At 70.1% G+C, this 112,313-nt stretch carries 113 protein-coding genes, 4 tRNA genes and 1 riboswitch (1 of these 118 only partly in view); of the genes, 48 read left to right on the plus strand and 69 right to left on the minus strand.

Annotation, left to right across the window (positions count from 1 at the left end; all coding sequences use genetic code 11):
* The 3 genes from nusG to BWO91_RS15895 all read right to left on the minus strand — a co-directional run.
* On the minus strand, window positions 1-599 hold the 5' portion of the coding sequence (gene nusG, locus BWO91_RS15885; RefSeq protein WP_064294553.1) for a transcription termination/antitermination protein NusG. The gene continues 358 nt to the left of window position 1, outside the view; 599 of the gene's 957 nt are visible here — the first part of the coding sequence; it begins with the start codon at window positions 597-599; its stop codon lies off the left edge, out of view.
* Window positions 600-738: 139 nt separating this feature from the next.
* Window positions 739-1,011: a preprotein translocase subunit SecE gene (gene secE / locus BWO91_RS15890; protein ID WP_056014068.1), complete on the minus strand. Its 273-nt coding sequence runs from the start codon at window positions 1,009-1,011 to the stop codon at window positions 739-741.
* Between the two features lie 41 nt (window positions 1,012-1,052).
* Window positions 1,053-1,125 (minus strand) — tRNA-Trp (locus BWO91_RS15895).
* Window positions 1,126-1,374: 249 nt separating this feature from the next.
* Between BWO91_RS15895 and BWO91_RS15900 the strand changes: the two genes are divergently transcribed.
* Window positions 1,375-1,935 carry a DUF805 domain-containing protein gene (locus BWO91_RS15900; protein WP_064294554.1) on the plus strand — a complete coding sequence of 187 codons (561 nt, stop codon included), beginning with the start codon at window positions 1,375-1,377 and terminating at the stop codon, window positions 1,933-1,935.
* Here the strand turns inward: BWO91_RS15900 and BWO91_RS15905 are convergent.
* Window positions 1,910-3,178 (minus strand): low temperature requirement protein A, encoded by a 1,269-nt coding sequence (locus BWO91_RS15905; RefSeq protein WP_064294555.1) that lies wholly within the window; start codon window positions 3,176-3,178, stop codon window positions 1,910-1,912. The two genes, BWO91_RS15900 and BWO91_RS15905, sit on opposite strands and share 26 nt — an antisense overlap.
* A gap of 237 nt (window positions 3,179-3,415) precedes the next feature.
* Between BWO91_RS15905 and BWO91_RS15910 the strand changes: the two genes are divergently transcribed.
* A complete protein-coding gene (locus BWO91_RS15910) occupies window positions 3,416-4,489 on the plus strand; it encodes an alkene reductase (protein ID WP_079003256.1) in 1,074 nt (357 codons plus the stop codon).
* Between the two features lie 60 nt (window positions 4,490-4,549).
* Here the strand turns inward: BWO91_RS15910 and BWO91_RS15915 are convergent, their stop codons facing one another.
* Complete coding sequence (locus BWO91_RS15915; RefSeq protein ID WP_079004020.1) at window positions 4,550-6,043, minus strand: helix-turn-helix transcriptional regulator; 1,494 nt, start codon at window positions 6,041-6,043, stop codon at window positions 4,550-4,552.
* Between the two features lie 151 nt (window positions 6,044-6,194).
* On the opposite strand from BWO91_RS15915, the gene aceA reads away from it, so the two are divergent.
* The 4 genes from aceA to BWO91_RS15930 all read left to right on the plus strand — a co-directional run bounded on the left by aceA (window position 6,195) and on the right by BWO91_RS15930 (window position 11,354).
* Window positions 6,195-7,541, plus strand: a complete 1,347-nt coding sequence (aceA, locus tag BWO91_RS15920) for an isocitrate lyase (RefSeq protein ID WP_079004021.1) — start codon at window positions 6,195-6,197, stop codon at window positions 7,539-7,541.
* Window positions 7,542-7,635: 94 nt separating this feature from the next.
* On the plus strand, window positions 7,636-9,291 hold the full coding sequence (gene aceB / locus BWO91_RS15925) for a malate synthase A (protein WP_153303601.1): 1,656 nt from the start codon (window positions 7,636-7,638) through the stop codon (window positions 9,289-9,291).
* A 153-nt stretch (window positions 9,292-9,444) separates the two neighbouring features.
* Complete coding sequence (locus BWO91_RS20270; RefSeq protein ID WP_240555547.1) at window positions 9,445-10,065, plus strand: hypothetical protein; 621 nt, start codon at window positions 9,445-9,447, stop codon at window positions 10,063-10,065.
* A gap of 59 nt (window positions 10,066-10,124) precedes the next feature.
* A complete protein-coding gene (locus BWO91_RS15930; RefSeq protein WP_240555549.1) occupies window positions 10,125-11,354 on the plus strand; it encodes a pyridoxal phosphate-dependent aminotransferase in 1,230 nt (409 codons plus the stop codon).
* Window positions 11,355-11,400: 46 nt separating this feature from the next.
* Here BWO91_RS15930 and BWO91_RS15935 read toward each other — a convergent pair whose 3' ends face one another.
* From BWO91_RS15935 to BWO91_RS15960, 6 genes are read right to left on the minus strand one after another with little or no spacing between them, the layout of a single operon-like run.
* Entirely contained in the window at window positions 11,401-12,537 is a 1,137-nt protein-coding gene (locus BWO91_RS15935) for a UDP-N-acetylmuramate dehydrogenase (RefSeq protein ID WP_079003259.1), read from the minus strand.
* A gap of 11 nt (window positions 12,538-12,548) precedes the next feature.
* The gene (locus BWO91_RS15940; RefSeq protein ID WP_231884290.1) at window positions 12,549-12,980 is read right to left on the minus strand and encodes a MaoC family dehydratase; all 432 of its coding nucleotides are present in this window, start codon (window positions 12,978-12,980) and stop codon (window positions 12,549-12,551) included.
* Window positions 12,977-13,426 (minus strand): MaoC family dehydratase N-terminal domain-containing protein, encoded by a 450-nt coding sequence (locus tag BWO91_RS15945; protein ID WP_079003260.1) that lies wholly within the window; start codon window positions 13,424-13,426, stop codon window positions 12,977-12,979. Before BWO91_RS15945 ends, BWO91_RS15940 begins: the two co-directional genes overlap by 4 nt.
* A 54-nt stretch (window positions 13,427-13,480) precedes the next feature.
* The gene (locus BWO91_RS15950; protein ID WP_079003261.1) at window positions 13,481-14,278 is read right to left on the minus strand and encodes a sulfite exporter TauE/SafE family protein; all 798 of its coding nucleotides are present in this window, start codon (window positions 14,276-14,278) and stop codon (window positions 13,481-13,483) included.
* The gene (locus BWO91_RS15955) at window positions 14,275-14,865 is read right to left on the minus strand and encodes a histidine phosphatase family protein (protein ID WP_079003262.1); all 591 of its coding nucleotides are present in this window, start codon (window positions 14,863-14,865) and stop codon (window positions 14,275-14,277) included. Before BWO91_RS15955 ends, BWO91_RS15950 begins: the two co-directional genes overlap by 4 nt.
* Before the next feature lie 9 nt (window positions 14,866-14,874).
* Window positions 14,875-15,228, minus strand: a complete 354-nt coding sequence (locus tag BWO91_RS15960; RefSeq protein WP_205847540.1) for a DUF3253 domain-containing protein — start codon at window positions 15,226-15,228, stop codon at window positions 14,875-14,877.
* 125 nt (window positions 15,229-15,353) lie between these two features.
* Here BWO91_RS15960 and BWO91_RS15965 point away from each other — a divergent pair, with 125 nt between their 5' ends.
* Complete coding sequence (locus BWO91_RS15965) at window positions 15,354-15,737, plus strand: hypothetical protein (protein ID WP_079003263.1); 384 nt, start codon at window positions 15,354-15,356, stop codon at window positions 15,735-15,737.
* A 102-nt stretch (window positions 15,738-15,839) separates the two neighbouring features.
* Here the strand turns inward: BWO91_RS15965 and BWO91_RS15970 are convergent, their stop codons facing one another.
* Window positions 15,840-16,541, minus strand: a complete 702-nt coding sequence (locus BWO91_RS15970; RefSeq protein WP_079003264.1) for an SDR family oxidoreductase — start codon at window positions 16,539-16,541, stop codon at window positions 15,840-15,842.
* Between the two features lie 92 nt (window positions 16,542-16,633).
* Between BWO91_RS15970 and BWO91_RS15975 the strand changes: the two genes are divergently transcribed.
* Window positions 16,634-17,032 (plus strand): MerR family transcriptional regulator, encoded by a 399-nt coding sequence (locus BWO91_RS15975; protein WP_079003265.1) that lies wholly within the window; start codon window positions 16,634-16,636, stop codon window positions 17,030-17,032.
* A 225-nt stretch (window positions 17,033-17,257) separates the two neighbouring features.
* Here BWO91_RS15975 and BWO91_RS15980 read toward each other — a convergent pair.
* From BWO91_RS15980 to BWO91_RS15995, 4 genes are all read right to left on the minus strand, one after another.
* Window positions 17,258-17,331, minus strand: a tRNA-Met gene (locus tag BWO91_RS15980).
* A gap of 42 nt (window positions 17,332-17,373) precedes the next feature.
* Window positions 17,374-17,445: transfer RNA gene (locus BWO91_RS15985), tRNA-Thr, on the minus strand.
* 80 nt (window positions 17,446-17,525) lie between these two features.
* Window positions 17,526-18,278 (minus strand): lytic transglycosylase domain-containing protein, encoded by a 753-nt coding sequence (locus BWO91_RS15990; protein ID WP_079003266.1) that lies wholly within the window; start codon window positions 18,276-18,278, stop codon window positions 17,526-17,528.
* Window positions 18,279-18,537: 259 nt separating this feature from the next.
* A complete protein-coding gene (locus BWO91_RS15995) occupies window positions 18,538-18,915 on the minus strand; it encodes a PGPGW domain-containing protein (RefSeq protein WP_079003267.1) in 378 nt (125 codons plus the stop codon).
* A 138-nt stretch (window positions 18,916-19,053) separates the two neighbouring features.
* Here BWO91_RS15995 and BWO91_RS16000 point away from each other — a divergent pair, with 138 nt between their 5' ends.
* Window positions 19,054-20,838: a glycoside hydrolase family 13 protein gene (locus tag BWO91_RS16000; protein ID WP_079003268.1), complete on the plus strand. Its 1,785-nt coding sequence runs from the start codon at window positions 19,054-19,056 to the stop codon at window positions 20,836-20,838.
* 207 nt (window positions 20,839-21,045) lie between these two features.
* On the opposite strand, the gene treZ is transcribed toward BWO91_RS16000, so the two are convergent.
* From treZ to BWO91_RS16020, 4 genes are all read right to left on the minus strand, one after another.
* Window positions 21,046-22,821: a malto-oligosyltrehalose trehalohydrolase gene (gene treZ, locus BWO91_RS16005; protein WP_079003269.1), complete on the minus strand. Its 1,776-nt coding sequence runs from the start codon at window positions 22,819-22,821 to the stop codon at window positions 21,046-21,048.
* 5 nt (window positions 22,822-22,826) lie between these two features.
* The gene (gene treY, locus BWO91_RS16010) at window positions 22,827-25,181 is read right to left on the minus strand and encodes a malto-oligosyltrehalose synthase (protein ID WP_079003270.1); all 2,355 of its coding nucleotides are present in this window, start codon (window positions 25,179-25,181) and stop codon (window positions 22,827-22,829) included.
* Window positions 25,178-27,226, minus strand: a complete 2,049-nt coding sequence (gene glgX / locus BWO91_RS16015; protein WP_079003271.1) for a glycogen debranching protein GlgX — start codon at window positions 27,224-27,226, stop codon at window positions 25,178-25,180. Before glgX ends, treY begins: the two co-directional genes overlap by 4 nt.
* Window positions 27,227-27,320: 94 nt before the next feature.
* Window positions 27,321-28,382: a serine/threonine-protein kinase gene (locus BWO91_RS16020; protein WP_158596504.1), complete on the minus strand. Its 1,062-nt coding sequence runs from the start codon at window positions 28,380-28,382 to the stop codon at window positions 27,321-27,323.
* Window positions 28,383-28,625: 243 nt separating this feature from the next.
* Here BWO91_RS16020 and poxB point away from each other — a divergent pair, with 243 nt between their 5' ends.
* Entirely contained in the window at window positions 28,626-30,362 is a 1,737-nt protein-coding gene (poxB, locus tag BWO91_RS16025) for a ubiquinone-dependent pyruvate dehydrogenase (RefSeq protein ID WP_079003273.1), read from the plus strand.
* Window positions 30,363-30,417: 55 nt separating this feature from the next.
* Window positions 30,418-31,416: a dTDP-glucose 4,6-dehydratase gene (gene rfbB, locus BWO91_RS16030; protein ID WP_071258697.1), complete on the plus strand. Its 999-nt coding sequence runs from the start codon at window positions 30,418-30,420 to the stop codon at window positions 31,414-31,416.
* 304 nt (window positions 31,417-31,720) lie between these two features.
* Here the strand turns inward: rfbB and BWO91_RS16035 are convergent, their stop codons facing one another.
* The 5 genes from BWO91_RS16035 to BWO91_RS16055 all read right to left on the minus strand — a co-directional run bounded on the left by BWO91_RS16035 (window position 31,721) and on the right by BWO91_RS16055 (window position 36,538).
* Window positions 31,721-32,923 carry a M23 family metallopeptidase gene (locus BWO91_RS16035; RefSeq protein ID WP_079003274.1) on the minus strand — a complete coding sequence of 401 codons (1,203 nt, stop codon included), beginning with the start codon at window positions 32,921-32,923 and terminating at the stop codon, window positions 31,721-31,723.
* A 259-nt stretch (window positions 32,924-33,182) separates the two neighbouring features.
* Entirely contained in the window at window positions 33,183-34,010 is an 828-nt protein-coding gene (locus BWO91_RS16040; protein WP_064294581.1) for an inositol monophosphatase family protein, read from the minus strand.
* A gap of 141 nt (window positions 34,011-34,151) precedes the next feature.
* Entirely contained in the window at window positions 34,152-35,423 is a 1,272-nt protein-coding gene (locus tag BWO91_RS16045) for an HNH endonuclease signature motif containing protein (protein ID WP_079003275.1), read from the minus strand.
* Window positions 35,424-35,586: 163 nt separating this feature from the next.
* A tRNA-Tyr gene (locus BWO91_RS16050) sits at window positions 35,587-35,668 on the minus strand.
* 105 nt (window positions 35,669-35,773) lie between these two features.
* Window positions 35,774-36,538 carry a lytic transglycosylase domain-containing protein gene (locus BWO91_RS16055; protein ID WP_079004023.1) on the minus strand — a complete coding sequence of 255 codons (765 nt, stop codon included), beginning with the start codon at window positions 36,536-36,538 and terminating at the stop codon, window positions 35,774-35,776.
* A 53-nt stretch (window positions 36,539-36,591) separates the two neighbouring features.
* On the opposite strand from BWO91_RS16055, the gene BWO91_RS16060 reads away from it, so the two are divergent.
* On the plus strand, window positions 36,592-37,080 hold the full coding sequence (locus BWO91_RS16060; protein WP_056014685.1) for a YajQ family cyclic di-GMP-binding protein: 489 nt from the start codon (window positions 36,592-36,594) through the stop codon (window positions 37,078-37,080).
* A gap of 342 nt (window positions 37,081-37,422) precedes the next feature.
* Here the strand turns inward: BWO91_RS16060 and BWO91_RS16070 are convergent, their stop codons facing one another.
* From BWO91_RS16070 to BWO91_RS16105, 8 genes are all read right to left on the minus strand, one after another.
* Window positions 37,423-38,460, minus strand: a complete 1,038-nt coding sequence (locus tag BWO91_RS16070) for an alpha/beta hydrolase (protein WP_079003277.1) — start codon at window positions 38,458-38,460, stop codon at window positions 37,423-37,425.
* Window positions 38,461-38,533: 73 nt separating this feature from the next.
* Window positions 38,534-39,631: a hypothetical protein gene (locus BWO91_RS20020; RefSeq protein WP_079003278.1), complete on the minus strand. Its 1,098-nt coding sequence runs from the start codon at window positions 39,629-39,631 to the stop codon at window positions 38,534-38,536.
* Between the two features lie 87 nt (window positions 39,632-39,718).
* Window positions 39,719-41,104, minus strand: a complete 1,386-nt coding sequence (locus BWO91_RS16080) for an FAD-dependent oxidoreductase (RefSeq protein WP_079003279.1) — start codon at window positions 41,102-41,104, stop codon at window positions 39,719-39,721.
* A gap of 113 nt (window positions 41,105-41,217) precedes the next feature.
* On the minus strand, window positions 41,218-42,279 hold the full coding sequence (locus BWO91_RS16085) for a polyprenyl synthetase family protein (RefSeq protein ID WP_064294587.1): 1,062 nt from the start codon (window positions 42,277-42,279) through the stop codon (window positions 41,218-41,220).
* Window positions 42,280-42,381: 102 nt separating this feature from the next.
* On the minus strand, window positions 42,382-42,819 hold the full coding sequence (locus BWO91_RS16090; RefSeq protein WP_079003280.1) for a hypothetical protein: 438 nt from the start codon (window positions 42,817-42,819) through the stop codon (window positions 42,382-42,384).
* A gap of 88 nt (window positions 42,820-42,907) precedes the next feature.
* Window positions 42,908-44,467, minus strand: a complete 1,560-nt coding sequence (locus tag BWO91_RS16095; protein WP_064294589.1) for an APC family permease — start codon at window positions 44,465-44,467, stop codon at window positions 42,908-42,910.
* 150 nt (window positions 44,468-44,617) lie between these two features.
* Window positions 44,618-45,322, minus strand: a complete 705-nt coding sequence (locus tag BWO91_RS16100) for a demethylmenaquinone methyltransferase (protein ID WP_079003281.1) — start codon at window positions 45,320-45,322, stop codon at window positions 44,618-44,620.
* 63 nt (window positions 45,323-45,385) lie between these two features.
* Window positions 45,386-46,066 (minus strand): SDR family NAD(P)-dependent oxidoreductase, encoded by a 681-nt coding sequence (locus tag BWO91_RS16105; protein WP_064294591.1) that lies wholly within the window; start codon window positions 46,064-46,066, stop codon window positions 45,386-45,388.
* 101 nt (window positions 46,067-46,167) lie between these two features.
* On the opposite strand from BWO91_RS16105, the gene BWO91_RS16110 reads away from it, so the two are divergent.
* Window positions 46,168-47,010, plus strand: coding sequence for a helix-turn-helix transcriptional regulator (locus BWO91_RS16110; RefSeq protein ID WP_079003282.1), 843 nt, complete (start codon window positions 46,168-46,170; stop codon window positions 47,008-47,010).
* Window positions 47,011-47,098: 88 nt separating this feature from the next.
* Entirely contained in the window at window positions 47,099-48,337 is a 1,239-nt protein-coding gene (locus BWO91_RS16115) for an isochorismate synthase (protein ID WP_430929510.1), read from the plus strand.
* Between the two features lie 17 nt (window positions 48,338-48,354).
* Here BWO91_RS16115 and BWO91_RS16120 read toward each other — a convergent pair whose 3' ends face one another.
* From BWO91_RS16120 to BWO91_RS16130, 3 genes are read right to left on the minus strand one after another with little or no spacing between them, the layout of a single operon-like run.
* Window positions 48,355-49,218 (minus strand): PPK2 family polyphosphate kinase, encoded by an 864-nt coding sequence (locus tag BWO91_RS16120; protein ID WP_079003283.1) that lies wholly within the window; start codon window positions 49,216-49,218, stop codon window positions 48,355-48,357.
* Window positions 49,219-49,273: 55 nt separating this feature from the next.
* Complete coding sequence (gene menD / locus BWO91_RS16125) at window positions 49,274-51,010, minus strand: 2-succinyl-5-enolpyruvyl-6-hydroxy-3-cyclohexene-1-carboxylic-acid synthase (protein WP_079003284.1); 1,737 nt, start codon at window positions 51,008-51,010, stop codon at window positions 49,274-49,276.
* Entirely contained in the window at window positions 51,007-51,429 is a 423-nt protein-coding gene (locus BWO91_RS16130) for a PLD nuclease N-terminal domain-containing protein (protein WP_064294595.1), read from the minus strand. The genes menD and BWO91_RS16130 overlap by 4 nt, the downstream gene beginning before the upstream one ends.
* 71 nt (window positions 51,430-51,500) lie before the next feature.
* Between BWO91_RS16130 and BWO91_RS16135 the strand changes: the two genes are divergently transcribed.
* Window positions 51,501-51,845, plus strand: a complete 345-nt coding sequence (locus BWO91_RS16135; RefSeq protein ID WP_064294643.1) for a DUF4229 domain-containing protein — start codon at window positions 51,501-51,503, stop codon at window positions 51,843-51,845.
* On the opposite strand, the gene BWO91_RS16140 is transcribed toward BWO91_RS16135, so the two are convergent.
* The 5 genes from BWO91_RS16140 to BWO91_RS16160 all read right to left on the minus strand — a co-directional run bounded on the left by BWO91_RS16140 (window position 51,786) and on the right by BWO91_RS16160 (window position 58,756).
* Window positions 51,786-52,820, minus strand: a complete 1,035-nt coding sequence (locus BWO91_RS16140) for a 1,4-dihydroxy-2-naphthoate polyprenyltransferase (RefSeq protein WP_071258663.1) — start codon at window positions 52,818-52,820, stop codon at window positions 51,786-51,788. The two genes, BWO91_RS16135 and BWO91_RS16140, sit on opposite strands and share 60 nt — an antisense overlap.
* 39 nt (window positions 52,821-52,859) lie before the next feature.
* Window positions 52,860-55,001, minus strand: a complete 2,142-nt coding sequence (locus BWO91_RS16145; protein ID WP_240555551.1) for an acyltransferase family protein — start codon at window positions 54,999-55,001, stop codon at window positions 52,860-52,862.
* Window positions 55,002-55,107: 106 nt separating this feature from the next.
* Window positions 55,108-56,268, minus strand: a complete 1,161-nt coding sequence (locus BWO91_RS16150) for an AMP-binding protein (protein WP_079003286.1) — start codon at window positions 56,266-56,268, stop codon at window positions 55,108-55,110.
* 57 nt (window positions 56,269-56,325) lie between these two features.
* Window positions 56,326-57,252, minus strand: a complete 927-nt coding sequence (locus BWO91_RS16155) for a 1,4-dihydroxy-2-naphthoyl-CoA synthase (protein WP_064294597.1) — start codon at window positions 57,250-57,252, stop codon at window positions 56,326-56,328.
* A 16-nt stretch (window positions 57,253-57,268) separates the two neighbouring features.
* Window positions 57,269-58,756 carry a hypothetical protein gene (locus BWO91_RS16160; RefSeq protein WP_079003287.1) on the minus strand — a complete coding sequence of 496 codons (1,488 nt, stop codon included), beginning with the start codon at window positions 58,754-58,756 and terminating at the stop codon, window positions 57,269-57,271.
* A 62-nt stretch (window positions 58,757-58,818) separates the two neighbouring features.
* Between BWO91_RS16160 and BWO91_RS16165 the strand changes: the two genes are divergently transcribed.
* Complete coding sequence (locus BWO91_RS16165) at window positions 58,819-59,796, plus strand: o-succinylbenzoate synthase (protein ID WP_079003288.1); 978 nt, start codon at window positions 58,819-58,821, stop codon at window positions 59,794-59,796.
* Between the two features lie 55 nt (window positions 59,797-59,851).
* Here the strand turns inward: BWO91_RS16165 and ccsB are convergent, their stop codons facing one another.
* From ccsB to BWO91_RS16190, 5 genes are read right to left on the minus strand one after another with little or no spacing between them, the layout of a single operon-like run.
* Window positions 59,852-60,907 (minus strand): c-type cytochrome biogenesis protein CcsB, encoded by a 1,056-nt coding sequence (gene ccsB / locus BWO91_RS16170; protein ID WP_079003289.1) that lies wholly within the window; start codon window positions 60,905-60,907, stop codon window positions 59,852-59,854.
* Window positions 60,904-62,568: a cytochrome c biogenesis protein ResB gene (gene resB / locus BWO91_RS16175; protein WP_079003290.1), complete on the minus strand. Its 1,665-nt coding sequence runs from the start codon at window positions 62,566-62,568 to the stop codon at window positions 60,904-60,906. Before resB ends, ccsB begins: the two co-directional genes overlap by 4 nt.
* Entirely contained in the window at window positions 62,552-63,298 is a 747-nt protein-coding gene (locus BWO91_RS16180; protein WP_064294602.1) for a cytochrome c biogenesis CcdA family protein, read from the minus strand. Before BWO91_RS16180 ends, resB begins: the two co-directional genes overlap by 17 nt.
* A complete protein-coding gene (locus tag BWO91_RS16185; protein WP_064294603.1) occupies window positions 63,295-63,903 on the minus strand; it encodes a TlpA family protein disulfide reductase in 609 nt (202 codons plus the stop codon). Before BWO91_RS16185 ends, BWO91_RS16180 begins: the two co-directional genes overlap by 4 nt.
* A complete protein-coding gene (locus tag BWO91_RS16190) occupies window positions 63,903-64,538 on the minus strand; it encodes a histidine phosphatase family protein (RefSeq protein WP_079003291.1) in 636 nt (211 codons plus the stop codon). The genes BWO91_RS16185 and BWO91_RS16190 overlap by 1 nt, the downstream gene beginning before the upstream one ends.
* 85 nt (window positions 64,539-64,623) lie before the next feature.
* Between BWO91_RS16190 and aspS the strand changes: the two genes are divergently transcribed.
* From aspS to BWO91_RS16205, 3 genes are all read left to right on the plus strand, one after another.
* The gene (gene aspS / locus BWO91_RS16195) at window positions 64,624-65,964 is read left to right on the plus strand and encodes an aspartate--tRNA(Asn) ligase (protein ID WP_064294605.1); all 1,341 of its coding nucleotides are present in this window, start codon (window positions 64,624-64,626) and stop codon (window positions 65,962-65,964) included.
* Between the two features lie 18 nt (window positions 65,965-65,982).
* Complete coding sequence (locus tag BWO91_RS16200) at window positions 65,983-66,435, plus strand: flavodoxin domain-containing protein (protein WP_079003292.1); 453 nt, start codon at window positions 65,983-65,985, stop codon at window positions 66,433-66,435.
* A 92-nt stretch (window positions 66,436-66,527) separates the two neighbouring features.
* Window positions 66,528-67,304, plus strand: a complete 777-nt coding sequence (locus tag BWO91_RS16205) for a putative protein N(5)-glutamine methyltransferase (protein ID WP_079003293.1) — start codon at window positions 66,528-66,530, stop codon at window positions 67,302-67,304.
* Between the two features lie 17 nt (window positions 67,305-67,321).
* Here the strand turns inward: BWO91_RS16205 and BWO91_RS16210 are convergent, their stop codons facing one another.
* Both BWO91_RS16210 and BWO91_RS16215 read right to left on the minus strand, forming a co-directional pair.
* Window positions 67,322-67,630, minus strand: a complete 309-nt coding sequence (locus tag BWO91_RS16210) for a Dabb family protein (RefSeq protein ID WP_064294608.1) — start codon at window positions 67,628-67,630, stop codon at window positions 67,322-67,324.
* 40 nt (window positions 67,631-67,670) lie between these two features.
* Entirely contained in the window at window positions 67,671-67,931 is a 261-nt protein-coding gene (locus BWO91_RS16215; protein ID WP_064294609.1) for a glutaredoxin family protein, read from the minus strand.
* Window positions 67,932-68,123: 192 nt separating this feature from the next.
* Between BWO91_RS16215 and BWO91_RS16220 the strand changes: the two genes are divergently transcribed.
* On the plus strand, window positions 68,124-68,423 hold the full coding sequence (locus BWO91_RS16220) for a helix-turn-helix domain-containing protein (RefSeq protein WP_064294610.1): 300 nt from the start codon (window positions 68,124-68,126) through the stop codon (window positions 68,421-68,423).
* A gap of 42 nt (window positions 68,424-68,465) precedes the next feature.
* Here the strand turns inward: BWO91_RS16220 and BWO91_RS16225 are convergent, their stop codons facing one another.
* The 4 genes from BWO91_RS16225 to BWO91_RS16240 all read right to left on the minus strand — a co-directional run bounded on the left by BWO91_RS16225 (window position 68,466) and on the right by BWO91_RS16240 (window position 69,984).
* Complete coding sequence (locus BWO91_RS16225) at window positions 68,466-68,774, minus strand: hypothetical protein (protein WP_064294611.1); 309 nt, start codon at window positions 68,772-68,774, stop codon at window positions 68,466-68,468.
* Window positions 68,775-69,019: 245 nt separating this feature from the next.
* Entirely contained in the window at window positions 69,020-69,118 is a 99-nt protein-coding gene (locus BWO91_RS16230) for a 30S ribosomal protein bS22 (RefSeq protein WP_003792170.1), read from the minus strand.
* 139 nt (window positions 69,119-69,257) lie between these two features.
* Entirely contained in the window at window positions 69,258-69,452 is a 195-nt protein-coding gene (locus BWO91_RS16235; RefSeq protein ID WP_064294612.1) for a helix-turn-helix domain-containing protein, read from the minus strand.
* A gap of 127 nt (window positions 69,453-69,579) precedes the next feature.
* Window positions 69,580-69,984 (minus strand): ArsR/SmtB family transcription factor, encoded by a 405-nt coding sequence (locus BWO91_RS16240; protein WP_064294613.1) that lies wholly within the window; start codon window positions 69,982-69,984, stop codon window positions 69,580-69,582.
* Window positions 69,985-70,056: 72 nt separating this feature from the next.
* Between BWO91_RS16240 and BWO91_RS16245 the strand changes: the two genes are divergently transcribed.
* A complete protein-coding gene (locus BWO91_RS16245) occupies window positions 70,057-71,499 on the plus strand; it encodes a TrkH family potassium uptake protein (protein WP_079003294.1) in 1,443 nt (480 codons plus the stop codon).
* A complete protein-coding gene (locus BWO91_RS16250; protein WP_056013885.1) occupies window positions 71,492-72,163 on the plus strand; it encodes a potassium channel family protein in 672 nt (223 codons plus the stop codon). Before BWO91_RS16245 ends, BWO91_RS16250 begins: the two co-directional genes overlap by 8 nt.
* Window positions 72,164-72,200: 37 nt before the next feature.
* On the opposite strand, the gene BWO91_RS16255 is transcribed toward BWO91_RS16250, so the two are convergent.
* The gene (locus tag BWO91_RS16255) at window positions 72,201-72,659 is read right to left on the minus strand and encodes a GNAT family N-acetyltransferase (protein ID WP_079003295.1); all 459 of its coding nucleotides are present in this window, start codon (window positions 72,657-72,659) and stop codon (window positions 72,201-72,203) included.
* A gap of 63 nt (window positions 72,660-72,722) precedes the next feature.
* Between BWO91_RS16255 and BWO91_RS16260 the strand changes: the two genes are divergently transcribed.
* On the plus strand, window positions 72,723-73,322 hold the full coding sequence (locus tag BWO91_RS16260) for a TetR/AcrR family transcriptional regulator (protein WP_079003296.1): 600 nt from the start codon (window positions 72,723-72,725) through the stop codon (window positions 73,320-73,322).
* Complete coding sequence (locus tag BWO91_RS16265; protein ID WP_079003297.1) at window positions 73,319-73,822, plus strand: GNAT family N-acetyltransferase; 504 nt, start codon at window positions 73,319-73,321, stop codon at window positions 73,820-73,822. Before BWO91_RS16260 ends, BWO91_RS16265 begins: the two co-directional genes overlap by 4 nt.
* Window positions 73,823-73,838: 16 nt before the next feature.
* Here the strand turns inward: BWO91_RS16265 and proC are convergent, their stop codons facing one another.
* The 3 genes from proC to tadA all read right to left on the minus strand — a co-directional run bounded on the left by proC (window position 73,839) and on the right by tadA (window position 76,505).
* Window positions 73,839-74,681: a pyrroline-5-carboxylate reductase gene (gene proC, locus BWO91_RS16270; RefSeq protein WP_079003298.1), complete on the minus strand. Its 843-nt coding sequence runs from the start codon at window positions 74,679-74,681 to the stop codon at window positions 73,839-73,841.
* A 48-nt stretch (window positions 74,682-74,729) separates the two neighbouring features.
* Window positions 74,730-75,917: a MarP family serine protease gene (locus BWO91_RS16275; protein WP_079003299.1), complete on the minus strand. Its 1,188-nt coding sequence runs from the start codon at window positions 75,915-75,917 to the stop codon at window positions 74,730-74,732.
* 111 nt (window positions 75,918-76,028) lie between these two features.
* Complete coding sequence (tadA, locus tag BWO91_RS16280) at window positions 76,029-76,505, minus strand: tRNA adenosine(34) deaminase TadA (protein WP_079003300.1); 477 nt, start codon at window positions 76,503-76,505, stop codon at window positions 76,029-76,031.
* A 51-nt stretch (window positions 76,506-76,556) separates the two neighbouring features.
* On the opposite strand from tadA, the gene upp reads away from it, so the two are divergent.
* Complete coding sequence (gene upp, locus BWO91_RS16285; protein WP_064294620.1) at window positions 76,557-77,189, plus strand: uracil phosphoribosyltransferase; 633 nt, start codon at window positions 76,557-76,559, stop codon at window positions 77,187-77,189.
* A 502-nt stretch (window positions 77,190-77,691) separates the two neighbouring features.
* A complete protein-coding gene (locus BWO91_RS16290; protein ID WP_079003301.1) occupies window positions 77,692-78,399 on the plus strand; it encodes a winged helix-turn-helix domain-containing protein in 708 nt (235 codons plus the stop codon).
* An 81-nt stretch (window positions 78,400-78,480) separates the two neighbouring features.
* Here BWO91_RS16290 and BWO91_RS16295 read toward each other — a convergent pair whose 3' ends face one another.
* Both BWO91_RS16295 and BWO91_RS16300 read right to left on the minus strand, forming a co-directional pair.
* Window positions 78,481-79,488: a DMT family transporter gene (locus BWO91_RS16295; protein WP_079003302.1), complete on the minus strand. Its 1,008-nt coding sequence runs from the start codon at window positions 79,486-79,488 to the stop codon at window positions 78,481-78,483.
* A complete protein-coding gene (locus tag BWO91_RS16300; RefSeq protein WP_079003303.1) occupies window positions 79,488-80,762 on the minus strand; it encodes an AI-2E family transporter in 1,275 nt (424 codons plus the stop codon). The genes BWO91_RS16295 and BWO91_RS16300 overlap by 1 nt, the downstream gene beginning before the upstream one ends.
* Before the next feature lie 182 nt (window positions 80,763-80,944).
* Between BWO91_RS16300 and BWO91_RS16305 the strand changes: the two genes are divergently transcribed.
* The 7 genes from BWO91_RS16305 (at window position 80,945) to BWO91_RS16335 (ending at window position 86,915) form a co-directional block, all read left to right on the plus strand.
* A complete protein-coding gene (locus BWO91_RS16305; RefSeq protein WP_079003304.1) occupies window positions 80,945-81,505 on the plus strand; it encodes an RNA polymerase sigma factor in 561 nt (186 codons plus the stop codon).
* Window positions 81,502-82,119, plus strand: a complete 618-nt coding sequence (locus BWO91_RS16310; RefSeq protein WP_064294648.1) for a hypothetical protein — start codon at window positions 81,502-81,504, stop codon at window positions 82,117-82,119. The genes BWO91_RS16305 and BWO91_RS16310 overlap by 4 nt, the downstream gene beginning before the upstream one ends.
* Window positions 82,112-82,480, plus strand: a complete 369-nt coding sequence (locus BWO91_RS16315) for a hypothetical protein (RefSeq protein ID WP_079003306.1) — start codon at window positions 82,112-82,114, stop codon at window positions 82,478-82,480. The genes BWO91_RS16310 and BWO91_RS16315 overlap by 8 nt, the downstream gene beginning before the upstream one ends.
* Window positions 82,481-82,858: 378 nt before the next feature.
* Window positions 82,859-83,290 (plus strand): MarR family winged helix-turn-helix transcriptional regulator, encoded by a 432-nt coding sequence (locus BWO91_RS16320; RefSeq protein WP_064294625.1) that lies wholly within the window; start codon window positions 82,859-82,861, stop codon window positions 83,288-83,290.
* A gap of 89 nt (window positions 83,291-83,379) precedes the next feature.
* The gene (locus BWO91_RS16325; RefSeq protein ID WP_240555553.1) at window positions 83,380-84,882 is read left to right on the plus strand and encodes a DNA-3-methyladenine glycosylase 2; all 1,503 of its coding nucleotides are present in this window, start codon (window positions 83,380-83,382) and stop codon (window positions 84,880-84,882) included.
* Window positions 84,879-85,439, plus strand: coding sequence for a methylated-DNA--[protein]-cysteine S-methyltransferase (locus BWO91_RS16330; RefSeq protein ID WP_079003307.1), 561 nt, complete (start codon window positions 84,879-84,881; stop codon window positions 85,437-85,439). The genes BWO91_RS16325 and BWO91_RS16330 overlap by 4 nt, the downstream gene beginning before the upstream one ends.
* Before the next feature lie 105 nt (window positions 85,440-85,544).
* The gene (locus BWO91_RS16335) at window positions 85,545-86,915 is read left to right on the plus strand and encodes a cryptochrome/photolyase family protein (protein ID WP_079003308.1); all 1,371 of its coding nucleotides are present in this window, start codon (window positions 85,545-85,547) and stop codon (window positions 86,913-86,915) included.
* A 91-nt stretch (window positions 86,916-87,006) separates the two neighbouring features.
* Here the strand turns inward: BWO91_RS16335 and BWO91_RS16340 are convergent, their stop codons facing one another.
* Window positions 87,007-87,663: a response regulator transcription factor gene (locus tag BWO91_RS16340; RefSeq protein ID WP_079003309.1), complete on the minus strand. Its 657-nt coding sequence runs from the start codon at window positions 87,661-87,663 to the stop codon at window positions 87,007-87,009.
* On the minus strand, window positions 87,656-88,921 hold the full coding sequence (locus BWO91_RS16345; protein ID WP_079003310.1) for a sensor histidine kinase: 1,266 nt from the start codon (window positions 88,919-88,921) through the stop codon (window positions 87,656-87,658). Before BWO91_RS16345 ends, BWO91_RS16340 begins: the two co-directional genes overlap by 8 nt.
* Before the next feature lie 176 nt (window positions 88,922-89,097).
* Here BWO91_RS16345 and BWO91_RS16350 point away from each other — a divergent pair, with 176 nt between their 5' ends.
* The 3 genes from BWO91_RS16350 (at window position 89,098) to BWO91_RS16360 (ending at window position 91,402) form a co-directional block, all read left to right on the plus strand.
* Window positions 89,098-90,183 (plus strand): ABC transporter permease, encoded by a 1,086-nt coding sequence (locus BWO91_RS16350; protein WP_079003311.1) that lies wholly within the window; start codon window positions 89,098-89,100, stop codon window positions 90,181-90,183.
* Between the two features lie 61 nt (window positions 90,184-90,244).
* Window positions 90,245-90,949: an ABC transporter ATP-binding protein gene (locus BWO91_RS16355; RefSeq protein WP_079003312.1), complete on the plus strand. Its 705-nt coding sequence runs from the start codon at window positions 90,245-90,247 to the stop codon at window positions 90,947-90,949.
* Window positions 90,950-91,000: 51 nt separating this feature from the next.
* Entirely contained in the window at window positions 91,001-91,402 is a 402-nt protein-coding gene (locus BWO91_RS16360) for a hypothetical protein (RefSeq protein WP_064296142.1), read from the plus strand.
* 108 nt (window positions 91,403-91,510) lie between these two features.
* Here BWO91_RS16360 and BWO91_RS16365 read toward each other — a convergent pair whose 3' ends face one another.
* The 4 genes from BWO91_RS16365 to thiM form a co-directional block, all read right to left on the minus strand.
* Window positions 91,511-91,807: a pyrimidine/purine nucleoside phosphorylase gene (locus BWO91_RS16365; protein ID WP_064296149.1), complete on the minus strand. Its 297-nt coding sequence runs from the start codon at window positions 91,805-91,807 to the stop codon at window positions 91,511-91,513.
* 47 nt (window positions 91,808-91,854) lie between these two features.
* Window positions 91,855-93,423 (minus strand): bifunctional hydroxymethylpyrimidine kinase/phosphomethylpyrimidine kinase, encoded by a 1,569-nt coding sequence (locus tag BWO91_RS16370; protein WP_153303517.1) that lies wholly within the window; start codon window positions 93,421-93,423, stop codon window positions 91,855-91,857.
* Window positions 93,420-94,130 carry a thiamine phosphate synthase gene (gene thiE / locus BWO91_RS19785; protein WP_240555554.1) on the minus strand — a complete coding sequence of 237 codons (711 nt, stop codon included), beginning with the start codon at window positions 94,128-94,130 and terminating at the stop codon, window positions 93,420-93,422. Before thiE ends, BWO91_RS16370 begins: the two co-directional genes overlap by 4 nt.
* Window positions 94,127-94,978 (minus strand): hydroxyethylthiazole kinase, encoded by an 852-nt coding sequence (gene thiM, locus BWO91_RS16375; protein ID WP_079003313.1) that lies wholly within the window; start codon window positions 94,976-94,978, stop codon window positions 94,127-94,129. The genes thiE and thiM overlap by 4 nt, the downstream gene beginning before the upstream one ends.
* A riboswitch (TPP riboswitch) is annotated at window positions 94,970-95,070 on the minus strand. (Overlaps the previous gene by 9 nt.)
* A 60-nt stretch (window positions 95,071-95,130) precedes the next feature.
* Between thiM and BWO91_RS16380 the strand changes: the two genes are divergently transcribed.
* Entirely contained in the window at window positions 95,131-95,652 is a 522-nt protein-coding gene (locus BWO91_RS16380) for a DUF1622 domain-containing protein (RefSeq protein ID WP_071258628.1), read from the plus strand.
* Between the two features lie 10 nt (window positions 95,653-95,662).
* Here BWO91_RS16380 and BWO91_RS16385 read toward each other — a convergent pair whose 3' ends face one another.
* The 3 genes from BWO91_RS16385 to BWO91_RS16395 all read right to left on the minus strand — a co-directional run bounded on the left by BWO91_RS16385 (window position 95,663) and on the right by BWO91_RS16395 (window position 100,058).
* Window positions 95,663-96,346 (minus strand): HAD family hydrolase, encoded by a 684-nt coding sequence (locus BWO91_RS16385; protein ID WP_071258626.1) that lies wholly within the window; start codon window positions 96,344-96,346, stop codon window positions 95,663-95,665.
* A gap of 80 nt (window positions 96,347-96,426) precedes the next feature.
* A complete protein-coding gene (locus BWO91_RS16390) occupies window positions 96,427-97,704 on the minus strand; it encodes a CDP-alcohol phosphatidyltransferase family protein (RefSeq protein WP_079003314.1) in 1,278 nt (425 codons plus the stop codon).
* 104 nt (window positions 97,705-97,808) lie between these two features.
* Complete coding sequence (locus tag BWO91_RS16395) at window positions 97,809-100,058, minus strand: carboxypeptidase regulatory-like domain-containing protein (RefSeq protein ID WP_079003315.1); 2,250 nt, start codon at window positions 100,056-100,058, stop codon at window positions 97,809-97,811.
* 261 nt (window positions 100,059-100,319) lie between these two features.
* Between BWO91_RS16395 and BWO91_RS16400 the strand changes: the two genes are divergently transcribed.
* The 3 genes from BWO91_RS16400 to BWO91_RS16410 all read left to right on the plus strand — a co-directional run bounded on the left by BWO91_RS16400 (window position 100,320) and on the right by BWO91_RS16410 (window position 102,479).
* Window positions 100,320-100,733, plus strand: a complete 414-nt coding sequence (locus BWO91_RS16400) for a hypothetical protein (RefSeq protein WP_079003316.1) — start codon at window positions 100,320-100,322, stop codon at window positions 100,731-100,733.
* 115 nt (window positions 100,734-100,848) lie between these two features.
* Complete coding sequence (locus BWO91_RS16405) at window positions 100,849-101,823, plus strand: DMT family transporter (protein WP_240555555.1); 975 nt, start codon at window positions 100,849-100,851, stop codon at window positions 101,821-101,823.
* Window positions 101,820-102,479, plus strand: coding sequence for a GntR family transcriptional regulator (locus BWO91_RS16410; protein WP_079003317.1), 660 nt, complete (start codon window positions 101,820-101,822; stop codon window positions 102,477-102,479). The genes BWO91_RS16405 and BWO91_RS16410 overlap by 4 nt, the downstream gene beginning before the upstream one ends.
* 135 nt (window positions 102,480-102,614) lie before the next feature.
* On the opposite strand, the gene BWO91_RS16415 is transcribed toward BWO91_RS16410, so the two are convergent.
* Together BWO91_RS16415 and BWO91_RS16420 are read right to left on the minus strand one after the other, a co-directional pair.
* Window positions 102,615-104,162, minus strand: coding sequence for a sensor histidine kinase (locus tag BWO91_RS16415; protein WP_205847541.1), 1,548 nt, complete (start codon window positions 104,160-104,162; stop codon window positions 102,615-102,617).
* Between the two features lie 80 nt (window positions 104,163-104,242).
* Entirely contained in the window at window positions 104,243-105,034 is a 792-nt protein-coding gene (locus BWO91_RS16420) for a response regulator transcription factor (protein WP_064295688.1), read from the minus strand.
* Between the two features lie 110 nt (window positions 105,035-105,144).
* Here BWO91_RS16420 and BWO91_RS16425 point away from each other — a divergent pair, with 110 nt between their 5' ends.
* The 8 genes from BWO91_RS16425 to BWO91_RS16460 all read left to right on the plus strand — a co-directional run bounded on the left by BWO91_RS16425 (window position 105,145) and on the right by BWO91_RS16460 (window position 112,255).
* Window positions 105,145-105,909, plus strand: a complete 765-nt coding sequence (locus BWO91_RS16425) for a GNAT family N-acetyltransferase (RefSeq protein ID WP_079003319.1) — start codon at window positions 105,145-105,147, stop codon at window positions 105,907-105,909.
* 287 nt (window positions 105,910-106,196) lie between these two features.
* Window positions 106,197-107,927: a dihydroxyacetone kinase family protein gene (locus tag BWO91_RS16430; RefSeq protein WP_079004027.1), complete on the plus strand. Its 1,731-nt coding sequence runs from the start codon at window positions 106,197-106,199 to the stop codon at window positions 107,925-107,927.
* A gap of 72 nt (window positions 107,928-107,999) precedes the next feature.
* Window positions 108,000-108,461 carry a ribose-5-phosphate isomerase gene (locus BWO91_RS16435; RefSeq protein ID WP_071258616.1) on the plus strand — a complete coding sequence of 154 codons (462 nt, stop codon included), beginning with the start codon at window positions 108,000-108,002 and terminating at the stop codon, window positions 108,459-108,461.
* A gap of 26 nt (window positions 108,462-108,487) precedes the next feature.
* Complete coding sequence (locus BWO91_RS16440) at window positions 108,488-109,264, plus strand: triose-phosphate isomerase family protein (RefSeq protein WP_346425805.1); 777 nt, start codon at window positions 108,488-108,490, stop codon at window positions 109,262-109,264.
* Window positions 109,265-109,366: 102 nt separating this feature from the next.
* Complete coding sequence (locus tag BWO91_RS16445; protein WP_240555556.1) at window positions 109,367-110,080, plus strand: GntR family transcriptional regulator; 714 nt, start codon at window positions 109,367-109,369, stop codon at window positions 110,078-110,080.
* Window positions 110,081-110,199: 119 nt separating this feature from the next.
* The gene (locus BWO91_RS16450; protein ID WP_079003321.1) at window positions 110,200-110,541 is read left to right on the plus strand and encodes a hypothetical protein; all 342 of its coding nucleotides are present in this window, start codon (window positions 110,200-110,202) and stop codon (window positions 110,539-110,541) included.
* Entirely contained in the window at window positions 110,538-111,224 is a 687-nt protein-coding gene (locus BWO91_RS16455) for a nucleotidyl transferase AbiEii/AbiGii toxin family protein (RefSeq protein WP_167620519.1), read from the plus strand. Before BWO91_RS16450 ends, BWO91_RS16455 begins: the two co-directional genes overlap by 4 nt.
* A gap of 71 nt (window positions 111,225-111,295) precedes the next feature.
* Window positions 111,296-112,255 (plus strand): hypothetical protein, encoded by a 960-nt coding sequence (locus BWO91_RS16460; RefSeq protein ID WP_153303519.1) that lies wholly within the window; start codon window positions 111,296-111,298, stop codon window positions 112,253-112,255.
* The last annotated feature ends 58 nt before the right edge of the window (window positions 112,256-112,313 follow it).

Consider the following 112,313-nt stretch of genomic DNA (forward strand, 5'->3'; position numbering starts at 1 on the left):
CTGTCCTCGTTGAGGTCCATGCGGACGAGCACGTAGCCGGGGATGCGGACGCGGGTGACCATCTTGCGCTGGCCGTTCTTGATCTCGACCACGTCTTCCATGGGGACCTCGACCTGGTAGATGTAGTCCGCGACCTCGAGCGTCGACTTGCGCTGCTCGATGTTGGCCTTCACCTTGCGCTCGAAACCGGCGTAGGAGTGGATGACGTACCACTTGCCGGGCAGGAAGCGGAGTTCCTTGCGGAACGCGTCGTAGGGGTCCTCCTCGGACTCCTCGGCGGGCTCGGCGTCGGTGGGGTCGGCCTCTTCTTCGGCGATGGCCTCTGCTGCGGCTTCGACCTCGGCGGCCTCATCGAGCTCGAGGGCGTCGTCGACGACGGCGTCGGCCTCGGGGTCGACGGCTTCTGCCATCGCGTCGAGCACGGCGTCGAGGTCGACCTCGGTGTCGCCGGTCTCCTCGACGTGGACGGCGTTGTGCTCAGCGGGGTCGACGGAGTGCTCGTCGGCCGAGAGCACGTTGCCCTCCTGGGCCTCGTCGTCCTCCGAGGACTGCTCGGCAGCGGTTGCCCAGTCGACGTCGTTCGAGTTTCGCTCAGACACTGATTTCCATTCCGTTTCTGTTGTGCGGATCGCGGGTGATCCCCGACCGCGGCGCCGGATCCTGGCGCGTGACGACTGCGTCGCCGTCTGTGATTGTGGAACCCGGGTACCGGGCCGGAGCACCGGAACCTGAGCGGAACTAGCTCGCGGTACCGAACACCAGCGTGACGACCCAGGCGAAGACGAAGTCGATGCCGTAGACGAGCGCCATCATGATGCAGACGAAGATGAGCACCACAGCCGTGTAGCTGAGGAGTTCCTTCCGCGTCGGCGTGACGACCTTCTTGAGTTCCGCGAAGACCTGCTTCAGGAACAGGACGATGCCCGAGAAGAAGCCGCGCCGTTCGGCACGGTCCGCCTTCGCCTTGACGACGACGTCCTCGCCGGGCGTGTCGGTACTCTTCGGGGCCACTCGTTACACCTTTCGTGTGCCGGTGCATACGCACCGACTCGCAGGGCGGACAGGACTTGAACCTGCAACCTGCGGTTTTGGAGACCGCTGCTCTACCAATTGAGCCACCGCCCTTCAGTGCTGACGCACCGGAGGGGTCGAAGCTACCCTGACCTCCTGTGCGTTGCCTCACCACACGGGTGAAAACAGGCGCAGAAAATCATGGCAGATTTCAACTACCTCCATCTAGTGTACGGCACGGTCGCCCGGCTGTAAAACCGGCGTCAGGTCTCGCCGGCGAGGGATCCCTCCTCCTGCACTCGGAGCGCTTGCTCGCGTAGGGTTGCTCCTTCGGACGCACGACGACTCGACCCGGGGGGACCGATGAGCAGCGCAGACGAACACGAGACGACCTCGAAGGCGGCGGAGACGAACCGCGAGGACGATCGCCGGATCCCGCCCCGCTTCGCGGATGACAGCCCGCTCCCGGGAGCCGGCCCGATCCAGGCGTTCCTCCGCTTCTGGAAGCGGTATCCGATCTTCACCGGGCGGGCCAGCCGGAGCGAGTTCTGGTGGTGGGTGGTCGTCCACGCCGTCATCGTCACCGCACTCCTGGTGATCGGACGCGGCGTCGACGTCGCGACCGGGGTGACGGCCGGTTTCTGGGAGGGTCAGGTCACCGAAGGCCCCGCATGGGGCGTCCAGAGCATCCTGTCCGGGATCTGGGGTCTCGCGACGATCATCCCGGGGCTGTCGCTGAACGCACGCCGAATGCACGACACGGACCACAGCGGCTGGTGGCAGCTCATCAACCTGGTCCCGATCTTCGGGTGGTTCTTCTTCATCTGGCTCGCGGCGCAGCCGAGCGACCGGGGCGGTGCCCGCTACGACACGGGGCCGAACCGCGAGGGCGCCGAGATCAAGCCTGGCGACGCTCCGCAGTGACCCGCCGGTCCGGGAGGACCGTGTCGGCGATCGCGGCGAGGACGAGCACGCCGGTGCAGAGACACCCGAGGACGAGTTCCCCGAGCTGCGGCAGGAGGAACGCGGCGACCGCGCAGCCCGCGAGCATCGCGAGGCCGATGACCGGTGCGAGGGGTACGGCGCGGTCGACGACGAACCGGAACAGCGACAGCCCGAGCAGGTAGAGGACCGGGCCGCCGAGGATGACGACGCCCCCGGCGAGTTCGACGGCGTCGGCGGGTCGGTCGAGGATCTCCTTGTCCCCCACCGAGACGAGCACGATCCCGGCGACGACCACGACGTGGGCGTAGCTGTATCCATCGCGCGCGATGCGTCCGAGGCGTCCCGGCCCGCGTCGTCCGGAACGACCCTCGTCACCGTCGGCGCGGTCGGCCTCCTCCTCGGCGGCCTCGACCGCTCGGCGTCCCGCCGCCTCCGTGCGGTGGAAGTACAGCCACCACAGCGCGACCGCGGAGACGAAGGCGCTCAGCATCCCGACGACGGCGTCGACCGACGTCTCGAGCTCGACGAACGCGAACCCGGTGACGAGCAGGGACTCACCGATCGCGATGATGATGAAGAGCGACGCCCGCTCGGAGAGGTGCGCACCGGAGAGCTCCCAGCTCTCGACCTCCGAGCGCCGCACCCCCGGCAGTCGGAATCCGAGGGCCCCGCCGCCGTACTCGACGGCGACGGCGCAGATCCAGAACGCCAGTTGCCAGTCGGCCGGCACCAGCGCGCCGGCGATCCAGAAGACGGCGGCGAACGCGGTCCAGACGAGGACGCGTGCGAAACTCAGGGCCACGTCCCGGTCGTGCCGCCAGGTCGCCACGACCATGAACAGCGTCCGGACGAGCTGGAGCACGACGTAGGCGACGGCGAACGCCAGCGCGCGATCGGTGAACGACGCCGACACCGACACCGCCGCGACGAACGCCAACAGGCCGAAGCCGATGAGCGCGAGTCGCACCGCGAGCCGTTCCGGGTCGAGCCAGTTCGTCACCCAGCTCGTGGACACCCACGACCACCAGAGCGCCAGGATGAGGACGATCGACTCGAGCGCGGCGGTGACGCTCTGGTCGTCGGCGATGAGCTTGCTCAGCTGGGTGAGCGCGAAGACGAAGACGAGGTCGAAGAACAACTCGACGAACGTGACGCGCTCGGCGCGTTCGCCGGACTCCGGGCGACGGAGATCGGAGACGAGGCCGAATCTGGGGGCGGACATCTTCGTATCCTGGCAGGGATCCCGGTGCCGACGCCTCCCCCTCGGATTCGTCGACACCGGGTCGTGCTCGTCGCGAGCTGCGGGGACAGAGCCCGACGACCACCCTGCGAGCCTAGCAAGAAGTATTCCAGATGCACAAGGTCCAGAAGCATCATCGGAATATCGACGGTCACCGGCGGGTTGCGTCCGGAGGCCGCGTCGTCCGCGTGCCGCACCCCCACGAAAGGCATCACCCGTATGGATCTCTTCGCCCCCGTCCGACTCGGCGACCTCGAACTCGCCAACCGCGTCGTCATGGCCCCGCTCACCCGCATGCGGTCCGGAGCCGACGGCGTCCCCGGCGACCTCGTCGCCGAGCACTACAGCCAGCGCGCAGGACTCGGGCTCATCATCACGGAGGGCACCTACCCGAGCGCCGAGTCGCGCTCCTACCCGGGCCAGCCCGGCATCGTCACCCCCGAGCAGGTCGAGGGCTGGCGGGGCGTCGCGGAGGCCGTGCACGGCGCAGGCGGGCTCATCGTCATGCAGCTCATGAACGGTGGCCGTGTCTCGCACACCGACATCACTGGCACCGACCGCATCGTCGCGCCGAGCGCGATCGCCATCGCCGGCGAGGTCCGGACGCCCGCGGGCGCCCAGCCGTACCCCGTCCCGCACGCGCTGACCGCCGAGGAGCTCGACACGGTCCGCGAGGAGTTCGTCCAGGCGGCCCGCAACGCGATCGAAGCAGGACTCGACGGCGTCGAGCTCCACGCTGCGAACGGCTACCTGCTGCACCAGTTCCTCTCCCCCGTCTCCAACGTGCGCGACGACCGCGCCGGAGGCAGCCCGGAGGCTCGCGCGTCGTACGTCGCCGAGGTCGTCAGCGCGGTCGCGGAGGCGGTCGGTGCAGCGCGAGTCGGCATCCGCATCTCCCCGATGAACGGTGCCGGTGACACGGCGGAGACCGACGAGGCCGACGTCCGCGCGACCTACGAGGCCCTGCTCGACGCCCTGGCACCGCTCGGCCTCGCCTACCTCAGCATCCTCCACGAGGACCCGGCCGGTGCGCTCGTCCAGGACCTGCGCGGTCACTTCGGCGGCAAGCTCGTCGTCAACAGCGGCTTCGGCACCGTCACGACGCGCGACGAGGCGATCGCCCTCGTCGAGCACGCGCACGCCGACGCCGTCGCCGTCGGGCGTCTCGCCATCGCGAACCCCGACCTCGTCGAGCGCTGGGCGGGCGAGCACGAGGAGAACACGCCGAACCCGGCCACCTTCTACGGCCCGGGCGCCGAGGGCTACACCGACTACCCGCGCCTCGCGAGCTGATCACGCTCAGGTGAGGCACCTCGTCGCTCGACACCACCTCGGGCGACGAGGTGCCTCACCTCAGTCCGCCCGTGGCGCGTGCGACTCGAGGAACTCGTACACCTCGACGGAGTCGACCCCCGGGAAGGATCCGGTCGGCAGCGCCGCCAGCAGACTCGTCGGCGTCCGCGCCGCCGGCCAGGCCTTCCCCTCCCACCGTTCGGCGAGCGCCGGCGACGCCCGACGACAGCATCGCTCGTCGGGGCAGTTCGAGGTCGACCGATGCGGCGTCTCGCGTCCGCGGAACCACTTCACGTGCGCGAACGGGACGCCGACGCTGACCGAGTACTCGCCCTCCTTGGCCTTCTCGATCCGCGAGGTGCACCAGAAGGTGCCGGTGTCCATGTCGGTGTACTGATACCAGGGACTGAAACGGTCCTCGACGTCGAAGACGGTCCTGGCCGTCCAATTGCGGCAGACGAGCGAGCCTTCCACCGCTCCGAGGACGTCGGACGGGAACGTGACCCCGTCGTTCTCGTACGCCTTGATGATCGTCCCCGACTCGTGCACCTTCATGAAGTGCACCGGGAGTCCGAGGTGCCTCGTCGCGAGGTTCGTGAAGCGGTGCGCGGCGGTCTCGTACGACACCGCGAACGCGTCGCGCAGGTCCTCCATCGAGATGCGCCGGAGCTGTTTCGCCTCACCGAGGACGCGCACGGCGTCGCGCTCGGGCAGGAGTATGGCCGCCGTCAGGTAATTGGTCTCGACGCGCTGCCGCAGAAAGTCCGCGTAGTTTCCCGGCTCCTCGTGTCCGCACAGGTGACTGGCGAACGCCTGGAGGATGGGTGATCGCGAGTCACGGGACATCGAGGGTTCGGTCGGCAGGTAGATCCGACCGTTGCGCCGGTCGGTGACCGAGCGCGTCGAGTGCGGCAGGTCGCCGACGTAGTGGAGCGAGAACCCGAGGTGCTGCGCCATCTCCGCGACCGTCTGATGCGAAACCGGCCCTCCGGTGTAGCCGACGGCGTCGAGCAGCCCTTTCGCGACGGCCTCGAGCTCGGGGAAATGGTTGTCGGCCGCCCGCATGTCCGCCCGGAGGACCGCGTTGGCCCGGCGTGCCTCCTCGGGTGTCGCCGCGCGCTCCCGATGCAGGCGGGCGACCTCGTCGTGCAGCGCCAGCACAGTGCGCAACGTCTCGTCCGCGGTGCCTTTCGAGACCCGGATGGGCGCGATCCCGAGGGCGGAGCAGACAGGGCCCCGCTGAGCACGCTCGACGGCGATTTCGAGCGCGGCCCGGTCGCTCGGCGGTTCGTCACGGAGCAGGTCGTCGACGGTGGTGCCGAGGGCGGCGGCGATGACGCGGAGCATCGACAGGCTCGGCTCCCGATGCCCGTTCTCGATCGCCGATGCCTGGGACGGTGCTCGGTCGATCGCCTGCGCGAGCTCGTCGAGCGTGAGGCCTGCGCGAGACCGGGCATCGCGGATCCGGCGACCGAGGACGAGGGCGTCCGCGTGCGGAGCAGGTCCGTCACCAGGGGTGGCGGAGGCGGGTGGAGCAGCGGCGGTGCTGGTCATGGTGATCATGCTCACACGCGCCGGTTGTTCCGGCAAACAGAAGGTCGGCCGTTCTTCTGTCCACGGATGACGTCCGTCGGGGTTGCGGCGAGCGCAGGATCGTTCCCACAGCACGACCCGCCCCACCGACCTCGACACCACAGGAGTCATCGTGAGCAACGAAGCCACCCGACCGACCGACCACCGCACGCCCCTCCGCGCCGGCGACCAGACGCAGACGGCCGAGGAACTGCAGCGCGAGTGGGACACCGACCCGCGCTGGGACGGGGTCCGGCGCGACTACACCGCCGAGGACGTCGTCCGCCTGCGCGGCGGTGTCCGGGAGGAACCGACACTCGCCCGCCGAGGGGCGGAGCGACTGTGGAACCTCCTCCACACCGAAGAGTGGGTGCCCGCCCTCGGCGCGCTGACCGGCAACCAGGCCGTGCAGCAGGTCCGGGCAGGCCTGCAGGCGATCTACCTCTCCGGATGGCAGGTCGCCGCCGACGCGAACCTCTCCGGGCAGACCTACCCCGATCAGAGCCTCTACCCGGCGAACTCGGTTCCGGCGGTCGTCCGGCGGATCAACAACGCGCTGCTCCGGGCCGAGCAGATCGACTTCGCCGAGCGGGCCGTCGGGGAGGACCCGGGACGCGAGGCGATCGACTGGCTCGCGCCGATCGTCGCCGACGCCGAGGCCGGCTTCGGTGGACCGCTCAACGCCTACGAACTCATGGCCGGCATGATCCAGGCGGGCGCCGCAGGCGTCCACTGGGAGGACCAGCTCGCCAGTGAGAAGAAGTGCGGCCACATGGGCGGCAAGGTGCTGGTGCCGACGGGCCAGCACATCCGGACGCTCAATGCGGCCCGGCTGGCGGCGGACGTCGCCGGTGTCCCGACCATCGTCATCGCCCGCACCGATGCACTGGCCGCCACGCTCCTCACGAGCGACATCGACGAGCGCGACCTCCCGTTCCTGAACGGGAACCGGACCCCGGAGGGCTTCTACGAGGTGGAGAACGGCATCGGTCCGGTGCTCGCGCGAGGACTCGCCTACGCGGAGTACGCCGACCTGCTCTGGGTCGAGTCGGCGGAACCCGACCTCGACCTCGCCCGACGGTTCGCCGAGGCCGTCCACGAGCGGTTCCCGGGCAAGCTGCTCGCCTACAACTGTTCACCGTCGTTCAACTGGAAGTCGCACCTCGACGATGCGCAGATCGCGTCCTTCCAGCGTGAGCTCGCCGCCATGGGGTACGCGTTCCAGTTCATCACCCTCGCCGGCTTCCACGCGTTGAACCACTCGATGTTCACTCTGGCGAGCGACTACCGGGAGCGGGCGATGAGCGCGTACGTCGACCTCCAGGAGGCCGAGTTCGCCGCAGAGTCCAGCGGCTACACCGCCACCAGGCACCAGCGGGAAGTCGGTACCGGCTACTTCGACCTGGTCGCGACCGCCCTCAACCCCGGCAGCGCCACCCTCGCCCTCGCCGGCTCGACTGAGGAACAGCAGTTCCACTGATCCATCCCAGCCCCGCCCTTCGACAAGCCCAGGGACCGCTCGAAGGGCCCATCCGACGCACGACCATCCGAAACGGAGTCACCCCATGAACACCATGCTCGCTTCCCCGTCCACACCCACCACCGCGCCGGTGCCCACGCAACGCACCGGCCCCGCCATCGAGGTCGTCGGTCGTCTCGGTGACCGGTACGAGGAGATCCTCACCCCCGACGCCCTCGTCTTCCTCGCGGACCTGCACCAGCGGTTCGCGGGTGCGCGGCACGACCGCCTCGCCGAGCGCATGCGCCGACGCTTCGAGATCGGGAACGGCCGCGACCCGCGGTTCCGCGATGACACCGCGGCGATCCGGGAGGACCGCTCCTGGCGAGTCGCCGGCGCCGGGCCCGGTCTCGAGGACCGCCGGGTCGAGATCACCGGCCCCACCGATCCGAAGATGACGATCAACGCCCTCAACTCCGGCGCGAACGTCTGGCTCGCCGACCAGGAGGACGCGACGAGCCCGACATGGGCCAACGTCATCGGTGGTCAGCTCTCGCTGCGCGACGCCGTCCGCGGCGAGCTGACGTTCACGAACGAGGCGGGGAAGGTGTACCGCGTCACCGCGACGGAGACGCCGACGATCGTCATGCGCCCGCGCGGCTGGCACCTCGTGGAGAAGCACCTGCGGTTCATCGACCGCTCCGGGGCGGCCATGGCGGCCTCCGGGAGCCTCGTCGACTACGGCCTCTACGTCTTCCACAACGCCCGAGCGCTCATCGGCGCCGGCCGCGGGCCGTACTTCTACCTCCCGAAGTTGGAGTGGAGCGAGGAGGCGCAGCTCTGGGACGACGTCTTCACGTTCACCGAGGAGCGTCTGCGTCTCGACCATGGGACGATCCGCGCCACCGTGCTCATCGAGACGCTGCCGGCGGCGTTCGAGATGGACGAGATCCTGTACGCGCTCCGCGACCACTGCGCCGGTCTCAACGCCGGTCGGTGGGACTACATCTTCTCGATCATCAAGAACTACCGGGGGCGCGGTGCCCGGTTCGTCCTGCCCGACCGCAGCGAGGTGACGATGACGGTGCCGTTCATGCGGGCCTACACGGAACTCCTCGTGCAGACGTGCCACCGCCGCGGTGCGCACGCGATCGGCGGGATGTCCGCGTTCATCCCGAACCGGCGCGATCCGGAGGCGACGGCGCGCGCGATCGAGAAGGTCTCGGCCGACAAACGTCGTGAGGCCGGCGACGGCTTCGACGGGACCTGGGTGGCGCACCCGGACCTCATCGAGACCGCCAGGGCCGAGTTCGACGCGGTCCTCGGCGATCGCCCGAATCAGCTCGACCGTCTGCGTGAGGAGGTGTCGGTGACACCGTCGCAGCTCCTCGACGTCCGCATCGGTCGCGCGGTCACGGACGTCGGTCTCCGCGACAACGTGTCGATCGCCGTCCGCTACCTCGACTCCTGGCTCCGCGGGATCGGCGCCGCGGCCATCGACGGACTGATGGAGGACGCGGCGACGGCGGAGATCAGTCGATCGCAGGTCTGGCAGTGGATCCACCAGGACGTCGCGACCGACGACGGCCGTCCGATCACCCGTGAGCGGGTCGAAGGCCTCCTCGACGAGCTCCTCGCCTCGCTCCCCCGCGCCGCGGACGACCGCTTCGACGACGCCGCCGAGCTGTTCCGCGAGGTGGCACTGCGCGACGAGTTCCCGACCTTCCTCACCGTCCCGGCGTACACGCGGTACCTCGTCGACCCCGCGTAGGTGCACCACGTCCACAACTCCTGCTCACCATGGACCGTCAGCTCCGGCCCGCGCGCCGTCCGGAGGGCGGCGGGCCGGACAACCGGTCCTGGAGCAGGAGTTGTGGACCGGCGCCCTTGTCCGGTCCGCACGGGCCACCGTAGAGTCGGGCGTATGACCCAGAATGTGCACGAAGCGACGCCCATCCGTGCATCATCGGCCGGAGTGCCGTCGCACAAGTCGTCGTCGATGCACCGATGGAACGCGTCGAGCCGCTACGGCGCCTCACTCGTGGCCGTCGTCCTGGGCGGATACCTCGCCATGCGCGCCGGACTGAACGTCATGTGGCTCCAGTCGGACGCCGATGTCATCGGCACCCTGCTCCTCCAATTCTTCGTGGGCGGCGCGGTCCTCGTCGCCGGTGCTCTCATCGCCCCGGCCACCCTGGCGCGACGCGTGTTCGCCTCCGCCGTCGTCGTGGCCGGGCTCGCGGTCCATGCGGTCGGGTCGGCATCGGCGACCAGCGCGACGCCGCCGTTCCTGCTCTACGGATCCATGTCGATCACGATCGGCGCCTTCACCGCTGCCGCGGTCTGGTTGATCGTCCGTGGTCGATCCCTGCCGACCTTCGTCCTGCTCATCGGGTTCGCCGCCGTGCCGGTACTGACCGAGCGCCTGACCCACACCGGGTGGTCGGGCATCATCCGCGAGGACCTCCTGACGGGCGTCTCCGCCGCGATCGGCATCGGCGTCGCCTGGGCCGCTGCCGCCGTCGACCGCATCCGGTCCGTGTGACCCCGCGCGACCGCGACACACACTGTCCTCTCGACACCGGGTTCGGTACGCTCGGACTCGTGCCTGAATCGACTCCCACGCCCCGCCTGTCCACGAAGATCTCAGCGATCGCCGAGTCCGCCACGCTGAAGGTGGACGCCAAGGCGAAGGCGCTGCAGGCGCAAGGCCGGCCCGTGATCTCCTACGCGGCGGGCGAGCCGGACTTCCCGACACCCGAGCACATCGTCGAGGCGGCGCTCGTCGCAGCCCGTGACCCGAAGGCGCACCGGTACACCCCGGCGGCCGGCTTGCCGGACCTCCGCGCCGCCATCGCGGAGAAGACGCTCCGCGACTCCGGTCTCGAGGTCGACCCGAGCCGCGTCATCGTCACCAACGGCGGCAAGCAGTCGGTGTACGAGGCGTTCCAGGTCCTGCTGAACCCGGGCGACGAGGTCATCGTGCCGACGCCGTTCTGGACCACCTACCCCGAGGCCATCGCGCTCGCCGACGGTGTCGCGGTCGACGTCTTCGCCGACGCCTCGCAGAACTACCAGGTCACGGTCGAGCAGCTCGAGGCGGCTCGCACCCCGCGCACCAAAGTCCTCCTCTTCGTCTCGCCCTCGAACCCGACCGGCTCCGTCTACTCCCCCGAGCAGACGAAGGCGATCGGTGAGTGGGCGCTCAAGCACGGCATCTGGGTGATCTCCGACGAGATCTACCAGAACCTCACCTACTCGGCCGGCGACAGCGGCGAGGCGGTGAAGGCGATCTCCATCGTCGAGGCGGTCCCCGAGCTCGCCGAGCAGACGCTCCTCGTCAACGGCGTCGCCAAGACCTACGCGATGACGGGCTGGCGCGTCGGGTGGACCGTCGGACCGTCGGAAGCGATCAAGGCGCTCGGCAACCTCCAGTCGCACCTCTCCGGCAACGTGAACAACATCGCGCAGCGTGCGGCGATCGCGGCACTGACCGGCCCGCAGGACGCCGCCGAGACGATGCGCGAGGCCTTCGACCGCCGCCGCAAGCTCATCGTCGGCGAACTGAACAAGATCGACGGCTTCCAGACCCCGACCCCGCAGGGTGCGTTCTACGTGTACCCCGACGTCTCGGCGTTGCTCGGGCAGACCTTCGGCGGGGTCACCCCGACGACCTCGCTCGAGTTGGCCGACCTCATGCTGGAACAAGCCGAGGTCGCGGCCGTGCCCGGCGAGGCGTTCGGGCCGTCCGGCTACCTGCGCTTCAGCTACGCACTCGGCGACGACCAGCTCCTCGAGGGCGTCCAGCGCCTCCAGCGCCTGTTCGCTTCCTGACCCGAGGCGCGCTCGCTCGTCTCCGGGCGAGCGGACCTCGGCGGCGTCAGATCGTGACGCCAACCACCACGGGCTCGGGCTGCAGGAGGACGCCGAACTCGGCGTGGACGCGTGCCTGCACGAAGCGGGCGAGTTCCGCGATCTCCGTCGCGGTCGCTCCCCCACGGTTTGTGAGCGCGAGTGTGTGCTTCGTGGAGACCGCAGCGCGCGATCCGGGAAGCGCGAACCCGCGACGGACACCCGCGCGCTCGATCAGCCAGGCGGCCGAGAGCTTCGCCAGGCGTTCCACGGGAGCCGGGCGAGGCGGATTGACGACCTCCCCGAGCGGGAAGACATACTCGGTGTCGTCGTCGGCCGGTGGGTCCACCGGCCACCACGGCGCGTCCCCCGGCAGTGACCGGGCGACGTGCTCGGACACGATCGGGTTCGTGAAGAACGACCCCGCGCTGGCGGTGTCGGGGTCGTCGGGATCGAGCACCATGCCCTTCGACGCCCGGAGCGCGAGCACGGTCGTGCGCACCTGGGCCAGGCGCACCTGCTCGCCGACCTCCACGCCGAGCGCGAAGGCGAGCTGCTGGTAGGCGATCGGTGCTGCCAGGCCGTCGGCGCCGACGTCGTCGAGGTCGATGATGATCGCCACGACCACACCGGAGCGCTCAGGCTCTCCGCCTCCGTGACGCTTCAGGACCGACGTCCGGTAGCCGAGCCCGAGCTCCGCGGCCGGAACTCGCTCGACGGCCTGCGACTCCTCGTCGAGCAGGTCGACGGCGACGAGCGACGACACGATCTCCTGCCCGTAGGCGCCGATGTTCTGCACGGGCGCGGCGCCGCAGGATCCCGGGATGCCGGAGAGCGCCTCGATGCCCGCCCAGCCGTGCTCCACGGTGAAGGCGACGAGCGCGTCCCAGTCCTCACCGGCCTGCACCCGCAGGCGGACCCGACCGGACGGAGCGTCGAGGCGTTCGATGCCGCGGTTCGCCGCCCGGATGACGGTCGCGTCGAGGGGCTCGTCGCCGATCAGCAGGTTCGATCCGCCGCCGAGCAACAGCCACGGCTCATCGGTGTTCCAGACGTCGAGCACGGCCTCGATCAGCTCGGCCTCGCTCGCGCACTCCACGAAGCCCGCGGCCGGCCCACCGACCCCGAGGGTGGTGAGCTCGCTCAGACGGATGGCGTCGTTCATGGTCCTCCGGGTCAGGCGAAGCTGATGACGAGCTGCGCCTTGCCGAGCACCGTCTGCTCGGCGTAGGTGACGGTGAGGTCGACGCGCGCGGTACGCGCTTCCTCGTCGACCTTGCCCACCTTGGCGAGGATCTGGAGGTCGGCGCCGGTCTCGGGGTCGACGACGACCGGTCGAGTGAACCGCACCTGGTACTCGAGCACCCGTCCAGGGTCGCCGATCCAGTCGACGACCGGCTGCGCCGCGATCCCCATCGTCAGCATGCCGTGGGCGAGCACTCCCGGCAGCCCGACGGACGCGGCGACGTCGTCGCGGTAGTGGATGGGGTTGAAGTCTCCGGAGGCTCCGGCGTACCGCACGAGGGCGTCGCGCGTCAGATGGACGGTCCGCTCCGCGACGACGTCTCCGACGGCCGGCATGGTCGGGGTCTGCTGCACGTCGCTCATCCTTCGTCTCCTCGCACCACGAGCGTCGAGGTCGCGGTGACCACCGGCTCACCGGCGGCATCGGTCATGACCGAGTCGCACGTCACCATCGAGTGGCCGCCCAGAGACTTCACCGCGGTGACGGTCAGCTGCGCGGTGAGCTCGTCGCCGGCGACGATCGGACGGTGGTGCTCGAAGCGCTGGTCGCCGTGGACCACCCGGCTGAAGTCGATACCCGCGTCGGGTGCGGCGAGCAGTTGCTGGAGCGTGTGCTCCTGGACGACGACGGGGAAGGTGGGCGGCGCCACGACGTCGGCGTATCCTGCGGCGCGGGCCGCCTCCGGGTCGAGGTTGATCGGGTTCGTCGCGAAGACGGCCCGCGAGAACTCGCGGATCTTCTCGCGTCCGACCAGGTACGGGGCGACGGGCGGGAAGACCCGTCCGGCGAGCTCTGGGTTCACTGACACGCCCTCCAGCCTACCCGCTGCCCCGGCCGGGAGGCCGGGCACGGAGGCGGTCGGTCAGGAGCGCTTGAGCGCCTGGAACACCATGCGGATGGCGATGACCACGAGGAACGCCGCGAAGAGCAGGTTGCCGACGAACGGCGGGACGACCGATGCGACGATGGCGCCGAGGGCGGTGGTCGTGCACGCGGCGATGCCGATGATGGCTGCGGCCGTGAGGTCGACGTTGCCTCGCCGGACGTTGCCGATGGTGCCGGAGATCGCGGTCGGCACCATCATGAGCAGCGAGGTGCCCTTGGCGCTGAGGTCGCTCGCGCCGAACAGGAGGATGAGCATCGGCACGACGACGACCCCGCCGCCGATGCCGAGCAGCCCCGACAGGACGCCGGTCAGGAAGCCGAGCACGATAAGGCCGATGATCGAGCCGACGTGCAGATCGATCTCCGCCGTGCGGGACGGGACGATCAGGAACAGCGAGACCACCACGACGAGCAGGAAGCCGATGAAGCCCCACTGGAGCGCCCTCTTGGGGAGCTTGGAGAGGAGGTAGCTGCCGAGTTGTGCGCCGCCGATCGCGCCGATCGCCAGGAGGATCGCCGCCACCCAGTCGACGGTGCCGTTCACCGCGTACGACACGACGCCGACGAGCGAGGTCGGGACGATCGCCGCGAGCGACGTCCCCGCGGCGAGCCGCTGGCCGAAGCCGAGGAGGAAGACGACGGCCGGGACGATGAGGATGCCGCCGCCGACCCCGAACAGCCCGGAGAGGAATCCGGCGGTCAGCCCGATACCGATGAGCCAGGCGATGCCCGACGGGGAGCGGACCGGACGGCCGGTCGGGTCGCTTCCGTTCACTGCGCGCTGGAGCCGGACAGCGCCGTCTCGAGCGAGGGCGTCGTGCGAGCGGTACCGGCGTCCAGGAGTGACCAACCGGAGTCCGTCGCCTCGATGACCGACACGGAGCAGTTCTCCAGCGGTGGGACCGTCGTGCCGGAGAGGTGGCTGAGGGTGAGCCGGATGAGCGTGCCGTGGCTCACGACGAGGACGTTCTGCCCGGGGAAGTCGCGTGCGATGGCGTCGATGCCACGCAGTCCGCGCTCGATGACCGACTCCTCGGTCTCGAGGTTCGGGTACTGGTGGTCGGGCCAGTTCTCGAGGACCATCTGCGCCGTCGCGCCCTCGGCGTCGCCGTAGTGGCGCTCGACCACGTCCGGGTAGGTGGGGCCGAGCTCGAGACCCAGCGCATCCGCGATGATCTGCGCGGTCTCGCGTGCGCGCCCGAGTGGGGAGCTGACGACGACGTCCCAGGTGCCGGTGAGCCGAGGGGCGACCGTGGCCGCCTGCTCCCGCCCGGTGTCGTTCAGGGGGATGTCCGTCGTGCCCTGCAGCCGTCGTTCGAAGTTCCAAGCGGTCTGTCCGTGACGGATGAGGGCGATGGTCATGTCTCCAGCCTAACCGGCGTCGGACCGAGCTCCTCCGGTCTCAGGACGACGGGGAGCGCACGACTCGGCGTCGGCGTCCTTGGCCCATCGGATCCGGATGGGTCCGCGGACCGTCGCGCGGTCGACCGCCTCGTCGCCCTGCGTGATCCGCACCCGGCCCTCGTCGACCAAGCGCCAGGCGACCCGGCGGGTGTCGTCCATCAGCGCTCGCCAGTCGTCCCCGCCGACGGCTCGGGCCACGTCGGACGGACAGATGGACGACGTCGCGGCCCGCTTCCCCAGCAGGTCGAGCATCGTCGACTCCAGGAGGTCGTCGTCCACGGCTGCCGCAGGCCTCGGGTCCGGTGCGGCTTCGTCGGTCATGGTCCCAGTATGCGCGCGCCGCTACGCGAGGTCGGCGTGCTGGGCCAGGTCCGCATGTTGCGCGACGAACGCCCGGGCGAGGCGCTTCGTGACGCCGAGTTCCGCGACGAGATGCTCGAGGTCCGGTGCCCAACGCGCGATGGCTCCATCTGCACCTCACCATCACCTTCACCGCGGACGGCACCTGGAACAACGCCGACATCGGCGTCACCACCGATCCGTATCCGTTCATCAACGCTCGCCTGAACGGCGAGGACCCCGTCCAACCACTCAAGGAGTCAGACATGCCCAAGATCATCAGCGTGCCAGGCGGCACCATCGCGCTCGTCACCGAGACGTTCGGCACGATGTACACGTCCACCAGCGGCGGGCAGGGCTTCTCCATCGCCGCCAACACGAAGGCGTACGGCCAGGTCACCGGCCTGACCCAGGACCAGGTCACGACGCTCGTCGCCGAGGCGAACGCCCGAGGACAGCGCATCGCCGACCTCGTCGCGGCCGCGCGGTAACCCAGGCCGGCACGAGGAAGCCCCCGAGCAGACCGTAACTGCTCGGGGGCTTCCTCCATTCTGCACCGTGCACGTCTCCTGCACAGCGCCCAGGCTCGATGCTCAGGCGAACTGGGCGTAGAACGCGTCAGGGTCGTGGGCGAGCGACGCCTTGACCATGGCGCTCCAGTCGTCGACGACGACCTCGGATGCGCCGGCCGCGACGCCGTCGAGGCTCGCCCGTGCGACGTCCGCCGGGTCGACCATCGGGCCGTCGTAGCCGGCCATGATGTCGGTGTCGGCGGCCCCGAGGTGGAGCCCCTGCACCGTGACACCCTTCGGGGCGAGTTCCAGACGGACCGCGTTCGTCATGTTCCACGCCGCAGCCTTGGCCGCGGCGTATCCGCCGGAGCCGGGGTGGGCGAACCAGCTCAGGGCGGAGAGCACGTTGACGATCGTCCCTCCACCGTTCGCTTCGATCACCGGCGCGAACGCACGCACCATGGCGAGGTTGCCCCAGTAGTGCGTGTCCATCTCCCGCCGAGCGTCCGCCAGGTCGTCGGTCAGCATCGAGCCCTGCGTGGCGATCCCGGCGTTGTTGACGAGCAGGGTGACATCGGTCGCGATCTCGGCCGCCGCTGCGATGGACGCCTGATCGGTGATGTCGAGCTGCAGCACTTCCACGCCCGGGATGTCGACGAGTTCCGGGCGCCGCGCGGTGGCGTACACCTTCGAGGCCCCGCGCTCGAGCAACTGCACGACGAACCTGCGTCCGATGCCCCGGTTCGAGCCGGTGACGAGTGCGACGGATCCTGCGATGTCCATGATTCCCTTCCGCGTGCGGGGCGATCCCGCAGCAGCCTGGTTAGGCTAAGACCTCACATCAATGTCAGGTGCAAGCCAGGAACGGAAGCTCGATGCGCATCGGAGATCTCGCGGCTCGGACCGGGGTGAGCGTCCGCTCGCTCCGCTACTACGAGGAGCAGGGGCTGCTCACCGCCACCCGCACGACGAGTGGCCAGCGGACCTATGAACAAGCGGCGGTGGAACGCGTCGAGCTCGTGCAGCAGCTCTTCGCCGCCGGGCTGCCGAGCCGCACGATCGTCCAGCTGCTCCCCTGCGTCGATGCGGGCGTCGCGACGGCTGAGTCGCTCGCGCTGCTCCAGACCGAACGCGACCGCATCACCGCGCAGATGGCCGACCTCGAAGCAGCGCGCGCCCGCTTGGAAACGGTCATCGACATCACCCTCCACCCGACGCCGGAGCACTGCCCCGCGCTGCGCGAGGACCGCCGAGTCGAGCTGGACGCCGCCTGACGTCCGTCTGGCACGGGAATGTCGGCGCTGGGATGATGCTGCCGATGCGGGGGTGGGGACACCGACTCGATGGACATCCGCACCCTCGGCCGACTCGACCTCGATGGTCCCGGCCCGAGTCCGGAGCGCGGTCTCGGAACCCCGGACGAGCGCTTGAACGTTCCCGGGAGACGAGGACGGCATTGGAGCAGAAACGCAAAAGGCCCGGTCTCCCGGGCCTTGCTGTAGCAGGAGAGAGATTCGAACTCTCGACCTCACGATTATGAGTCGTGCGCTCTCACCAACTGAGCTACCCTGCCACGTCTCTCCGTATGCCGGCGAGAGCAGTGACGGAGAGAACGAGCCCCGAGCGGGACTTGAACCCGCGACCTCTTCCTTACCAAGGAAGTGCTCTACCACTGAGCTATCGGAGCGCGAACCAGACCGCTCACGCGGAAATGGCACCAGTAGAGACTAGCATCCCCCGAGGGGTGCTTCGTACACCGGATCGGGATCAGTTCGCGGCGAAGGTGTCCGCGGCGTGGACGACCTTCTGCAGGTACGACGCGGCCCCGTTGTACGAGCCGATCGCCGCGACCCAATCGGCTTCGATGCGGAGGTCCCGGCCACCGTGGCACAGGTAGTGCGCTGCGGCGAGCGCCGCGTCGTCGATCTGCTGTGGGTCCGCGACGCCGTCGCCGTCCCCGTCCGCTCCCCACCGCTGCCAGGTGGACGGGATGAACTGCATCGGGCCCACCGCGCGATCCCATCTGGCGTCGCCGTCGAAGGCGCCGCGGTCCGTGTCGGTGACGGCGTCGAACTCGGTGCCGGTGAGCGCCGGGCCGACGATGGGTGGAACGGCCCGACCGGCATCGTCGAGCGCACCGCCGAAGATCGTGCCGTGGCCGGACTCGACACTGCCGAGCGCGGCCAGCGTGTTCCAGGCGATCCCGCAGCCCGGCTGCGTCTCCGCGACGGCGAGCGCCGCACCGGCGTAGGCGACCATCGCCCGCTCGGGGATGCCGAGGCGGAGCGCCGTGGCCGCCGACCAAGCACGGTCCACCCGGTCGGTGACGGCCGCCGGAGCCGTTCCGGCCGAGCCCGCTGCCGGGATGCCGGGGCCCTCGACGGCCGCGTGGGGCGCGGTTCCGAGGATCGAGTCCCGCGCTTCAGCTCGATTGACGAGCTCCGGCCCCCAGACGACGGCGGCGATCACGACGGCGAGGCCGACGATCACTCCCGCCCCGCCGGCGACGAGCCATCCCACGCGGACGCCCGATCGACGGTTCCGGCGTGCGGCTGCGGTCGGTCGCCGGGAGCCGCTGCGTGCACCGGCCGGTCGGGGGCGCGGCTTTTGGGTCGAGCGAGCTGCGCCGGCCGTGCGTCGTCCTGGCACGGCCGTCTTCCGTCGTGCGGGCCGGCGGGCACCACTCCCCTTCGCCGATGTTCCCACCGGTCCACCGTAGCCGGGCACTGGTGCCGGCGCGGTTCGCCCACGCGAGCCGGGTCAGCGGCACGCCGCAGGTTCAGTGCTCCCGGGCAGCCTTCGCAGCCTTCTTGGCCTGGCGCTTCGCCCGAAGGTCCTTCGCGACGGCGACGCCCTTCTTGGCGGCGGCGTTCGCCTTCGTGCTGGCCTGCTTCGCTCCCTCGAACTCCGACGCGAGGACGGCGAGCCCGCCGACGGCGATGAGAGCACCCGGTCCGGGGAGCGGGATCAGGGCCACGCCGAGCGCCACGGTGCCACCACCGACGACTCCGACACCCGCCCGGTACACCCGGTTCGCGGTCGGATTCCGACGGATGATGCCACGCGTCGTCCGGGCCGCTGATCCGGCGATGCCTCCCGCCTGCGCGGCGACGCGCTTCGCCGTGCTGCGGGCCGAGCCGTCCGATTCCGTCGTCATGTCCCCACTCTAAGCAGGGCGGGCGGGTCGGTGGCCGGGAATCCGGTCCGAATCGACGCACGCGCGCCGGCCCTGGCGACAGCGCGCCGGCCAGTCCACGAGCGGCGACAGGCTCCACAAATGGCCTAGGGTAGCGACATGGACTCCGCCCTCCCGACCACGTCGGCGACCGCAGCTCAGCATGCCTCCCCCGCAGGAGGCTCCACCCCCGGTTCGGAGTGGTGGCGCTCCGCCGTCATCTACCAGATCTACCCGCGATCCTTCGCGGACGCGAACGGCGACGGCCTCGGCGACCTGCCCGGGATCACCTCCCGCCTCGGCGCGCTGCAGGAGCTCGGCGTCGACGCCATCTGGCTGTCCCCCTTCATGACGAGCCCGCAGAAGGACGCCGGCTACGACGTCGCCGACTACTGCGACGTCGACCCCATCTTCGGGACGCTCGCCGACTTCGACGCGATGACCGCCGCTGCGCACGCCGCCGGCATCCGCGTCATCGTCGACCTCGTCCCCAACCACTCCTCGAGCGCCCACCGCTGGTTCCAGGAGGCCCTCGCGGCCGGGCCCGGCTCGGCGGAGCGCGCCCGGTACATGTTCCGCGACGGCAAGGGCGAGCACGGCGAGATCGCCCCCAACAACTGGGAGTCCGTCTTCGGCGGTCCTGCCTGGACGCGCGTCACCGAGGCCGACGGCACGCCTGGCCAGTGGTACCTGCACATCTTCGACTCCTCGCAGCCCGACTTCGACTGGACGAACCCGTGGGTCCGCGAGCAGTTCCGCGACATCCTCCGGTTCTGGCTCGACCGCGGCGTCGACGGGTTCCGTGTGGACGTGGCGCACGGCATGATCAAGGCCGACGGACTGCCCGACTACACCCCACCGGCTGAGGGCGGCAGCATGGGTGGCGCCTCGGCGGGCGTCGCCCTCGAACCCGGCATCAGCACGGGGCCCGCCTCGTGGCCGGAGACGGCGCCGTACTGGGGCCAGGACGGCGTGCACGAGATCTACCGCGACTGGCACGAGCTCCTCGCGACGTACGACGGCGACCGCGTGCTCTGCGCCGAGGCCTGGGTCGACCCGCTCGACAAGATGGCCCTCTGGGTGCGCCCCGACGAGATGCAGCAGGCGTTCAACTTCCCGTACCTCGAGACCCCGTGGAACGCCGCGGACCTCAAGTCGGTCATCGGCGAGTCGCTGCGGGCGTTCGCGCAGGTCGGCGCTCCGAGCACCTGGGTGCTGTCCAACCACGACGTCGTCCGGCACGCGTCACGTCTCGCGCTCACGGAGGAGAACCCCCAGGGCTACGGCGTCGGTCCGAACACCCCCGGCCAGCCGGATCGGGCACTCGGGCTGCAGCGGGCCAGGGCGGCGACCGCCCTCATGCTGAGCCTGCCCGGCGGAGCGTACCTCTACCAGGGCGAGGAGCTCGGGCTCCCCGAGGTCATCGACCTGCCGGATGACGCCCGACAGGACCCGACGTGGTTCCGCACGAACCACGAGCGGTACGGTCGCGACGGTTGCCGCGTGCCGATCCCGTGGGAGGCCGGGCACCCCGCATACGGCTTCAACACCACCGGTGCATCCTGGCTGCCGCAGCCCGACGACTGGAACGACTACTCGCGCGACGCACAGGCCGGCATCCCCGGTTCGACGCTGGAGCTGTACCGTACGCTGCTCCGCCTGCGCCGGGAGCATGCGCTGGGACTCGGCTCGATCGCCTGGATCGAAGGGGCACCCGACACCATCCTCGCGCTGACCAACGGCGCGGTCACGGTCGTCGCGAACACCGGTGCCGACGACATCGCCGTGCCCTCGTCGCTCTCGGACTCGGCCGTGCTCGTCGCGAGCGGACCCTTCGACGGCAGCACCATCCACGGCGACACCACGGTCTGGTTCACGACGCCGTCGACCCTGCCCGTCGCCTGAGACCCTCGCTCGGGCCGGTGTGCCAGCGCGGTGCGCCGACGTGACCGCGGGCGTTTCGGCGCCGGCGCGGTGCACTGACGCGAGCGCGCCGGAAGCGGCCCCGCCGCGGGGCGTGCGCGTGAGCGCGCCCCTCCGGAGGGGCGCCCTCACGCCGGGGACCCGCGCTCGCGTCAGCGCACCGCGCTGGCCCAAGGGCAGGGCAGCAGGTCAGTGGTGGAGGATCGCGACCGCGTGGGCGCCGAGCCGGAGTGATCCGTCCGTCGTGACGACCTCACCGAAGCTGTCGAGGAGTTCGCCGACCCGCAGTGCGAGCTCGACCGGCTCCGTCCCGAAGTTGACCGCCAGGGTCGCCGAGCCTCGACGCAGGACGAACGATCCGGTCGCCTCGTCGACGATCGCCGTCGTGTCGGCGAAGGCCGGATCGGTGAACGCCGGGACCGTGCGTCGCAGCTCGATCACCCGTCGGTACCAGGTCAGCAGCGTCGCGTGCCGTCCGCCGAATCGCTCCGACCAGTCGAGCACCGACCGACGGTAGGTCTCGGGATCCTGCGGATCCGGCACGTCGTCCTCGTTCCACCCCATCCGCGCGAACTCGGCGATCCGGCCCTTCGCGGTCGCCTCACCGAGCTCGGGTTCCGGGTGCGAGGTGAAGAACTGCCAGGGCGTCGAGGCAGCCCACTCCTCCCCCATGAACAGCATCGGGGTGAACGGTCCGAGCAGCGTGACGGCGGCGGCGATGGCGAGCTGGCCGTCGTCGAGCGTCGCGGCCAGCCGGTCACCGGTCGCCCGGTTCCCGATCTGGTCGTGGTTCTGGTCGGAGACGACGAGCCGCCAACTCGGCGTCCGTTCGAGGTCGATGCGGCGACCGTGGTGGCGCTTGCGGAAGCTCGACCAGGTGCCGTTGTGGAAGAACCCCTCCTCCATGACCTTGCCGAGCGCGCCGAGCGGCGCGAAGTCGGCGTAGTAGCCGGACACCTCGCCGGTGAGCGCCACGTGCAGTGCGTGGTGGAAGTCGTCGCTCCACTGCGCGTCGAGACCGTACCCGCCGGCACCGCCGGGGCCCCGGGGCGTGATGAGCTTCGGATCGTTCAGATCCGACTCGGCGATCAGCGTGAACGGTCGGCCGAGGTCGGCGCTGAGCGCATCGACCGCGGCGTCGAGTTCCTCGAGGAGGTGGATCGCACGGGTGTCGTGCAGGGCGTGAACCGCATCGAGGCGCAGGCCGTCGACGCCATACTGCTCGAACCACAGCAGTGCGCTGTCGATGATGTACCGACGCACCTCGTCCGAGTCCGGCCCGTCGAGGTTGAGGCCGTCGCCCCAGGTGTTCCCGGCGCCGTCCGCGAGGTAGGGGCCGAAGCGCGGCAGAACGTTCCCGGAGGGACCGAGGTGGTTGTACACGACGTCCTGGATGACGGCGAGCCCGCGCTCGTGACACGCGGCGACGAAGCGACGGTAGCCGTCCGGTCCGCCGTAGGCCTCGTGGACCGCCGACCAGAAGACGCCGTCGTAGCCCCAGTTCCAGACGCCGTTGAACGCGTGGACCGGCAGGACCTCGACGGCGTCGACGCCCAGCTCGACCAGGTCGTCGAGGCGTTCGATCGCCCCGTCGAAGGTGGCCGCCTCGGTGAAGGTGCCGATGTGGAGCTCGTAGAGCACGGCACCGATGAGCGAGCGACCCCGCCAGCCGGTCCCGTCGCACGGCACGGGGTCGGACGCGACGACGCGTGACGGCCCGTGGACGCCCTCCGGCTGCCGACGCGAGCGGGGATCGGCGAACGGACCCTCGCCGTCGACGAGGTAGCGGTAGTCACTGTCGACGACCGCGGCACGTGGCTCGGCACCGTCGAGCGCGATCCACCACCCGTCGGAGACGTCGCGGTCCATCGGGTGCTGCTCGCCGTCCAGGACGAGGTCGACGCGCTGGGCCTCAGGTGCCCAGACGCGGAACCCGTCAGCCGGACTCGTGGTGCTGGTCGTCATCGTACTCACTCCTCGCCTGCGGTCTCTGCTGCATCGTCGGGCCGCGTCAGGACGGCGACGGGATACTGCTCCAGCAGCGCCGCGAGACGGACCTCGCCGCCCTGCAACTCACGGCCGGTCAGCACGTCGACGAGCCGGCCTTCCGGCAGCGTGACCGTGGTCGACGTCCAGCCACCGTGCTCCGCGAGCCGGAGCGAGAGCCGGGTCGCCACCGTGGTCACGCCACCACGTGAGAACGCGACGACGTGGTCGGCGGCCGGCCCGTCAGCTCCGATGGGGGTGTACTCGGCGAACCGGGACGGGTGCTCCCGTCGCAGGCGCAGCAGGCGACTGGTCACGAGGAGTTTCGCCGCTCCGTCGGCGTCGACCGGCGGCAGCCAGCCGTCGTCGAGACGGGCGAGCACCGCGCGACGCTCGGCGTAGTCGACCGGGCGACGGTTGTCGGGGTCCACGAGCGATCGATCCCAGAGCTCGCTGCCCTGGTACACGTCCGGCACGCCCGGCATCGTCAGCTGGATCGCCTTGGCGACCAGACTGTTCGACCACCCGGCCGCCTCGACGTCCGCGACGGCGTCGAGCAGCGCGGCGTTCGCACGACGGCTGTCGTACAGTCCGTCGACCGCCGCATGCAGGGCGGCCTCGAACGTCTCGTCCGGTGCGGTCCAGGTGGTCGAGTCGCCGGCCTCACGGGCGGCCTTCTCGACGTAGGCGTGCAGTCGCTCGCGCTCGATCGGCCACGCACCGACGGCCGCCTGCCAGACCAGCTGCTCGAGCTGCCGGTCGGGGAAGCCGTTCGAGGTGTGGAGGGCGACGGCGTGCTCCGCCCAACGGTCCGCGACCTCACTCAGCGCGTCGATGCGGGCACGGACGTCCTCGCTGCGCTTCGTGTCGTGCGTGCTGAGTGTCGTCATCGAGGACGGCCACTCCGCCTGCCGCCGCGCCTGTCGGTGGTGGAACTCGGCGACGCTGATGTCGGTCTCGGCGGGGTCTCCGCCGACCTCGGTCAGCGAGGTGAGCGCCGTGTAGCGGTAGAACGCGGTGTCCTCGACGCCCTTCGCCATCACCATGCCCGAGGTCTGCTGGAACCGCGCGGCGAGCGGATCGGTCGCGCTGCGGAGGCGGGGCGCCAGCGCAGCGAAGGCGTCGGCGAGCTCCGGGCGGCGGGTCTCCGCCTCGTCGAGTGCGGCGTCCAGGTACTCGTCGCCGAGCGGCAGGTAGGAACGGTAGACGGGGAACGCGGTCAGGATCTCGGCGAGCGCGTCGACGGCGTCCGGTACCTCGGGAACGAGCCTCGCGAGGCGGCGGACCTCGGACCCGAGGATCCCGTCGGCGATGCCCCGCTTGGTGGTGTGCACGAGGTCGTCCCAGGCGTCGCGCGTCAGCTCGACCCCCGCGAGCTGACCGAGCGTCGGCAGACCGGTCGGGTCGACGAGCACCCGATCGACGTCGCCCAGGGCGTCGTAGCCGGTGGTGCCGAGCGTGGCCCACTCGGCCGGCAGGTCCTCTTCACCCTCGAGGATCTTCTCCACCCAGATGGGTGCCCCACCGATGCGCTCGGACAGTCGCTCGAGGTAGGCACCGGGGTCGAGGAGCCCGTCCGGGTGGTCCACGCGGATCCCGTCGGCGAGGCCGTCGTCGAACCAGCGGCCGATCTCGACGTGCGAGCCGTCGAAGACCGCCGGGTCCTCGACCCGGATGGCGGCGAGCGTGTTGACGGCGAAGAACCGTCGGTAGTTCAGCTCGCTGTCGGCGCGGCGCCAGTTGACGAGTTCGTAGTGCTGCCGGTCGTGCACCTCGCGCGGGCTCGCGTCATCGTCGGCCGTCCCGGGGGCGATGGGCAGTCGGTGGTCGAAGTAGCGCAGCTCACCCCCCTCGAGGCGGAGGTCATCGAGCGCACTGCGGCCGTCCTCGTCGTCGCCGAGGATCGGCACCCGGACGCGGCCGTCGCCGGCCTCCCAGTCGACGTCGAACGCGGCCGCGTGCTCTGCCTCCCGACCGTGCTGGAGCAGGTCCCACCACCAGGCGTTCTCCACCGGCGTCGCGACGCCCATGTGGTTGGGGACGGTGTCGATGAGGACGCCGAGGCCCGCCGCATGGGCCGCTTCGGCGAGTGCCTTGAGCCCGTCGGCACCCCCGCGTTCCGGGTCGACCTCGGTGTGGTCGACGACGTCGTAGCCGTGGGTGGATCCGGGTTCCGCGCGGAGGATCGGCGACAGGTAGACCCAGTCGGCGCCGAGGGCCTGGAGGTAGTCGACGAGCGCCGCGGCGTCCTGGAGGCGGAAGTCCGCCGTCAGCTGGAGCCGGTAGGTCGAGACGGGCACGGCGGAACGCTGTGGCCCGTCGCCGGACACGTCGGTCATGATGCGACCCCCGATCGCAGGAGGGTGAAGGAGGTACCCTGCACGATCACCGTCGTCGACCCCTCGGCGAGCATCTGCTCCGGGTCACTCGACTCGACGAGCGTCCACGGCAGGCCGGGAGCCTTCGGCAGGTTGAACTCCACGCCGTTCTCGGCCGCGTTGAGCAGGAGAGCGAACGAGGCCGATCCGGCGTGACGGAACACGAAGGTGATCGAGCGGGCGTCGGGGTTGTCCCAGTCCTCGTCGGCGAAGGGCTCGTCGTCGGACCGGGTGATGAAGACCCGGTCGTCGGCCTTGGAGCCCGGCCCCTGGCGGAACCAGTCGGGTCGCAGGGCCGGCTCGGCGAGGCGCAGGGCGATCAGGCGCTTCGTGAACCCCAGGAGGTCGTGGTCGGCGTGCTCCCAGTCGAACCACGACACCTCGTTGTCCTGGCAGTACGCGTTGTTGTTGCCGCCCTGGGTGCGGGCGATCTCGTCGCCGCCGAGGATCATCGGGACACCGGCCGACAGCAGGACCGTCGCGAGGAAGTTGCGACGCTGGCGGTCGCGGCGCGCGTTCACGGCCGGGTCGTCCGTCGGGCCCTCCGCGCCGTTGTTGCTGGAGCGGTTGTCGCTCTCACCGTCGTTGTTGTCCTCGCCGTTCGCCGCGTTGTGCTTCCTCGAGTACGCCGTGAGGTCGGCGAGTGTGAAGCCGTCGTGCGCGGTGACGAAGTTGACGCTGGACAGCGGCGAGCGCCGGGACGCCTCGTAGACGTCGGGGCTGCCGAGGACGCGCTGCGACATCGTGCCGAGCACACTGTCGGCGCCGTTCCAGAAGTCGCGGACGTCGTCGCGGAACTTCCCGTTCCACTCCGACCAGCTCGCCGGGAAGCCGCCGACCTGGTAACCGGCGGTGTCCCACGGCTCGGCGATCATCTTGATCGGCGCGAGCACCGGGTCCTGCTCGATGAGCGACAGGAACGCGCTGTGGATCTCGGCTGAGCCGTCCTGGCGCGTGAGCGTCGTCGCGAGGTCGAAGCGGAAACCGTCGACGTGCATCTCGGTCACCCAGTAGCGCAGGGAGTCCATGATGAGCCCCAGGGCCGCGGGGTGGCCGACGTTGACGCTGTTGCCCGTGCCGGTCGTGTCGAAGTAGTGCTCGCGGTCCTCGTCGACGAGGCGGTAGTAGGACGCGTTGTCGATGCCCTTGAACGACAGGGTCGGGCCCATGTGGTTGCCTTCGGCCGTGTGGTTGTAGACGACGTCGAGGATGACCTCGAGGCCGGCCGCGTGCATCGCCTTGACCATGGCCTTGAACTCGTCGACCTGCCCACCGGCGTCTCCCGTGGCCGCGTACTCGCCGTGCGGGGCGAAGAAGCCGATGGAGTTGTAGCCCCAGTAGTTGCGGAGGCCCTTCTCCTCGAGGTGGCTGTCCTGCACGAACTGGTGCACGGGGAGGAGTTCGACCGCCGTCACACCGAGGTCGGTGAGGTAGCGGATGGCCGCCGGGTGGGCGAGGCCGGCGTAGGTGCCGCGGATCTCCTCGGGCACCTCGGCGAGCTGCTTGGTGAAGCCCTTCACGTGGACCTCGTACACGATCGTCTCGGAGAGCGGGATGCGCGGAGCGACGTCCTGGCCGTCGGCGTCCCAGTCGAACGAGGACGGGTCGGTGACCACGCCGAGCGCGACATGGCCGGCGGAGTCGCTGTCGTCCATCGTCTCCGGTGCGTCGAGCCGGTGGCTGAACTGCGCCTGGCCGAGGTCGTAGCGCCCGGTGATCGCCGTCGCGTGCGGATCGAGGAGCACCTTGGCCGGGTTGTGACGGAGCCCGTTCGCCGGGTCCCATGGGCCGTCGACACGAATGCCGTACCGGGTCCCGGGGACGAGGCCATCGACCAGTCCGTGGAACACGTGGCCGGTTCGCTGTTCGAGGCGCGTCTGCTGCTCCTCCCCACCCTCGGGGAAGATGCACACGGTGACGGCGTCGGCGGTCTCCGAGTAGATGGCGACGTTCGCACCATCGCCCCGAAGGGTGACGCCGAGCGGATAGGGGGTCGAGAGCGTCATGGCGCCCTTTCACTCGAAGGGATCGATCGTTGTTGAGACGGTACACCGGCCGGGTGACTTCCCCGGATCCGGACGAAACGTGGTAATGGGCCGATCAGAACGCGAAGATGCCGATGGCTACGCCGATCGCGAGGCCCGCGGCGGCCGTGGCGGCGGCGAGGAGCATGGCGATCCGCGGGTCGACGCCCTGGTCGACGACGAGTCCGAGTCTGGCCCGGACGCGGCGGACCCGCCGGACGCGCGACGCCGACCAGATCTCTCGCAGGCTCGACGCGACCTCGTGGGCGGCGGGTCGGTCCTCGGGCTTCCGGGCGGTCATCGACCGGAGCAGGGGGTGCCAGGCGGCGGGGAGTTCGGGCGGGATCACCGGGTCGCGGTGCAGACGCGCGACCGCGGCCTCCACGACCCCGCCGTCGAACTCCCGGCGGCCGGTGATCGCTTCCAGGAGCACGAGCCCGAGCGAGTAGATGTCCGTCTCGGTGCTGACCGTCTCGCCGAGCGCCTGCTCGGGCGACAGGTAGGACGCGGTACCCGAGATGGCCTCGGTGTTCGTCAGTCGGGACCCGCCGACGAAGTGGGCGATGCCGAAGTCGGAGAGCTTGACGAGGTTCGCGTGCCCGAAGGCGGCGATGTCACTGAAGAGCATGTTGTCGGGCTTGATGTCGCGGTGCACGATCGACCGGTTGTGGATGAAGGACAGCGCGTCGGCGACCTGCGCACCGAGCGCGGCGACGTCACGAGGGAGCATCGGGCCGGCCTGCAGCTTGTCCGTGAGCGTGGCACCCGGGATGTACTCCATGACGAGGAACCGATGCTCGACCCCGCGGTGGACGACGGAGCCGGAGTCGTACAGCTCGACGAGGCCCGGGTGACGGAGTTCGCCGAGGAGGCGGATCTCCCGCTCCTGGCGCAGCCGGTCGTTCGCAGTCGCGGCCTCGTCGCGGAAGAGTTTGACGGCGACGGGACGGGAGAGCAGTTCGTCGCGAGCCCGGTAGACGTTGGCGGACCCGCCGGAGCCGAGCTGCTCGCCGATGCTGTACCGCCCGTTCGACAGGCTGACACCGGTGACGACCGTTTCGGTGTGCTCGGTGAACATCACCGATGGATCGGTGATCGACCCGGCGTGTGCCGGCGGTCGGTGCAGGGAGTCGCTCACGGCCGCCCCCTTCACGGTGCAGTCGATGTTGGCCGCGCCACCGCGTTCTCGGCAGGCTGTTCCAGCGACCACGTTACAAGGCGTTCGTCGTTCAGCCGGATTCCTGTCGGAGTGTTGAGAACGGCTAGCGCACCTGGTAGGCGTCTGCAAGACCACGATGCTCCCTTGCGGGCCCCGAACCGCGACGAGGACCATGGAGGGGGCCGGGAACCCGGGCCGAGTCGTCTGCTGCGAGGAGCACCCATGTCCACTGTCGCTGAAACCGTCGTCGCAACCCTCCAGGCCAGCGGTGTGCAACGCGTCTACGGCCTCCCGGGCGACTCCCTGAACGGCTTCACGGACGCCCTCCGCTCCTCGGGCGGCATCGACTGGGTGCACGTGCGCCACGAGGAGGCCGCCGCCTTCGCCGCAGCTGCGGAGGCGGAGCTGACCGGCGAGCTGGCGGTCGTCGCGGCGAGCTGCGGCCCCGGGAACCTCCACCTCATCAACGGCCTCTTCGACGCGAACCGCTCGCGGGTGCCGGTGCTCGCGATCGCCGCGCACATCCCGAGCTCGGAGATCGGCAGCACCTACTTCCAGGAGACCCACCCCCAGGAACTGTTCCGCGAGTGCAGCGTCTACGTCGAGCTCGTGTCCGTCCCGGAGCAGCTGCCGCGGGTGCTCGAGATCGCGATGCGCACCGCCATGGAGCGCCGCGGCGTGGCCGTCGTGGTCGTGCCGGGCGATGTCATGCTCCAACGGGCCGTGAGCGAGCACGTCTCCGCCATCCGTGCCACGCAGCCTCGGATCCTGCCGTCGGAGCACGAGCTCGACGAGGCCGCACGCCTCCTCAACGCCGGCAAGCGCGTCACGATCCTCGCCGGTGCGGGTGTCGCGGGGGCTCACGCTCAGCTCATCGACACGGCCGACGCCCTCGCCGCGCCGATCGTGCACGCCCTCCGCGGCAAGGAGCACGTCGAATACGACAACCCCTTCGACGTCGGCATGACCGGCCTCCTCGGATTCGCGAGCGGCTACCACGCGATGCTGTCGTGCGACGTCCTCCTCATGCTCGGCACCGACTTCCCCTACCCGCAGTTCTTCCCCGAGGAAGCGACCGTCATCCAGGTCGACATCCGGGGTGAACAGATCGGCCGGCGGCACCCGGTGGACCTCCCACTCGTCGGCACCGTCCGCGACACCCTCGACGCGCTGCTGCCGAAGCTCGAGCGCAAGACCCATCGCAAGCACCTCGAGGAGTCGCTCAAGCACTACCGCAGTTCGCGGAAGGGGCTCGACGATCTGGCGACGGCCGACCACGACGGTCAGGCGATCCACCCGCAGTACCTCGCGAAGGTCGTCGACGAGCTGGCGACGGACGACGCCGTGTTCATCCCCGACGTCGGTTCCCCGGTCGTCTGGGCGTCGCGCTACCTCACCATGAACGGGCGGCGTCGACTCATCGGATCGTTCAGCCACGGCAGCATGGCGAACGCCGTCTCGCACGGGCTCGGCGCGCAGGCGTCCCACCCGGGTCGTCAGGTCGTCGCGCTCGCGGGCGACGGTGGACTCACCATGCTGCTCGGCGAGCTCATCTCACTCACCCAGAACAAGCTGCCCGTGAAGATCATCGTGATCAACAACTCCTCGCTCAACTTCGTCGAGCTGGAGATGAAGGCGGCCGGGTTCGTCAACTACGGCACCGACCTCGAGAACCCCGACTTCGCCCGCGTGGCCGAGGGCATGGGTATCCACGGCGAACGCGTCGAGCGGGCGAGCGAGCTGGAGGGCGCCATCCGTCGGGCCTTCGATCACGACGGTCCGGCGCTCGTCGACGTCGTGACCGCCAGACAGGAACTGTCGATCCCGCCGACGATCACCGCCGAGCAGATGAAGGGGTTCACCCTGTACGCCCTCCGGACGGTCATGTCGGGCCGCGGCGACGAACTGCTCGACCTCGCGAACACGAACCTGCTGCGCCGCATCCTGCCCGGTCACTGAGCGACAACCGGATTCCCCCGCGGTATCCGGAGACCGCCGGGTAGACTCGTCTACCGTGTCCAGACTTCTCGTTACCGGCGGCGCCGGATTCATCGGCTCGAACTTCGTCCACTACGTCCTGAACAACACCGATCACTCGGTGACCGTCCTCGACAAGATGACCTATGCGGGCAACCGCGCCTCACTCGACGGCCTCCCGGCCGATCGTTTCGAGCTCGTCGTCGGCGACATCCAGGACGCGACGCTCGTCGACGAGCTCTTCGCCCGTCACGACGCCGTCGTGCACTACGCGGCGGAGTCGCACAACGACAACTCCCTCCACGACCCGCGCCCGTTCCTCGACACGAACATCATCGGCACGTACACGCTGCTCGAGGCTGCTCGCAAGCACGGCACGCGGTTCCACCACATCTCGACCGACGAGGTCTACGGCGACCTCGAACTCGACGACCCGGAGCGCTTCACCGAGCAGACGCCGTACAACCCGTCGAGCCCGTACTCCTCGACGAAGGCCGGCAGCGACCTCCTCGTCCGCGCGTGGGTGCGTTCCTTCGGCGTCAAGGCGACCATCTCGAACTGCTCCAACAACTACGGTCCGTACCAGCACGTGGAGAAGTTCATCCCGCGCCAGATCACGAACGTGCTCGGCGGCGAGCGCCCGAAGCTGTACGGCACGGGCGAGAACGTCCGCGACTGGATCCACGCGAACGACCACTCGTCCGCCGTCCTCACGATCCTCGACAAGGGGGTCATCGGCGAGACGTACCTCATCGGTGCCGACGGCGAGAAGAACAACAAGGACGTCGTCGAGCTCATCCTCACCCAGCTCGGCCAGCCGGCGGACGCCTACGACCACGTGAACGACCGTCCCGGCCACGACCTCCGCTACGCGATCGACTCGTCGAAGCTGCGCACGGAGCTCGGCTGGACACCGGCGTTCAGCGACTTCGAGGCCGGCCTCGCCGACACGATCGCCTGGTACCGCGACAACGAGTCGTGGTGGAAGCCGCAGAAGGCCGCCACCGAGGCGAAGTACCAGGAGCAGGGTCAGTAACGCTCCTGTGGCATGACGAAGGCCCGTCCGGCAGCAGCCGGGCGGGCCTTCGTCGTTCCGTGCCCGGTCCCTGCACGTGAAGACCCGGTCCCGAAGACCGAGCACCGGTCTCTGAGCCCCAACACCGGTCCCTCAGCCCCAACACCGGTCTCTGAGCCCCACCACCGGTCCCTGAGCCTGTCGAAGGGCGACGCACCCCGGGAGCACTTCGACAAGCTCAGTGACCGAAGGAAGTGCCCGGGCGAAACACGACTGCCCCGCCCGGAAGTCGGGCGAGGCAGTCGACGTGTCGGGTTCCGCGGCGTCAGTTGACGTTCGCGTAGAGCCATTCGAGTGGGTCGACCCAGGTGACGCCGTCGAGTCGGATCTCGAAGTGGAGGTGCGGACCGGTGGACATACCGGTGCTACCGGTGAGTCCGAGGATCGTGCCGACCTTGATCGCCTGACCTTCGGTCACGCGGACCGAGCCGTGCTGCATGTGCGCGTAGACGCTCGAGACGAGGCGGCCGTTGATGGTGTGGTCGACGATGACGTTGACGCCGAGCGAGCCTTCACCGTCTTCGACGTGGCGGACGACGCCGTCGGCGATGACCTGGATGGGCGCGCCGTTACCGGGGTTGAAGTCCTGGCCGTGGTGGTCGCTCGAGCACCCGGCGCAGTCGCGGGCACCGAAGCGGTCACCGATGGTGACGCCGACCGCGAACGGCCACTGGATCGTCCCGTTCGGGTTGTTCGTGAAGGTGTTCGCGGGGCGGATGCCCATCGCGGCGGCGGCTTCCTCGACGGTGCTCGTGGTGTAGTCGTCGCGGGTGAACGTCAGCTCTGCCGAACCCTCGCTGTCGAGCGACTGCGACGCCTGGTTGCTCAGCCCGTTGCCGTCGCCGAGCTCTGCCTGCGAGGCCTCGGCCACCGAGGTCGCGACGTCTTCAGCGGTGAGCAACGCGTTGGCGGGCACGGAGGTGGCCACGGCCATGAGGGCGACGAAGCCCATCGCGGCACCCGCGAAGATCTTGGTCGTGATGCGACGCTTGCGCGCGATGCTCGTCGGGCGGGGCGACGCCGGTGCGGCGGCCTGGCGGGATGATGCGCGGGGCTTCGAGGCCGGCTTCGGTGCAGCTGCGCGGCGCCCGCGGGGGGCGTCGACCGTGGACGCGTCGACCGTCACGGTGATGGACTCGGTGGCCGGAGTGGAGTCGGAAGCCACGGCAGGCTCGGTGATGAGGGGCTCTGCCTCGACCGGCGCGATGTCGGAGACATCGGAGGTGTGCACGGCGTCGATCGCCTCGGCGATCATCTGGTCGACCGGGTCGACGGCCGCGGCCGCCTCCTCCTGGTCGGCGCTGGCCTCGTGCGTCGGGTCCTGCAGCACGGACTCCTGGTGCTCCAGGGCGGCCGCCGCCTGACGCTCACGTTCGCGGAGTTCACGGCGGCTGAGCGGCGGCGTCTGCACGGGTGCAGCGTCGTTCTCGACAGACGTGTTCTGCGGGTCCTGAGGGTCGGGAAGCACAGGGGTGTCCTCAGGGCTGGCATGGCGTGACAAGGGGGCGGGGGCCTTTCAATGGGCTTGCAGGAAGGTCTCGACGTCCATCCGCGCGGGGGAACGCGAAGGTAACGAATGCATAAATGCTAGCAACGGGAGGCTGAAAAAGCCATGGCAGTGCTCGGTTTTACTCGGGAAAACCCTGGTCAGAGGCCATATGAGAGTTCTCTTATGAACGAGTCGCCACCGGAGCGTTACCGCGAGCGGCTCCAGCGCGCATGGAGTTTCACCCGGTCGGCGTCGCGAAGCCCTGCTCGACGAGGAGCCGTTCGAGGACCGCGAGCAGCGGCGCATCGGCGGCCATGATGAGCTGCGTGGTGGCCGGGGCACCGTCGAAGCCGGCGACCGTCGCGCCCGCCTCGGCAGCGATGAGTGCGCCCGCGACCTGGTCCCACGGCTTCAGGCCGCTCTCGTAGTAGGCGTCGAGGCGGCCGGACGCGACGCTGCAGAGGTCGAGTGCGGCGGAGCCGATCCGACGGACGTCGCGGAAGGTCCCGAGGAGGGCGCCGAGCACGGCCGCCTGCTCCATGCGCCGCGAGGCGGTGTACGAGAAGCCGGTGCCGAGCAGCGCCACGTTCGGTGCCACGCCTCGGTTGACCTCGAGGGTGCGGCCGTTCAGTCGTGCGCCACCGCCGCGGGAGGCGGTGTAGTGCTCACCCAGGACCGGGTTCACCACGGCTCCGGCGAGAGCGGTCCAGGTGGCCGGGTCCGGTTCGCCCTCGACGACCCCGATGCTGACGGCGTACGCAGGGATGTCGTAGAGGTAGTTGACGGTGCCGTCGATGGGGTCGACGACCCAGGTCAGGCCGGAGGTCCCCGTCGCGCCGCCCTCCGTGCCGGTCTCCTCGCCGAGGAATCCGTCGTCCGGTCGTGCTGCGAGGAGGCGGTCGCGGATGAACTGCTCGGACTCGCGGTCGGCTCGGGTCACGACGTCCTCGACCGACGACTTGCTCGCGGCGATCTCGACGCCCTCACGGCGTCGGCGCAGGATCAGCTCGCCGGCCTCTGCGGCGATGTCGGTGGCGATCTGGAGGAGTTCTTCGTGTCCGGTCACCCCACCACCCTATGGCGGCACGACTTGAGTGCCCTTCGACAAGCTCAGGGACCGAACCGTTCCCGAGCACACCTCCGCCGGTCACTGAGCCTGTCGAAGTGCCCCCGAGAAACCTGCGAAAGGCTCAGGGACCGGCGCAGGTCAGAACGGTGCAGGATCTGGCTCCGTCCGATACTGCTTGCCGTCGGGCGTCGTCCAGTCGAGGACGCCGCCCGGTTTGCGGTCGAGGCTCCAGCCGGGCAGGTGCTTCATCCGGTGGTGATGTCGGCAGAGACAGGCGAGATTGCCGACATCTGTTGAGCCGCCGTCTTCCCACGCGACGGAATGATCGAGATCGCAGGCTCTGGCGCGTCTGCCGCAGCCTGGCGCCCGACAGGTGCCGTCCCGGAGGCGGACCGCGCGTTGCAGGTCGGCCGGAACGCGGTACTGATTCCGCCCTACCGAGAGGACCGCACCTGTCTCAGGCTGGACGAGGATCCGGGTGAAACTCGGTGCATTCACCGCGATGCGTGCGGCGGTCTCGGGGTCGATTGGCCCGTAGCCGTCCAGGGTTGCCGGGGCGTCAGAGACACCGGCCATGCTGAGCGCCGGGACCGTGATCTGGACGGTGGGGACGATGTGCTCCTGCACTTCGATCGGGTGCGGGAGCATCGGGCTCGACATGACATCTTCCGGCGTGACACCGGTGAGGGCGAGCGCCGCGAGTGCGTCCGCTTGCATTTGTGCGCAGGTGCGGGTGTCGCCCGCTGCGCGTGACTCGGCGGCGGCCGTTTCAACCCGTTCGATGATGCCCTGGGCGATGGGCGCGGTGGTGAAGAGATGCACCCAGGCCATGCCATCCGCTGCGGGCTCGAATTCCACCCGGCGGTCTGCCTCGGAGCGGACGGCTCGGGCGGTGATCGATTCCGGATGGAGGCGCTCGCGCAGGACGCGGGCGCGTTGACGGAGGTACGAGACGGTCGCGCCTTCGGCGACCGGCAGCACCTGCTCGAGGAACACCGCCCGGCCAGCGGCAGGGACGTCGCAGAGCTGGTCCGTGATCACCTGTGCATGCCGCGCCGAGATACGGCCCACCTCAAGCGACGCCAGCACCGCCGGTGCGTCGTTCACGAGGCGCTCGGCGTCGTTGGTCGCACGCTGGATCGTCCGCTCCGGGATCCGGGTCGCCATCGCGAGGGCCGCACAAGTGGAGCGACGGGACAGGGCCTGGCGCTCGGCCGGCGGGAAGATCGCAGGGACGGTGGCGTCGGCAAATGCGTCCGCGTGGGCGGCGGAACGGGCCAGGAGGCGCGCTTTCCGTGCGTCCAGGACAGCCTGCTGGCGGTGGAGGTCCGCCCACTCGTCCGAGAACTCCGCGAGCTGCGCGGCGTACTCGTCGCCGACGCGGATCGCGGTAAAGGTGGTCTCGGTCATGGGACAAGTCCACCATGGACCACTGACATTCCAGATGCCGAGTCGGGTCGGTTGTGGAAGGCTCCTCGGGTGCCCTTCGACAGGCTCAGGGACCGGCGGGGGCTCCCCGGCTCGCCAGCACCACGAAAAATCGCCCCATCCGGAGGATGAGGCGATTTGTCCGTGGCGAGTGAGGGATTCGAACCCCCGAAGGCTGAGCCGTCTGATTTACAGTCAGATCCCTTTGGCCGCTAGGGTAACTCGCCAAGCGCGCCCGACCGACTTTCGAACAGCCAACCGAAAGCGCTTGACCAATATAGCCGTCAGACCGCCGGACGCGAAATCAGCATCGGCATCCGTCACCGAGCCGCTCAGCGCTTGTCGGACGGCGCGGCTTCGGCGTACTCGTTCGCCGCGGCGGCGACCCGCCGAAGGTACTCGGGTGACGAGTTGTACGCCCGGATCCCACTCAGCCAGCCGTCCTCCGTCCGCATGTCGTAGTCGCTCGCCCGGCAGAGGTAGTTCGCGGCAGCCATCGCCGCGTCGTCGAGGTTCTGCGGGTCGAGCACGCCGTCACCACTCGCGTCGGTCCCCCAGTTCTCCCACGACTGCGGGATGAACTGGAACGGGCCGACGGCACGGTCGTGGACCGGGTCGCCGTCGATGACCCCCTGGTCGGTGTCGGTGATCTCCTCGGTCTCGCCACCCTTCAGCGGCACACCGAAGATCGGCGGTGTCACGACGCCGTCCTCGCCGAGCTTCGAGCCGTCGTGGCGACCGTGGTCGCTCTCGGCGAACCCGACAGCCGCGATCGTCGTCCAGCCGATGCCGCACTCCGGCGTCAGCTCGGCCTTGCGGATGGCCGCACCGGCATAGGACCGCAGGGCGCGCTCGGGGATGCCACTCGCCTCGGCAACGTCGGTGATCCACTGGGGATCGGCGAGGTCGACGTTCGCGACACCGCCGTCGGGGGCGTCGCTCTTCGGCGGGAGCTCGACGGGAACCGCATACGGGACGGGGGCCGGCTCGGGAGCACAACCGCTCAACACGAGCACACCGATCACCAGGGTCGCTCCGGCGAGCGCCCCTCGTCGTCCGACGATGGTCCGCTGGTCCTGCTTCACCGGGCTGCGCATCGCACCCACCCAACCACACCTGCCTGAGCGACACCGGCGCTACCATGGTCCACATGGCAGATTCATCGTTTGACGTCGTGAGCAAGGTCGACAAGATGGAGGCGGACAACGCCCTCAACCAGGCGCACAAGGAGGTCGAGCAGCGGTACGACTTCAAGAACGTCGGTGCCTCGATCGCCTGGAGCGGCGAGAAGATCCTCATGAAGGCGAACACCGAGGAGCGCGTGAAGGCGATCCTCGACGTCTTCGAGTCGAAGCTGATCAAGCGCGGCATCTCGCTCAAGAGCCTCGAGGTCGGCGACCCGTTCGCGAGCGGCAAGGAGTACCGGATCGAGGCGACCCTCAAGGAGGGCATCAGCCAGGAGATCGCGAAGAAGGCCAACAAGCTCATCCGCGACGAGGGCCCGAAGTCGGTCAAGTCGCAGATCCAGGGCGACGAGCTCCGTGTCTCGTCGAAGAGCCGTGACGATCTCCAGGCCACCATGGCGCTGCTGAAGGGCGCCGACCTCGACATCGACCTGCAGTTCGTCAACTACCGCTAGCTGGTCGGACGCGGTCGATCACCTCGATCGCGTCATGATCGACCTCTGCACCACTCTCTTCACCGGAGCACCCGATCCGGTGGGCTCCCGTTCGGCACGGTGCCGGACGAACCGCACCCGCGCGAGCGGGCTCGATGGTTGGAGTGCAGCAGTGGATCACCAGAGACCCGCGGACGGGTCGCATCTCGAACTCTTCCGGACCTCGCGCGCCGGCCAAGAGGTCGGTGTCCCGTGCTGGTGCGCGATCGGTGCGAACCACAGCTACGCCGACTGGCTCGCCGCCGGGCGACCGGATCCGCGCCGTCCGATGGGCTCGCGACGACACCTGCCGCCCACTGAACGCTAGCGGTACGCGGTCGGCGGCTTCGTGAGGTAGCCGCGTCCCCATGCGACGATCTGCTCGAACGCGCGCTGTCGGACGGGCTCCTCGGACAGGAAGACGTCGTGCAAGGCGCCGTCGAGCCGCACGATCGTGACGGTCTCGCCCAAATCGAGCGCGCGGTCCGCGACCGCGTCGACGTCGAGCGCCGTGTCACTCCGCATCATCGCGTCGTTCCACCGCGGCAGCAGGACACTCCGCGCCGAGAGCAGCGTGAGCGCCGGCACGCGCAGCTGCAGGCCCGCGTCGACGAGCCGATGCCCTCGCAGGATCGCGTTCAACCACCCGGGATGCAGCGGGAACCCGTGGACCGGCCGCCAGGCGAGGTCGTAGTCCCAGGCCCCGTCCATCGTGCTCGACACGGAGCGGGTGTAGAACCCGAGGTCGACGACGGGGAGCTGGGCACGCGGATCGATCCGCGATCCGGCTTGGACGAGCGGGGCGATCGCGAGCCGCCCGAGCTGCCTCGCCTGGAATTCGAGCCACGGACTGTTCAGGACGAGACCGGCGACGCGATCCTGGTTCCTGGCCGTCCAGAGACTCAGGGTGAGCCCGCCGGTCGAGTGGCCGAGGAGGACGAGTCGGCGCCGGGTCCGCCGCCCGGCGGCGTGTTCGTCGGAGCCGTGCCCCATCACCGAGAGCGCGGCCTCGATGTCCTCGTCGTAGGTGCGGAGGTCGTCGACGTATCCCGGCGTCTGGTGCGGGCGGAGGCTCCGGCCGTACTTGCGCAGGTCGAGAGCGTAGAACCGCGCTCCGAGCCTGGCCCAGAATCGCGCGAGGTGGCGTTGGAAGAAGTAGTCGGACCAGCCGTGGACGTACAGGACGTCGATGCCGTCCGCGACGTCGGGCAGCAGGAACTCGCCGAGCTGCTCGAGGGGCGGCATCCGGTAGCGGACGAGGGTCGCGACGACGTCACCTTCATCGTCCGGTTCGAGGGTCAGCGTGCGCTGCTGGAAGCCCTCGCCGAGGATGTCGGCGGTCCACCCGCGAGATCCGGCCATACCGCCACGTTACCGCGCCCCGTGATCGGTGGTCGGATGGTCGGGCTCGCCCGCCGACCATCCGACGTTCCGACTACTGCTGGTACGGATTGTGCTGCTGCGGGGCCTGCGGCTGCTGTCCGTAGGGCTGCTGCGCCTGACCGTGCTGCTGCGAGCCGTGGTCGTGCTGACCCTGCTGGTGCTGGCCCTGCTGCTCGTGCTGACCCTGCAGGAACTGCTGACCGTGCTGCTGACCGCTGTGCTGCTCGTGCGGAGCGTCGGCGAGGCCCTCGGGTGCGACGAACCGCGTCGCGAGCACGGCACCGATCGTGAGGAAGCCCGCGAGGGTGACCCCGTAGAGGATCGGCGACAGGAAGCCCTGGTTGACGAAGAACGCCGGCGTGCCGTACTGCTCGACGACACCGCGCACGATGGTGACGATGAGCACCACGAGCAGCAGGACGCCGGTGCCGACGGCCGCGGCGATGCCCACCGACTGGATCAGGTCGCGGGCGGTGCGGACCCGCGTGAGCGGACGGACCATGATGAGGATGAGTGCCGCCCCTGCGCCCCAGAGGGCGATGTTGACGAGGTTCGCACCGAAGCCCAGCAGGACGTCACCGACGGGGAAGTACTCCGAGATGCTGAAGAACGACCCGATGATGCCCACCAGTGCGACGGCCGCAGCGATACCCGCTGCGATGCCGACCGACACGAGCGCGAGACGCGTCTCGCGTGCACGAGGGTTCGGCGCCTTCTGCGGAGCCTGCCCGTACTGCTGCGGCTGACCGTACTGACCCTGCTGCGGCTGACCGTACTGCCCCTGGGGGGCTCCGTACTGACCGGTCTGCTGCGGTTGGCCGTACTGCCCCGTGTCCTGACCGTACTGGCCGGTGTGCTGCGGCTGGCCCGGGTGCTGCGGCTGGCCGTACTGGCCCTGCTGCGGCTGACCCCACTGGCCCGCCTGCTCACCGTTCTGCGGCTGGCCCCACTGGCCACCCTGCTGCGGAGCCGGGGTCTGCTGACCCGCCTGGTCCCACTGCTGCTGCACGGAATCCGGGTGCATCTCGCCGTAGCGCGGCTGCTGCTGGTGCTGCTGCCGGCCGTCGGCGACGAATGCCGGCGGCTCGGACGGCGGTACGGACGTCGGCTGCTCCGACGGGACGTTCTGGGGCGCGTTGGGGTCGGTCATCCGTCCAGCATAGTGACCGACGCCCGTCGGAACCGGGTTCCGTCGAGCGGCTTGACGCGGGGCGATCGGCGGGATCGCGGGCGCGGCTCAGGCGGACGGTGTCCCGGTGCCCGAGGGCTGCGCGCGCGAGATCGCCACCATCTCCTCGCGCGGCACCACCTTGATGCGGGCGCGACCCTGTGGTTCACCGAGCGCGATCTCATGCTGGTCGAGGAGGTGCCAGCCTTCGAGGTCCGTGTAGGCCACGCCGCGCGACTCGAGCAGCGCGACGACGGCCTCCTCCTCCGGTTCGGCCGGCGCCCACCAGTCCGCCTGATCGTTGATGACGTGGCTGATGGTCTCCATCGCGTCCGACTTCGTGTGGCCGATGAGGCCGACCGGACCACGCTTGATCCACCCGGTCGCGTAGACGCCCGGGACGCGCTCGTTGCTCTCGGGGTGGAGGACCTTGCCCTCGTGGTTGGGGATCACGCCGTGCCTCGAGTCGAAGGGCACGCCGGGCAGCGGACTTCCGAAGTACCCCACCGCGCGGTAGAGCGCCTGGATCGGCACCTCGCGGATCTCACCCGTGCCCTCGACCCCGCCCTGACCGTCTGGTCTCGTCCGCTCGTACCGGAAGGCGGCGACCTTGCCGGAACCGTCGTCGACGATTTCGACCGGCTTCGCGTAGAAGTGCAGGTGCAGTCGGCGCGAGGCCTGACCGGTCTCGCGCTTGCGCCACTGCTGCAGGACGCGGTCGATGACCATGACCTGCTTGTTGCTCGCCACCGCCGCCTTCGACGCGTCGTCGTAGTCGAAGTCCTCGTCGGCGAGGATCATGTCGACGTCGTTGAGCTCCCCGAGTTCGCGGAGCTCCAGCGGCGTGAACTTCACCTGTGCGGGCCCGCGACGCCCGAAGACGTGCACGTCGGTCACCGGCGACTGCTGCAGCCCCTCGTGGACGTTGGCCGGGATCTCCGTCGGGAGCAGATCCTCCGGGTGCTTCGCGAGCATGCGAGCGACGTCGAGCGCGACGTTCCCGTTGCCGATCACGGCGATCGACTCCGCTTCGAGCGGCCAGGTGCGTGGGACGTCGGGGTGTCCGTCGAACCAGCTCACGAACTCCGCGGCACCGTACGACCCGTCGAGGTCGATCCCCGGGATGTCGAGCGGGGCGTCCTCGACGGCGCCCGTGGAGAAGATCACGGCGTTGTAGTGGTGCTTGAGGTCGTCGAGCGTGATGTCGACGCCGAAGCGGACGTTGCCGAAGATCCGGATGTCGCCTCGGTCGAGGACGTCGCGGAGCGCGTTGATGATCCCCTTGATACGCGGGTGGTCGGGCGCGACGCCGTAGCGGACCAGGCCGTACGGGGCCGGAAGCTGCTCGAAGAGGTCGATGGAGACGTCGAACTTCCGTTCCGCCTTGAGGAGGATGTCTGCCGCGTAGATGCCTGCGGGTCCTGCGCCGACGATGGCCAGCCTGAGCTTGGTCACGGTGGTTCCTTTCGTGTCCCCGTGCGGGGTTCCGGGTGCAGCCGGTGGAGCGCTCCGGCCGTCATGCATGCGCATCTGGGATGCCGTGCCGCCCCGGTGGAGCGGCGCCGCCATCAACTCCTTCGGTCGACGATCGCCTTCGCGAAGTGCACGAGCGCCTTCTTGACCGAGCCGTCGGGCAGTGGAGCGAGTGCAGCGATCGCCTCGTCGGCCCACTGCCGGGCCTCGGCGAAGGTCCGCGCGGTCACGGCGTGGTCGCGCAGGGTGGCCACGAGCGCGGCGAACCGGACGGGGTCGTGGTCCGTCTCCGTGACCTCGGCGTCGAGACGGGCGACGAGCGCTGCCGCCTCGGGGTCGGCGACGGCCTCGCGGCGCAGGTAGAGCATGGGGAGGGTGACGACGCCGGCCCGGAGGTCGGTGCCGGGGACCTTGCCGGTCTCCTCCGGTTGCGGCGAGAGGTCGATGACGTCGTCGATGAGCTGGAAGGCGATGCCGACCTTCTCGCCGAACTCGACGACCGCGGTCTCGTACGCCTCGGGGGCGTTGGAGAAGATGACGCCGCTCCGGGCCGCGGCGGCGATGAGCGACCCGGTCTTGTCGGCGAGGACCTGGATGTAGTGCTCGACCTCGTCCTGGCCCTCGCGAGGACCGGTGGTCTCGTGCAGCTGCCCCAGCACGAGCCGCTCGAACGTGGCGGCCTGGATCCGGATCGCCCGCTCGCCGAGGTCGGCCATGATCTGGCTGGCGCGCGCGAACAAGAGGTCGCCGGTGAGGATGGCGGTGTTGTTGCCGAACACCTGGTGGGCGCTGGGCACGCCTCGACGCTTGTCGGCGTCGTCCATGACGTCGTCGTGGTAGAGCGAACCGAGGTGGGTGATCTCGATCGCCTCGGCCGCCCGCAGGACGTTGTCGGTGATGCCGTCGCCGAGCTGGGCGATGAGCATGGTGAGCAGAGGGCGAACCCGCTTGCCGCCGGCCTCGAGCAGATAGCGCGCGGTGACGTCCACGAGGTCGTCGGTGAACCCGAGCTGCTCCTCCAGACCGATCTCGAGGCGGGCCACGCCGTCGTCGATGGTCTTGGCGAGCTTGCGGTCTGCACCGGTCGCGAACATGCGTTCGGCAAGCCCGGCCTGGCTGGCCAGGTTGCTGACACGGCGGGTCGCGCTGGGATTCACAGCTCTAGCCTAGCCGGGGCAGCCCGTCACCGGTGCCGGAGGACCGGAATCGACGGGCGCGGTCAGGCGATTGGCAGCTGTGGTCGGACCACATGACTCGAATCAGCGGAGTCGCACGCCCTCGGCATCGTAGAACGCCAGGTGCGGGAACTCGTGCGCGAGGTCGAGCAGCATCGAGTACCCGTCGGTGTTGAGGGGCGGCCACGTCCAGGCGTCGACGCCCTGAGCGGTCGGCAGCGCAGCGCGGAAGAGGCCGGCCTCGACGCCGGTCCCGAGGTGTTTCGGCGGCACGACGACGAGGGCGATCCTGGCCGACGGCCCCGACGCGACGAACTGGAGCCGCGCACCGGTCGCGTCGTCTCGCACGATGAACTCGCGGGTGCCCGGGGTGTCCGGCGGGATCTCCGTGGTGTCGTAGCGCTCGTACGGCTTCGCGAACGCGGACTTCGCCCGCCTGGCGTTCATGAGGACGACGACGAGCACGAGACCGACGATCGCGATGCCCCAGATCCACGGGCCGCCTGGCAGGGTGTCCAACATCCCTCCAGTATGCCCGGCCCGCCTGGACGACCCCGGGAGATGCCCTTCGACAAGCTCAGGGACCGGAGGAAAGCTCAGGGACCGGAGGTCAGGTGAGACCACCGTCGACGGAGCGGCCGTACTCGATCGGCTCGTCCGGCACGAGGACCTCGGTGTCGCGGTTGAGGCTCTCCCCGCGGAAGAAAGGCCGCGAGGCCTTGCGGCCGTACCAGAGCAGCATGAGCACGAACCCGAAGGCCAGCGAACCGACTCCGATGACGAACGTGCCGCCGACACCGAACAGGACCGTGTAGCCGTAGTCCACGTCGAACATGTCGATGCAGCTCTGCACGAAGGCGTAGGTGAGCATCAGCGCACCCAGCAGCGGGAACAGCCCCTTGAAGAAGAAGTCCTGTGCGGAGCGGAAGAGCACCTTGCGGAAGTACCAGACGCACGCGTACCCGGTGATGCCGTAGTAGAAGGCGATCGCGAGTCCGAGCGACAGGATCGAGTCGGCGAGGATGTTCTCGCTCACGAGCGTCATGCCGACGTAGTAGACGATCGCCACGATGCCCATGACGAGTGTGGAGAACGACGGGGTCTTGAACGTCGGGTGGACGGTCGCGAACCGCTTCGGGAGCGCCTTGTAGGCGGCCATCGAGAGCGTTCCACGAGCTGTCGGCAGGATCGTCGTCTGCGTCGAGGACACGGCCGAGATCAGGACGGCCACGACGAGGATCCAGGCCCAGGGGCCGAGCACGAGGTCCTTGAGCGCGAGGAAGATGTCGTTCGCGTTGTCCTCGTTACCGAGCCCGGTGCCCGTGTCGCCGAGCCCGGCGTAGGCCATGGCGGCGACCGTCACCGTGACGTAGGTGACGAGGAGGACGACGGTCGAGATGAGCGCTGCGCGACCCGGGATCTTCTGCGGGTCCTTCGTCTCCTCGTTCAGGGCCAGGCAGGTGTCCCACCCCCAGTAGATGAACAACGCGAGCAGCACGGCCTCGATGAACCCGTGATAGTCGCCGAAGGCGAACGGATTGAACCAGTCGAGCGAGACCGGCGTGGCGTTCGGAGCCGTGCCGTTCGCGACGCCGATGAAGGCGAACACGGCGAACAGCACGAGCGCGAGGTACTGGATCGCGAGGAGGATGTTCTGGATCCGCTCCCCCAGCTCGATGCCGCGGTACGAGACCCACGTCATGAGGGCGATGAACACGACACCGGTGGCGGTGACGAGTGGGACGTTCGAGGCGAGGGAACCGTCGCCGATGAGCAGCCACAGGTACTGCCCCGCGATCTGTGCGAGGTTCGCGAGCACCACGATGCCGGCGAGCGCGACGCCCCACCCGCCGATCCAGCCGGTGACCGGGCCGAAGGCCTTCGTCGCCCAGGTGAAAGTGGTGCCGCAGTCCGGCACGTCACGGTTCAGCTCGCGGTAGGCGAACGCGATGAACAGCATCGGGATGAAGGCGACGATGAAGGCGATCGGCGCCTGGGCGCCCACGGCGAGCACGACGAACCCGAGCGTCGCGACGAGCGAGTAGACCGGCGCGGTCGACGCCAGGCCGATGATCACGGAGCCGAAGAGGCCGAGGGTGCCGGTGGCGAGACCCTTGCCGCCGGTGGGTGATGCCGGCTGCGACCCGCGGGCCGTGTCCTGTGCTGTCATGACGGAACGGTAGGGCCGGGTGCACCCGTGTGTCAATGCTCCCGTTCGGGACTGGGCTACGGAATCAGTCGCGCGGCCTCATGGGAAGTGACGGGATCAACCGGTTCCACCCCTCGAGAATGCCGAGACGAACCCCGATGGTGACGCGACTCAGGCCGGCTTGAGTCCCCGGTGCAGGGCGACGATCCCGCCGGTGAGGTTGCGGTACGCGACGTGCTCGTAGCCCGCTTCGCGCAGCCAGGCGGCCAGCTCCGGCTGGCTCGGCCAGGCGCGGATCGAGTCGTTCAGGTAGGTGTACGCCTCGGCGTTCGACGATGCGACGCCCGCCACGAGCGGCATGACCCGCTCGAGGTAGAGGTTGTACGCGGCGCGCATGGGCCCGAACGTCGGCGTGGAGAACTCGCAGATGACGATGCGGCCGCCGGGCTTCGTGACCCGGAGCATCTCGGCGAGGGCGTCCTTCGGACGGACGACGTTGCGGAGGCCGAAGGAGATCGTCGTGGCGTCGAACTCCTCGTCGGCGAAGGGGAGGTCGGTCGCGTCGGCCTCGACGAACTGGATGTCGGAGCGGTCGGCGTACTTGTCGCGACCCACGGCGATCATGCCGGGCGAGAAGTCGGCGGCCACGACCTGCGCCCCGTTGCGGGCCAGCGCCGCGGAGGACGTGCCCGTGCCGGCGGCGAGGTCGAGGATGCGCTCACCGGCGGCCGGACCGACCGCACGAGTGGTCGCGATGCGCCACAGGGCGTCGTTCCCGACGGAGAGGACCGCGTTCATGCGGTCGTACTTCGTCGAGACGTCGTCGAACATGGCCGAGACCTGCTCGGGCTGCTTGGAGAGGTCGGCGCGGTTCACCCGTCCATCCTACGTCCGCGCCGCTGGGAGCCGGCCGTCCGAGCACGGCTCCCAGGCTCACGCTCAGTAGTCGATGCGTCCGTGCCGGTTGTGGAACTCGCCGGTGGGACCGTCCGGACCGAGCAGGGCGAGCGCGACGGTCGCGTCCGTCCCCTCGGTCACCGTCTGGTGGCCGCCGTGCCCGTTGAAGTCGGTCGCCGTGTAGCCCGGGTCGCTCACGTTCACCCGGAACCCGGGCAGGTTCTTCGCGTACTGCACGGTGAGCGCGATGACGGCCGCCTTCGACGCGGCGTACGGGATCGTCGGCACCGCGAACTCGTCGGCCCCCTCGGTGGTGAGGAAGCGCGGCCACCCGACCCCGGAGGCGACGTTCACGATGACGGGTCGGGACGAACGACGCAGGAGGGGCAACGCCGCCTGGGTGACGCGGACGAGACCCACGACGTTCGTGTCGAGGACGTCCTGCATCGACTCCGGCGCGAGGTCGTCGACGCCGAAGGACGTGCCGAGCACGCCGGCGTTGTTGACGAGCACGTCGAGCTCCGGGAGCGCCGCGAGGGCCGCATCGACGCTCGCCTGGTCGGTGACGTCGAGCTGGACGGGGTGGGCGCCGAGTGCGGCGACGGCATCGCCACGGCCCAGGTCGCGCATGCCGGCGTAGACGGTGTGGCCGGCGTCGATCAGTCGGCGTGCGGTTTCGAGTCCGAGGCTCTTGTTGGCCCCGGTGATGAGTGTGGTGGTCATGGGTCCATGCTCCGCCCGGCAGGGTCGGTCCGCCAGGCCCCGGTCGACAGGAGGACCGGCAGTACCAGGATGCGGACCGCCGCCGGGGGCACAATGGCCGGATGGACGAATTCGCCGGTGTGCTCCGGGCCTGGCGCGAACGGGTCTCCCCTGCCGAGGTCGGTCTCCCCGCCGGCTCAGGACGACGGACTGCCGGCCTGCGCCGCGAGGAGCTCTCCGCCCTCGCCGGCATCAGCGTGGACTACATCGTCAGGCTCGAGCAGGGACGCGCCAAGAATCCTTCGCCGCAACTCCTCCGGGCGCTCGCGGTCGCCCTCCGACTGACGGATCAGGAGCGCGACCACCTCTACCGGGTCGCCGGAGCCGCTCCACCACCGCCCGGGCTCGTCCCCCGGCACATCGGTCCGGGCGTCCAGCGCATCGTCGACCGGCTCGGCGACGTGCCGCTGGCGGTCTTCTCCGCCGCCCACGACATCCTGCTCTGGAACCCGCTGTGGGCCGCGGTGAACGGCGATCCCTCGGCCCTCGTCGGCGACGATCGCAACCTGGTGTGGCGGCACTTCACCGCGGGGCACGAGGGCACCGACTTCGACGAGCAGCACGAGGAGGAGTTCGCGAGCGACCTCGCCGCAGACCTCCGGGCCGCGGTCGGGCGCTACCCGCGGGACGACGAGCTCGCACGGCTCGTGGCCCGGCTGCGATCGGTGTCGCCCGAGTTCGAGCGGCGCTGGGCGGAGGCCAGGGTCGCGGAGCACCGGGCGAGCCGGAAGACGGTCACGCGGACGCCGGTCGGACCGATCACCGTCGACTGCGACGTCCTGTCGACGCCGGGCGGCGACCTGCGCATCGTCGTCTACACGGCGGCACCGGGCACCGAGGACGCGGCGAAACTCGCACTGCTCGGGGTCACCGGGTTGCAGACGATCGGCACGCCCGGCCGGTGAACGCCCCGCCGACCAGGCCGTGAGCACCGCGCCACCGGTCAGGCTGCGGCGGGGAGGGACCCTTCCTGCGCGGGCGTAGGGTTGAACGGTGACCATTCCCCTGACCTCGTCACTGGTCGCCCAGACCGTCGCCACCGACGACCCGCGCCAGCTCCTCCCGTTCGCCGACCAGACCTCGCCGCTCCTCTGGGTGCGGAAGGGACACGGGCTGGTCGGACTGGGTGAGGCGCTCCGCCTGGAGTTCTCGGGCCCCGACCGGTTCACGCGTGCCGCGGCGGCCTGGCGGGACGTCTGCGCCGCAGCCGTGGTGACGGACGAGGTGCGACGCCCCGGGACCGGCCTGGTCGCGTTCGGCACGTTCGCCTTCGACGACGAGTCCTCCGCGACGAGCGTCCTCATCGTGCCGCGCACGATCATCGGCCGGTACCCCGACGCGAGCTTCATCACGCGGGTCTCCCTCGGCGACGGCGCCGAGGACGTCGATCCCGTGACCACGGCGTACGGGCCGGAGTACCGCATCCAGCTGACCCCCGGCGTGCAGAGCCGCGAGGGCTACCTCGAATCGGCCGAGCGCGCCATCGCCCGCATCAAGGCCGGCGGCCTCAGCAAGGTCGTGCTCGCTCGCGACCTGACCGGGCACCTCCCCGAGGAAGCGGACCGCCGCCGGGTGCTCCACGACCTCGCCCTCGCCTACCCCGACTGCTGGACCTACGCGGTCGACGGCTTCATCGGCTCGAGCCCGGAGACGCTCGTCCGAGTGGATCGGGGTGCCGTCTCGGCGCGCGTCCTCGCCGGCACGATCTCGCGTGGTCCCGACGCCGAGAGCGACCACGACCAGGCCGTCGCACTCATGACGAGCGCGAAGGACCAGGGTGAACACCAGTTCGCCGTGCAGTCCGTGCTGACCGCTCTGCAATCTCACAGTCCGCAGTTGCGCCGCAGCGAGGTCCCGTTCACCCTCAAGCTGCCGAACCTCTGGCACCTCGCGACCGACATCGAGGGACGACTCTCGGACGGCTCGTCCTCGCTCGACCTCATGGACGGCCTGCACCCGACGGCCGCCGTCGCCGGAACCCCGACCCGCGACGCCGTCACCCTCATCCGCGAGTTGGAACCGTTCGACCGCGGTCGCTACGCCGGTCCGGTCGGGTGGGTGGACGCCTCGGGCGACGGCGAGTGGGCGGTGGCCCTCCGCTGTGCGCAGATCGCACCCGACGGCGACATCACGGCCTACGCCGGCTGCGGCATCGTGGCCGACTCGGATGCCGCGACGGAGCTCGTCGAGACGAAGATGAAGTTCCGTCCGATCGTGGAGGCCTTCGGCTGAGCCGAGGCCCCACCGGTTCAGCTCGCCGCGAGTCGCGCCTGCTCGACGGCGATGTCGTAGTCGGCCGGCGGCCACTGCGGATCGATGTCCTCGAGGGCGTCGAGCAGCAGACGCTGGACCGCGATGCGCGCGTACCACTTGCGGTCCGCCGGCACGACGAACCACGGGGCTGCCTCGGTGCTCGTGCGCTCGAACGCCACCTGGTACGCGTCCTGATACGCCGGCCACAGCTCCCGTTCGTCCACATCGCCGGGGTTGTACTTCCAATGCTTGTCCGGACGCGCGAGCCGATCGGCGAGCCGTTCCTTCTGCTCGTCGGCGCTGATCTGCAGCATCACCTTGACGATACGGGTCCCGCTCGCGACGATGCCCGCCTCGAAGTCGTTGATCGCTCCGTACCGACGCTCGATCTCGTCCGGCTCCGCGAGCCGACGCACCCGGCCGATGAGGACGTCCTCGTAGTGCGAGCGGTCGAAGACGCCGATCTGACCGGGCTTCGGCAGGTGCTGCTCCACCCGCCAGAGGAAGTCGTGGGAGCGCTCCTCCTCCGTGGGCTTCTTGAAGGCGTAGTGGTGCACGCCCTGCGGGTCGACGGAGCCGACGACGTGCTTGACGATGCCGCCCTTGCCCGCCGTGTCCATCGCCTGCAGGACGAGGAGCACCGCTTCCGGGGCTCCCTGCGTGCTCGCCGCGAAGAGTCGCTCCTGCAGTTCGGACAGGGCGGGCACCCCCGCGTCCAGCTCGAGCCTGCCCTGCTGCTTGTCGCCGTCGAAGCCCGGCGTCGACCGGGGATCGACGGCGGCGAGGCTGAACCCCTCGCCCACGCGCAGCGTGTCTCGAGGAGGTGCGGTCCAGGTCGATGCGTGCTTCGATGCCGTCATCCGCCCATTGTGGCCGCAGGTCGCGTCGGAAGTCGACCCCGGGAGGACCAACGGATCAGGCGCGCGGCAGCGGGACCTCGATGAGGACGGGACCGGTCACCGGCGCGGTGAACGCCTGGTCGAGCTCCGTGCGGGTGCGGGCCGAGCGGTACTCCCAGCCGTAGGCCGTCGCGAGCGACTCGAGCCGGACGTGCTGCGGCGTGTACTGGACGCGGTCGAAGAGCGCTCCGGGTGCACTCTGGGCGACCTCGAGCGCGTCGAAGATGGTGCCACCGCCGTCGTTGCCGACGATCACCTGGAGACGCGGCGCGACGCCGTCGTCCAGGAGGAGCGCGCCGACGTCGTGGAGGAAGGCGAGATCGCCGAGGAGCACCCGCGTCACACCGGGACCGCCGTCGGCCTGGCTCGCCAGCGCGATCCCCGTGGCCGTGGCGATGGTGCCGTCGATGCCCGCGAGTCCGCGGTTGGCATGCACGCTGATCTTTCGGCCGGGGACGAGACCGTCGGCCACGCGGATGAGCCTCGACGCACCGACGACGAGACGGTCGTGCGGCCAGGTGGCACGCCAGACCGCGTCGACGAGGACCTCGCGGGTGACCGGGAGCCGGACGGCCTCGAGCTCGGCCCGGACGGAGGCCAGTCGCTCGGCGGGTGTCGTCGAGTGCAGCCCGTCGAGATCGGGGGCTGCGGGCGAGGGGTCGATCACCCGTTCGCGGGACCCGACGACCCACGCTCCGAGCCAGGCGCGATCCGCGGGGCCCGCCTCGACGGCGACCGAGGACACGATCCGGTCGGCCCGTCGTCCGGGGTTGTAGACCTCGGCTCCGGCCGGGGCGACGACGATCGTCTCGACCTGCGGCTGCTGGAGCAGGAGCGGGACCTCGCGGCTGAGTGTCGGGTGGCCGAACACGACGACGCGCTCGACGGCCTCGCGGTAGTCGTCCTCGCGCAGCAGCTCCCGGTAGGCGGCGATGACGTTCCGCCCGAACCGTGATCCGCTCGACACCTCCGCGATGAGCGGCCACCCGCCGTCCGTCGCGAGCTGCTCGGCGGCCGGGCCGGAGTCGTGCCCGGCGACGACGAGGGTCCTGGGTCCACGCTCGAGCACGAGATGCGGTCGACCCGGGTAGAGCGGTGCCTCCGTGACGGCGTCCGTCGCGACCGGGACATCGGGGGCCGTCTCGGTCACCTCGGGTTCGAAGCTGCCCGAGAGCGGCTCCCGGAACGCGAGGTTCAGGTGCACCGGGCCCGGGTCGAGGACGTCCGTCGCGGCACGGTACGCCCGCCGGGCGAGATCGCGGGCGGCGTCCTGCTCACCCGATTCACCGGTCGGGGCCTCGACGACCACGGCGAGGCGCGCGGCGAACCCGTAGAGGTCGTCCTGCTTCGTCGTCTGGTTCGCCCGGATGCCGTGCGCCTCGGCGGGCCGGTCGGCTGTGAGGACGATGACCGGCACACGAGAGTGATGCGCCTCGAGGACCGCCGGATGCAGGTTCGCGGTCGCCGTCCCCGAGGTCGTGATCACGACGGCCGGACGGTCGGTCTCGACGCCGAGGCCCAAGGCGAGGAAGCCGGCGACCCGCTCGTCGATGCGCACGTGCAGGGTGATCCGTCCGGAGGCCGCGAGCTCGGCGGCGGCGAGCGCGAGCGCCTGGGACCGGGAGCCGGGACAGACGACGACGTCGGAGACACCCGCGGCGACGAGCGCGTCGAGGAGCGTCCATGCCGACGCGCTGGCCGGGCTCGACGAGGGAGCCGAGCCGACGGGCTCGGGAGCGGCGGACGGGTTCACGAGGCGCTCGGGGCGCCAGGCGGTCTGCGGCCGGAGCCGTCGTCGGGCGTGTCTGATCCTGGCGCTGGGTCGTCGTGCGTCGTCGCATCCGGGCTCTCACCCGACTCGTCGTCGAAGCGGTTGAGCTCGTCCTCGAGGTCGCGGATGCGCTTCGTCTGCGCGCGGTCGGCGTCGAGCTTCTTGAGGAAGTCCGGGTCGTCGTCCGGGGCTGAGCCGCGGGGCACGGCCTTCGGAGCGCGGACCCGGCCGATGATCCACCAGAGGACTCCGCCGATGACCGGCAGGAGGAGGATGGCGATGATCCACGAGGTCTTGCTGATCCCTCGGACACGGTCGCGCGGCATCGTGGCACAGTCGACCACCGAGTACACGATGAAGACGACTGCCGCGACGGCGAGGCCGATCCAGAGACGAACCATGTCTCCATCGTAAACGCCAGGTGACGTGATTACCTGGGGTTGCCTTCAGGCGGGACGCCTAGACTTATGTGGTGAAACGCGTTCCCGCCGCCGTCCGGTACACCATCCTCCGCCTCCTCGCGTTCGTGGTGCCGCTCCTGCTCCTCGTCTTCCTCACGGGTCTGCAGCCCTGGGTCGCCGCGATCATCGCCGCGATCATCGGGCTCTGCGTGTCCTACATCTTCCTGCGCACCCCGCGGGAGACCGTCGCGCAGGAGCTGTACGCCCGTCGACACGGCGACAAGCCGACGCCGCACGACGACGAGGACTCCGAGGACGCGGCGCTCGATGCGAGCGCGGCGACACCGGAAGCGTCGTCAGCCGGCGATGCCGGGCGTGTAGAAGAACGCCAGACCGAGGATCACCCCGAACGCTAGCTGCACGAGCCCCGTCAGCTTGAGCGCCAGGATCTGCTCTTTGGCCGTCGTGGAGAACAGCACGATCACGCACGCCGGGATGGCTGCGAGCAGCGCGAACATCGTGAACCAGGCGATCGGGTAGAAGAGCGCGAGGAACGCGGCGATGCCGAACGGCACGAGCAGCAGGACGCAGTAGAGCACCTTCGACGCGATCCGGCCGATGAAGGTCGACAGGGTGCGCTTCCCGACCGCCTTGTCCTGTTCGAGGTCGCGGAGGTTGTTGACGACGAGCGCGGCACAGGCGATGAGGCCCGCGCCGATCGCGCCGAACCATGCCTCCTGGTTCACGGTCCCGACCTGGACGAAGGTGGTGCCGAGTGTGGCGACGAGGCCGAAGAACACGAAGACGAAGACCTCGCCGAGCGCGAAGTACCCGTAGGGACGCTTCCCGCCCGTGTAGAACCAGGCGGCGACGATCGCGACCGCCCCGACGAGGAGCAGCCACCAGAACTGGGTGAGGATCGTGAGGACGATGCCGGCCACGGCCGCGATCCCGAAGAACACCAGCGCGACGGTGAGGACCGTCTTGGGCTTCGCCGCGCCGGAACCGGTCAATCGGCTCGGGCCGACCCGGAGGTCGTCCGTTCCGCGGATGCCGTCGGAGTAGTCGTTGGCGTAGTTGACGCCGATCTGCAGCGCGAGCGCGACGACGAGGCAGAGCAGTGCACGGACCGGGTGGTAGACCCCGGGGCCCGCGATGATCGTCGCGGCGCCGGTGCCGATGAGCACGGGGGCGACGGCCATCGGCAGCGTGCGGATCCGCGCAGCACCGACCCAGTCGCCGAAGGTCGCCGGCTTCGCGAGGGGGACCTTGCGACCGCCACCGCGTGCGGGGTTGCCCGATCGTCCACCGTTCGCGCCACGACCCGCCGTGGGGCGCTGTGCGGACGTCTTCTGCTGTTTCGGCGCTGCCGGCCGTGCTCCATGTGCCACGACGGCGAGTCTACCCGCGGAGCCTCCGGGCGGACGGCGTCACAGAGCTCCGGCGGCCTGGAGGGATTGGAGGACCGCCGGGGCGATGTGCTCGGCGAACGCCGGGGTGAGGTGCACGCTGTCGTACTTCGTCGGCGTGGTCCCGGCGAAGGCCGGGCAGACGCCATCCGCACAGCTGAACGGGAGCGACGAGACGAAGCGCTCGCCGGCCGCGGCGGCCGCGGACTCGGTCGCCGCCGCGAAGTCGTTCCAGGCCGCGTCGACGCCGACGGCGCAGTCCTGCGGACTGGACACCCTCGAGTAGCAGGACCCGAGATCCGCGCCGAGGGGCGGCGGCGCGAGGAACACGACGCGGCCGGGGACCTGATAGCCCGCAGTCTCGGCGAGCGCCGACGCGACCATCGACGTCGTGTCGAGCGATCGGCCGTCGGTGGTGCGACCTGCGGCGAACGCGTTCGAGACGATCACGAGGTCGGGCTGGTCCGCGGCGATGCGTTCGGCGATGTCGTGCTTCCGGGTCGGGCAGTCGTCCATCACCCCCGCGCCGCTGTTCTGGATGAGATCCTGCGTGAAGCGGCACCCGTACAGACCGATGGTGGTGATCCGTACGGCCCCGCCGCTCTGATCGGCGATGGCCCGGAACGCCGGCGCGTAGGCGAGCGCGGTCGAGTCGCCGACGAGGTAGACGTGCTTCGGCGCAGCGGCATCCCCCCAGGTGCACGAGCCGTCGTCGGGCGTCGAACCCAGGTCGAAACAAGCCCGGGCGGGGTTGGTGCTCGAGGTCGCGCGGATCGCGTCGTCGAGGCTCGGCGAGAGGTTGTCGGGCCATGCGGAAGCCTGGCTCGCGAGTTGCAGCTCGGCGGCGATGCCCTGGAGCGGGTCTCCCGCCGGTGCCGCGATTGCCGCCGGTCCCCCGGTGGCCACCGGCATGCGGAGCGCGGGGCCGATGGCGATCACCGCGAGCCCGGCGACGATCACGAGCCCGACCGCCGAGTAGAGGAACTGGGAGGCGAACCGCTCGCGCCAGGCGGTCCAGGCGGCGTCCCTGGCGTCGCGGTCGCCGTGGAAGGAACCCACGAGCGGCGTGCGGTGCAACGGCTGTTCGATGAGCAGGAAGGAGAGCACCGAGACCCCGAGGATGAGCCCGAGCATACCCGGGACCGTGCTGAGGGCGGTGTCGGGGACGAGCATCGGTACGAACACGAGGATCGGGAGGTGCCAGAGGTAGAGCGAGTAGGAGATCGCTCCGACGCCACGGCTCAGCGGGTTCGTGAGCGGGAACATCCAGCGCGGGTACGCGGGACCGGCCCCGGTCCCGGCGGCGATGACCAGCATCGCGGCGGCGACGGGGGCGACCGCCCAGGGACCGGGGAACCCGATCGACCCGGTGATGAGCAGTGCGGATGCGACGATGCCGACGAGCCCCGCCCATCCGGCGACCACCCGGAGCGCCAGCGGCAGCCGGCCGAGGAGCGGTGCGGACACGGCCAGGAGTGCGCCGGCCCCCAGCTCCCACACGCGCGCGCCGGTCGCGAAATAGGCGGCCTGCGGGGCCGCCCCCGACTGCCACACGGCGACGGCGAAGGAGGCCGCGATGAGGACGACGAGGACGCCACCGACGACGAGGCGCGAGCGCATCACGGGTCGGGCTCCGCGGGCCGCGACGGCGAGGAGGACGAGGAGCAGCACCGGCCACACGAGGTAGAACTGCTCCTCGATCGAGAGGGACCAGAAGTGCTGCAGCGGTGACGCGGCGTCCGTCGCGTGGAAGTAGTCGGTGCCCGACGCCTCGAAGCGCCAGTTCGAGACGAGCAGCGCGGCCGACACCGCGTCCCACCAGGTCGCGAGCGCCCGCGGCGCGTTGAAGAGCCACGACGCCAGCGCGACGGTCGCGGCCAGGACGACGAGCGACGCGGGCAGGATCCGCTTGATCCGCCGCCCGAAGAAGGCCGGCAGGGAGATCCGTCCGGAACGCTCGTGCTCGCGCAGGAGCAACCCGGTGATGAGGAAGCCGGAGATCACGAAGAACACGTCCACGCCCACGAAGCCGCCGGCCGCCCAGCCGGTCGCGTGGGCGAGGATCACCGCGGTCACCGCGAGCGCCCGCATCCCCTGGATGTCGGCGCGGAACGCCGTGGTCGGCCTCGTGGGCGCAGCGCCCGTGTCGGTCCCCGTTGTCACCTATCGTCGTCCCCCGGCTGCGGTCGCTCGTCGACACGCATGGGAGAGCATGCCCTATGCGACAACCGCCTGCAAACCGGCCCTCGCAGTCACGCGGAGGACGGGCTCAACCCAGTCGTGAGCGGAGTGCGACGAGGTCGGGTTTGCCGCTCGCGAGCAGCGGCAGCTCGGCCAGACGGAGCAGCCGGGCGGGGCGCGCCGGGCGGCCGAGCGCCTCCGCGACGGCGTCTCGGGCGGTCTGCAGCAGCGCGTCGTCCGCGCGTTGGTCCGAGGAGGTCCCGACCCCCGTCACGATCACGGACGCCTGGCCGAACCGCTCATCGGGGACGGCGACGACGACGGCCTCGGCCAGCCCCGGCACCGACCGGACGACCGCCTGCACACGGTCGAGGGAGATGTTCACCCCGCCGCTGATGATCACGTTGTCGGCCCGCCCGGTCACCCGGACGACGCCGTCGACGAACTCGGCGGTGTCGCCGGTGCGGTACCACCGTCGGCCGCCGTCGTCCGGGAAGGCGGTCGCCGTGCGGTCCGGTTCGCCGAGGTAGCCCTCGGCGAGCACCGGCCCGGCGAGGAGGAGCTCCCCGTCCGCCAGCCGGGGTTCGACACCGGGGAACGGCACGCCGTCGTAGAGACAGCCGCCGGACGTCTCGCTGGAACCGTAGCTCCGCACGACGCGGATGCCGAGCGCTGCGGACCGCTCGAGCAGCGGAGCGGGGGTGGCCTGTCCCCCGACGAGCAGCCCGGCGAGTCCGGCGAGCGCGTCGCGCACGGAGGTGCTCGTCTCGGCGGCGTCGACGAGCAGGCGCAGCTGCGCCGGCACGAGGGCGACGAAACCGTCATCGGCGTCGAGCCGCTCGACGAGTCCGCGGAACGCCCGGGCGTCGAACGATCCAGCCGGGGTCTCGATCGGCCTGGTCCCGGCGACGATCGACCGGAGCAGCACATTGACGCCGGCGATGTAGTGCGTCGGGAGCGCCAGGATCCACTGGGACGAACGGCGGTGGGCCTCAGGGCCACCCAGAGCCATCGCGGAACCCGCCGCGCTGGCCAGGAGGGCGTCGGCCGTGAGGGCGACCCGCTTCGGCACACCCGTCGAACCGGAGGTCTCGATCACGAGGGCCACCCGGTCGTCGACCACGGCCGGTGCCGCGGACGATCCGTGTTGCATCGGGAGGACCGCGGGTCCGGAACCGTCGAGCGCCGTCTCCAGGGCCGCGAGCATCGCCGAGGCGGACGCGTCGACGGGGAGCAGCTGACGGGTCATGGATTCAGCGTACGCCGGGTACGTCGGTGCTCCGCCGCCCCCTCGGCGTCTCGGAGCTCAGAACTGCCAGGGGAACGGAGCCCAGTCCGGCTTGCGCTTCTCCAGGAAGGCGTCGCGTCCCTCCACCGCCTCGTCGGTGCCGTACGCGAGGCGGGTGGCCTCGCCTGCGAAGACCTGCTGGCCGACGAGACCGTCGTCGACGGCGTTGAAGGCGAACTTGAGCATGCGGATGGCGGTCGGCGACTTGCCGAGGATGGTGCGGGCCCAGGCGACCCCGGTCTGCTCCAGCTCGGCGTGCGGGACGACCGCGTTGATCGCGCCCGCCTGCAGCGCGCGCTCCGCGTCGTACTCCTGGGCGAGGAAGAACACCTCACGGGCGAACTTCTGGCCCACCTGCTTGGCGAAATACGCGCTCCCGTACCCGGCGTCGAAGGAACCGACGTCGGCGTCGGTCTGCTTGAACCGCGCGTGTTCCCGACTCGCGATCGACAGGTCGCACACGACGCCGAGGGAGTGCCCGCCACCCGCGGACCATCCGGGCACGAGGTTGATGACGACCTTCGGCATGAAGCGGATGAGCCGCTGGACCTCGAGGATGTGCAGGCGGCCGTTGCGCGCGGCGTCGATGCCGCTCGCCGTCTCGTCGTCCGCGGCGTCGTCGCTCGCGTACCGGTAGCCGTCGCGACCGCGTATGCGCTGGTCGCCGCCCGAGCAGAACGCCCAGCCACCGTCCTTCGCGCTCGGACCGTTCCCGGTGAGCAGCACCACACCGACGGTCGGGCTCTGGCGCGCGTGGTCGAGCGCGCGGTACAGCTCGTCGACGGTGTGCGGGCGGAAGGCGTTGCGCACCTCGGGGCGGTCGAACGCGATGCGCACGAAGCCGCCCTCGCGCGCGACGTGGTACGTCAGATCAGTGAGGTCCTCGAACCCCGGTACGACGTCCCAGATCTCCGGGTCGAACAGTTCGGACACTCGATCGCTCATGCGTCCAGCCTAGGCACTACTTCGGCTTGTCGAGATCCGCGTAGGGCTTGAGCGCCTCCAGGTAGTCGGCGCGGTCCGCCTCCTTCAGGAGCGCGTAGGAGTCGAGGTGCAGCTCGATGCCCTCCGCCGCCATGTCGGAATAGTCGACGTCGAACTCGCGGTCCTTCGCGACCGTGCCGGCCGAGTCGAGCGTGAGATCGACGATGCTCGTCCGGAAGTCGCCGGCCCCCGTGATGGCGTTGTAGGTGTGCAGATCCCACAGCGCCTGGGTGTCGAGGGTCTCGCCACCGTACCGTTCGGTGAGCTCGCCCGGCTCACGCCAGGAGGACGGCGCGTTCTGCATGTCGAGGTTCGCGATGCCGTAGCGGAGCAGGACCTGTCGGATGAGCTCGACCACCCGCGACTTCTCCTCGAAGGTGCGCACGGTCGTCGTCGTCTGCCACACCGGCGCCGTGTACTCGAAGAGCATGGAGTCCCCGCCGTACCCGTTCTGATCGACTTCCGTCTCGGCGGGCTGTCGCTCCACCCAGTCGAATCCGAACTCCGCGGTCAACGCCGTCCGGATCTCCGCGAGCATCTCGTCGGACGTCCCGACGAAGTCCTCGTAGCTCGGCCCGTCGAGGGTCTCCCTCGCGTCGACGTAGGCGGACCCAGGGTAGGTGTCCCAGATCGGGTCGTGCTCCTCGTCGCCGCTGCCGCCGGCGGAGGAGCCGTCCCCCGCCCGGTCCGTGGAGAGACCTCCGACCGCCATCGCCGTGGCCGGATTGACGACGAGGAGGAGCACCAGCGCCAGCACGCCCCAGCGGCGCCGCACCTTCCGGCGGATGACGATGACACTCCCGACGAGCAGCACGATCTGCACGACGACGACGAGGGCGAACGCCACGAGGATGGCCCAGGCCCCCTCGCCGGGCCGGTAGCTGACGGCCAGCAGGACGGTGAAGAGCGTCACCGCCACCACCGCGCCGAGCAGGGCGAGCGGGGAAAAGGAGGCGACGACACCCCGACTCCGCGCGCCGGGTTCGTCCAGACCCGTCGGGGATGCACCGGCGGCAGGCGGGCGCGCCGCCGGAGTCCGCTCGCCGTCGTCGGCGGGGATCGCCGCGACCTCCGGTTGCGAGGTGGCCGCGCGTTCCGCCGCCTTCCGTCGCCGACGCGACGACGGCTTCCGCGATGCGGGCTCCCGCGGTGTCCGTCGTCCTCGGGACCCCGGACGCCGGAACCTGGCGGTCTCCGCCTCCAGCTCCTCGGGCGTGCGCTCCGGGGCGGCTGGCACTCGCGCGGTCGAGGACGCGGCCACCGGCGGCGCCCCGGGGATCGGCGGGGCGTTCGGATCGCGCGGCTCGTCCGAGGATCCGCCGGGCGCTTCCTCGATCACCGGGGGCACCTCGGCCTCGGGACTCCGCTCGAAGATCGGCTCGGGCACCGAGAAGGCGGCGGGTTCGTCCGCGGGCACGCTTCGCCGATCGCCGGGCATCGGCTTGCGTCGGGAGAACAGCGGCACGGGATCGATTGTGTCACGGGCGTCCCGCGACGGCTTCCGACCTCCGGGTGCAGGATGGGGACATGCAAGCGAACCTCGACGACGTCCTCGCCACCGCCCGCGTGGTCTCCATCCCCCTCCGCGTCCGGTTCCGGGGCATCGACACCCGCGAGGCCGTCCTCTTCCGCGGGCCCGCCGGGTGGACGGAGTTCTCCCCCTTCGTCGAGTACGACGACCAGGAGTCGGCCGCGTGGCTCCGGGCCGCCATCGACTTCGGCTGGTCGGACCTCCCACCCCTTTACCGGGATCGCATCCTCGTGAACGCGACGGTTCCAGCCGTGGACGCGGCGGACGTCCCGTCGATCCTCTCGCGCTTCCCGGGCTGCCGCACTGCGAAGGTGAAGGTCGCCGAGCGCGGGCAGGTGCTCGCCGACGACGTCGCGCGAGTCGCCGCCGTCCGGCGGGCCATCGGACCCGAGGGTCGACTCCGTGTGGACGCCAACACCAACTGGAACGTCGACGAGGCCGAACACGCCATCCGCGCCCTCGAACCCTTCGACCTCGAGTACGTCGAGCAGCCCTGCGCGACCGTCGCGGAACTCGCCGAGATCCGCGAACGGGTCTCCTCCTTGGACGTCGCCATCGCGGCGGACGAGAGCGTCCGCAAAGCCGAGGACCCCCTGGCCGTGGCTCGCGCCGGCGCCGCCGACCTGCTCGTCGTCAAGGCGCAGCCCCTCGGCGGCGTGCACGCCGCGCTCCGCATCGCGGGCGAGGCCGGCCTGCCGATCGTCGTCTCGAGCGCGCTGGACACCTCCGTCGGCATCTCCATGGGTGCCCACCTCGCGGCGGCCCTGCCGGAACTCGACTACGACTGCGGGCTCGCCACCACCGCGCTCCTCGGCGGCGACGTGACGACCGCCCCGCTCGATCCCGTGGACGGCGGCATCGCCGTCCGGCGCGTCGAGGTGGACGCCGATCTCCTCGAGCGTTTCACGGCGTCACCGGAGCGCACGGCGTGGTGGCTCGACCGACTCCGCCGCACCCACGCGTTGCTCGGCTAGCCCTTCGACAGGCTCAGGGACCGGAAAGAGGCTCAGGGACCGGTGCGTCGGAGACCTACAGGCCGCTGTAGGCGTGCAGACCCTTGAAGAACACGTTCACGACGACGAAGTTGAACATCACGGCGCTGAAGCCGATGATCGCGAGCGTGGCCGCCCGTGATCCGCGCCAGCCGCGCGTCGCCCTGGCGTGGATGTACCCGGCGAAGATCACCCAGATGATGAAGGTCCACACCTCTTTGGTGTCCCAGCCCCAGTACCGACCCCACGCGCGCTCCGCCCAGATGGCACCGGCCATGAGCGTGAACGTCCAGAAGATGAAGCCGATGATGTTGACGCGGTAGGCGAGGTTCTCGAGACGCTCCGCGCTCGGGAGGGTGAGCAGGAAGCGGAGACGCCCGGAGCCCTGGGTGGGCTGCACGAGCCCGAGCCGACGCTCACGACGCCCCTGCAGGAGCTGCACGACGCTCAACGCGAAGCCGATGGCGAAGAACGCCGTACCGAGGCTCGCGACGAACACGTGGATGACGAGCCACGCCGACTGCAGCGCCGGCGGCAGCGGCACGACCTCGACGTAGAAGTTCGCGGTCGCAAGGCCGAGGAGCACGGTCACGAGGCCGATCACGAAGCTGCCGAGGAACCGGAGGTCCACGCGCGCGATGACCACGAGGAACACCGCGACGATGAGCAGCGTGCCCGTCATCGCGAACTCGTACATGTTCGCCCATGGGACACGACCGGCGGCGATACCGCGCGTCACGTCCGCGACGAGGTGGAGCAGGAAGGCGATGACCGTGAGCGAGACCCCGACCCGCAGGCTCGGCGACTTGCGCGACGCCTGCTGCTCGGGCTCGTCCGCGGGACGGCGGTTCTTGCGCGGGACACCGTCGCTCGTGACGATCGGTGCGGCCGTCCGCGACGCCGCGGAGGCGAGTGCGCCGACGCGTTCCTCGGCGGCCGCCGACCGTTCCAGCTCGGCCCGCTCGGTCGCGTCGATCGCCGCGGTGACCTCGGCGCTGCGGCGCGCGAGGTCGAACGTGAAGGCGATGAACGCCAGCGCGTAGACGGCGACGGCCGACCAGAGGCAGAGGTTCGAGATTTCGACGAGGGTCACGGGGTGATTCTACCTTCGGGTTCGGACGGGACAGGCGTTGGACTGTGCGCTTCGGCGATCGCCGCGACGGCCGCTTCGAGGCCGGGGTCCTCGCCGCGGGCGAGCCCGGCGTATTCGAGGGAGACGGTGCCGTCGCTCCCGGTCACGGCCTTCACCCAGACGCGGCGTCTGGCGACGAAGAGCGAGGTGATGAGGCCGGACAGGGCGAGGATGGCGAACGCGAGCACCCACAGCTGGGTCGGGTCGTGGTGCACGTCGAACGAGGCGAACCGCTTGACGGAGCCGGCGTAGTTCTCGGTCGACGGGTTGGCGGCGACGTTGTCGAAGGACACCGTGCCGAGGCCGTTGGGGAGGTCCGTGATCTGGCCAGGCGTGAGTTCGATCGACTCGACGCCGGTGTCGCCGCCCGTGAGCTGCTTCATGTCGTCGACGTCGAGCGCGTAGACCGACTTCGGAGCACCGGCGTTGATGCCGAGGTCGCCGGAGTAGACGTTGAGCGTCAGCACCGGGTAGGCGAGGTCGGGGTAGGACGAGAAGAACGGCGGCTTGGACGCGGCCTGGGTCGGATAGAAGAACCCGATCATGCCGAGCTGCTCAGCCAGACCGTCCGGGACCTTGACGATGCCGAGCGAGGTGAGCTGGGCGTCCTGCGGCAGGAACGGGATGGAGTCGCTGAACACGACCTTGCCCTCGGGATCACGGACGGTGATCGTCGGCGCGTAGCCGTTGCCGAGCAGGTAGACGTCGGTGCCCTCGAACCGCAGCGGATCGTTGACCTTGATCGTCGCGTCCTGCGGCTTCCCGCCGGGCGAGGTCGTCGTGACCTTCGCGCGGTAGTCGATCGCCTGACCGTACGCGTCGAGGTTCTCGGTCTCGTACGTGACGCCGAACTCGTCGAGCGTCAACTTGTAGGGGGCGAGCTCCGACTCGTTGAAGAAGCGGCCGGGGTTGAAGGAGTCGTAGTCGAGCAGGGTGTTGACGAAGGTCTGTCCCTCGACGAGCACGCGCTGACCGGAGAAGCCGAAGCCGCCGCCGAAACCGACCGTCACGAGGATGCCGACGAGGGCCGAGTGGAAGACCAGGTTGCCGGTCTCGCGGAGGAAGCCGCGCTCGGCGGACACCGATGCGGACCCCTCGGCGTCGTAACGCTCGACGCGGTAGCCCTGGCGCTTCAACTGCTTCGTCGCGTCGTCGATGAGCTCGGTGGCGGTCGCGCCGCTGTCGTCGCTGCGACGCTCGAACGCGGAGAGCCGAGACAGGCGCGCGGGCGTCCGCGGCGGGCGGGAGCGCAGGGCGAGCCAGTGGTGCTTCGTCCGCGGGATCACACAGCCGATGAGCGAGATGAACAGCAGCAGGTAGATCGCGGAGAACCAGGCCGAACTGTAGACGTCGAACGCCTGCACCTTGTCGAGGATGGGCGCGAGGTCCGGGTTGTCGGTGAAGTACTGGGTGACGCCGTTCGGGTCGCTCGACCGTTGCGGGACGAGCGATCCGGGCACCGCGGCGATGGCGAGCAGCAGCAGCAGGAAGAGCGCCGTGCGCATGCTCGTGAGCTGACGCCAGAAGAAGCGGAGCCAACCGACGAACCCGAGCTTCGGCTGGTTGATGCCGTCGGCCGGAGCCGGTGCGGCGGAGTCGATGTGATCAGAGGGGCGTGACAAGGCCGCTCATCACCCCCTGCAACGAGTACATCCAAGCGGACCAGAGACCAGACACCATCAACACACCGATCACGATGAGGAGCACGCCGCCGATGATGTTGATCGTGCGGATGTGCCGTTTGAGGAACGCCAACGACCCCGTGACCCAACCGAGTCCGAGTGCGACGAGCAGGAAGGGGATACCGAGACCGAGGCAGTAGAACAGCCCGAGGAGCGCTCCGCGCCACGCGGAGCCGCCCGAGAGGGAGAGCGCGCTGATCGCGGTGAGCGTCGGGCCGAGGCAGGGCGTCCAGCCGATGGCGAAGACGAAGCCGAGCAGCGGCGCGCCGGCGAGGCCCGTGGCGGGTGCCCAGCTGGTGCGCACCGTGCGCTGCAGCCGGGAGAACTGGCCGATGAAGATGAGCCCCATGAGGATGACGACCGCACCGAGGACGCGGGTGATGACGCCCTCCCACTCGACGAACCAGGCGCCGATCGTCCCGACGAACGCCGCGATCGCCACGAACACGACGGTGAAGCCGAGGATGAAGAGACTGACGCCGAGCAACACGCGCCGGCGACCCGCACCGGAGCGCCCTTCCTCGACCGTCGTCATGCCGCCGACGTATCCGAGGTAGCCGGGGACGAGCGGCAGGACGCACGGCGAGAGGAAGGACAGCAGACCGGCCGCGATGGCGATCGGGATCGCCACGAGGAGCTGGCCGCCGTAGACGAGCTCGCCGGGGGTCACTCTGGGGCGCTCTCGGCGATCGTGTCGCGGATGAGGGTGTCGAGGATGGTGCGGTCCTGCAGCTGCCCGAGGATGCGTGCGGCGACCCGACCTTGGGCGTCGAGGACGATGGTGGTCGGCACCGCGTTCGGCGGGACGCTGCCCGTGAAGGCGAGCTTCGCCTCCCCGCTGTCGACGTCGAGGATGGAGGGGTAGGTGATGCCGAAGGTGCCGTTGAACGCCTTCGCGGTGTCGGCGGTGTCGCGGACGTTGACCCCGATGAAGGTGGCGCCCTGGTCGGTGTACGCCTCGTTGAGCGCCTGCAGATCCTTCGCCTCCGCGCGGCAGGGTGCGCAGGCGGCGTACCAGAAGTTCACGACCATGACCTGGCCCGCGTGGTCCGCGGAGGAGATCTGCTCGCCGTCCTCGCCGACGCCCGAGAAGCTGATCGACTCGCCACGGTCGTCGAGCGCGACCTCGGTCACGCTGCCGTCGCCCGCGACGTACCCCTTGCTGCTGCCCTCGCGATACTGCTCGGCGAGCGGGTCGCTCCCGCACGCCGTGAGCAGGAGTGCCCCGACCGCCAACACGGCGGCGACGGCCAACGTCCTCGATCGGCGGGCCATCAGACGGCCCCGACATCTGTCGCGCCGGACGACAGACGGGCGGCCGGATCGACGTAGCCGACCTCGACGAAGCCCTGCTCGGTCCGCTCGAAGCTGGTGATGCTCGACAGGGCGCACCGTCGCTTCCGCGGGTCGTGACGATAGGGCGCCCCGACCACAGAGCTGTGCAGCATCCAGATGGGCAGCTGGTGGCTGACGATGACCACGTCTCCCGACGGCGTCGCGCGCCAGGCGTCCTCGACGGCCGCGGTCATGCGGTTGACGATCGACGCGTACGGCTCACCCCAGCTCGGACGGGACGGGTTGCGGAGCTTGGGCCAGTTGAGCGGGTTCTTCAGGGCGCGGCTCATGCGCTTGCCCTCGAACTCGTTGAACGGTTCGATCACGCGCGGCTCGGAGACGACGGCGAGCCCGAACGCGGCGGCGACCGGCGCGGCGGACTCCTGCGTGCGCTGCAAGGGGGACGCGTAGAGCGCACCCACCGTGCGGTCGCGGCTCACGAGGTCGTCTGCGGCCGCCTGCGCCATGCGCTCACCGAGCTCGGACAGTCGGAATGCGGGGAGTCGACCGTAGAGCACACGAGAAGGATTGTGCACCTCGCCGTGACGCACGAGATGGATCTGGTCGGCTACCACCCTCCAAGTGTACGTTTCCCCAAGCTGCGGATTCACCGTGACCTCCGTCCAGGTCCGAGCCACGAGCGACGGCTAAGCTGTCGGGGTGAGTGAACGCGTCGTTGTGAAGAACCTGGCCGCCCTGTCCGACGGTCCCGTCACCGTCTCCGGATGGGTCGAGACCGTCCGCGACCAGAAGAAGGTGCAGTTCGTCGTCCTCCGCGACGAGAGCGGCGCCGTCCAGCTGGTGAACCCGGCCGTCCGCGAGGTCGACCCGGAGGTCGAGGGCTCCGCCGACCGCCTCGCCACCACCGAGGCGATCTCCGCCCTCGCGCACGGCTCCTTCATCACCGTCACCGGCGAGCTCAAGCACGACGAGCGCGTCAAGCTCGGCGGCATCGAGGTCAAGGTCGCCACGCTCGAGGTCGTCACCGCCGCCAACCCCGAGACGCCGATCGCTGCGGACTCCTCGCTCGACAAGCGGCTCGACTGGCGCTTCCTCGACCTGCGCCAGCCGAAGCAGGCCCTGATCTTCCGCATCCAGACGACGTTCGAGCACGCACTGCGTCAGTACTGGATCGACAACGACTTCATCGAGATCCACACCCCGAAGCTCATGGCGAGCGCGAGCGAGTCGCGCGCCGAGCTCTTCGAGGTCGACTACTTCGAGGGCAAGGCGTACCTCGCGCAGTCCCCGCAGTTCTTCAAGCAGATGGCGCAGTCCGCCGGCTTCGGCAAGGTGTTCGAGGTCGGACCCGCATTCCGCGCCGACCCGTCGTTCACCAGCCGACACGCGACCGAGTTCACGAGCGTCGACGCCGAGATCAGCTGGATCGAGTCCCACGAGGACGTCATGCAGCTGCACGAGGAGCTCCTCGTCGCCGGCTTCACGGCGGTCAAGGACAAGCACGGCGAGCAGATCTCCGAACTCTTCGGCATCGAGCTCGAGGTCCCGTCGCGTCCGTTCCCGCGCATCCCGCTGGCCGAGGCCAAGCGCATCGTCGCCGAGCGCGGCTACGAGATCCCCCGCGCCGACGACGACATGGACCCCGAGGGCGAGCGTCAGATCGCGGCCTACGTCAAGGAGACCTTCGGTCACGACTTCGTCTTCCTGACCGACTACGCGTCGAGCATCCGGCCGTTCTACCACATGCGCAACGCCGAGGACGGCTCGCTCACGAACAGCTACGACCTCATCTACAACGGCGTCGAGATCTCCACGGGCGCACAGCGCGAGCATCGCGTCGACGTCCTCGTCGAGCAGGCCAAGGAGAAGGGCCTGGAGCCCGAGGAGCTCGAGTTCTACCTCGACTTCTTCCGCTACGGCGTCCCGGCGCACGGCGGCTTCGGCATGGGCCTCGCCCGCGTGCTCATGCTCATGCTGCACGAGACCTCCATCCGCGAGGTCACCTACCTGTTCCGCGGCCCGACCCGCCTCGCCCCGTAACCCCGCAAGAAGGACGCCATGCAGATCGTCATCCTGTACGGGACCGAATCCGGCAACGCCGAACGCCTCGCCGGCGACCTCGGCAAGGCCATCGGCTCTCAGCACCAGTGGCGCGTCGTCGACCTCGGCGACGTCGACCCTGCGGAGCTGTCGACCGACGAGATCCACATCTTCATCACGTCGACGTACGGCGACGGCCTCCTCGGTGAGACCGGCCAGATCTTCTACGAGGCGCTCGAGGAGTCCGACGTGGAACTCGACGGGCTCCGGTACGCCATCTTCGGGCTGGGCGACAGCAGCTACGAGGACACGTACAACCAGGGCAGCTCGCTGCTCGACGCCCTGCTCACCGAGCACGGCGCGACCCGGTTCGGTGAGTTCGGTCTGCACGACGACGGCGGGTTCGAGCGCAAGAAGGACGTCGCGCTCGCCTGGCTGCCCGGCGTGCTCGCCGCAGCAGAACAGCTCTGACCACCGCTCTGGTGCGAGCCCGGACGCGACGGTAGCGTGACTCGCACCGACCGTGCGGCGTCCGTCGCAGGTGGGCGAGGGGTGTAGGCCAGATGAACGCGACCGCCGAATCCGTGGTCCTGCGCCTTCGTGCGGCGGGGTGCGTCTTCGCCGAGGACGAGGCGGCTCTCCTCCTCGCCGAATCGGATGATCCGGATCGACTCGAACGGATGGTCGCGGCACGGGTCGCCGGCCGGCCGCTCGAGCATGTCCTCGGCTGGGTCGCGTTCCGGGGCCGCCGGGTTGTCGTCGAGGACGGGGTCTTCGTGCCGAGGCGACGCACCGAGCTCCTGGTCGACGTCGCCCTCCCGCGCCTCCGGAAGGGTTCGGTGGTCGTCGAGCTCTGCTGCGGTGCCGCGGCCGTCGGGAGTGCGCTCCTCACCGAGGCGCCCGGCCCCATCGACGTCTGGGCGTCGGACATCGACCTCGCCGCGGTGGACTGCGCACAGCGCAACCTCGAGCCGCTCGGTGGGCACGCCCTGCGCGGAGACCTGTTCGACGGGCTGCCCGGGGTGCTCGCGGGGCGCGTCGACCTTCTGCTCGCGAACGCCCCCTACGTCCCGACGGCGTCGATGGTGACGATGCCCCCGGAGGCTCGGGAGCACGAGGCCGTGATCGCGCTCGACGGCGGTGCCGACGGGCTCGACGTGCAGCGTCGGATCATCGCGCAGGCCCCGGACTGGCTCGCGCCGACCGGCGCCATCCTGATCGAGACGAGCGAACGTCAGGCTCCCGAGACCGCAACGCTCATGCGGGCGGCGGGCCTCTCGGCGTCGATCGTCCGCGACGACGAGCTCGACGGCACCGTGGCCGTCGGCGTCATGGCCTGAGCCCTGCGGGTGCCGGCTCAGTCGAGCTGGAAGTCGACCGCGGAGCGCTCGACCACGAGCTGGCGGACGATCTGCACCACGCGGACATGCTCCGGGTGGACCTGGTAGCGCTCCAAGGCTTCGAGGCTCGGGTAGTCGCCGACCAGCACGACGTCCCAGTTGCTCTCCGGGTAGGCGATGTTGCGTCCGACCTGGAGGCGCTCGATGTCGTCCGGCATGAACCCGGCGAGTGCCTCGAGTTCGGACTGCATCGTGGCGAACGCCGCGTCGCGCTCGGCCTCGTCCGTTGCTGCCAGCTTCCAGCTGACGATGTGGCGGATGGTCACTGGGCCCCCAAGGGTCGATGTGGATGGATGGTCGTGCGGATCAGTCGGCGAGCAGCGCGGACCGCAGACGGTCGGGGTCGATGCGCCAGTAGTTGTGGACCCTGCCGTCGATGAGGACGACGGGGATCTCCTCCCAGTGGCGGTCGTGGAGCGCCGGATCGTCGAGGATCGAGAGCTCCTCGCGTTCGATCGTGGGGCCGTCGGACGGGAGACCTGCGACCACCTCGTCGATCACGGCTCGCGCGTCGTCGCAGAGGTGACAGCCGGGCTTACCGATGAGCGTGACGTGCAGAGTGGACACCTCCTCAACTGTACGGGGTGCTCGAGGCCGCAGCACGTCCAGGGACCCGACACGTGTGGTGTTTCTCGACGACATCTGGGACGATGCCGGAATGATGATGCCGTTGAACCCAGGATCCAGAACCATAGGTTGCGGATCCACCCGACACAGACGCTCTGGCATGCGCCGGTCGAGGTCCGTTGTCATTGAGTGATGCCTACACATTCGGAAGCCGCGACCATCCTCGGCGAGCGGTTGCGGGCCGCCCGCAACGAGCGACAGCTGACCCTCGAGGACCTGGGCGTGTTGGCGGGGATGCACTGGACGAACATCGGCAAGATCGAGCGAGGGCAGGTGCACCCGAGCGTGGAGACGCTCGTCCGACTGAGTACCGCGCTCGACCTCGACCCGGCCCCGTTCATCACGGGCCTCAACGCGGACATGTACCCGGGCCGGGCGCACAAGCTGACGGCCCGCGACCTGCTGGCCGCTCGCCGCGACCAGGAACGCTGATCCGCGCATCGGAGACCACTCCCCTCCACCGGATGGCGTCCGTCAGAAGGTGACCCGCCAGAGGTACTGGTGACCGCCGGGACGGAACCAGGACACCTGCACACTGGTCGCGCGGGCCAACTCGGTGCCCAACACCTCGAACTCCAGAGCGCTGCCAGGCGTCAGGCGACACGGTTCCAGTGGGGCGAGGAGTCCGGGCCCGTTCAGGCGCAGCACGACCCAGTGCACGGCTTCGTCACCGACGTTCCGGAGTCGATAGCGAGGCGCGTCGTCTCGTTCGACGACGAACGGCACCCGGTACGCGAGCTCGCGTCGGTTGCGGCGGGCGGTTGGAGGAAGATCGCGGGTCATGCGAACACCGTACGAAGGACCGCCGACGATCTCGGGCCGACGGATCGCGTGCCGCGACGCGCTGTGGATCAGTCCCCTCCGGCCTCGCCTGTGGAGGAACCTCGACGCCGCTCGACCCGCGGGGATCCCACGCCACGACCGGCGACGAGACGATCACCTCGACAACGCCAGAAAGCGCCGTACCCCATTGGGCAGGCGCTTCCGGTGGACGAAGAGTCGTCAGGCGCTCCGAACGGAGCAGCCGGCTACTTCTTGTTGCGGCGCTGGTGACGGGTCTTGCGAAGCAGCTTGCGGTGCTTCTTCTTCGCCATACGCTTGCGGCGCTTCTTGATAACAGAACCCACGGATTTACCTCACAGAATTGGGGGGCTTGGCCGCAGGGATCGCGACCGAAGAGAACAAGTCTTGTTGCCAGTCTAGCCGATTGCAGCGCGCGTCGTTCACACGCCGTACGCCTGCAGGCTGCTAGGAGCGGGGAACGCCTCAGCCGGCGTCGGCGACCGGGCGCTGCCGGACGGCGTCGACGGCGGTCTCCGGCACTCGGAACGACTTCCCGAACCGGATGGCCGGGAGCTCCCCCGAATGCACCAGGCGATACACGGTCATCTTGGACACCCGCATCATCTCGGCGACTTCGGCCACGGTGAGGAAGCGGACGTCGGCAGTGTCCTGCGTCATCGAACCCCTCCTACGCCTCTGGAAACCTGCTTGAACGGCGCCCCGAGGACCGGAACGCCGCATGGCAACTCTAGAGGTCCGACGCCCGCCCTGTACATCCCCTGTGTGAACGGTATGCGAGGCCCGGCTAGGGGCGGAGCTTCTTCGTGACCGACTGCACCGCGTGGGTCACGTCCGCCGCGACCTTGCCGACCGATCCGGCGACCGCCTTGGCCTGGTCCGGCAGCGACAACGCCGCGAAATCGACACCGTCGTCCTGGTAGTCGACGCTGAGGAACGGGATGAGCCAGTCCTCCACGTCCTCGAGCGGCGCCGAGTCCAGGCTGTAATAGCGGTGCTGGCCCTCCTCGCGCACCTCCACGAGCTCTGCTTCGCGCAGGACCTTGAGGTGCTTCGACACCGTCGGTTGGCTGAGGCCGAGCTGGGCGACGATCTCGGAGACGCTCGTCCCGGTGCCACCGTGCCGTTCGAGCAGCAGCGCGAGGATGTCCCGCCTGGTGGTGTCAGCGATCACGTCGAAAATGTCGGCCATGGTCCAACGATAGTGATGGAGCGCACGGAGTACCATTGCCTCCGGCGCAGTCCTGAGGTGTTGAGGGGTCAGATGAGCGGCAATGCCATGGGTCGTCGTCCCGAGATCATCGTGCGCCACGGCCTCGCGAGGGTCCGGGAGGCCGTCAGCGACTTCGCGGCGAAGTCGACCTCCCGGTTCGCCATCCTCGTGTTCAGCTTCCTGATCTTCGTCTTCACGATGCTGTTCTCACTCCCCATCGCGAGCGCCGACCGCCAGGTGACCCCGATCGCCGACGCGCTCTTCACCGCCGTCTCCGTCATCTGCGTCACCGGGCTCTCGACCGTCGACATGGCCACGCACTGGTCCCTCTTCGGTCACGTGCTCGTGTTCATCGGCGTCCAGATCGGCGCGCTCGGCGTCCTGACCCTGGCCTCGATCCTCGGGTTCGTGATCGCCCGACGACTCGGGCTCCGCCAGAAGCTCATGGCGGCGAGTGACACGAACCCGCTGCGGTCGCACCACGGCCCCGTCGCCGAGGGTCAGGCGGTCCGCCTCGGGGAGATCGGCAACCTGCTCGTCACCGTCGCCGTCAGCGCGCTCGTGATCGAGGCGGCACTGGCGGTCCTGCTCTTCCCGCGCATGCTGCTCGACGGCATCAATCCCTGGGACGCCGCCTGGAACAGCGTCTACTACGCGGCCATGGCCTTCACCAACACCGGTTTCACGCCGAACGCCGAGGGCCTCGCGGCGTTCGAGAACGACTACTGGTTCCTCAGCATCCTCATGCTCGGGGTCTTCCTCGGCAGCATCGGCTTCCCGGTCATCTACGCGCTGAGCCGCAACTTCCGTCGGCCGAGCCGCTGGTCGCTGCACGTCAAGCTCACGCTCGTCACGACGATCATCCTGTTCTTCGCCGGGGCGCTCGCCTTCATCCTGCTCGAGTTCAACAACCCTGAGACCTGGAACAAATGGAACCTCTGGGACACGATCTTCCAGGGGTTCTTCCTGTCGGCCATGACCCGGTCGGGAGGCTTCTCCACGGTGGACATCGGCGACCTCAACGGTTCGACCCTGCTCGTCGCCGACATGCTCATGTTCATCGGCGGTGGTTCCGCCTCGACCGCCGGCGGGATCAAGGTGACGACGCTGGCCGTCCTGTTCCTGGCGGCGTTCGCCGAGGCCCGCGGCCGCGAGGGCGTGGAGGTCTTCCGCCGGCGGATCCCCCAGGACGTGCTCCGCGTCGCGGTGAGCGTCGTCCTCTGGGGCGCGACGATCGTGGCCCTGTCGACGATCGTCATCCTGCAGATGACCAAGGCTCCGCTCGACCACGTGCTGTTCGACGTCATCTCCGCCTTCGCGACCGTCGGGCTGAGCACCGGCCTCGTCGCGGACCTGCCCGACGCCGGGGTGTACGTCCTCGCCGTCACCATGTTCCTGGGCCGCGTTGGTACAGTGACACTCGCTGCAGCCGTGGCCGCGAGTCAGAGCGGCCAGCTGTTCAAACGTCCCGAAGAGAGGCCCATCGTTGGTTGACCGCATCAAGCACGACGCCCCGGTCCTCGTCATCGGACTCGGTCGGTTCGGTGCGGCCTGCGCCGGCGAACTCGACCGGCTCGACCGCGAGGTGCTCGCGATCGACGACAACTCCGATCTCGTGCAGAAGTGGTCCGACCGGGTCACGCACACCGTGCAGGCCGACGCGAAGAACATCGAGGCGCTCCGGCAGATCGGCGCGCAGGACTTCTCGGTCGCGGTCGTCGCGGTCGGCTCCTCGATCGAGGCGAGCGTGCTCATCACCGCCAACCTCGTCGACCTCAAGATCCCGCAGATCTGGGCCAAGGCCGTCTCGCAGTCGCACGGCAAGATCCTCGCCCGAGTGGGGGCGAGCCACGTCATCTACCCCGAGCGCGAGGCCGGCGAACGCGTCGCCCACCTCGTGTCGGGCCGCATGCTCGACTTCATCCAGTTCGACGACGACTTCGCGCTCGTCAAGATGTACCCGCCGAAGCCCATCCGCGGGCTGAACCTGACGGAGTCGGGTGTCCGGACGAAGTACCGGATCACCGTCGTCGGGGTGAAGTCACCGGGGAAGCCCTTCACCTACGCGACCGCAGACACCGTCGTGTCGAACCACGACCTCATCATCGTCTCCGGCACGTCGGCCGACATCGAGCGCTTCGCCTCGCTCGAGGGCTGAGGCCCCCTCAGCTCAGGCTGCGCGCGTAACAGCCCCGTCAGCTCAGGCTGCGCGCGTAACAGCGTGACTGCGGCTCGTCGACGTACACCCCGAACGCCTCGATCGGGTGGTATCCCTCGCGCTCGTAGAACCGCATCGCGTCCGGCTGTTCCGTGCCGGTCTCGAGGAGGAGCTCACCGAGACCCAGCGACCGCGCTTCGTCCTCCAGTGCCCGCAGGAGCGCAGTGGCGACGCCGGTCCCCCTGGCCTGCTGCACGACGAACATGCGTTTGATCTCCGCCCGGTCCTCACCGAGCATCCGCAGGCCGCCGCAGCCCAGCGGGGTGTCGTCGACGTCACTGGCGAGCAGGAAGAGCGTGATGTCGGCTGCGGTCGGCGGTGTGCCGGGTTCGTGATCGTCGCTCCCGTAGCGGGCGTCGAGTTCGCGGCGCTGGGCGGCCCGCAGCACGGTGCCCGCCTCGTCGTCCCAGGCCACCCGGCTGATCCTGATCGTCATTCGCGTTCTCCAGTCATTCCATAACAAGCATTACGGTAACATCGGTTCCGAGGTGATCACGACATGGCAAGAACCAAGGACCCAGCGGCCCAGGCGCGGATCTCGCGCGCGGTCTGGGAGGTGCTGGGCGAACGCGGGCCGCACGGGTTGACCCTCCGCGCGGTCGCGGAGCGGGCCGGGTGCACGACCGGCCTCGTCCTGCATCGCTTCCCCGACAAGCGCGCGCTCCTGCTGCACGCTCGCGATCTGCTCCACGAGCGGACGGCCGCGCGGACCGAGGCGCTCGAAGCCGCAGCGGAGACCCCGCGTGACGCTCTGCGCGCCGTCCTCCGGCAGGCCCTGTCCCTCACGGACGAGACGCGCCAGGAGGCCCGGGTCTGGCTCGGCTACCTCGCGGCGGCGCTCGACGACGAGGTGCTGGCCGAACGGCACCGTGCGGGTCATGGTGTGTTCGTCGCGCGCACCCGCCGGCTCGTGGCCGAGATCCGCCCCGAGCTCACCGAGGCCGAGGTCACCGCGACGGCCAACGTCGTCGTCGGATTCATCGAGGGTGTCAGCACCCTGAGCACAGCCGACGACGATTACTACGACGCCGCGGCCCAGCTCGCCGCCCTGGACCGGCTGCTGCTCGTCCTCGGGCTCGACGGGACGAGCCACGCATGATCGTCGTGGAACGGTGGGCGGATGCTCCGGCTCATCACCGGGAGCGGTTCGCCGGGCTCCTCGAGGAGTACCACCGCCGGACCGAGCATGAGAAGCTCCTCGGCCGAGAACCGCGTCCGGACGAGCCCGCTCCGACGACCACCCTCCCCGACCGCTACCGGGCCGAGATCACCGACCCGGGCACGGCCTTCGCCTCCGACGAGGTCCTCCTGGCCGTCGAGGACGACCTGGTGCTCGGCTGCGTCGTCCTGACGGACGGCCCGTCGCCGGAGCTCAAGCGACTCTGGGTCGCCCCCGACGCTCGTCGCAGGGGCGTTGCCGCAACCCTGCTCGAGGCCGCGACCACCGTCTCCCGGCAGCGGGGCGACGTCGCCGTCCGTCTCTCCGTGTGGCGCTGGCGCTCCGCCGCGATCGCGCTCTACCGACGGTCCGGCTTCGTCGCGGTCGCGTCCTGGGACGGCAGACCCGGCCTCGACTGCTTCGTGCGGTCCTTCGACTGATCCGGCCGCCGTCGGGTCAGGACGCCGACAGCTCCTCGGCGCGTGCGATGGCGGCTGCCGCAGCACGGTCGAACGTCTCGCTGAAGCCCGCCTCGGCGAGCACGGCGAGCGCCCGTTCCGTCGTCCCCTTGGGGCTCGTGACGTTGATCCGCAGCTGCTCGGCGCTCTCCCCCGTCGTCGCGAGGAGTTCCGTCGCGCCACGGAAGGTGCCGTCGACCATCACGGACGCCTGCTCGGGGGTGAACCCGAGGCCGATCGCCGTGCGGGTCAGTTCCTCGATGAGGTAGTAGACGTACGCCGGACCGGAACCGGAGATGGCGCTGAGGGCGTCGATCTTCGATTCGGGGATGACGACCACCTGGCCGACGGTCTCGAAGAGCGCGGTGACGATGGCGAGGTCGTCCTCGCTCGACCGGGTACCCGGCGCGAGCCCGGTGACGCCGAGCCCCACGTAGGACGGAGTGTTCGGCATGGAACGCAACACCGAGACCGACTCCGGCAGGGCGGCCTCGAAGGCCGCACCGCGGATGCCGGCCGCAAGGCTCACGACGATGGTGCCCGGCTGCAACGTGTCGGCGATCTCGGCGAGGAGGTCGGCGACCAGGTAGGGCTTCACGCCGATCAGGACGATCTTCGCCGCGGCTGCCGCCCGTCGGTTGCCGTCGGCGTCCTGCTCGAGGGCGATCGAGGTGACGCCCGGCAGCTCGGCCAGAGCCTCCGCCTTGGCGATGGTCCGGTTCGTCACCGTGATGCCACCGTCGACCTCGACACCCGGCTGGACGAGACCGCGGAGGACGGCCCCTCCCATCGAACCGGCTCCGAGGATGGCGATGCTGGGCAGGCTGATCGTTTCACTCACCCTGCGAGTCTAGGCACCTGCATGCTCGGCGGCACGTGCGCGGCCGACTCAGTCGGCGAGGCAGGCGCCCGACGGGACCGCGGACTGCAGTGACCCGGCGAGCGCGACGACGGGCAGGACCTCGTCCATCGCGAGCGCGTAGCCGACCGGCGCGGAGTTCGCATCGCGGGCGAAGATCACGCCCGCCACCTCACCGGACTCGGTGAGCAGCGGGCCACCGGAGTTGCCCGGCTGCACCGTCCCGGACAGCGTCACGACCTGACGGCTCGTCGGGTTGTTCCCGCTGATGTCGGCGACGAGGCTCGGCCCCACCACGATGACCTGCGCGCCACCGGCCGTGTACGGGCCGCCGAACGGATACCCGGCGACGACGGCGTTCGATCCGGGCGCCGGATTCGGTGCGAGCGGCAGCGATCGGGCGCCGAGGTCGTCGACGCGGATGACGGCGAGGTCGTCGACCGGGTCGAAGTAGACGATCCGCCCTTCCCGAGGCATGGACCCCGGGACCTCGACGACCGGGTTCGTCACGCCGGCGAGGACGTGCGCGTTCGTCATGACCAGGTCGTCGGCGAAGACGAAGCCGCTTCCGGTGAGGCTCCGCGAGCAGGACTCGGCGGTGCCGCTGATGCGCACCACGGACGCGGAGGCCGTCTGCAGCGCCGTCGTCGAGGTGTCGAGCTGCGGGGCGGCGGGGACGTCCGCGGTTCCGCCGAACGCCTCGATGACGCGTTGGGCCCCACCGTCGACCACCGTGGAGCGGAGCTGCGCGAGCGTGCTCTTCACCTGCACGGGCGTGACGCGGTCGATCGTGCCGATCACCGCGGACGACCCGACCGCCTGGGCGAGCAGCGGGATGCCGAGGGAGCCGACACCGAGTGCCGCGGTCACGAGGACGAGCGCGGTGACGACGAGGTTGAGGGCGGCGCCGAGCAGCCGTTCCAGACCGCGCAGCGGGGTCTTGCGGACGACGGAGCCGATGGCCCCGCCGATGAACGCACCGATCGTGTAGCCGACGGCGAGGACGACCACCGCCGCCGCCACGGCCGCCCAGCCACGCCAGGCCGCGTCCGGCACCCACGAGGCGACGAGCGGGATCGCGAAGAACGCGCCGACCCCACCGGCCGCCAGCCCGACGAGCCCGCCGAGGCTCCCGAGGAGCCCCGCACGCCACCCGCGGATCAGGAAGCCGATCAGGACGACGACGAGGATGATGTCGAGGATCACGCCGGGTTGCATCCTGCGATCCTGCCATCACCCGCCGACAACGGGCTCCGGAAGTGCTGGGAGCAGCCGCATCCGATCAGCGATCCTGTCGACGCATGGAAATCTCCGGGGCCGCCTGCGCCCTCAGGAGGCTCCGACGCCGTCCGCGCCCCGGAAGAAGTCGGTGAGGAGCGTCGAGCAGCGCTCGGCCTCCACGCCCGCGTAGACCTCGACGCGGTGCTGCAGTCGCCGGTCGCGTAGGACGTCGTAGACGGAACCGACCGCGCCGGCCTTCTCGTCCCAGGCCCCGAAGACGACCCGCGGGATCCGGGCGGCGAGGATCGCGCCGGCGCACATCACGCAGGGTTCGAGCGTGACGACGAGCGTCAGCTCCGTGAGGTGCCAGTCGGCCAGCGCGGCCGCGGCGGCGCGGATAGCGACCACCTCGGCGTGGGCGGTCGGGTCGGTGTGCAGCTCGCGCTCGTTGCGCCCGACGGAGACGACCGTGCCGTCCGGGGCGACGAGGACCGCGCCCACCGGGACGTCGTCGCTGGCGAGGGCCGCCTCGGCCTCGGCGACGGCGAGGTCCATCCACACGGCGAACTCGGCCGGTGCGTGCATCCGTCATCTCCCCGAAATCCTGGTCGCCGCGCGAGCGACTAGATTGATCGTATGCGAGTGCACGTAGCCGACCACCCACTCATCACCCACAAGCTCACGGTGCTCCGCGACAAGACGACACCCTCACCGGTGTTCCGTGCCCTCACCGAGGAGCTCGTCACGTTGCTCGCCTACGAGGCGACGCGCGGCGTCACGGTCGAGGAGATCACGATCCAGACGCCCGTCACCGAGACGGTCGGCGTCAAGATCAGCGAGCCGCGTCCGCTCGTGGTCCCGATCCTGCGGGCCGGCCTCGGCATGCTCGAGGGCATGGTGAAGCTGCTCCCCACCGCGGAGGTCGGCTTCCTCGGCATGGTGCGCAACGAGGAGACCCTCGAACCCACCACATACGCGGAGCGCCTCCCCGACGACCTGTCCGACCGCCAGTGCTTCGTGCTCGACCCGATGCTCGCGACCGGTGGCTCGCTCGCGGCGGCGATCGACTTCCTCTTCCAGCGCGGTGCGATGCACGTCACCGCCATCTGCCTGCTCGCCGCCCCCGAGGGCCTCGAGCGCCTCGAGGCCGAGACGGCAGGCAAGGACGTCACCATCGTCCTCGGCGCCCTCGACGAGAAGCTCGACGAGAACGGGTACATCGTCCCCGGCCTCGGCGACGCCGGCGACCGCCTCTACGGCGTCGTCTGACCCCTGCTCCCGCCGACATGAGGCGGATCGCCGTCCATCCCCGCGATGGACGGCGATCCGCCTCATCTCAGTTGTGCCGCCAGCTGGCAATCCCCGAGTAACAGAACGTCATCTTCTGCTCGCACTTGACAGGATCCGGGGGATTCCTGTTGTATTGCGGACTATGACGACCAACGCGCCCACCCCGACCTCCTTCGAGGCCCCTGGGAACGCCGGCATGATGATGCCCGGCCGCGCTGTCATGTGCTGTCGAATGTGTCGCTGATCCGACTCCTCCAGCACCGGTAGCGGTCCACACGGATCCGCTCCACTGCTCCCAGCACCTCCGAGTCCGCCGCTCCCCCACCAGGTGAGCCGACTCCCGGACGCACCCCGTCCGCACCCGGCCGACGCGCCACTTCCCGGATCGCGGGACCGCAACTGCCCACCGGCAAGCGGGATCACCCCGAGCGCACCGCGCACGATCCGTCGCAGCATCATCACTCCCGAGGACCTCGCACCCATGTCTCTTGCAGCCGTTCAGACCACCCGCCCCACCCGCCAGCTCGCCGCCGTCGAGGACGCACCTCGGGCCGCGACCCCGCACGTCCGTGCTGTTCCGGCCGGCCCCGAAGCCCGAGGCTTCGTCCTCTACGTCGGCCTCGACGAGGCGAAGGCGGCGGCGGCCGGCACGAGCCTCGGTGAGATCGTCGAGGCCATCAAGGCCCTGACCGCCCAGTTCGCCCCGGAGGCCGAGACGCACGCAGCCGTCGCACTGGCCCCGCGCGGTGCCGGCGGCCGCGACCTCGACGTCGTCCGGCTCGCCCTGCAGGACCCCTCGGCACTCGCGGCCCACCGTGACGAGGTCGACGAGGAGGAGCAGGACCGCGCCCACGCGGGTGTCGTCGTCGACATCTCCCGAAAGCGCCTGGTACTCGACAACGAGGCCGCGCCGCTCACGTACAAGGAGTTCGAGCTCCTCCAGTACCTCGTCCTCCGCGAGGGACGCACGATCGAGCGCGCGGAGCTCATCTCCTCGCTGTGGCGCGCCGGCGACGACGAAGAGGTTCCGAACGAGCGGACCATCGACGTCCACGTTCGTCGCCTCCGCGCCAAGCTCGGCCGCTACGAGGACATCGTCCGCACCGTGCGCGGTGTCGGCTACCGCTTCGACCGCCACGCGGACGTCTCCATCCGCTACGCCAGCACCCCGTCGCCCGACCTGTTCTGAGCCGGTTCGGCGGCCCCACCGACGAGACGACGGGCCCGGTGCGTGGGTGTTCCACTCACCGGGCCCGTCGAAGGTTCTGCGTCAGATGACGCGGGGCTTCTTCGGCTTGTCGCCGGGAGCCGGGACCGGTCGCATCGCGAGCTTCCAGACGCCGAACACGGCCACCGCTCCGGCGACGACGAACAGCACGAGGGCGTACCAGGGGGCGTTCGAAGCCTCGCCCAGCACCACGATGCCGATGCCGACCGCGACGAGCGGGTCGACGACGGTGAGTCCGGCGACCACGAGGTCCGGCTGCCCGCTCTGGTGCGCCTTCTGGACGAAGAAGCCACCGAGCCCGGCGGCCACGAGCAGGCCGATGATGCCGACGACGGTGAGCCCCTCGAAGTTCTGCGTGATCACCCGGTTGATGACCACCTTCGCGAGCGTGACGACGAAGCCGTACAGCACACCGGCTGCGACCACGTAGAAGACGGTGTGCAGCTTCCGCCGCCACAGGGCGTACGCCGCCGCGAGTGCAGCGGTCACGACCGCGAGCATGATGAGGATGATGATGAGCTGCGGCTGACGGATCGGCTCCTCCACCGCGTACAGCGCCGCGACGATGACGAAGAGACCGATACCGGCGACGCAGAGCACCATCGCGCGGGTCTGCTCCTTCGTGATCTTCACCCGGGTGACCCTGGCGTTCAGGAGCGCCGTGATCACGAGGGCGATCGCCCCCAGGGGCTGCACGACGATGAGCGGAGCGAAGCCGAGCGCGACGAGCTGGAACACGATCGCCAGGCCGAGGAGCAACGTCCCGATGAGCCAGGACGGACGCCCGAGGAGCTGCGGCAGCTGCTTCAGACCGAAGGCCGACGACGCCGCCTCCACCTTGCCGACACCGCGGGACTGCAACTGCGTCCCGACCGCGAGGAAGAACGCTCCGACGAGCGCGATCGGGATGCCGATCGCCTGGTACGGCGTGACACTGATCGTGGGGATGTCGATGTCGACCGCAGTGCGGGCGGACTGCGCGACGACACCGGCTGTACCAGACAGCAGCAGGGCGCCGGCCGCAAGGGCCGGGAACGACGTGGCCGCCATCACTTCGCCGCCGCACTCGTGCCGACGGCCGCCGTCTCGGCGTCACCGAGTTTGTTCTCCGGTACCACTTTGGAGTCCTGGCTCGGGAAGATGACCTTCTGCACGATGATGATGATCGACGCGGCGACCGGGATCGCGACGAGGGCTCCGAGGATGCCACCGAGGGCGCCGCCACCGAACGCCGCGATCACGACAAGGGCTCCGGGGACGGCGACCGCCTTGTTCATGATGCGCGGGCTGAGGAAGTACGCCTCGATCTGCATGTAGATCAGGTAGTAGATGATCGCGATGAGTGCCGTCACCGGCGAGACGAAGAGGCAGAGCGCACTGTTCACGATCGAGGCGCTGAGCGTGCCGACGAGCGGGATCATCGATCCGATGAACGCCAGCAGGGCGAGCAGCGGCGGGAACGGCGCTCCGATGATGCTGAGGAAGATGAAGCTCAGCACGCCGTTGACCAAGGCGAGTCCGACCTGTCCGACCACGTAGCGCCCGACGGCCTGGGTGATCTCCTCGAGCACCTGCGCGAAGCCCTCGCGGCGGTAGGCGGGGAGGAACCGGTACGTGACGGCCTTCATCGACCGCAGGGAGGCGAGGAAGTAGAGGGTCAGGATGAGGACGATGATCGAGCCGGTGATTCCCGACGCGACCCCCGCTCCGACCGCGACGATGCCGCCACCGATGTTCAGCAGGTTGTTGGGGTCCTTGAGGAAGGAGAACGCGTCGTTGAGCGCCGAGTCGATGTCGAGCGTGTTCCCGATCGTGTTCTGCACCCACGCGACGAAGTCACTGTTGAGGAACTGCTGGGAGATCCGGGGGTAGTCGCTCACGAAGTTCGAGATCTGCGTCACGAGCAACGGCACGATGGCGAAGATGATCCCGACGAACGCGCCGATCACGGCGAGGAAGACGACGGCGATGGCGAGGCCGCGCGGCAGCTTCTGCTCGAGCCATGACACGAGCGGGTCGAGGCCGAGCGCGATGAAGAGCGCGACGCCGACGTAGATCAGCGTGGTGCTGAGCTGCGACACGATGCTCCCGATCACGAGCGCGACGAGGACGCCGATGCCACCCACGAGTCCGATCCGGAACGCGTTGATACGGACGCTCGGAGCCGACGGCTGGAGGGCGGCGACCACGGCGGCCGACGGCGGGGAGGATGCGGCGGCCTTCGCCGCACGCTCCTGCTTGGCTTCCTGGTGCTTGGCGCGCCTGGCTTCGCGTTCCTCCGGGGTGGAGGAGAACCCGGGCAACCGGAGTTTGGGGGTCTTCATGGTGCGGTCTCCTCGGTGATGATGCCGTCGTGGTGCTGGGGGCGTTCACATGGACCGCCGCTCTGTGCCTACAGTAGTGAGACGGAGCCCGACCCGCTGATGTCACGGTCCGGTACGACGAAATCGGCGGAAGTCGCCTCGGGCCGGAACAGAGAGGTGGTGCGACGGTGGGAGCTGATCCAATGCGCACATCGGCCGGCCTCCTCGAGCAGGCGACCGACCGCACCCTCGTCGAACGGTGCGTCGACGGCGACACCCGCGCGTTCCAGGTGCTCATCACGCGCTACGGCCGGATGATGAAGGCGTACGCCGTGCGACTCACGCGTTCCTCGGCGGACGGCGACGACGTCGTCCAGGAGGCGCTCATCTCGGCCTGGAAGCGGATCGACACGCTCGAGGACGGCGCGATGGTCAAGAGCTGGCTGATGCGCATCGTCAGCCGTCGAGCGATCGACCTCATGCGGCAGCGCAAGGACACCGAGTCGACCGACGACGCCATCATCGAGGCCCCGGAGCGCGACGGACCCGAACGGAAGGCCGAGGCATCGTCGCAGCTGGGAGCACTGTCAGCAGCACTCGACAGACTGCCGCACGGACAGCACCAGGCTTGGGTGCTCCGAGAGATCGGCGGATACTCGTACGAGGAGATCGCCGAACAACTGGGGCAGAGCGTCGCCAGCGTCCGAGGGAGTCTCGCACGGGCTCGGGCGACACTGGTCAAGGAGATGGAGGGGTGGCGATGAACACCGATATTCCGGGCCCCGGACCGGGTGAGCCGGGCGGCTGCGCGCACGGCATCGACGCCCTCACGGATTACCTCGAACGCGACATGCTGCCGGCCGACCCGTCGATCGACGACTCACCGGAATGCCAGCGGATCCTCCGGTCGCTTCGACGCGTCCGCGCGCTTGCCACGCCCTTGCGGGAGGCGGACGAGGCGGCGGTCACCGCGCTCGACCAGGACTGGATCCGCGGGATCATGGAGAACATCGGCCGCGAGGCGAAGGCCGGGCGCGACATCCCGTTCGCCGCATCCGACGACGACGCGGCGCTCGTCATCACGGAGGGCACGGTCCGCGGGCTGGTCCGCGGTGCCGGCGACCGCACCCCCGGCGTGCTCGTGGGTCGCTGCGTGCTCGAGGGCGACGTCACCGTGGTCGGCGAACCGATCATGCTCCATGTCACCGTGAGCATCGGTTGGGGCAAGTCGGTCGCCGAGACGGTCTCGCTGTTCCGCGAGGAGGTCGCAGCCAGCCTCCAGCAGCACACGGACCTCGTCGTGGCAGGACTCGACATCGTCGTCGACGACCTGCACTTCGAGGCCGACGAGATCGGAGAGGTGGGGGACGATGCATGACCTGACGGAGACGGACGACGATCTCGGAGCGCTCGCGAGCTCACTCGACGACGTGGTGCTGGCGGTACCGGGCGTCGACGGGTTGACCGCCGTCGAGCCCACACTGCTCCGGGCCGCGAAGGAGGGCGTCGGAGCACTGCTCGGCTCGCCCGATCAGCAGACACGGGTGAGCGTCAGGCGCGTCACAGGCGTCCTGACCGTCAACACCAACATCTCCGTGGCAGCTGAGGCGGCCTCCCCTGCCGTCGCGCAGGCAGTCCACCGCGCCATCGCGGACCGGCTCCCCTCGTCCCCCGGCGAGGGCGCTCCGTCCATCACCGTCCGCGTGATCGACGTCGTCCCGAGCGGCTCCCAGGACTGACCCGACGGCAGGGTCCGCGCTGCGACAGGAACGCGGATCGGCTTGCGTCCGGCTTCCAGGGGTTCGTCCTGCGTTCGCGCTCCGCGCTGGTAGCGCACTCGGACAACTCCCAGTAAAAATAACGTTCTGATAACTACCGCTCGTTACCGATCCGTTATATGGTTTTGGAACGTTAGTTGTTTTGCTGTGGCAGCTGACGGAATGTGATTGCAGGACACTCTTGGTGCAAGGGAAAGAGAGCCGGTCGTAGCCTCTGCGACCGGCTCTCGTCATGTCCGGAGACGATACGGATCGCAACCACCTCGTCCCGACGCGCGGCTCGACGTCCGTCCAGGATAGATTCAGGTGGTGGATCGTCGGACGGCAGCGGGAGCAGGTATGGACGAGAGGCGACTCGCGATCGCCGCGTGGGAGTCACTCTTCCGCGCGCAGGTCGACGTGATGCGCCACATCTCGCACGACTTCCCGAGCCACGGCATCTCGCTCAACGAGTACGACGTCCTGCACACGATGTCGCGGGAGCCCGATCGTCGCATCCGTCTGCGCGACCTCAACTCGAGTGTGCTGCTCTCGCAGCCGAGCATCAGCCGTCTGGTCGACCGGCTCGTCGCGCGCGGGCTGGTCGGCAAATGCCCCGACCCGGACGACGGCCGCGGCACCCTCGTCCGCATGACCGACGCGGGATACGAGGTCTACCGTGCGGTCGCCATCGCCCACGGTGCGACGATCGCCGAACGCGTGACCACCTCGCTCAGCCCGCAGGAGATGGCGACCCTCGCGGCGCTCAGCGACAAGCTCCGCGGAGCGTGAGCCGCGCCGACTGACCCGACGCGGACGGCCCCCACTGTCGTGTCCGATTTCCGCTCGTCCGACCCGGTGGCGCATGTCAGACTCGGATCATGGACGACACCCGGAGCATGGACTTCGCCGAACGCTACCGCGCGATCCAAGCCCGCGACCAGCGCTTCGACGGGCAGTTCATCACGGCCGTGAGCTCCACGGGGATCTACTGCCGGCCGTCCTGCCCGGCTCGGACCCCGAAGCCGGAGAACGTCACCTTCTACGCGACGAGCGCTGCAGCGCACGAGGCCGGCTTCCGCGCGTGCAAACGGTGCCTGCCCGAGGCCGTCCCGGGCACGCCCGCCTGGAACCTCGGTAACGACGTCGCCGCGCGCAGCATGCGCCTCATCGCCGACGGCGTCGTCGAACGCGAAGGTGTCCCCGGGCTCGCCTCGCGTCTCGGGTACTCGAGCCGCCATCTGACACGGATCCTCAGCGCCGAGCTGGGCGCGGGTCCACTCGCGCTGGCACGTGCCCACCGTGCGCAGGGTGCTCGACAGCTGCTGACCGGCACCGACCTCCCCTTCGGTGACATCGCCTTCGCCGCCGGGTTCTCGAGCATCCGGCAGTTCAACGACACGATGCGGGAGGTGTTCGAGCTCACCCCAGGTGAGCTGCGCGCGAAACACCGGACGGTCGGCGAACACGCCCCCGGCTCGATCACCCTGACCCTGCCGTTCCGCCGCCCGTTCGACGCAGCGGGCGTCTTCGCGTGGTTCGCCCCACGGGCGGTGGACGGCGTCGAGCTCGCGGGCCCCGACCACTACGCCCGGCTCCTCGCCCTCCCCGGTGGCACGGCGTGGTTCGAAGTCCGGCAGGTCGGCGACGAGCTCCGACTCACCGCCGAGGTGACGGACCTCGCCGACCTGCCGGTGCTCGTCTCGCGGGTCCGTCGGCTCTTCGACCTCGACGCCGACCCCACGTCCGCCGACGCCGTCCTCGCGACGGACCCGCGTCTCGCCGCCTCGGTCGCGGCCACACCGGGCATCCGACTCCCCGGGGCGGTCGACCCGGAGGAGATGCTGGTCCGGGCGATGGTCGGGCAGCAGATCACCGTGGCCGCGGCGCGCACCCAGCTCCGTCGTCTCGCGGACGAGGTGAGCACGACGGTCCCCGAACGACACGGACTGCACCGGCTCTTCCCGACGGCGTCGCAGATCGCGAACGGCGGGGAGGCCGCACTCGTCGGGCCCCGAGCGCGGATCGACAGCCTGCTCGGCGTCGCAGGGGCGCTCGTGTCCGGTGAACTCGCGATCGGCTTCGGTGACGACCGTGACGAGCTCCGAGCCCGCCTGCTCGCCATGAAGGGGATCGGTCCGTGGACGGCCGACTACGTCAGCATGCGGGTGCTCGGCAACCCCGACGCTTTCCTGCCCGGCGACGTCGCCGTCCGCACGGGTGCGGGCCGGCTCGGTCTGCCCTCCGACGCGCGCACGCTCACCGCGGAAGCGGACGCCTTCGCCCCATGGCGCTCCTATCTCTGCCTCCACCTGTGGAAGGCGGCCTCCACACCGGCACCGTCCTCCGCACCATCAGCCCTCGAGAAAGGTCCAGCAGCATGACCACCATCATCTCCAGCACGAGGATCCGCCGCGGTGACGGCCACGTGTCCGGCGCACAGCTCACCGCGACCAGCCAGACCGTCGACACCCCGGACGGCCCCTTCACGATCCTCGCGCGCGAGGACGGGGCGGTGCTCTCCTCAGGGTGGTCCGACGACATCGACGTCATGCTCGAACGGATCCGACCCGCCGACCGCCCCGGCGAGACGGTGGCGGGGACGATCGGGGCGATGGACGCCGTCCGCGCGTACTACGACGGCGACCTGACGGCGATCGACGTGGTGCCGGTCGCCCAGTTCGGCGGCCCGTTCCGCACGCACGCCTGGACGGTGCTGCGGACGATCGCCGCGGGACACCCGGTGACCTACACGGAGTTCGCCGCGGCGAGCGGTCGGCCGTCGGCGGTCCGCGCTGCGGCGAGCGCCTGCGCGACGAACGCTCCGGCTCTGTTCGTCCCGTGCCACCGCGTCCTCCGGACCGACGGGACGCTCGGCGGGTTCGCCTGGGGACTCGACGTCAAGCGGTCGTTGCTCGACCGCGAGGCCGCGCTGAGCTGAGCGGGCACCTCGACCAATACGGTGACACCGGACGGCACGATGACCGGAACGGGCGGGTTCGGTCAACCCTCCGGAGCGAACGGATCGTCCGCGTAGGCTGACGGGATGGCTGCCGCACCGACGATCGTATGGTTCCGTGACGACCTCCGCCTGGCGGACAATCCCGCACTGCACGCGGCGGTCGAGCTCGGTTCCCCGATCCTCTGCCTGTTCGTGCTCGACGACAGCGAGGAGCTGCGACCGCTCGGCGGGGCGTCCCGCTGGTGGCTCCACCACAGCCTCGAAGCCCTCGGAGACGACATCCGTGGTCTCGGCGGCACGCTGCTCCTCCGATCCGGAAGTGCGGCGACCATCGTGCCTGAACTCGCCCACTCGATCGGCGCCGGCGCCGTCCTGTGGAACCGTCGCTACGGCGCGGCCGAGCGGGAGATCGACGCCGGGATCAAGTCGGAGCTGAAGGATGCCGGCCTCGACGCGCGCAGCTTCGCCGCGAACCTCCTCGCCGAGCCGTGGGAGATCGTCACCGGCCAGGGCCAGCCGTACTCCGTCTTCACCCCGTTCTGGAAGGCGTCGCTCCAGCGACACGCGGCGAACCCGCCGAGGCACCCGCTCCCCGCACCCACCACGTTGACGTCGATGTCGGAGCCGCCCGCCGGCGACGAGCTCGAGTCCTGGGACCTGCTTCCGACGAAGCCCGACTGGGCGGGGGGACTGCGCGAGCAGTGGACGCCGGGCGAGGCCGGCGCCGACGCACGGCTCGCCGACTTCCTCGGCGGTGGCGTCTCCGGCTACACCGAGGATCGCGACTACCCGGCCCAGCCGTCGACCTCGGGGCTCTCCCCGCACCTCCGCTTCGGCGAGATCAGCTCGCCGCAGATCTGGTACGCCGCCCGCGACGGACGCCGACACCTCGGCGACGACGGCGCCACCTTCCTCAAGGAGCTCGGCTGGCGCGAGTTCGCCTACCACTGCCTCTACGCCTTCCCCGACCTCGCGACGCGCAACTGGCGTCAGGCCTTCGACCGGTTCCCCTGGCCGGACGTCGACCAGGAGGCGTTCGACGCGTGGAAGACCGGCAAGACCGGGATCCCGCTCGTCGACGCCGGCATGCGGGAGTTGTGGGCGACAGGCACCATGCACAACCGGATCCGGATGGTGACGGCGTCGTTCCTCACCAAGAACCTGCTCATCCACTGGAAGCTCGGCGAGGACTGGTTCTGGGACACGCTCGTCGACGCCGACCCGGCGTCCAACCCCTTCAACTGGCAGTGGGTGGCCGGCAGTGGCTTCGACGCCTCGCCCTACTTCCGGATCTTCAACCCCGAGCGACAGCGCGAACGCTTCGACGCCGACGACGCGTACATCAAGCGGTGGGTGCCCGAGTTCGGGACGGACGACTACCCCGAGCCGATCGTCGACCTCGGCGAGACGAGGCAGGCTGCGCTCGCGGCGTACGAGCAGGTCAAGGGGGCGTAGCTCCGGGCCGTCGTCCTGCGACACTTCGACAAGCTCACTGACCGGGGTGGGGCTCAGGGACCGGGGTGGGGCTCAGGGACCGGGGTGGGGGTCAGCGGGTGCGGAAGAGACCGGCGCGCTGGGCCGCGGCGATCGCCGCCGAGCGGTTCGACACGTCGAGCTTCGTGTAGATGTGCGCGAGATGCGACTTCACCGTCGTCTCCCCGACATGCAGTCGCCCGGCGATCTCGAGGTTGGTGAGCCCCTCGGCCGCCCGCGCGAGCACCTCGATCTCCCGCGCGCTCAGCGCCTGCTGCGGTGCACTCACCCGGGCGACCAGACGGGTCGCCACCGCCGGCCCGAGCACCGAGTTCCCGCCGGCCGCCGAGCGGATGCCGTCGATGAGGTCCTCCGGGGCGGCGTCCTTCAACAGGTACCCCGCGGCTCCGGCTTCGATCGCGCCGAGGATGTCGGCGTCGGAGTCGTAGTTCGTCAGCACGAGGACCGACGGGCCGCCCGGCAGCGACGCGATCTCCCTCGTCGCATCGATCCCCGTCGGACCATCGCCGAAGCTCAGATCCATGAGGACGAGGTCGGCGCCGGGTGCGGCGGCCACAGCCTCGGCTGCGGTCGATGCGGTCCCGACCACCTCGATGTCGGCGATCGGCGCGAGCACCGCGAGGAGTCCGGCTCGGACGATCGGGTGGTCGTCCGCCACCACGACCCGGATGACCGGCGGCTCGCCGACAACGGTCGCATCGTCACGCATGGGCGGCCCCTTCCGTTCCTGGTGCTGCGAACCGCACGGTGATGGTCGTGCCGGCGCCCGGCGCACTGCGCACCTCGACCTCGCCACCCAGTTCGGTGATGCGACGGCGCATGGACGTCATGCCGAACGGGCCGCCCGCAGTGCGCTCGGCGACCCTCGCCGGATCGAACCCCACCCCGTCGTCGTCGATGTCGAGGATGACCTCCTCGTCGAGGTAGGTGAGGGTGACGTCCGCCCGGCTCGCTCCGGCATGCCGGACGACGTTCGCGAGACTGCTCTGCGCAGCCCGGAGGAGCGCGGTCGTCACCGGCGTGCCGAGGACGAACGCATCGCCGGTGACCGTCGTGGAGACCGGTGTGCCGCTCTGGGCGGTCGTCGTCTCGGCGAGCCGACCGAGTGCGTCCGCGATCGTCGCGCCCACCAACGCCGGCGGGCTCAGCTCGTCGATGAGGCTGCGCGTCTCGGCGAGGGCCGTCGCCGCGGCGTCCCGGGCCAGCCCGATGTGCGAACGCAGCTGCTCCGTGCCCGGCTGCTCGGCAGCGGAGCGTTCGGCCGCGTGCAGGAGCAGTTGGATGCTCGACAGGGCCTGGGCGACCGTGTCGTGGAGGTCTGCGGCGAGGCGCTCGCGCTCCGCCAGCTTGCCCGCCTGCCGCCCCCGCTCGGCGAGCTCCTCGCGTGCCGCGACGAGCTCGGCGATGAGTCGCTCCCGCTCGGCCGCCTCCCGGGCCAGCGCCTCGTAACCGAGTCCGATCGCGACGGCCACGGCCGCACCGACGAGCGGGCCGACGACTCCCCCGACGCTGAAGCCGGCGTGCAGGCCGATCGCGACGACCGCGGCGACGGTGGCGATCACCACGGCGGGCACCGCGACGGCCCTGGGCAGGAGGTGAAGATAGAGGAAGAACAACGGGAAGACGAGGTAGGCGGCATCCGGGCTGAGGAGGACGAGGACCACCCACTCGACGCTGAGCAGCACCAGCCAGGCGAGGACGGACACCCGACCTCGACGCACACCGACAGGAGCAGCGTCGCGATCGGTGGTGCCGCTGACGGCCACCGCACGGCGGACCCGACCGCCGAGGACGGCGCCGGCGGCGTAGGTGAGCAGCATGCCCACGGCGAGGACGATCGCCGTGAGGGCCGCCTGGCCACCGACCGAGACGGATCGCGCGATCACGAGCACGATGAGTGCGGTGACGAGGCCGTGGAGGCCGAGCTGCAGGCCGGTGAACACGGGGCTGAGTGCCGAGTGCTTCATCCGCCCAGCGTACGGCGGGGATCGTCGTCGCGAATCATCAGAAAGGTGGAACGTCGCCTCCACCCGACAGCGCCGGAGGACCGTCCCGTCCGACGATGCCCTGGCTCGGCGACGCGACGAGGCTGGAACCACGCCGCACCACGGAGACGCCGTCGGGCGGCTGACAAGGAGTCCCCATGTTCGTCGCCTGGCGCGACATGCGCTTCGCCACCGGTCGCTTCGTGCTGATCGGGGCGGTCGTCGCCCTCATCACCCTGCTCGTCGGATTCCTCAGCGGCCTCACCGCAGGGCTGGCGAACCAGAACATCTCGGCGATCACCGGGCTGGGTGCGTCGAGCATCGTCCTTGCGGCCCCGTCCGACGGCGAGCAGGCGACGTTCGCGGACTCCGCGATCGACGCGGACGCGGCCACGACGTGGGCTGCGGTCCCCGGAGTCGACGGTGTCCAGGAACTCGGCATCGGCCAGACGCGGATGACCACGGACGACGCGCGCACCTCCGTGGCGCTGTTCGGGATCAGTGGCGACGCCGTCGCGGGTCGCACCGTCGACGTGCCCGCCGACGGGACCGCCCGCCTGAGCCGGACCGCCGCGGAGGCCCTCCACGTCTCCCGAGGCGACACCGTCTCGATCGGTGGCAGCGAACTCGAGGTCGGATCGGTCGTCGACGACCAGTGGTACAGCCACACGCCGGTCGTCTGGACGAGCCTGGCCGAGTGGCGGTCGCTGCAGGCTGCGCAAGGGTCCCCCGGCGACGGAGCGACCGCGCTCGCCATCGCCGGGAACCCGAGCGCCGAAGCGGTGACGGAGGCGGAGCAGGCCACCGGCACGGTGTCGAAGGACGTCCTGTCTTCCTTGCTCGCGATCGGCTCGTTCCGCTCCGAGATCGGATCGCTCCTCCTCATGGTCGCCATGCTGTTCGGGATCTCCGCGCTCGTCATCGGAGCCTTCTTCACGGTGTGGACCATGCAGCGCGCGGGCGACGTGGCGATCCTCAAAGCGCTGGGCGCGACGACCCGTCGGCTGTCGCTCGATGCGCTCGGCCAGGCGCTCGTCCTCCTCGTCATCGGTGTCGGGCTCGGCATCGGCATCACCGCCGCACTCGGTTCCGCGGCGGGCACGGCACTGCCCTTCGTGCTCAGCCCACTGACGACGCTCGTGCCCGGGGTGATCATGATCGCCCTCGGTCTGATCGGAGCGGCGTTCGCCCTGCGGTCCATCCTCTCGGCCGACCCGCTGACCGCGCTCGGCGGCAACCGGTGAACGCGCCCGACCTCCCTGTCTCCTTCCTCGCACCCGCCCTCGTCACCATCGGAGTCTCCGCATGATCTCGCTCACCGACGTCACCCTCACCTTCCCCGACGGCGACCACCGCGTCACCGCCGTCGACCACGCGACCCTCACCGTCCCGGCCGGGACCGTCTCCGCGCTCACCGGGCCATCGGGCTCCGGGAAGTCGAGTGTGCTCGCCGTCGCAGCCGGCCTCATCCGGCCCGACAGCGGCCTGGTGGAGGTGGCGGGGGTCGACGTCACCTCCCTCGACCGCCGTGCGGCCACCGACTTCCGCCGCACGAGGCTCGGCATCGTGTTCCAGCAGGCCAACCTGCTGCCGTCGCTCACGGCCCTCGAGCAGTTGTGCGTCCTCGGGACGCTCGGCGGCCGCACGTCGCGGGCCGACCGGACGCGCACCCGCGAGCGGGCCACGATGCTGCTCGCCGCCGTCGGGCTCGGCGACCAGGCCGGCAAGCGGCCGCATCAGCTCTCGGGTGGTCAGCGGCAGCGGGTCAACATCGCGCGCGCCCTCATGAACGAGCCCGACGCCCTCGTCGTGGATGAGCCGACCAGTGCGCTCGACCACGAGCGGGGATCCGCGATCATCGAGCTCATCCTCGAACTCACCGCTACCTCGGGCGCCGCGACGCTGCTCGTCACCCACGATCGGAGCCACCTCGACCGCATGGACCAGGTGCTCGTCATGGAGGACGGTCGGCTCAGCGCCGCCGCCGACGCGCTGGCCCTGCGGTCCTGAGGTCCTCCGTCGCCCGGCGGTAGGGTGAGGTCACGTCGAGAGAGGACCGCCATGCGCCGTGCCACCCGTGGGCTGACCGTGATCGCGATCGTCGGAGCGGTGCTCGGCACGAGCGCCTGCACCGGTGGCGCGGACTCACCCTCCGGTCAGAGCTCCGCGAGCGAGGCCGGCGTGATCGCACCCGTCATCGTGCAGCTCGTCGATCAGGACGGCCGCACCGTCACCGTCGGCCTCGACAACGTGGTGGACCTCGTCGCCGTCGATCCGACCGTGTGGTCCGCGGAGATCGAGGATCCGTCGATCGCGGAGTACGTGCCGGGCGGCTCCCGCGGCGGCGCGTCCTTCAACCCCGGTCTGCAGCCGCTCGAGGTCGGGAGCACGACGGTGACACTGACGAACAGCTCAGACGATTCGACCGTCGTCCTCACGCTCGAGGTCGTCGACCGGTCCTGAGCCGGGACACTCGGACGAACCGAACCGGCCCCTGAGCCGTTCGGAGGGCGCACCCCAACCGGTCCCTGAGCTGCGCCGCACTGAGCCTGTCGAAGTGTCGAAGGGCGTTCAGATGTTGAGGTAACGGCAGAGGTACGCCGTGGTGACCTCGACCTCGACCTGGAAGCTGCTGCTCCCCGGGACGCTGAACTGCGCGTCGGGCCCGAAGTCCTGCCACGCACTCGTGTTCGGCAGCAGCACGCGGAGCTTGCCGGAGATCACGGACATCTCCTCGGCCTTGCCCGTGGTGAAGGTGTACTCCCCCGGCTCCATCACTCCGACACTGGCCGACTCCGCACCGGGCTCGTTCGTGGTGAAGCCGATCGACTTCACGTTGCCGTCGAAGTACTCGTTGCTCGTCAGCATCAGGGGCCTCTCGTCGTGGTCCGGGACCGCGGCGGCGGATCCGGCCTTCATCGTATCGGCTCGGCGAAGAAGGCCTCCTCGTGAGCGGCCGAGGCGAGGAACGCCCGACGCATCGTGTCGCGGCCGGTCTCGTCCGCGCGAGCTGCCGCCCCGGCGACGATCTCGATCGCCCGGGCGTTCGCGGTCGCGAAGGCGGGGTCGGCGTAGGTGTCGAGCCACGCGGCGAACGGGTGCTCCGCGTGCGATGCGTCGACGAGCCGTTCACCGAGATCCTGGTAGATCCAGTAGCAGGGCAACACGGCGGCGACCACCCGCCCGTAGTCGCCGTCGACCGTCGCCGCGTGCAGGTGGTCGAGGTACGCCGTGGTCGTCGCCGATGGTTCCACCTCCATACCGCTCACGGCATACGCGCTGAGCCAGGTGCGATGCAGCTCCATCTCGGCCTCGATCGAGCTCGCCGCGCCGGTCGCCCAGAACACCTGCTCCTCGGCCGTCGGCGCCAAGGCACTCGCTCGTGCGAGGACCCGGGAATACGCCCGCAGGTAGATCGCGTCCTGCTGCAGGTACCAGGCGAACCGGGCCGGATCGAGGGTGCCGTCCGCGAGCGTCGTCACGAACGGCAGGTGATCGATCCGCGTCCGCACCTTGGCGATCTCCTCCCACCAGTCCGCGACGATGTCGGCACCGCCCTGCCGCCGTGAGGTCGTCCCGCCCGCTGCCCACAGCTCGGCGAAGTGGCTGATCGGGCCGTTGCCCGAGCCGACCTCGAGCGCGTCCGCGTGCCGGAGGCTCGTCGTGAGCCACGCCTTCGCCTCGCCGAGCGCCTCGGTCCAGGACCCCGACCGGGCGACGAGGGTGGCCATCGCGCTCGACAGGGAGCACCCGGTCCCATGGGTGTTCACCGTGTCGACCCGCGCACCGTCGAACTCGACGAATGATCCGTCGTCGCCCAGACCACCGGTGGCGTCGACGAGCGCATCCGGGCACGCGGTCGTCCCCGTCAGGTGCCCGCCCTTCACGAGCACGATCACGCCCGCCTGCACCGAGACCCGCTCCGCCTGCGCGAGTGCGTCGGCCCAACTCGTCGCCACCGGCTCGGCCGCGAGGACGGCGAGCTCCGGCAGGTTCGGGGTCACGAGGTCGACGTGCGGCAGGAGCGCGCGCATGGCCGCTTCGGCGTCGCGGTGGAGGAGACGGTCGCCGCTCGTCGCCACCATCACCGGGTCGAGGACGACGGGTCCGGTCTCGGTCTCCTGCAGCCAGCTCGACACGGTGTCGATGATCGCGACATCGCCCAGCATCCCGATCTTGACCGCGTCGATCACCACGTCGTCCGCGACCGCGTCCAACTGCTCGCGGAGGAACCCGACCGGCGGGGTGTGCACGGACCGGACGCCCCGGGTGTTCTGCGCGACGAGCGCGGTGACGACCGCCATGCCGTATCCGCCGTTCGCGGCGATGCTCTTGAGATCGGCCTGGATCCCGGCACCACCGGTCGGGTCGGTCCCGGCGATGCTCAGCACCCGGGGTGTCTCGCGGATCGTGACGGGTCGTCGACCGTGCACCCGGTTCGAGTTCGACGACTCCGGCGTCGTCGACGGTTCCACGGCGCTCATGCCGAGACCTCGGTCCAGGCGCTGCGGAACGCCCGGGCGGCGGCCGCCGGATCGTCGGCGGCGCAGATGGCGGAGACGACGGCGAGACCACCGGCACCGGCGGCGTGGAGCTCGACCGTGTCGTCCAGTGACACCCCACCGATGGCGACGCACGGGAGCGGGGTCGCGGCGGCGATCGCGGCGAACCCCTCCACGCCGAGCGGCGCCGGGTGGTCCGGCTTCGTCGTCGTCGGGCGGATGACGCCGACGCCCAGGTAGTCGACCGTCCCGGGTGACAGCGCTGCGACCGCGTCGAGGTGCGCCGGGGTGTTCGCCGTCAGTCCCACGACGGCGGCCTGCCCCACGATACGACGCACGGCGTCGACCGGGAGATCGCTCTGACCCACGTGGACGCCGTGGACGACGGCACCGGCGGAACGGGCCGCGAGGAAGACGTCCACCCGGTCGTCGACGAGGAGCAGCGCCCGACCGGCGACGACCTCCGCCGCACGCACGGTCAGGTCGAACAGCGCTCGCGCCGACGCGGTCTTCTCCCGCAGCTGGACCGCGGTCACCCCGCCGTCGACGGCTCGGCGCACGACGTCGAGGACACCGCGATCCCCGCTGGCCGAGGCGTCCGTGACGAGGTAGGTGGCGATGCCGCGGCGCACGAGCTCGGCGTGCGAACGGGCCGCGAGGACCCGGTCCGCGGTGGTCGAGGCGCTCACGCGATCACCGCCAGGCTGCGGACGGTGTCGGCGTCGAGGAGGTGGAGGCGGTCGAGGAAGGCGGGAGCGAAGGAGCCGGGGCCGCGGCTCTCCGCAGCCGCAAGCTGCGCGGCGACCGTGTACGCGGTGGTCGCCGCGACCGTCGTCAGCAACCGGTCGTCGTCGAGTGAGGCGAAGGCGGCGAGTACGGCACCAAGGGCACAGCCGCCGCCCGTCACGAGGGTGAGCCAGGCGTGCCCGTTCGAGCAGCGGACGATGCGCTCACCGTCGGTGATGACGTCCGTCGGGCCGGAGATCGCGACGACGGCGCCCGAGGTGCGGGCGATCGCGGTGGCCGCCTCGATCGCGCTGTCGACCGAGTCGGTGCTGTCGACCCCGCGACCGCCGGCGCCCAGTCCGGCGAGGGCGATGATCTCGCTGGCGTTGCCGCGGACGATCGTCGGCCGGAGGTCGAGGAGGTCGGCGGCGAGCGCCGTGCGCACCGGTAGGAAGCCGACGGCCACGGGGTCGAGCACCCACGGTGTGCCGGCGTCGTTCGCGGCGGAGGCGGCCTCGACCATCGCCTCGCGCTGCTCCGCCTGCGGCGTCCCGAGATTGAGGAGCACCCCGGAGGCGATGCGGGCGAACGGCCCGGCTTCGGTGGGGATGTCGGTCATCGCCGGGGCGGCGCCGATGGCGAGCAGGACGTTCGCGGTGAAGTTCGTCACCACGGCGTTCGTGATCGATTGGACGAGCGGCGTGTGCTCTCGCAGGCGCTCGAGGAGGTCCCCGGACGCGCTCGCGAACTCGCCGACGGACGAGTCGTCGGTGGACGGGTGGGCGGACTGCTGCGGTGTGCGAACGCTCATTCGCGACATCCCTTCGCTCGGACTAACGAGATCAGGTTCGACGGGTGTGTTCTCAGCCGATCGTCGTGGGATCGGCACCCCGTGTCACTCGCGACCACCCTAGCGGGTCGGCCCGGCTTCCCGTCCAGCGGGCGGGCGAGGATGATGGAGGGATGGACTTCTTCGAGCTGGTCACCATCGTCTTCGAGGTCGCCGGTGTCGGGGCGATGGTCGTGGGCTTCGTGATCGCCGTCACCCTCTCGGCCCGCCTGTGGTGGAGCACGCGCGACGGCGCTCGGGCCTTCCGGATGCTGCGGGAGACGATCGGCTCGGTCATCCTGCTCGGGCTGGAGATCCTCGTGGCCGCAGACCTCGTGAAGACGGTCACGTCGACGCCGTCGCTGACCGACGCGCTCGTCCTCGCGATCATCGTCGTCATCCGCACCCTGCTGAGCTTCTCCCTGCAGATCGAGATCGAGGGCACCCTCCCCTGGAGGCGCCTGGCGACGACCGGCCCGCAGTTGTTCGACCGCGCGGTCAAGCGCGGCGGCGAACGCACCCGACGTCGCGCCGAGGAGCAGGACGCCTCGGCCCAGGATCTCGAACCGTCCGATGCGACGCCGGCACCGACGGTCGCGGCGCAGCCGATCCCCGACGACGAGGACGGCTTCCCGGAGCTCCGCAGTCGCAGCTAGCGCGGCACGGCTAGCGTGCCGCGGAGGCCGCCCAGGTGTCGCGGATGAGGTCGGGCAGCAGGCGCATGTCGTCGAAGACGTGGGTGCCGTCGCCGATGAGCCGCTCGGCGGGCGTCATGCCGCCGGCGTAGGCGTAGACCGTCATGCCGGCCGCACGGGCAGCCAGGACGCCGACGACGCTGTCCTCGACGACCGCGCACCGCTCGGGGGCCGTGTCGAAGTCGGCGGCGGCGTGCAGGAAGAGGTCGGGTGCGGGCTTGCCGACGGCGACGTCGGTCGCGCTGAAGATGCGCCCGTCGAAGCGGTCGTGGATGCCCACCTGCCCGAGGTTGCGGACGACGTCGTGCAGCATCCCGTTCGAGGCGACGCACAGCGGCACCCCGGTCGCAGCGATACCGTCGAGGGCGTCGACGACCCCGTCGACGGCCTCGAGCTCACGTTCGCAGATGCCGCGGAACATGTCGCTCCAGCGCTGGATCCAGTCGGCCTCGAGCGGCTTCCCGAGGCGCTGCTCGACCAGCGTCGCGTACGTCTCGAGTGAGGCGCCGACGAAGAGCTCCCGCACCTCCGCCTCGGTGTAGTCGCCGCCGACCTCGTTGAGGAGCTGCAGGTTCACCCGGACGGAGATGCGTTCCGTGTCGACGAGGGTGCCGTCGCAGTCGAAGATGACGAGGTCCGGATAGTCGACTGGCATGCTCCGAGCCTAAACGACGCCGCCTGCGCTGTGGCCGTGTGCCATCCGGTGGGGGCCTCCGACGATGGTCGGCGCGGTGCTCAGCGGGCCGCGCGGACGCCCTGTCGCTGCCAGGTGACGACCATGCGTCGCGCATACTGGGTCGCCGCGACGAAGTGGCCGAGGAGTCCGAGCAGGATCGCCACGAAGCCGACCCCGCCGAAGACCCGGTACAGCGCCGACGCCGGATCCCCGCCGCCGAGCGCGAGGCCCGTGAGCAGCGCGAAGAAGCCGACGAAGAGGAACACCGTCCGGATCTTGCCGGCGATGCTCACCGGCACCTCCGGCGTCCCGCGGAACGCGACGACGGCGACGAACGCGAGCAGGAGGTCGGGGACGATCATGACCACGAACACCTGCCATGGGATGATCTGCGCGATGGCGAACGACGCGGCGACCACGACCACGGTCAGGCGGTCGGCGACCCCGTCGAGCCAGGTGCCGAGCGCGGAGACCGTGCCCATGCGGCGCGCGATCTGTCCGTCGGCGACGTCGCTCAGGAACACGACCGCACCGACGACGAGCGCGGCCCAGTAGGAGCCGGTGATCACGAGGGCGGCGAAGACCGGTAGGAGGACGATACGTCCCGCCGTGATCGCGTTCGGCAGGTTCTTCCAGTCGTCGTCGGAGAACAGCTGCGTCCGGAGGCGCGCGAGCGGCGTCTTCTCGTGCAGCGTCACCGGGATCATCGCCTCGTCACCGGGGATCGCGGCACCGCGGCGGAATCGGGCGATCGCGGCGATCGTGACCACCACGACGAGCGCGAACAGCAGCACCCAGCCGGTGGCACCGAGGTACTGGCGGACCGTGTCGAGCGTGGCACGGACGAGGGAGCCGACGCCGACGTAGACGGCGGACCAGAGGAGGGAGCCCAGCAGGGATGCCGCGAGGAACGACCGGTAGGGCACGCCGGCGACCCCCGCGGCGGTCGGTGTCAGGCATCGGAGCACGGGCACGAGCCGGGTGAGGAAGACGGCCTGGGCCCCGCGTCGCTCGAGCGCCTCGACCGCGCGGTCCCAGCCGTCGACACCGAGGCGCCGGATGACGGCCGAGTCACGGAGACGACCACCGGAACGACGACCGACGAGGTAGCCGAGCTGGTCCCCGAGCGACCCGCCGAGGGCGACCGCGAGGAACAGCACGAGGGCGCCGGGGGCGGAGTCGAGCATGGCCGAGAGGAGGAGCACCACCGGTTCACCGGGGACGACGAGGCCGAGCCAGAGGCCGGATTCGGCGGTCGTGAACAGGAGCCCGAGGAGCCAGATCAGCGGATCAGGCAGCGCCGTCGCGGCGTCGTTCACCCACCCGATGATGTCCACGGATCCCCGTTCAGCAGTGCGATCCGCACTCCTGGGTGGGGCGCGGCTCGCCCAAGTCTACGGACGAGCCGCGCCCTCCCATCCCCGAGAGGTCGTTCAAACGGTCATTCGCCGGACAGTTCGTCCCGATTCGCGCGTCGACGACGCAGGACGGCCGCGGTGACGACACCGGCGGCGCCGAGCACGAAGAGCGCTCCGGCAGCGACGATCCACGGCATCGCGTCCGCACCGGTCGAGGGCAGGCGACCCGAGTTGCCCGGAACGGCGGGGTCGCTCGGATTCGCCGACGGCACGGGCACGACGGCGTCGGGAACGAGGACGAAGGCCGGCACCGAGACCTCGGAACCGTCTGCGGCGACGACCGCGGTCGCCGTGGTGGCCCCCTCGGCGGTGTAGCCCGCCGGGACCGCCACGGACACCTCGTAGGAGCCGGGCGCGAGTCCGTCGAGGCCATAGGCGCCGTCGGCGTCAGTCGTGATGTCGACCGGGCCGGCCGGGGTCTCGACGGTCACGGTCACGTCCGCGATCGGAGCACCGGCGTCCGTCTCGACCGTTCCGGCGAGGCCGCCGAGCACGGCGTCGGCGACGAGCACGAAGGTGGGCACCGTCTGGACAGCGCCGTCGGTGCCGACGACGACGGTGGCGGTCGTGGCGCCACCCGCGGGCACGGAGTACCCGACCGGGACGGTCAGCGTGACCTCGTAGCTGCCCGGCGCCAGGTCGGCGAGCCCGTAGGACCCCTCGGCCGTCGTCGTCAGGGCGACCGGGCCGCCCGGCGTCGTCACCGTGACCGTCGCGGCGGGCACCGGGGCCCCGGTGTCCGTCCGGACGTCGCCGATGACGGTGCCGAGCCGAGCGAGCTCGAAGTCGACCGCGTCCAGATCGGCGCCGGCGAGCTCCTCCGCCCGGGTTGCGGTTCCGGAGACGACGTACCCCTCGGGGGCGACGACCGAGACCTCGTAGGACCCGGCGGGCAGGAGCGGGAAGCGGTAGGAACCGTCGGCGGCCGTGACGGCGCGCTCGACACCGTTCGGACCGTCGACGCTCACGGTGACGCCGGCCACACCGACCCCGCCGGAGCTGACCACGCCGCCGAGGCTGGGGTTCGCGACGAGCACGAAGTCCTGCTCGGTGATGGGCGTCCCGCTGCCGACCGGCACGGTGAACGACGCCGGTGCGGTCTGGACCGCGTACCCGGACGGTGGCGTGATGACCACCGAGTGGTCGCCGACCGGCACGGTGTCGAAGAGGTAGTTCCCGTCGGTGTCGGTGGTGACGCTGCCGACACCGACGATGGTGACGGTGGCACCGACGATCGGGACGCCGTCCGTGTCGAGCGCGGTCCCCGACACGGCGACGGGCACGATGTCGCGGACGGTGAAGTCCGCGACGGCGTCCGTGTCCGTGAGGTCAACCGCGGCACGTGCAGGACCGACGGCGATCTTGCCGGTCGGCGGGACGAGCTGCACCGTGTAGCCGTCGGTCGCGAAGTAGCCGGCGAAGGTGTACGTGCCGCCACCCGCGGTCGTGGTCGACGCCACCACCCGGCCGTCGCGGTCGATGAGCCGGACGCCGACGCCGTCCAGCGGGCCCGCGGTCTGGTCGGTCACCGTGCCGGTCACATCACGCGCGATCGACGCGAACCACGCCTGGTAGACGGGCGCGCCCGACCGCTGCCGGAACGAGAAGGTGAGGCTGGAGATCGGGGCGGAGGGTTCGAACCACCCTGCCGCGCCGGCGGTGTCCGCAGCGGCGTCGTTGCCGCGGAGTATCTGCGTCGTCGGGTCCCAGGTGGGGACGTCCGTTGCGGATCCGGTGCAGGACGGCTTGCCGACCAGGCCGGGAGCGCAGTAGTTGAAGCCGCCGTTGAACCCGAGCTCGTCAGGGGTGAGCGCCGCGCCGTCGGGACCGATCGCCGTCACGGTGACCTGGTCGGCGTCGATGTCGCCGAGGACGAAGGTCCAGCCGGACGGCGGCGTCGGCGTCGCGAAGGAGTAGGTCGTGGTCGAGGGCGACGCCGCGTTGTTCGCCTTCGGGCGGAGGTTGAGGTAGGGCTGATCCCGGCTGCTGCCGTACTTGGCACCGACGGGGGTCGAGGCCGCCAGCCAGGTCGAGGCGCCGGAGATGACGCCGACGCCACCGCCACCGACCGAGTCGCTCGTCAACGCCGCGGAAAGGGCGGGCTGACCGGCCAGGGTCATGGTGCCCTGGTACGACCCCGATGCACCGGAGAACGTGGGCCACGTCGCCCAGCTCGACGTGGTCGCGGCGGAGGCCGCCGGGACGGCTGCGGTGAGGGCGAGCGCGGAGGCTCCGAGCAGGGCGAGCACAGCGGCTCCGATGCGGCGGGTCATGGGCGCCAGGATAAACGGACACCCGTCGCCTGCGAAACCCCTCTGTCCCGTTTACGGGGGTCGGCTCAAGCCGTGGTAGTCGCCGTGTGTGGCACCAGCGGCCCACGGACGGGCCGCGCAGGATACCTCCGTAGGAGGACGGGGGATCGGGCGCGCGGGCGATTCGGAACGGAGGCGGTCCGAGCAGGCTGGAACCATCAACCGATCAGCTCCGCACACCGCGGAGACAGCTCCGCACACCGCGGAGGAAGGAACCAGTTCATGTCCGCCTCAGCCACAACCGAGTCCACCACGATCTCGCCCGCCGAGGACGTGACCCTGGCAGACGCCCCGACCGAAGCGTTCGGCCCCGAGCCCCTCACCCAGGCCACGCCCGTGCCCCTCGCACCCGTACCCGCCCCGACGGCCGTCGACCGCGAGAGCTCGACCCAGACACTGTCGATCATCGCGTTCGCCCTGTCGATCGCCGCGGTCGTCGCGCCGTCGTTCGTGCTCCTGCCGATCGCCTCGCTCGTGCTCGGCATCATCGCGCTCGCCCGCAAGCCGAAGTCGAAGGGCTTCGCCCTCACCGCCGTCATCATCTCCGGCACCATGCTGGCGCTCGCCCTGATCGTCGCCGCCGGCGCAGCCCTCCTGCTCGGGGTGTCGGTGATCAGCGGCGGTTACGCCGGCTGACCCGGTCTCCCTCCCGACGCCCGTCCGCTCCTCGAGCGGGTGGGCGTCGTGGCGTATGTACCGGACATCCCATGCAGCCGTTGATTGTTACACAATCTTGCGGCAAGCTGTGCCCATGACCCGTTCGCCGATGGCGACCCCGACGACCGGCGACAGCACCGCCGCGGGGCGCCTGCCCGTCGCCGCCGCGATCCTCGCCGCCGTGTGCTTCGGGACGACGGGGACGGCTCACGCGCTCCTGCCGATCGAGGTGGGTTCGGTCGCCTTCGGCGCCGCACGCATCGTCTTCGGCGGAGCGTTGCTCGTCCTCGTGTGGGCGGCGTTCGCCCATCGCTCCGGGTCCACGAGGCCGCCTCGCCCCGGCGCCGTGGAACTCGGGAGGCCCGTCCTGATCATCGCCGTCATCGTCGGTACGGTCGGCGTCACCGCGTACCAGCCGTTCTTCTTCCTCGGAGTGGAACGCAACGGTGTCGCGATCGGGACCCTCACGGCGCTCGGTTCCGCACCCGCCATCACCGGCCTCCTCGAATGGGCGATCCATCGCCGGCGCCCGAGCGGTCGCTGGTTCCTGGCCACGATCGTCGCCGCGATCGGTGTCGCCGTCCTGTCCGGAGTGACGGGCGGCGGGATCGGGACCGTCTCGGTGGACGGGCTGCTCGCGTCCGTCGGCGCCGGAGCCTCGTACGCCCTGTACACGCTCTGCAGCAAGGCACTCATCGAACACGGGTGGACACCGCTCGGCACCATGGCGGCGCTCTTCGGCGGAGCGGCGCTCGTCTCGGTGCCGATCCTCCTCGCCACCGAGACCGCCTGGATCCTCACGGCACCCGGCGCACTCGCGGTCGTGTGGCTCGCGCTGGTGAACACGGTGGCGGGGTACCTGCTGTTCGGCTACGCGCTCGGCGGGTTGCCCGCGTCACGGGTCGCGACGCTCACGCTCTTCGAGCCGTTGACGGCGACGCTCCTCGGCATCCTGCTCCTCGGAGAGTCCTTCGGGCCCTCGACCGTCGTCGGTGCAGCGCTGCTCGTGACCGGACTCGCGATCCTCGTCGTGCCCACGCGCACCGATCGTCGCGAGGTCGCCCGATGACCGCGGTCGACGCTGTCGCAGATGCACTGCGGGAGGACATCCTCGACGGACGACTCGGCGCGGACGAGCCGTTGCGGGAGACCGCCCTCACCGTCCGGTTCGGCGTCAACCGGCACACCGTCCGGGCGGCACTGCAGGCGCTCGCGGCGGAGCGCCTCGTCACGTTCGAGGCCTACCGCGGCGCACGGGTGCGGTCGTTCAGCGACGCCGACGTGCTCGCCCTCATGGAGTACCGGACGGCGATCGAGGCCGAGGCGGTCCGACTGCTGCGAACACGTGCGGAGCCGTCGTCCCACCCACCGGCCTCGATCATCGCGGCGAACGACAACCTCCGACGCATCTGCATCGACCGGCCCGGCGATCACCGCGCCATCGAGGTCGCGCACGCCGAGCTGCACCACGCGATCGTCGCCGCGGCCCGGAGCCCTCGACTGGGCGAGGCGCACGCTGGCCTGCTCGCCGAGCTCGGCCTGTTCATGGTGCAGCTCCGGAGCGTCCTCCCGCCGGAGGAACTCATCGACCAGCACGACCGACTCGTCGACGCCCTCAGCGGCGACCATGGCGAGGAGGAGCTCCGCGCGCACCTCGCGCACTCGGCGGAACAGCTCATCGCGCTCCGCCGATCGGCCCCCGAGGGCATCCGGTCCGGCCCCTGAGCCGCCTCTCCCGGTCCGGCCCCTGCTCCACCCCTCCCGGTCCGGTCCCTGAGCCTGTCGAAGGGCGCCTCGACAAGCTCGGTGAGCGGATCGCGCTCGGTGACCGGATGGAACTCGACGACCGCGGTCGTGCGATCAGCCTCGCGTCGAGGTGACCGTCTCCGGCAGCGAGCCGGTGGCGTCGGCCGCCGGGCGGACCGCGGGGTGCTCCTCGGACGGACCCGACCACGGCAGCGTCACCGTGAACGTCGTGCCGGCGGAGGACGAGGCGACCTCGATCGAGCCCTCGTGACCCTCGGCGATCGACAGGGCGATCGCCAGCCCGAGGCCCGTGCTGCCGGCCGCACGCGAGCGCGACGAGTCGGCCCGGGCGAACCGGTCGAAGAGTTCGGGGAGGAAGGCCTCGTCGATGCCGGGTCCGTCGTCGGCGATCGTCAGCGAGGCGCGCTGCGGCTCGTCGGGACTCTTCGGTGCGCTGATGCGGGTGACCACGGAGGTGCCGGCCGGGGTGTGCACGGCGGCGTTCGACAGCAGGTTCACGACGAGCTGATGCAGGCGCTCGCGGTCGCCGCGCACGACGATCGCGCGCTCCGGCACGTCGACCGACCAGTGGTGCGCCGGCGCCGAGACCGCCGCGTCGCTCACGGCGGCGGCGACGAGGTCGCTCAGGTCGACGTCGTCGAGGTGCAGGTCCTGGCCCTCGTCGAGACGCGCCAACAGGAGCAACTCGCTGACGAGCGAACTCATCCGGGTCGCCTCCGACTCGATGCGGGCGAGCGCGTGCTCCGTCATGGGCGGGAGACTCTCACTGTCCTGACGGGTGAGCTCGGCGTAGCCCTGGATCGCGGCGAGCGGCGTCCGGAGTTCGTGGCTCGCGTCGGTGACGAACCGACGCATGCGCTTGTCGGTCGCGGCTCGGACGGCGAGTGCGCGGTCGACGTGGTCGATGAGGCCGTTGAGCGCCTCGCCGACCTTGCCGATCTCCGTCCGAGGGTCGGTGTCGGCCTGATCGACCCGCACGTCGATCCCGGTGTCACCGCGCTCGAGTTGCAGCGTGGACACCTCCTCGGCGGCGGCGGCCACGCGGGACAATGGTCGGAGCCCGAGGCGTACCACGATGATCGCCCCGACGATGGTGACCGCGAGCGCGAGCACGGCGAGGATCGCGATGACGATCGCCTCCTGCTGCACGGCCGCTCGCGGGGTGGCGAGCGAGACGCCGGCCACGAGGGTCTCGCCGTCGCCGTGGTCGAGGAACTCGAGCCGGTACCCGCCGAGCGACCCCAACTCGATGTTCTGTCGCTCGGAGCCGTCGGCCGCGACGGCCTCCTCGATGAGCGCCTTCGTCCGCACGTCGAGCGCCGTCGCGTTGGACTGGGTGAAGCGCGCGGAGTCGACGACCGCACCGTCAGCGACGAGCGCGATGAGCGTGCCGGGCCCGTGGCCGACGTAGTCGACGAACGGTTTGACGTAACCGGGCTCGCCGCGCGTGGCATCGGGGTCCACCACGGCTCCCCCACCGGCCTGCTGATCGTGGAACTTCACCACGGAGTGTTCGAAGGCCTCCATCGATCCCGTGAGCTGGGTGTCGACGACGGCGGTGACCGACGCTTCGACCGTGACGATCGTGAGGATGCCCGACACCGCGAGGACCGCGGCGATGACCGCGGCGATGCCCGTCACCAGCCGTCGCTGGAGCGTCCACGGGTGCCGCCGGTCCGCCCGAGGCGTCGGCACGCCCGCAGTCGGAACCGAAGCGGTGCTCATTCGACCGGCCGCAGCACGTATCCGACACCGCGGACGGTGTGGATCATCGGCGCCCGATCGGCGTCGATCTTCTTACGGAGGTAGGAGACGTAGAGGTCGACGATGCTCGCCTTGCCGGCGAAGTCGTAGTTCCACACGCGGTCGAGGATCTGGGCGCGACTCAGCACGCGCTTCGGGTTGCGCATGAAGTATCGGAGCAGTTCGAACTCCGTCGTCGTGAGCGCCACCGGCTCGCCGTCGCGGCTGACCTCGTAGCTGCGTTCGTCGAGGAAGAGCCCGCCGATCGTGATGCGGGAGTCGTCGTCGGACACGACGTGCGCGGTACGGCGGAGGAGACCACGGAGGCGGGCCACGAGCTCCTCGAGTGAGAACGGCTTCGTCATGTAGTCGTCGCCGCCCGCGGTGAGTCCCATGATGCGGTCGTCCACCGAGTCGCGTGCGGTGAGGAACAGGGTCGGGGTGCCCGATTCCGGCTCCCCCTGCGAGAAGCTGCGGAGCTGGCGGAGGACGCTCAGCCCGTCCATGTCGGGCAGCATGATGTCGAGGACGACGACGTCCGGACGTTCCGTGCGGTAGCGCTGGACGGCCTCGCGACCGTTGGTGGCGACGTCCACGACCCACCCCTCATAGCCGAGGGCCAGGCTCACGAGGTCGGTCAGGACCGCTTCGTCGTCGACGAGGAGGACGCGGATGGGTGAACCGTCGGCCCGGTACATCCGCGGTAGCTTGGCGAGGACCGCCCGGCGGCGCCCCGAGTCGACGATCTGCGTTGGCAGGTCGGAGGGCATGGGTCGATTATCCGTCGTCGAGCTGCGAGGCGTGGGAGCGACGGGCGATTCATAGAGGCCTCATATCTTTTCAGGCCGAGCCCATGGGTGCGGTGCCTACCGTGGAGGGCATGACCCGAGCAGAGCCCCTGGGCACGTCGTTCGCCCCCCGCCGTCGCCGGACGGCCGGAGCGACGGCCGAGCCCGCGGACCGGATCCGGAGCGGCCTCGCCGCCGCGGTCCGGGCTCTGCGTCCCCTGTTCCCGGCAGGCGTCTCACGTCCTCGCTTCCTCCGCGGGCCGCGGATCGAGGCTCCGGTCGACGCGCACCCGATCAGCACCGACCGTCTCGTCCTGCGTCGCCACCGGTTGGAGGACGCCGAGGCCTGGTACCGCATCCAGTCCACGCCCGAGGTCGTCGAGCACCTGCCGTGGCCCGTCCGCGACCGGGAGGCGTCCCGCGAGCACCTGCGCCACCGCGTCCGGCACAGCCGCCTCTGGCAGTCGGGCGACTTCCTCGCCCTGGCCGTCGAGCACGACGGACGGCTCGTCGGCGACGTCTCCCTGCACCTCCGCGACGTCCAGCCCGCCGAGCGCTCGGTCGAGATCGGATGGGTCCTCGACCCCGCCGTCGGCGGACGTGGTCTCGCGAGCGAGGCCTCGGCAGCCATGATCGACCTGGCGTTCCGCGAGGTCGGGGCGAAGACCGTGACGGCCGTCATCGAGCCGGAGAACACCAGGTCCATCGCCCTGGCCGAGCGGCTCGGCTTCCTGCGGGCGACCGCTCCGCGCCGCTCATCGAGCATCACCTTCGCGATCACGCCCTCGCTCCTCGCGGCACGCCGTGCGGAGCGCGTCGAATCCGCGCACACGGAGTCGACCGCCACGCGTCCCTGATCGCCGGCGTCCCGATCGCCGAACCTGCCGGGGCCGGGTCTCCCCCACTCGAGCCTCGGCAGGTTCAGCCGTCGGGACGCCGTCGACGTGTGCCCCTCGAGTCACACGTTCACAATTCAGGTACTCTCCGGCGCGTCGTCTCCGGCCGCCGCCCGACGGCACCGACCCGCCTGCGGTCTCCTGAGTTGTGCACAGCCCAGGGTTCCGGTCGGTTCCAATATCCTATAGGATTATCGCGATGTGCCGGCTTGCGCCGGATCGACGGACTCGATGACGAGGAGATGCAGATGACCAGGCTCTGGAACCGACCGGCCGACTTCGCGGATGAGATGGTGGACGGCTTCGTCCGCGCCAACGGACGCTGGGTGCGCAAGGTCTCCGGCGGGGTGTCGCGGTCCACGAAGTCCGCGGAACCGGAGGTCGCCCTCGTGATCGGTGGCGGATCCGGCCACTACCCCGCCTTCGCCGGCCTCGTCGGCCCGGGACTCGCCCACGGCGCGGCCATGGGCAACCTCTTCGCCTCGCCGTCCGCGCACCAGGTGGAGAGCGTCGTCCGCGCGAGCGAGCAGGGACGGGGCGTCCTCCTCAGCTACGGCAACTACGCCGGCGACGTCCTGCACTTCACCGCCGCCCAGGACGCCGTGCGTGCCGACGGCATCGACTGCCGCACCGTCACCGTGACCGACGACATCTTCAGCGCACCGCCCACCGAACTCGAGAAGCGCCGCGGGATCGCGGGCGACCTCACCGTCTTCAAGGTCGCGGGCGGCGCTGCCGCTGGTGGGTACTCCATCGATGATGTCGAGCGTGTGGCGGTCCTGGCCAACGCCCGGACCCGTTCGATGGGTGTCGCGTTCTCCGGGTGCACGCTGCCCGGTGCCGACGAACCGCTGTTCTCCGTGCCGGAGGGACGCATGGCCGTCGGGCTCGGCATCCACGGCGAGCCCGGCATCGACGAGACCGACATCCCCTCCGCGGACGGACTGGCGGAGTTGTTCGTGCACCACCTCCTGGCCGAGGCCGAGATCCCGGAGGGCGTCACCCCGAAGGGAGCGCGTGTCGTCCCGATCCTCAACGGCCTCGGCTCCGTGAAGTCCGAAGAGCTGTTCGTCGTCTACGACCGCATCGCCTCCCTGCTGGAGGACGCCGGGATCACCCTCGTCGACCCGCAGGTCGGGGAGTTCTGCACGAGCTTCGACATGGCCGGCGTCTCGCTCACCCTGCTCTGGGTGGACGAGGAGCTGGAGCGACTGTGGAGTGCCGCTGCGGACACGCCCGCGTTCCGCACGGGTGCCGTCGACACCGGCGCCCTCGAGACCGTGGCCGCCGACGACACCGAGGACGTCGCCTTCCAGGTCCCGGACGCCTCGCCCGAGTCCCAGGAGTCGGCGGCGGTCGTCGCCGACGCGATCACCGCGATCCACGAACTCCTCGCGGAGCACGCGGACGAGCTGGGACGCCTCGACGCCATCGTCGGCGACGGCGACCACGGCATCGGCATGGACCGCGGGGCGACCGCCGCCGCCGAGGAGGCCGGGCGACTGCGCGAGGCCGGTGCCGGCGTGGCGACCCTCCTCGACCGCGCGGGCGACGCCTGGTCCGACCGCGCCGGTGGCACCTCGGGTGCACTGTGGGGCGTCATGCTCCGCACCCTCGGCGAGCGCCTCGGCGACGCCGAGCGCCCGACCGCCACCGCTGTGAGCGAGGGCGTGACCGCCGCCAAGAACGCCGTCATGCGCTACGGCAAGGCCTCCGTCGGCGACAAGACGCTCGTCGACGCGCTGGTCCCGTTCGCCGACACGCTGGCCGAGCGCGTCGCCGCCGAAGACGACCTCTCCGCCGCCTGGACCACGGCGGCGGCAGCGGCCACCACCGCTGCCCACGACACGGCCGGTCTCATGCCCGGCATGGGCCGCGCCCGCTCGCACGGCTCGAAGGCCGTCGGCGTCGAGGACCCCGGAGCCGTCTCGCTCGCCCTCATCGTGGAGCGTGTCGGCACCCTCCTCGCCGAGCGCTGACGCCCGATCCCTGAGCAGTCCACGGTCCCTGAGCCTGTCGACGGGCCCCGCTCCAACAACGAAAGGCACACCATGACCCGCACCTGGCGAATCGTCATCGGCTCCGATGACGCCGGTTACGACTACAAGGAGATCCTCAAGCGCGACCTCGAGGCGAGCGATCTGGTCGCCTCCGTGGTCGACGTCGGGGTCGACGCCGACGGCCACACCAACTACCCGACCGTCGCGGTGACCGCGGCCGAGATCGTCGCCCGCGGCGAGGCCGACCGCGCGCTGCTCATCTGCGGCACGGGCCTCGGTGTCGCGATCGCGGCGAACAAGGTCCAGGGCATCCGAGCCGTCACCGCGCACGACGGATTCTCCGTCGAACGCGGGGTGCTGTCGAACGACGCCCAGGTGCTCTGCATGGGCCAGCGCGTCGTCGGCATCGAACTCGCCCGCCGCAACGTGCGCGAGTGGCTCACCTACGAGTTCGACGCCTCGAGCGCGTCGAACGACAAGGTGCAGGAGATCAGCGCGTACGAAGCGTCCTGATGTCAGGACGTCCCAGACTCGTCGGCGTGAGCCTGAAGATGTACTTCGGGCACGCGCAGACGCTCGACTGGTGCTCGGTCGTCGCGGGGGTGTCGGCCGAGCACCACGCACTCCGATCCGGCGCGGCTGAGCTGTTCGTCATCCCCGGATACCTCTCGGTGACCGGCGCGGTCGAGCGGCTCCACGGCGTCGCGTCCGTGGGGGCTCAGGACCTCGCGACCGAGGACACCGGGGCGTTCACCGGCGAGGTGAGCGGTGCCGAGCTCCGCGAGGTCGGCTGCGAGGTCGTCGAGGTCGGACACGCGGAGCGACGCCGACTGTTCGGCGAGACGCCCGACGTCGTCCGCGCGAAGACGACCGCCGCGCTCCGCAACGGCCTCGCGCCGGTACTGTGCATCGGAGAGACCGAACGCGGAGACGCCGAGACGGCGGCTGAGGAATGCGTCGCACAGCTCGACGACGCCCTGGCGGGGGCGGTCGCCGCCGGGATCGTGGGCCGCGTCATCGTCGCCTACGAACCGCACTGGGCCATCGGTGCCTCCGAGGCCGCGAGTCCAGCCCACATCCGCGCGGTGTGCCTCCGGCTGCGTGGTCACCTCGACGTCCTCGACACGAGGGGTGTGGTCGACACCTCCTCGGCCGTCATCTACGGCGGGAGCGCCGGACCCGGCCTGCTCACCACGATCGGCGACGCGGTCGACGGGGTCTTCCTCGGCCGCTTCGCCCACGATCCGGCAGCCCTCGCGCTGGTGCTCGACGAGGTGGTCGGCCTCGACCGCGCGGGCTCCGACCTGCCGCGATGACAGCCGGAGGCCCCGTAAACTGGTCATCGACGATCATCGCGGCCGCTCGACCGGAGGTCCCCCTCCGTGACGACGCCTCGAGCACACCCTTCGGAGCCTGCCGTGGTTGATGCCGTGTTCCCGCTCGGCGCCTCCTCCTCGCTCGAGCGCCGTGGTCTGCGCGACCGCGTCTACGAGCTGGTGCTCGACATGCTGCTCAGCTCCGGCATCGAACCGGGCGCCCGGCTGTCCATCGACGCCATCGCCCGCGACCTCGACGTCTCACCCACGCCCGTCCGTGAGGCACTCGTCCAGTTGGAACGCACCGGGCTCGTCACCCGCGTCACCCACAAGGGCTACCGAGTGGCACCGCCGCTCGCCGACGACCAGCTCGAGTCACTGTTCGACGCCCGCATCGTGCTCGAGAGCGGCGCCACCGCGCTGGCCGCCGCCCACGCCGACGAGCTCGTCCCGGCCCTCGAGGTCGCCCTCGCGCAGCACGTCGAGATGACCGCCAGGGTGCGCGCCGCGGCATCGGCCGGCGAGATCCCCGTCGCGCTCCTCCGCGAGTACTTCGCGGTGGACTGGAACTTCCACCACCTCATCTTCGAGGGCACCCGCAACCCGTTCCTCCTCGACATGTCCGAGGGCATCTCCACCCGCGTGCACCGCATGCGCCAGACGGTCGAGACGGGTGTCACCGACGCCGACCAGGCGGTCGTCGAGCACCGAGCCATCCTCGACGCGTTCTCCGACGGCCCCGAGGCCGCCGCGGCGGCCATGCGCTCGCACATCGAGCTCGTGCGCACCCGCGCTCGCACCGACGCCGAGCACTGAGCCGCCTCACGTCCGGTGAGCGACAGCGCCAGTCACCTCCGTTTGTCTGGGTCGCTGAGCCTGTCGAAGTGCCCAGCAGCACCTCTCGGCATCCCGGACCGACGCTGTAGAATCGCGCCATGTCCACCTCGGCAGCATCCGCGCGTGAGGCTCGAGTCTTCTACGAAGACATCAAGCCGTACGACGTTCCGGCGAGCCTCGACGAGCTTCACGGGCCCGAGCATGGTCTCCTCGATCTACCAATCACGGTCTACTGGGGCCCCGCGAGCATCGTCGACCTCGATACGCCTGGCGGCATAGCAAAGGCCTATCAAGCGGTCCTGCGGGAGGGTCGCGTCTCCGACCAAATCACGCTGCTCAATCAGCGGCGTCTCGTCCAGGTCTGGCCCGAGCTCCTGCTCCCCACCCGCGTCCGCGAACTCTGGGAGACCCGTTTCCCTCCACTCTCCACGGCCGCGTGAACGACAACGAAGCGCTCCAGCGTGAGTTGACCAGGATCGCCCTCGACGCCGTCGGGAGCGACGGGTTCGCCCTTGCCGGTTCAGGAGCCATCCGCGAGCACGGTCTCGTCGACCGGCTGACTCACGACGTCGACCTCTTCACGAACAATGTCGATCCTGCGGCGTTCGAACTCGCGGTCGATCGACTCGCCGTCGAACTGCGTCGGACAGGCCATGGGGTCGATGAAGTGCGCCGCCACCGGCAGTTCGCCCAGCTCCATGTCTCCACCGAGGACGGTCGGGCCGTCGAGATCGACCTCGCCGTGGATTGGCGCGAGCTCGAACCGGTGAAACTGTCCGTCGGCCCGGTCTTGAGCGTGACTGACGCTGTGGCGAGTAAGGTCGGTGCCTTGTACACCCGTCTCGAGGCACGAGACTTCATCGACGTCGACGCGATCCGTCTCTCTGGGCGATTCACCGATGACCAATTGCTCGCCGCGGTCGCTGAGCGTGATGCCGGCTTCGAACGCACCATGTTCGCCGACCAGCTGCAGCAGATCCGTCGCGTCACGGATGACAGATTCACGGAGTACGGGCACGCGCTCGAGCAGATTGTTGCGTTGAAGCAACGTTTCATGGACTGGGCATCGGAGCTGCGTGGGGAATCCGCCACGAGTTCATCGGGGCTTTCGCCGCTCGTTTGACGACGAGAAGCGCCCTGGCCTCATTTCATTCTGAAATCTTCTATTTCAGTGACTGTGTGTGAAGCTGGGGCGTGTCGTTCATCGTGAAGCGAAAAACCGTGTCCAAACGAATCTCTGTTCCGTCGTCGCTCATCGGGTCCGCCATCTGGACTCTCGTCGCCGTCCAAGCCGGGCTCAGCATCGGATTGGCCTTCAGCGTGCAGTGCGCTGGATGGATCCTCGGCCTCTTCGGCGAACCGTACCCAGACCTCAACGAGGTTGTCACGGCCGTCTACGCGTGTGCTCTTGCGTTCAACTTCGTCCTGGTGGGTTTCATCGGTTGGATGCTCCTGGGCTCGACTGGCGCAACAGAGCGGAGCATTCTGGCGCATCTCAAGCTCGTCTTCGGTTCGCGAACCGCATGGTGGTTCGCTTCATGGTGGGCCTCAGGGAGCATGACGCTCATGGTTGTCGCTGGCTACGAACGGTACGGCGGCTTCAGTGTGGGTGCATTGGTCGCAACCCCGGTGCTGTCACTCATCACCTTCTGGCCAGCACTCACAGGCCTCGTACGAATCTGGCGCCTCAATCGACGGGAACCGTATTTCGCCGGGCTCTCCGCGGAGGAGTGCCTCAGACTGCAGCCTGCGACCTTCTCCCACCGACCGAACGCGCTCGCCAGACTTGATGCCGTTGCAGACCATGACGAGGCGAACCGGTACGCTCGCCTGGCCAGATCCATGGGACGGAACCGCAGCTATGCATCGGCGTTCATCCTGCTCATCGCGACTGCTGGGTTCGGCTTGGGTCTGACACGAGCACTGGAACCGGCCCTCGCGGCGGTGCCGCTCCTGTCGACCACCCTCACGCTGCTGATGATCGGGCACTGGATGCGCGACAGAGCCGACGCATTCGGGAGATCTGCCGATGAATTCGACCGACTGGCCGAGGATCTCCGCGCCTCAACGGAAGCTCCTCAGAACCGAGGGCGGGTGTGGGCGCGATCACTAACAGGCACACTGGCCGACTGGGCATCCGGCTTCGCCCGGTAGAGGCGCGCAGGAGCAATACTCCTCAGTACAAGAACGGGGCCGACCGCCTGAGCGATCA

It is taken from the genome of Plantibacter flavus, assembly GCF_002024505.1.
Taxonomy (GTDB): Bacteria; Actinomycetota; Actinomycetes; order Actinomycetales; family Microbacteriaceae; genus Plantibacter; species Plantibacter flavus_A.

Coding starts and splice junctions, on each gene's coding strand:
- BWO91_RS16060 (WP_056014685.1), top strand. CDS start 36,592: ATGGCAGATTCATCGTTTGACGTCGTGAGCAAGGTCGACAAGATGGAG.
- BWO91_RS16325 (WP_240555553.1), top strand. CDS start 83,380: ATGGACGACACCCGGAGCATGGACTTCGCCGAACGCTACCGCGCGATC.
- BWO91_RS16395 (WP_079003315.1), bottom strand. CDS start 100,058: ATGACCCGCCGCATCGGAGCCGCTGTGCTCGCCCTGCTCGGAGCCTCC.
- BWO91_RS16265 (WP_079003297.1), top strand. CDS start 73,319: ATGATCGTCGTGGAACGGTGGGCGGATGCTCCGGCTCATCACCGGGAG.
- BWO91_RS16260 (WP_079003296.1), top strand. CDS start 72,723: ATGGCAAGAACCAAGGACCCAGCGGCCCAGGCGCGGATCTCGCGCGCG.
- BWO91_RS16130 (WP_064294595.1), bottom strand. CDS start 51,429: ATGGTTCGTCTCTGGATCGGCCTCGCCGTCGCGGCAGTCGTCTTCATC.
- BWO91_RS16330 (WP_079003307.1), top strand. CDS start 84,879: ATGACCACCATCATCTCCAGCACGAGGATCCGCCGCGGTGACGGCCAC.
- tadA (WP_079003300.1), bottom strand. CDS start 76,505: ATGCACGCACCGGCCGAGTTCGCCGTGTGGATGGACCTCGCCGTCGCC.
- BWO91_RS16295 (WP_079003302.1), bottom strand. CDS start 79,488: ATGGCGGCCACGTCGTTCCCGGCCCTTGCGGCCGGCGCCCTGCTGCTG.
- BWO91_RS16095 (WP_064294589.1), bottom strand. CDS start 44,467: ATGACAGCACAGGACACGGCCCGCGGGTCGCAGCCGGCATCACCCACC.
- BWO91_RS16110 (WP_079003282.1), top strand. CDS start 46,168: ATGGACGAATTCGCCGGTGTGCTCCGGGCCTGGCGCGAACGGGTCTCC.
- BWO91_RS16365 (WP_064296149.1), bottom strand. CDS start 91,807: ATGCTGACGAGCAACGAGTACTTCGACGGCAACGTGAAGTCGATCGGC.
- upp (WP_064294620.1), top strand. CDS start 76,557: ATGCGAGTGCACGTAGCCGACCACCCACTCATCACCCACAAGCTCACG.
- aceB (WP_153303601.1), top strand. CDS start 7,636: ATGCTCGCTTCCCCGTCCACACCCACCACCGCGCCGGTGCCCACGCAA.
- BWO91_RS16400 (WP_079003316.1), top strand. CDS start 100,320: ATGTCCGCCTCAGCCACAACCGAGTCCACCACGATCTCGCCCGCCGAG.
- BWO91_RS16370 (WP_153303517.1), bottom strand. CDS start 93,423: ATGAGCGCCGTGGAACCGTCGACGACGCCGGAGTCGTCGAACTCGAAC.
- BWO91_RS20020 (WP_079003278.1), bottom strand. CDS start 39,631: ATGACCGACCCCAACGCGCCCCAGAACGTCCCGTCGGAGCAGCCGACG.
- BWO91_RS15975 (WP_079003265.1), top strand. CDS start 16,634: ATGCGCATCGGAGATCTCGCGGCTCGGACCGGGGTGAGCGTCCGCTCG.
- BWO91_RS16340 (WP_079003309.1), bottom strand. CDS start 87,663: ATGCGTGACGATGCGACCGTTGTCGGCGAGCCGCCGGTCATCCGGGTC.
- BWO91_RS16320 (WP_064294625.1), top strand. CDS start 82,859: ATGGACGAGAGGCGACTCGCGATCGCCGCGTGGGAGTCACTCTTCCGC.
- BWO91_RS15970 (WP_079003264.1), bottom strand. CDS start 16,541: ATGGACATCGCAGGATCCGTCGCACTCGTCACCGGCTCGAACCGGGGC.
- BWO91_RS20270 (WP_240555547.1), top strand. CDS start 9,445: ATGACCCAGAATGTGCACGAAGCGACGCCCATCCGTGCATCATCGGCC.
- BWO91_RS15940 (WP_231884290.1), bottom strand. CDS start 12,980: ATGAGCGACGTGCAGCAGACCCCGACCATGCCGGCCGTCGGAGACGTC.
- BWO91_RS16045 (WP_079003275.1), bottom strand. CDS start 35,423: ATGACCGAGACCACCTTTACCGCGATCCGCGTCGGCGACGAGTACGCC.
- BWO91_RS16350 (WP_079003311.1), top strand. CDS start 89,098: ATGTTCGTCGCCTGGCGCGACATGCGCTTCGCCACCGGTCGCTTCGTG.
- BWO91_RS16335 (WP_079003308.1), top strand. CDS start 85,545: ATGGCTGCCGCACCGACGATCGTATGGTTCCGTGACGACCTCCGCCTG.
- BWO91_RS15900 (WP_064294554.1), top strand. CDS start 1,375: ATGAGCAGCGCAGACGAACACGAGACGACCTCGAAGGCGGCGGAGACG.
- BWO91_RS16385 (WP_071258626.1), bottom strand. CDS start 96,346: ATGCCAGTCGACTATCCGGACCTCGTCATCTTCGACTGCGACGGCACC.
- BWO91_RS16150 (WP_079003286.1), bottom strand. CDS start 56,268: ATGACCCGTCAGCTGCTCCCCGTCGACGCGTCCGCCTCGGCGATGCTC.
- BWO91_RS16255 (WP_079003295.1), bottom strand. CDS start 72,659: ATGACGATCAGGATCAGCCGGGTGGCCTGGGACGACGAGGCGGGCACC.
- BWO91_RS15995 (WP_079003267.1), bottom strand. CDS start 18,915: ATGACGACGGAATCGGACGGCTCGGCCCGCAGCACGGCGAAGCGCGTC.
- BWO91_RS16300 (WP_079003303.1), bottom strand. CDS start 80,762: ATGAAGACCCCCAAACTCCGGTTGCCCGGGTTCTCCTCCACCCCGGAG.
- BWO91_RS15960 (WP_205847540.1), bottom strand. CDS start 15,228: ATGACCGACGAAGCCGCACCGGACCCGAGGCCTGCGGCAGCCGTGGAC.
- treZ (WP_079003269.1), bottom strand. CDS start 22,821: ATGACGACCAGCACCACGAGTCCGGCTGACGGGTTCCGCGTCTGGGCA.
- poxB (WP_079003273.1), top strand. CDS start 28,626: ATGTCCACTGTCGCTGAAACCGTCGTCGCAACCCTCCAGGCCAGCGGT.
- BWO91_RS16120 (WP_079003283.1), bottom strand. CDS start 49,218: ATGACGGCATCGAAGCACGCATCGACCTGGACCGCACCTCCTCGAGAC.
- BWO91_RS16435 (WP_071258616.1), top strand. CDS start 108,000: ATGACCCGCACCTGGCGAATCGTCATCGGCTCCGATGACGCCGGTTAC.
- BWO91_RS16310 (WP_064294648.1), top strand. CDS start 81,502: ATGAACACCGATATTCCGGGCCCCGGACCGGGTGAGCCGGGCGGCTGC.
- BWO91_RS16000 (WP_079003268.1), top strand. CDS start 19,054: ATGGACTCCGCCCTCCCGACCACGTCGGCGACCGCAGCTCAGCATGCC.
- BWO91_RS16185 (WP_064294603.1), bottom strand. CDS start 63,903: ATGGCCCGCCGATCGAGGACGTTGGCCGTCGCCGCCGTGTTGGCGGTC.
- thiM (WP_079003313.1), bottom strand. CDS start 94,978: ATGAGCGTTCGCACACCGCAGCAGTCCGCCCACCCGTCCACCGACGAC.
- BWO91_RS16155 (WP_064294597.1), bottom strand. CDS start 57,252: ATGAGCGATCGAGTGTCCGAACTGTTCGACCCGGAGATCTGGGACGTC.
- BWO91_RS16315 (WP_079003306.1), top strand. CDS start 82,112: ATGCATGACCTGACGGAGACGGACGACGATCTCGGAGCGCTCGCGAGC.
- BWO91_RS16380 (WP_071258628.1), top strand. CDS start 95,131: ATGGACTTCTTCGAGCTGGTCACCATCGTCTTCGAGGTCGCCGGTGTC.
- BWO91_RS16410 (WP_079003317.1), top strand. CDS start 101,820: ATGACCGCGGTCGACGCTGTCGCAGATGCACTGCGGGAGGACATCCTC.
- BWO91_RS16165 (WP_079003288.1), top strand. CDS start 58,819: ATGCAAGCGAACCTCGACGACGTCCTCGCCACCGCCCGCGTGGTCTCC.
- BWO91_RS15935 (WP_079003259.1), bottom strand. CDS start 12,537: ATGAACGACGCCATCCGTCTGAGCGAGCTCACCACCCTCGGGGTCGGT.
- BWO91_RS16240 (WP_064294613.1), bottom strand. CDS start 69,984: ATGGCCGACATTTTCGACGTGATCGCTGACACCACCAGGCGGGACATC.
- BWO91_RS16345 (WP_079003310.1), bottom strand. CDS start 88,921: ATGAAGCACTCGGCACTCAGCCCCGTGTTCACCGGCCTGCAGCTCGGC.
- BWO91_RS16200 (WP_079003292.1), top strand. CDS start 65,983: ATGCAGATCGTCATCCTGTACGGGACCGAATCCGGCAACGCCGAACGC.
- BWO91_RS15955 (WP_079003262.1), bottom strand. CDS start 14,865: ATGACCATCGCCCTCATCCGTCACGGACAGACCGCTTGGAACTTCGAA.
- BWO91_RS16355 (WP_079003312.1), top strand. CDS start 90,245: ATGATCTCGCTCACCGACGTCACCCTCACCTTCCCCGACGGCGACCAC.
- BWO91_RS16420 (WP_064295688.1), bottom strand. CDS start 105,034: ATGCCCTCCGACCTGCCAACGCAGATCGTCGACTCGGGGCGCCGCCGG.
- BWO91_RS16290 (WP_079003301.1), top strand. CDS start 77,692: ATGTCTCTTGCAGCCGTTCAGACCACCCGCCCCACCCGCCAGCTCGCC.
- BWO91_RS16205 (WP_079003293.1), top strand. CDS start 66,528: ATGAACGCGACCGCCGAATCCGTGGTCCTGCGCCTTCGTGCGGCGGGG.
- BWO91_RS16245 (WP_079003294.1), top strand. CDS start 70,057: ATGAGCGGCAATGCCATGGGTCGTCGTCCCGAGATCATCGTGCGCCAC.
- BWO91_RS16275 (WP_079003299.1), bottom strand. CDS start 75,917: ATGCAACCCGGCGTGATCCTCGACATCATCCTCGTCGTCGTCCTGATC.
- BWO91_RS16070 (WP_079003277.1), bottom strand. CDS start 38,460: ATGGCCGGATCTCGCGGGTGGACCGCCGACATCCTCGGCGAGGGCTTC.
- BWO91_RS16430 (WP_079004027.1), top strand. CDS start 106,197: ATGACCAGGCTCTGGAACCGACCGGCCGACTTCGCGGATGAGATGGTG.
- BWO91_RS16220 (WP_064294610.1), top strand. CDS start 68,124: ATGCCTACACATTCGGAAGCCGCGACCATCCTCGGCGAGCGGTTGCGG.
- BWO91_RS16360 (WP_064296142.1), top strand. CDS start 91,001: ATGCGCCGTGCCACCCGTGGGCTGACCGTGATCGCGATCGTCGGAGCG.
- BWO91_RS16305 (WP_079003304.1), top strand. CDS start 80,945: ATGCGCACATCGGCCGGCCTCCTCGAGCAGGCGACCGACCGCACCCTC.
- BWO91_RS16450 (WP_079003321.1), top strand. CDS start 110,200: ATGTCCACCTCGGCAGCATCCGCGCGTGAGGCTCGAGTCTTCTACGAA.
- BWO91_RS16405 (WP_240555555.1), top strand. CDS start 100,849: ATGACCCGTTCGCCGATGGCGACCCCGACGACCGGCGACAGCACCGCC.
- BWO91_RS15910 (WP_079003256.1), top strand. CDS start 3,416: ATGGATCTCTTCGCCCCCGTCCGACTCGGCGACCTCGAACTCGCCAAC.
- BWO91_RS15915 (WP_079004020.1), bottom strand. CDS start 6,043: ATGACCAGCACCGCCGCTGCTCCACCCGCCTCCGCCACCCCTGGTGAC.
- BWO91_RS15905 (WP_064294555.1), bottom strand. CDS start 3,178: ATGTCCGCCCCCAGATTCGGCCTCGTCTCCGATCTCCGTCGCCCGGAG.
- treY (WP_079003270.1), bottom strand. CDS start 25,181: ATGACCGACGTGTCCGGCGACGGGCCACAGCGTTCCGCCGTGCCCGTC.
- BWO91_RS16090 (WP_079003280.1), bottom strand. CDS start 42,819: ATGTTGGACACCCTGCCAGGCGGCCCGTGGATCTGGGGCATCGCGATC.
- BWO91_RS16225 (WP_064294611.1), bottom strand. CDS start 68,774: ATGACCCGCGATCTTCCTCCAACCGCCCGCCGCAACCGACGCGAGCTC.
- BWO91_RS16425 (WP_079003319.1), top strand. CDS start 105,145: ATGACCCGAGCAGAGCCCCTGGGCACGTCGTTCGCCCCCCGCCGTCGC.
- glgX (WP_079003271.1), bottom strand. CDS start 27,226: ATGACGCTCTCGACCCCCTATCCGCTCGGCGTCACCCTTCGGGGCGAT.
- BWO91_RS16105 (WP_064294591.1), bottom strand. CDS start 46,066: ATGACCACCACACTCATCACCGGGGCCAACAAGAGCCTCGGACTCGAA.
- BWO91_RS16235 (WP_064294612.1), bottom strand. CDS start 69,452: ATGACGCAGGACACTGCCGACGTCCGCTTCCTCACCGTGGCCGAAGTC.
- BWO91_RS16055 (WP_079004023.1), bottom strand. CDS start 36,538: ATGCGCAGCCCGGTGAAGCAGGACCAGCGGACCATCGTCGGACGACGA.